We start from the raw sequence: 112,923 nt of genomic DNA on the forward strand, positions 1-112,923 counted from the left end.
GCGTACGTTCGATCGGCAACCGCGCGATCCGCATCCCCGGCAATATCGATGTCAGTGATGGCACCGTTACCATCGCTGAGTTCACCGAAATGGGCACCAGGGCCATGCTGGCCGGTGGCGTGGGATCAGGCGGAGATCGGCGTTAGATCAGGCTGTCCATCTTGCGCGCCAGCTTGGCGTCCTGCGCTGACAGGCCGCCCACATCATGGGTGGACAGGACCACTTCGACGGTGCGGTAAACATTGGACCATTCCGGATGGTGGTTCCACTTCTCGGCAAAGATCGCGACCTGGGTCATCCAGCCGAAAGCATGCACGAAGTCCTCGAAAATGAAGGTCTTGGTGATCGCGTCGCGGTCTTCGACCATGGTCCAGCCATTCCTGAACAGCGGGTCCAGCAGCGGGCCGCGGGTCTCGGTCGACAGAAGTTCGGTCATTGCTGTTCCTCCGGGTTCGATTTCCTGAACGGACCGTAGTCCGTCAGAATTTCGATCTCTTCTCCCACTGCGTGGGCTTCGGCGTCCAGATATTTCTGCACCGCCTCAGCAAAACCCGGATCACCGATCCAATGCAAGCTATGCGTGCGTGTCGGCAGATAGCCGCGCGCCAGCTTGTGTTCACCCTGCGCTCCGGCCTCAACCCGGGCCAACCCCTCGGCAATGGCAAAGTCGATCGCCCTATAATAGCACAGTTCGAAATGCAGGCAGGGGTGATGCTCAATGCAGCCCCAATAGCGACCGTAAAGCGTCTCACGCCCTATGAAGTTCAGAGCACCCGCAACTGGGTATCCGTTGCGCTGGGCCAGCACCAAAGCCATATCATCGGCCATGGTTTCCTGAGCAATATCAAAGAATTGTCGGGTGAGGTACGGCGCGCCCCATTTGCGAGCACCGGTGTCCTGATAAAACCGCCAGAAGGCATCCCAGTGCTCAGGACGCAGATCGTCGCCGGCAAATGTCCGGATCTGGCCCCCGAAATCACAGGCTTGTGCGCGTTCCTTGCGGATATTCTTGCGTTTGCGCGACGATAGCGCCGCCAGAAACCCGTCAAAATCCGCGTAGTCGTCATTGAGCCAATGAAACTGCTGCGAGTGCCGCACCATCAGGCCCATCTGTTCGCCCGCCAACGCCTCGGCTTCGGTGCAAAAGGTGGCGTGCAGGGACGAGATACGGTTCTCGGCGGCCAGTTGCACCGCACCCTGCACCAGCGCCGACATGCCCACCGCGTCATAGCCGGGTCGGACCAGAAAACGCCTCCCTGTCGCGGGCGTAAAAGGTACGGCGATCTGCAGCTTCGGATAATACCGCCCGCCTGCGCTTTCATAGGCATGGGCCCAGCTATGGTCGAAGATATACTCGCCCTGCGAATGCGATTTCGCATACATGGGTGCGGCACCGATCAGCATCCCATCCAGATAGGCGGTCAGATATTGCGGCTGCCAGCCGGTGCCACGCCCGACCGAGCCGCTGTCTTCCAAAGCCCGCAGAAATCGGTGCGTGGTGAAGGGATCATGCGGCCGTCCGCCATCGGCCGCTTCGGGGCAGGCGCAACTGTCCCAGTCCCGCGCGGAAATCTGCGACAGCGAGGTCAGAACCCGAACTTCAATCTGTGCCTGATCCATATGCCCTCCGCGCCTTGGTCATTATCTGTGACAGACGGGCCGGGCTTCAACCCGGATGCGCGGCCAAATACCCCTCAAAGGTCACATTGTCGGCAACCTTGCGGGCCTCAGCCTCTTGTTCAGTCGAACGAACCGTCCAGCACAGGATCGGAACACCCTGCGCCTTCAACTCGGCAACGCGGGGGCGGGTCAGGTCTTCGACTTCATGGCTGATGAAGCTGGCGCCGACACGCTCGAAATCCGGGATCGCACGCAAATGCTCACAGATCCTGGCAGGCAGCCCTTCGATCTTGGGATCGTAAGAGCCGGTGACGATCCCGCGCGGCAGATCAGGGGCGATGCGTGCCAGTTCTGCAACCGTGTTCGGGTTGAACGACATCAGCGCAACCGGCCCGTCATACCCCTGCAAAGCGCGCACCGCATCCGCTTCGAGTGCGCCAATATTCGTGCCCATCGCGCCATCCTGATCCTTGAACTCGATCAGCAGGGGCACACGCCCGCCAACAAGTTCAAGCACTTCACTCAGGGTCGGGATGCCTTCGTCTTGTGCATATAACAGCGGCAGGCCCTGCGCCTGCGCGAGCTTGATTTGCTGAATCGGGCCGGACTGTCCGGTCAGACGCTTCAAATCATAATCGTGAAACACCATCGCGTGGCCATCTGAGGTGAGCTGCAGATCAATCTCGATCCCATAGCCCGCTTCGATTGAAGCACGGATCGCAGCCCGGCTGTTCTCGGGCCGTCCATCCGCGACGTCGTGCAACGCCCGATGCGCGATCGGGCGGTGCAGAAATTCAGAAGGCAGGGACGGTGTCATTGGACCTCGAAGATACCTTCGATCTCGACCGCGACACCCAGCGGCAGCGAGGCTGCGCTGACCGCCGAACGCGCGTGACGCCCCGCGTCGCCCAGCGCCTCGACCAGGAAATCCGACGCGCCGTTGATCACTTGCGGCTGCGCGGTGAAATCAGCGGTCGAGTTCACGAAGCCGGTCAGCTTGATCACGCGCACCAGCTTGTCGATATCTCCGCCACAGGCCGCCTTGACCTGTGCCAGCAGATTGATGGCGCAGACCTTGGCCGCAGCAGCACCCGCCTCGATATCCATGTCGTCGCCCAGTTTGCCGGTGATCAGATCGTCATCTTTAGAGATCTGGCCCGAGACATAGACGATGTTGCCGATCCGCACGAACGGCACGTAATTCGCCGCCGGAGCAGGCGCGTCGCTCAGGTTGATGCCAAGGCTGTCCAGTTTTGCTGCGATGCTCATGAATTGGGTCTCCAACGTTATGAATTCGGGCGGACGCTAACCGGGAACGGCGCTGTCGGAAAGCCGGAAAGCGGCATTTCACCGATATCCTGCGTTCTGGGCGCATCTCCTCTCATTCAGGAAGTGTTGATATCGTGTCACTTTACCAGTCCCCATCGCGTGGGTTAAACGCGAGTTGTTGTTTCAAATCCTGTGTGAAAGGTCTATGTGAGACCAATTGCACACCGAGACCGCAAAGGCCGTATTGATTGAAGGCCCGGCAGCACCACCGGGCGAGTTTGGAGTACCGAAGCAAGTGCCACGCCTCATCCGTCTGAAGCAACTGTTCCTTTTGACCGCCCTTGTGGTTATGTCGGCCTGCGCCTCGCAACCGCAGGACGCCGCAGCCCGGGGTGAGATTTTTGACCCGTATGAGAATACCAACCGCGGCATCCACAGTTTCAATCTGGGCGTGGACCGGTTTCTGTTTCGCCCGGCCTCGAAAGGTTATGTGAAGATTGTGCCTGACCCGATGGTCACAAGTTTCAGCACCTTTGCCGAGAACATATCCCTTCCGGGTCAGGCGGTTGACTATCTGTTGCAGGGCAATCCCAAGCAGATGGGGAACGCCTTGTTGCGTTTTGTCATCAACATGACGGTGGGCGGCTTTGGTCTGTCGGCCCCCGCGGATGAGCTGAACCTGCCCCCGGTCGACACCGATTTCGGCGAAACGTTGCATGTTTGGGGCTTTGGCGAAGGCGCCTATGTCGAGCTGCCCTTCTATGGCCCGTCCACCACCCGTGATGCGGTGGGGGTGGTCATAAACCTGTTCTCGAACCCGATCAATTTCAGCCCCACCCGCCCGGTGGACAATCTGGGCGTCTATGCCGAGGTGGTGCGGCGCATGGGAGATCGCGGACGGTTCTCGGATACGGTGGACTCGATTCTCTATGAAAGCGCAGACAGTTACGCGCAGGCCCGCACGATCTATCTTCAAAATCGCCGTTTCGAACTGGCACGGGACGATGAGGACGCCTATCTCGGACTGTATGACGACCCCTATGCAAACACCGGGACCGACCCTGTCAGGGACCCCTTCCTAGACCCCTACGAGGACCCCTATGCCGAATAATCTGATGAACCGACGCAAATTTGTCGCCACTGCCCTGACCGGGCTGACAGCGGCTACTCTGCCCCTGCCCGCCTTTGCGCTGACCGAAGCGGCTGCGATGCAGCTGGTCAACTCGGTGGTGGCCGATATCACCCGCGTGATCGACTCGGGCAAATCCGAAAACGCCATGCTGCGCGATTTCGAGAAGATCTTTGTGCAATATGGCGACGTTCCGATCATGGCGCGTTACGCGCTGGGGGCCGATGCCCGCACCGCCTCGCCCGCGCAGCTGCGCCAGTTCACGCGGGCGTTTCAGGGCTATATCTCACGTAAATACGGCCGCCGGTTCCGGGAATTCATCGGCGGAGAAGTGACGGTGCGCAACGCCCGTAAGATCAAGGCGGGATACGAGGTCCGCACTTCGGTCAAGCTGCGCGGATCCTCTCCGTTTGAAGTGACGTTCCTGGTGTCGGACAAATCCGGCAGCGGCAAATTCTTCAACATGTTCATCGAAGGGGTGAACCTGCTGCTGACCGAACGCACCGAGATCGGGGCGATGCTGGATGCCCGTGGCGGCAATCTGAACACGTTGATCAAGGATTTGGGCAAGACGGGCTAAGCTTGGGATTGTTATGGTGAAACCGCCGCGCGATCCTTTCGTGCGGCGGTTTCCTTTTGTTCACAGGGGGCACCGCTGTTTGCGCTTTCAGGTGTTTTTCTGAGTGACGTCAGATCTGAAAACCCGCACCTGATCTGGCACAACACGTTTGCCTGCAAATCAACAGGCGACATCATCACGGGGCGTAGCTTCGCACCAATGCGCTGGCGATCAGCGCCCAGCCATCGGCGATCACGAAAAAAGCCAGCTTGAACGGCAGTGCGACCGTCGCCGGCGGCACCATCATCATCCCCATCGACATCAAAACCGCCGCAACCACCAGATCGATGATCAGGAAGGGCAGGAATATCAGAAACCCGATCTGAAACGCCCGCGCGATTTCAGACAGCATGAACGAAGGCATCATGACAGACAGCGGCGCCTCAGGCGATAGCTGCATCGCTTCCCCGCCAGGGCGCAATGCGGCCATTGCCTGAAACGTATCGGCATCAAGCCGCGCCGCCATGAAGCCGCGAAATGGTTCCAGCGCCCGTTCCAGCGCGGGTTCGACCTCCAGCGTTTCGTTAATCATGGGTTGGATACCGGCGGTCCAAGCCTCGGCGAAAACCGGCTCCATGATGAAATAGGTCAGAAATAACGCCAGACTGACGATCAGCATGTTGGGCGGCGATTGCTGCAATCCGATCCCCTGCCGCAGGATCGCGAGGACGGTGATCAGAAACGGAAAACAGGTGATCATGATCGCCAGACCCGGCGCAAGGCTGAGCACCGTGATCAGCAGGATCAGCTGGATCGTGCGCGCCGAAATTGACTCGCCTTCTCCCAAGGAAAAGGACAGCTCCTGCGCTCCGGCGGCCGTTGGCAGCAGCAGGATCACCAGCCAGACAGCCAGACGCATCAGCCGATCCCGTTTTGCAGATCAGATATTTCGGTCAGCCGCACGGCCAGTTGACCGCGCTGATCCCCCTCCATTTCCTCCAACAAGCCGCGCGCGACCAGCTGATCGCCGACATAGAGATCGACCGGATCCTCAATCCGTTTATCCAACGTGAGCACGGCGTTTTCACCCATGTTCAGCAAATCCCGGATCAACGGGCGTGCGCGACCGACCGAGACCGTGACCTCGATCGGAACCGCCTCGAACGGGTTGGTTTTCTCGGGTTTCGGGGGGTTTATGTCACTCATTTGATAAAGCCTCTCTCGCTTCAAACAGATATGCGTCGAAAGCCCCGGCAATGGTGTCGAGCAAGGCCGAGCAATCCACCTCTTGCCGCGCAATACCTACGCGCAGATGCGCCTGACCCTCTTCCAGGATCGGATCCTCGACGATCTTAGGCGCAGAGCTCAGACCTTGTGGCAGCAGCGCTTTGATCTGCTGCGACGATCCCTCGGGCACCCTTAACTCCATCGGCTGCCCGATCTGTTCCCGCGCCATTTCGGAAAGCTGCTCTGACAACCGCATTGCAAACCCCTGTTTGACCGTTTCCGGCAGAACGGTTTCGACCAGCGCCCGGAACATGGGCTCCAGCGACAATGTCATACGGGTCAGCGCCTCCTGATAGGTGAAGGTCAGGTCCGACAGGGTGGCTGCTAGGTCAGAGCCCAGTTGTTCGCGGGCCTGTTCCTGCGCCTGAACCGCATCCTCCCAGCCCGCGCCATAGCCCTTTTCGAACGCAGCCAACCGCTGATCCTCAAGCGCTTCTTCATCCAGAATATGAACCGCTCCGCCGCCGGAATACAGGGCGAAATCCTCAAGGAGATGGGCAATCGACATCACACTTTCGCCTCGCTTTCCTCGAGCCAGCTGCGCAGGATCTCAACTGTTTCTTCCTGCTTGTCGCCAATCATCGCACGCAGCCGGTCAACTGCTTCATCCCCGCGCGCAGCGGCGATGGCTGGCACGTTGGCCTGAGTCGGGTCGGACAATGGGGCGAAGTCCTGCGATTCGGCTGTTGCAATCTCACCCGTCAGATAGGTCGCATCCGCGTCGGGCGCAGTCGCCGCAGGCAGCAGCGCAGGTTCGGCCGCCGCATTTGTCAGGATCGGCCGGATGACGAACAGACCCAGGACAAGAGACACCAGCGCCAGAACCGCCATCTGGATCAGTGACATCGCGTCCAGATGCACCTTGGACCAGATTGATGCAGCAGCCAGTGTGCCCTGCGGTTCAACCACAGGCAGGTCCAGCGACTTCAAGGTAATCACATCCCCCCGATCGGGGTCGAAACCCACAGCCGAGGCGACCAGTTCCTCCAATGCGTCCAGCTCGGATTGAGGCATCGGCACAAAGGTCTCGGTGCCATCTGCACCGACTTCGCGCGCACCGTTGACCAGCACCGCAACGGTCAGCCGCTTGATCGCGCCGGGCGCGCGATGCACCTCAAGCTCGGTTTCGGAGACCTCATAATTCACCCGCTCACGCGTCTGCGTGGCATTCGAGTTCGATTCGTCCCCGCCAGCGCCATCACCGTCGGGCAGATTTGATGCAACCGTCACATCCGCAGACTGGTTGCGCGCACTGTCCGAGCGCTCTTCGACATCGGTGCTGATTGCGACACGACCTTTCGGATCAAAGCGACGCTCGCGGATCGATTCGGTTTCGGTCACGGTGTCCACACTGACCTCGACGACCGCATTCCCGGCCCCGACACGCGCCTCGACCAGACGCATAACCCGGTCACGCAGCTGACGCGCCTTGTCATCCGCTGTGTCCGCCGCGACCGCCGTCTCCTGCGCCCCGATCACAGCCCCGTTCGAATCGATCACGGCGACATTTTCCGGCGTCAGCCCGCTGATTGCCGACGCCACCAGAAACCGGATGGCCTTGGCCTGATCACCAGTGATCTGCCCCCCCGACGGCACCAGATAGACCGAGGCGGTGGGCGCAACACTGCGCTGAAACGGGCTTGTCGAGCCGTTGGCGATATGAACCCGCGCCTGGCTGACATGCGGGCTGCCGACGATTGTTCGGGCCAGCTCACCTTCTTTCGCCCGCCAATAGGCGGCGTCGAACATCTGTGAAGTGGTGCCGAAACCGCTGAGCGAATCCAGCAGCTCATACCCACGATTGCCGTTGGCGGGCAGGCCTTCGCTCGCCAGGGTCATACGCAGCTCATCCCGCTGCGCGCCCGACACGTAGATCGAGCCGCCACGGATCTCATACGCAACACCGCGCTGGTCCAGCGCCCGCACGATATCCCCCGCAGCGCCGCTTTCGAGCCCCGCATAGAGCAGGGTCATCGACGGTGCTGCCACGATTCGGGACATTGCCAATACGCCCAGAAAGACCAGTGCCACGGCCCCGGCCACGATGATTTGTTTGCGCCTGTCCAATTTTGCCCAGACAGTTCCGATCTGCTGCACGCTCACCTCCGACTCACCGACATTCTGTTCGGCTCAGCCCCTGTTTGGACGATTGCCCTTAACAATCGGTTAGTCCCTGACGGGTTATGACACTGACCGAACAGATGGATGAGGACGTCATGACCGACGCAACTGCAGATGAAGCGGAAGCCCCTAAAAAGTCAGGAAAAAAGGGGTTGATCATCGGGATGATTCTAGCCCTTGCAGGCGGTGCGAGCGGCTATTTTATAACGGCATCTGGTCTGCTGCCAATCGCTAGTGCCAAGGCGGAAAAACCGGCAGAAATGAAGAGTAAAGAGGCATCCGTGAAACCTCTACCCGATGTCGCATTCGTCGATCTTCCACCGGTGATTGTTTCGGTCAACATGAACGATTCGCGGCATCTGAAATTCCACGCGCAGCTTGAGGTCAATGCAAGCTATGTCGCCGATGTCGAGAAGCTGCAGCCCCGAATCATGGACATGCTGAACAGCTATCTGCGCGCGGTCGAGCTGTCGGATCTGGAGGATTCGCTAGCCCTGATGCGCATACGCGGGCACCTGCTGCGGCGCATCGGGATAGTCGCGGGCGAAGGCCGTGTACGCGATGTTCTGGTCATGGAATTTGTACTGAACTAGGAGGCGAAATTGGAGCTGATTGCCGATATTCTGCTGGTTGCAGGCGCGCTCGGGGCGGGGCTGTACTGCTTTGTTCTGGCGCGCCGGTTGAGGCGATTTACCGATCTTGAAAAGGGCGTGGGTGGCGCGGTTTCGGTTCTGTCCGCGCAGGCCGATGAACTGCGGAAATCACTGGATACCGCGCGCGAGGCCTCCGACGATTCAGGGCTGGCGCTGAAGGAACTGACCGAACGCGCCGAAACGGTGGCGCAGCGGCTTGAACTGATGATGGCCTCGATGCATGACGTCTTGCCAGAACCTCAGGTGGAGGTTGAGGACCTGTCCGAGGCGCCTGAAGTACCTGACGCACCCGAGGAACCTGACGCGCCCGAGGTCACCGATGAAGCCGAAGCACCTGCCCCGGAGGCATCCTCAGAAACACCCGATGAGCCCATAAAGAAACCCGAAGGGCTGATGTTCTTCCGGCATGCCCCTGTGCAGGGCGGTGCCGGATCATGACGCGACGCGCGGCGAAACCCAGAGAACCACGCGGGCGCAACGGCGTTTTAACCGTGATCTCTCTGCTGATGATCGGGTCCGCTGTCATCCGCATCGGGCTAGAGGCCGGTCCAGCCCTCGCCAAAAGCGCCGATTCCGGTTCAACAGCGCGAGCAAACCCCGCCAAGACCGGCGCTGAAGCGGCGGAACTGCAACTTCTGCTGACGGAACTGCTGCGCCGCGAGGAAGAGCTGGACCGGCGCGAAGCCGCGATTGTGGATCGTGAGTACGCGCTGAACTTTGCGGATCAAGCCATCGAATCCCGGCTGACCCAGTTGCAGGATGCCGAGGCCTCTCTGCGTGAGACGGTGACAATTGCCGAGAAAGCCGCCGAAAACGACCTGATCCAACTGACCGACGTCTATCAGAGCATGAAGCCGAAGGATGCGGCCGCTCTGTTCGAAACGATGGACGCTGTTTTCGCCGCCGGGTTTTTGTCACGGATGCCGCCAGATGCCGCCGCGAGCGTGATGGCCGGGCTCAGCCCCGAGGCCGCCTATACCATCAGCGTCGTCATGGCCGGTCGCAATGCCCGCGCCCCGCAGGAGTAGCCTTCATGCGCACACCACCTCATAACTTCGGAGATCACACATGATCGGGATCATTGGAATTGCCGTCATCTTCGTCATGGTGTTCGGCGGCTATCTGGCTGCGGGCGGCAAGATGGCCATCATCATGAAATCATTGCCATTTGAGATGATGATGATCGGCGGTGCTGCGGTCGGCGCGTTCCTCATCAGCAACGACATGGGCGGGGTCAAACACACGGCCAAGGACATGGCGAAAGTGTTCAAGGGGCCGAAATGGAAACCCGAGGATTATCGCGACCTGCTGTGCCTGCTGTTTTCGCTGATCCGGATCGCGCGCGCCAACCCGGTCGAAGTGGAACAGCATATCGAAGAGCCCGAAAACTCTTCTTTGTTCTCCGCTTACCCCAAGATTTTGGCCGACAAGGAAGCCGTCGATCTGATCTGCGACACAATGCGCTCGGCTTCGATGAATTATGACGATCCGCATCAGGTCGAAGAGGTGCTTGAAAAGCGGATGGAGGCGAATTTCCATCATGCCATGCATTCCAGCCATGCGTTGCAGACCGTTGCGGACGGGCTGCCCGCGCTGGGGATCGTGGCGGCGGTTCTGGGCGTAATTAAAACGATGGGGTCAATCGACCAGCCCCCGGAAGTACTGGGCAAACTGATCGGTGGTGCCCTTGTCGGTACGTTTCTGGGCGTGTTTCTTGCCTATGGGCTGGTGGGCCCGTTCGCGGGCAAGCTGAAGGCTGTGGTTGAGGAAGACAACCACTTCTACCAACTGATCAAAGAGGTTCTGGTCGCCAATCTGCACAATCACAACGCAGCAATGTGCATCGAGGTTGGGCGCCAGAATACACCCACGCATAACCGCCCGGGCTTTTCTGAGCTTGAGGAGGCCCTGAAAGAGCTCAAGCAGGCCGCCGCATGATCCGGGTATTGATACTGGTCCTGCTCGCTTGGGGGTCTACCGCCTCGGCGCAAGCTTTGCGGGTGCGATCTGGTGAACATGATGGATATACCCGCGTAGTTGTGCAGGTGCCCGTCGGGACCAACTGGACGCTGTCCCAAAGCCCGATTGGTGCACAGCTGAGCATCGCCATCGACGACGTGACCTTCGACACCCGATCCGTTTTTGATCGTTTGTCGGGCAATCGGCTGAAAGCGCTGAGTCAGGCCAAACCGGGCGGGTCGTTGGACATGGCCTTTGGTTGCGATTGCATGGCGACGGCGTTCTTGCACCGCCAATCCATGATCGTGATCGACATTGCGCCAAAACCGAATTCGCCTTCTGTCACCGCCCTTCCGATACCGCCTCTGCCATTGCAGACACCGAACCCGCTGCCTAATACGTTCCCCGCGAGGCAACTTGCGCTGCCACTGCTGGAACTGGACCAGACCGGGGTCGAAAATCGGTTGATGTCGCGGATATTGCAGGGTGCCGACCGCAATGTCGTTGACCTTGAACTTGCGAAAGTCGGCGACAGACCCTCAACCGATTTTGGCCCACTGCGCACGAATGCAGAGTTGACGGCGAATTTGCAACTGCGCTCGATCCTGGATGAGGTACGGGGGCTGGAGGCGCTGGAGCTGCCTCAACTTGATCCTCGCGCTGAATGTATCACCGATAACGAGCTGGGATTTGCCAAATGGTCGGGAGAAAGACCATTTGCCGCCCTGGTGGCCTCGCTTCGGATCCGTCTGTTTCAGGAATTTGACCGCGTGGATGAGGCGCAGGCTTTGAGGCTTGCGCGCCTCTATACATATCACGGATTTGGGGTCGAAGCGCTGCAGGTTCTGGATCTGGTACCCCAAAAATCCCCCGTGACGGAGCGGATTTCAGCGATTGCCCACGCGATGGACGGTATTGCTGCGTCAGAATCTAATCCATTTGTTGGCCAGCAGCGATGCGATGGGATGTCGGCATTATGGGCACTGATCACAGAAGGCGAACTTGCCGCGGATGCACAGCTAAATGCGATCGAACAGAGTTTTGGACGCATGCCCCGGCATTTGCGGACGCATCTGGGCGCAACACTGGTGGACATTCTAGTCGACGCCGGAGAGCTGGAAGCCTCACGCCGTATATTGCGCTCGGTCGAACGCGTTATGGATCAAGGGTCGGCGGGTGTGACTCTGGCCAAAGCCGAGATCGCTTCCGCCGCAGGAGAGGATAGGAGCGCCGAAACGCTGCTGTCCGAGGTCGCGAGCGCGCCAACCACAACCACCGAAGCCCCGATTGCTCTGGCGCGGCTGATCGAAAAACGCTGGTTTGATCGGGGGGCGGTGTCTCCGGCCGATCTGGACCTTGCCGAAAGCTATGCGCGGCAACTGCGCCGTTCCGACATGGGGCCAATGATGGCACGAACCCATACGCTGGCGCTTGCCTTGTCTCAGGACTTTGAAACCGCGCTGAAGCAAATCAAAGACGCCCCTGAAGCATCCGAATGGCAGCGCACCGAAGATCAGGTGCTGCAACTGTTGGCCGAAAGTGCGGACGATATCACGTTCCTGCAATACGTCATCGGATGGCCCGATCAAAAGCGCGATGCGATTTCGGTGGAAACGGCAATTTCGATTGCAGATCGGCTTGCCGAGTTGGGGTTTGCCGATCAGGCTCTGGCGCTGGCATCGCGTCCTCAGGACAATGCGCGCCGCGTTGACCGGGCGCAGCTGAGGGCGCGCGTCGCCCTGCAGCAGGGCAGACCGAACCAGGCTTTGCTGGAAATCGCCGAGGACACTTCGGAAGAAGCCGAACAGTTGCGAGCGCAGGCGATCTTGCTGACTGACGATTATGCCAAAGCGGCCCGATTGCTGCGCGAGATCGGTTTGTCAGAGGCTGCTGACCGGTATGCCTGGCTGGCCGGGGATGCGATGGTCGATGCCTCGCAGACTGCGTTTCGCGAGATACACCGGATCAGTGACCGATTGGCGCAACCAGCCAACAGGCAGTTAGACAAACCGCTGGCCGATGCGACCGCATTGCTGCAGGACAGTGCAACTGTGAGAGGTCGGATCACCGACTTGCTTGATCGTGTTCAAATTCAGGCTCAATACTGAATTGCGATAGACAGATGTTGCAATGGTAAGCCGAGTGATGGATTGTCGATTCTGGCCAAAGATCGTCTTTAAGCACCAACTATTGAATATGGTCGGACCCCGCTCTGCGCCCACGGTCTCAATACTGTTGCGCAACGGGTATAATCCAATCCCCGGCAGAACCGCCTGATCACGGCGCACAGCATGCATATCTGACGCATGCGCCCATTCATGTCAGGGGCATCGCCACAATCGTCGTCCGCCATAAACATCATGCAGTGAATTTTATCGCACTACACCGGAATAAACGGCTGGAGTTGGGTACCCTGTATCGGCGGATCGCCGCCTCTTTCAGCCCTGCGCGCGGTGTTGTGAGTATCCGTGTATTGAAATGAGACAGCCCGATTCTTTGATTGGTATCGGAGCACGAAAACGTGCCGGTATGGTCGAAACGCGACGGGACAGGCTGATTTGCGCAGCGGTGAAATCCGCTCGGATCAGCGGAAATCTTGAAAAAGTTCCTAAAATGTTCTATATTTGTTCCGCAGGGATGTCTGACGCGGAACGGAGGTATTCGAGCTATGACCAACGCTGCCCGTCAAAGCTGGTATGACGCACCCAGCAACGATTATCACATGCTGCCTGTCACCGACCGGCAGATGCGCTATGCCCGCGCGATTGCCGCGCAATCCGCGCTGGAGATTCCGGTTGAGGCGCAACGCGATCGCCGATCGCTGTCAAACTGGATTTCGGCACACAAACCACAGGATCCATCGCCCTTTGCCAATTATCCCACCGGCAAGCAGGTGGCCTTTGCCGAGCGTATCTCGCGCAGCAAGCGCCGACCGATTCCGTCGGAATGCTTTCGCGACAAACAGATGATGTCGCGCTGGATCGATCACAACAAATAAGGCCGTGTCATTTGCCGTGATTGCGTGCGTAAAGCGCGACAGCCGCAGCCACGAACATGCCCAATAGGATATACCCCGTCACCGCTTCGGACACGGCCAGCGCGCGGCACAATCCGGTCGGGGCCATGTCGCCATAACCGACCGTGGTGAAGGTGACATATGAAAAATACAGGATATCCGCCGGACCTTCGGCCCCAACGACGCAATTCCCGTTGTATCCGAATGCGCCGTAAACCGCCGCGAACAGGAAGGGCACAACCTGAATGAAGGACACCCCCATCAGGAACAGCAACCGGCGTGGCGATTTCACCTGAGTCATATAGAACCACGACTGCGAGGCGATCCAGATCAGCAGGCCGACCGAGGCGATCGTGCCGATTGTATCCCCTGCGGTTGCCTCGCTCAGACGAGATAGCCCGTACCATGCAAGAAAACTGGCCACTGCCAGCCCCAAAGCTGCCAGCAGGGTCGACTTCCATTCTTCCAGGGACCGGGGTTCGTGGGTCATGGGCGCTCCATCCGTCAGGCCTGTGCGCAATCATCCGACTTACGGCACGGGCTGCAAGCTGAAATCAATCCGCGCCAAGATGTTCCTCACCCCGCGCACGGGCCAGTTGGATCTGCTTCTGACGTTCACGAAAGCGCGTCTTGTCTGCGTCCGAGGTTTCGGTGATGCATTGGTGGCATGAGACGCCATGCTCATATTCCGGGCGCTTTACATCTTCGGGCAGGATCGGACGGCGGCAACCATGGCAAAGCTTGTGCGGACCCTCGACCAGACCATGACCAACCGAGACGCGGTTGTCGAAGACGAAACATTCGCCCTGCCAGGTGCTGTCCTCGGACGGCATCTCCTCAAGGTAACGCAGGATCCCGCCTTTGAGGTGATAGACGTCTTCGACCCCCTGTCCCAGCAGGTAGTTGGTGGATTTCTCGCACCGGATTCCCCCGGTGCAGAACATCGCAACGCGCTTGTTGTGGAAGCGGTCCTTGTTCTCTTCCCACCAGGCCGGGAATTCGCGGAAACTGGCCGTTTCAGGGTCTATTGCGCCTTCAAACGTGCCAATCGCCACTTCGTAATCATTGCGGGTGTCGATCACCACCACATCGTCCGAGCGGATCAGATCGTTCCAGTCCTCGGGTTCAACATAATTCCCGACACTGGCGCGCGGATCGACGTCGGGCTGGCCCATCGTCACGATCTCTTTCTTCAGGCGCACTTTCATCTTGCCAAAAGGCGGGTGGTCCGAGGTTGCTTCTTTCCACTCAAAATCGGCGCAACCCGGCAGCGCGCGAATATGCGCCAGCACCGCATCGATGCCAGCCCGCGGCCCTGCGATGGTTCCGTTGATCCCCTCCTGCGCCAGCAGCAAGGTTCCTTTCACCGACTGCTCACGGCAAAGCTCGTGCAGCGCAGGGCGGAGCGCATCCGGGTCGGGGAAACGCGTGAAATGGTAGAGGGCAGCGATTGTATACATGTGCGCGATCTAAACCCCAGCACAGCAACACGCAAGAGATCACATTGACGCCTCCTGTTTCACACCATACCGATACTACTGTTGAAGGAGGCCCCAATGTCACACGCCCTGCTCGTCATCGATGTCCAGAACGATTTCTGCCCCGGCGGCGCGCTGGCCGTACCCGGAGGGGACGAGATCATCGCGCCGATCAACGCGCTTATGGACGCGTTCGACACGGTGATCCTGACACAGGATTGGCACCCGGCCGGGCACTCCTCATTCGCCAGCGTGCACGCGGACAAAGCGCCGTTCGAGATGATCCAGATGCCCTATGGCCCGCAGGTTCTGTGGCCCGATCATTGCGTGCAGGGCAGTGAGGGGGCGGCTTTTCACCCAGACCTGCGCACCGAGGGCGACCTGATCATTCGCAAGGGCTTTCGCAGCGCCATCGACAGCTACTCGGCGTTTTTCGAGAATGATCAGACCACTCCGACCGGCCTGAAAGGGTATCTTGAGTCACGCGGTATCGAACAACTGACGCTGGTCGGGCTGGCCACGGATTTTTGCGTCTATTTCACCGCCATGGACGCGGCGCGCCTGGGTTTTGACGTCACCGTCCTCACCGATCTGTGCCGCGCAATCGACATGGATGGCTCACTTGCCGCTGCCGAACAGGCGATGCGGGCTGCGGGCGTCAAACTGGTTTAGGGCGTGGCCCCCCGTTCAGCCAGGTATTTCAGGATCACAAACAGGATCACGGCCAGGCCCAGCGCAAATCCGATACGTCCCGGCACCGTGCGGCGTTCGGGGCGCGTCGCCCTTGGACGTGGCGGCTGCATCGGGCGCGATTGCGCTCTGGGCGGTGCCGCGCCCGGTTTCGCGGATCGGACGTGTTGCAGAAATTGGTGAAAGTCGAACTCACCAATGTATTCGCCCTGCACCCCCATGTTTCGAATATTTGCAAACAGCCGTTTCAGGATCAGTTGCCGATCCACAATATCCTCGGGCGCATAATACCCGCGCGCGGATTCCCTGTCCCGCGTATCCAGACTGAACCCGGATTCCAGAAATATCCTGCGAATCTTCGGCGATGCGGCACGCAACGCGTCCGCCGTCTTTACATCCCGAAACAGCGCCCGTACCGGAGGCCGTCCTGTTACCGCTGTGTGTCCATGTTCCGGATCAACCTCATCCGGGGCGATCGCCACTATGTCAAAATCGTACTCGAGACCCATTCACTACATTCAACCTTCTTATCCATCCCCTTCCCTCACTAAAGCGTGAGGGTTACTCATAATAAGCCCGCAATGTGTCCAGTCATGGGCATTGTTACCAAACCGGCGACTCTTGCCAATCAGCGCTCTGATTGATCTAACAACGGAAATCGCAGGAGGTCCCCATGGTCGACATCGCGACGCGGGTCTACAATCATAAATGGAAGATCGACCCCATTGTGCGGTCATTGATCGACACTGACTTCTACAAACTGCTGATGTGTCAATCAGTGTTTCGCAATAAGCCCCAAACAGACGTGGTTTTTTCACTGATCAACCGGTCGAATCACGTGCCGTTGGCAAAATTGATCGACGAAGGAGAGTTGCGCGAGCAGTTGGATCACATACGTTCGCTCAGCCTCAGCCGGGGGGAAAGCACCTGGCTGCGGGGCAATACCTTCTACGGAAAACGGCAGATGTTCCGCCCGGATTTCATGGAATGGTTCGAGAATCTGCGCCTGCCGCCTTATCATCTTGAACGTCACGGCGACCAATATGAGCTGACATTTGAAGGCAAGTGGCACGAGGTCATGCTGTGGGAGATCCCCGCGCTGGCGGTGCTGATGGAGTTGCGCTCGCGCGCGGTTCTGAACGACATGCGCCGGTTCGAGTTGCAGGTTCTTTACGCCCGCGCCATGACACGGGTATGGGAAAAAATCGCCCAACTGCGTCAGATCGAAGGGTTGGGGATTGCGGATTTTGGCACCCGTAGGCGGCACTCCTTTCTCTGGCAGGACTGGTGCGTGCAGGCGATGATCGAAGGCTTGGGTAGCGCGTTCACCGGTACCTCGAACTGCCTGATCGCCATGCGGCGCGAGGTCGAGGCCATCGGCACCAACGCACACGAACTGCCCATGGTCTATTCCGCGCTGGCCGACAGCGATGCGGAATTGGCGCAGGCGCCCTATGATGTTCTCAGCGACTGGCATGACGAACATGACGGCAATCTGCGCATTATCCTGCCCGACACTTATGGCACGCAAGGCTTTCTGGACCGCGCGCCCGACTGGCTGGCGGGCTGGACCGGCATCCGCATCGACAGCGGCGATCCCGCTGCCGGGGCAGAAATCGCCATTGAGTGGTGGAAATCTCGCGGTGAGGACCCGACGCAGAAACGCATCATCTTCTCGGACGGTCTGGATGTGGACAAAATCCGGGAACTACACGGGCAGTTTGCGGATCGTACCAACGTTTCCTTCGGCTGGGGTACGCTGCTGACCAATGATTTCCGCGGGTTGGTGTCCGACGGCGCGCTGGCGCCGTTCTCACTGGTGTGCAAAGCGATCGCGGCCAACGGACGCCCGACAGTGAAACTGTCGGATAACCCCGAAAAGGCGATGGGTCCGGCAGATCAGATCGAACGCTACAAACGCGTATTTGGCGTGGGTGCCCAAGAGGCGATCGAGGTAATCGTTTAGCCGTGATAGGCGGCGACCGTTTTGAGCTGCGAAAACCCATAGAGCGCCTCGAACCCTTTTTCGCGTCCGTGACCGGATTTGCCAACGCCTCCAAACGGAAGCTCAACCCCTCCTCCGGCGCCATAGTTGTTGATGAAAACCTGCCCTGATTGCAGCCCCTTGGCCAACCGCATCTGGCGGGCCCCGTCCCGCGTCCAGATGCTGGCCACAAGGCCGTATTCGGTTGAGTTGGCTATGGTTAGAGCCTGTTTTTCGGTCTCGAACGGGATCAAAACCTGCACCGGGCCAAAGATTTCATCCCGCGCCAGCACATGATCCGGGGGCACGTCGGCAAAAAGCGTGGGTTGCACAAAGGCCCCGGCCTCGGGCGCGCCATCGACGATTTGTCCCTGCCCGGCAATGGTCAGATCCGCGCCTTTCTCAAGAAACCCGCCGACGATCTGTTTCTGCCGGTCCGAGATCAGCGGCCCGACGCGCAGGTCCTGCATCGCGGGACCGACAGTCAACTGCCCATAAGCCTCGGCCATGCGCGACCGGACCTGCTCGTAAATGCCACGCTGTACCAGAATGCGGGACGAGGCCGAACAGGTCTGGCCCGCATTCTGAATGCCTGCGTTCACCAAATACGGCAGCGCGGCGTCCAGATCGGCGTCATCGAATACCAATTGCGGAGATTTCCCGCCCAGTTCCAGCGTCACCGGCACCACGTTGCGCCCTGCCGCCTGCTGCACCAAGGCACCAGTGGCGACCGAGCCGGTAAACGAAATATGGTTAACCCCCGGATGCCCTGACAATGCCGCTCCGGCCTCGGCCCCCAATCCGGGCACGACGTTCAGCGCACCGGCGGGCAATCCGGCCTCAACCGCCAGATGTGCGAAGGCGAGCGCGGTCAGGCAGGCCTCTTCCGCGGGTTTCAACACACAGGCATTACCCATCGCCAACGCCGCCCCGACAGAACGGCCAATGATCTGCATCGGATAGTTCCACGGCACGATATGACCCGTGACCCCGTGCGGTTCGCGCAGGGTATAGACGGTATAGCCGTCCAGATAAGGGATCGTTTCACCCATCACCTTGTCCGCTGCCCCACCGTAGAACTCGCAATACCGCGCCAGCGCCACGGCGTCGGCCCGGGCCTGGGTGAGAGGTTTGCCCACATCCATCGCCTCCAACGCAGTCAATTCCTCGACCCGCTCCAGCACCAGTTGGCCGAGGCGTGCCAGGATACGACCGCGTTCCAGTGCAGTCATACGTCCCCAATCACCGTTTGTCGCAGATCGGGCCGCCGCGACCGCTGCATCGATATCCGGGACTTCGCCGCGCGCGATGCGGCAGATCTCGCTGCCAACCGAAGGGTTGATCAACGGCAGAGTCTCGCCCGAAGCCGCCGGAACCCAGCTCTCTCCGATCAGGCACAGGGTGGGATCAAACCATGGTTGCTGGATCATTTTGGCCTCTGTTTCGTCTCTAACATTAGGAATTATGCGGCACCTTGCCCGATTTCGGGCAATTGCGGTGCAGCGGCGATCAGTGTTTGGGTGTAGGGATGCTGGGGGTCCGAGAAGACCTGCCCGGTCTCACCCTGTTCGACGATCTGGCCGGATTGCATCACCAGAACGCGGTCGGTGATGGTGCGCACAACGCTCAGGTCATGGCTGATGAACAGATAGGTCAGATCATAAGTCGCGCACAGCTCGGCCAGCAGATCGAGGATTTGCGCCCGGACCGACACATCAAGCGCCGAGACCGCTTCGTCAAACAGGATCAGCTCAGGCTGGATGATCAGTGCGCGGGCAATGGCGATGCGCTGTCGCTGCCCGCCCGAGAACTCATGGATGTATTTGCCCGCGTCGTCCGGGCTGAGGCCCACGGCGGTCAGCATTTCGGCGATCCGGTCCTGCCTGTCAGAGCCGGTGGGCGGTGTATCCAGCAAATGAAACGGTTCGGTGATCAGGCGTGCAACCCGATGTCTTGGGTTGAAGCTGCCATAGGGGTCCTGAAACACCACTTGCATCTTGCGCCGCACGGCAAGGTTGGGTTTGTGACCCGCAAAGACAGGTTGGCCATCCAGTTGGATATGGCCGGACTGCACCTCCTCCAACCCCAATATCGCCCGTGTCAGGGTCGATTTTCCGCAACCGGACTCTCCGACAAGGCCCAATCGTTCGCCGCGATTGAGGGTAAAGCTGACACCGTCCACCGCACGGTGATGACGCGGCGCCTGGAACAGTCCTTTGCGTGGCAGGCGATAGTCGCGGATGACCTGTGACACCTCCAACAGCGGATCAGGTTGAGCGGGCTCGGGCAGATTGACCTGATGGCCCGAGGCCTCGAACAACATACGGGTATAGGGGTGTTGCATATTGTGCAGCAGTTGCCGGGATGCACCGCTTTCGACCACCTCGCCGCGCCGCATGACGGTGATCTGATCGGCCATATCTGCGACCACGGCCAGATCATGGGTGATCATCAGCAGCCCCATGCCATATTCGCGCACCAACCCCTTGAGCAGATCGAGGATCTGGGCTTGCGTGGTGACGTCCAGCGCCGTGGTCGGCTCATCTGCGATCAGCAGTTTGGGACGCAGAGCAATGGCCATGGCGATCACCACGCGCTGACGCTGCCCCCCCGACAACTCATGCGGATAGCGGGACAGCGGGAACCTGTCGGGCGGCAGGCCAACGCGATCCAATACCTCTTCGGCGCGTGTTTGGGCCTGAGCCGGGGTCATGGCCTTGTGGATCAGGATCGTCTCCATCACCTGATCGCCGATGGTTTTCACCGGGTTGAGCGCCGTCATCGGCTCCTGAAACACCATACCGACCGAAGCGCCGCGCAGGGCGCACATCTCGGCCTCGGGGCGATCCAGAAGGTCCTGCCCGTCCAATCGGATCGCACCTTCCGCCTGCGCCCCGTTTGGCAGCAACCGCATTACGGCCAATGCGGTCATCGACTTGCCCGAACCGCTTTCGCCGGTCACCGCAACGATCTGGCCGGGATCAATGGACAGGCTGACCTGTTTCAGGATTTTCGCCCCGTGGATCGCCACGGACAGGTTTTCGATCTGCAACAAACTCATGCGCGCGCCACCCGGATTCGGGGGTCCAGCCAGTCCCGCAACCCATCGCCCAGCAGGTTCAGACCCAGCACCGTGACGATGATCGCCAGCCCGGGGATCAGAGCCAAATGCGGAGCAAAACTGACCATTGTCTGCGCATCGGCCAGCATCCGGCCCCAGCTGGGCGTCGGCGGCTGTGCGCCCAGACCGACATAGGACAACCCGGCTTCGGCCAGAATGCCAAGGCTGAATTGGATGGTGCCCTGTACGATCAGCAGGTTGGCGACGTTGGGCAGGATATGTTCCGCCGAGATCCGTGCCGCGCCCTTGCCCGACACGCGGGCGGCGAGGATGAATTCCCGCTCCCACAGGGACAGCGCCGCGCCGCGGGTGATGCGCGCGAAGACGGGAATGTTGAAGATACCGATGGCGATGATCGCATTGATCGCGCCGGCGCCAAACACGGCGGTGATCAGGATGGCGATGACCAGCGAGGGGAAGGCAAAGACCAGATCGTTGCCGCGCATGATCACCTCGTCCAGCCACGAGCCCTTGCGCGCCGCCGCCGTCAGGCCCAGCGGCACGCCCAGCGCCATGCCGATTCCCACCGCCACCAGCGCCACGGCAATCGAGGTGCGCGCGCCGACCATGATCATCGAGAACATGTCGCGCCCGAAATGGTCAGTGCCGAACCAGTTTTGGGCATTCGGGCGCTGCAGCTTGTTCGGAATATCCAGTGCGGCGAAATCGTAGGGTGTCCAGACAAACGAGACCAACGCCGCCAGCACCACCAGCGACGACAGCACCGCGCCAAGGATCAGGTTGCGGCTCATGTCCGGCTCCTCAGCCTTGGGTCAACGGCGGCGTAGGCCAGATCGACAAGGAAATTCACGGTGATGACGGCAAAGACCAGCAGCATCACCACCGATTCCACCACGATCAGATCGCGGGCCGAGATGGCCTGAAACACAAGCCGTCCAAGGCCGGGCAGGTAAAACACCTGCTCGATGATGATCGAGCCGGCCATCAGAAAGGAAAACTGCAGCCCAATGATGGTCAGCACCGGGATCAGCGCATTCCGCACCCCATGCCGCCACAGCGCCTGGCGGGAGGACAGCCCTTTGGCGCGGGCGGTGCGCATGAAATCCTCGCCCAGAATATCCAGCAGCGATGACCGCATCACCCGCGCCAGAATCGCCGCCTGCGGCAGAGCCAATGCGATGGCAGGCAGGGTCAGGGAATGAATCCCGCTCCAGAAACCGTTGTCCCAACCCACAAAGCCACCGGCATTGAACCAGCGCAGGTTGATGGCAAAGATCAGAACCAACATCATCGCAAACCAGAAATTCGGCACCGCGATGCCCAGCTGCGTCGCGCCCATCACCGCCACATCACCCGGCTTGCCACGCCGCGCGGCGGCGTAGATTCCGGCGGGAAAGGCGATCAGGGTCGACAGGGTCAGCGCATAAAGCGCCAATGGCAGCGACACCCAAAGACGGTCGGCGATCATCTGCGACACCGGCGTGCGATAGGTGTAGGAGGTGCCAAAATCCCCCACCAACATCCCGCCGACCCAGTTGAAATACCGCTCGACCTTTGACACATCCAGACCCAGCTCGGCCCGCAAGGCGGCCAGCGTATCCTCTTGAGCGTTGACACCCAGCATGAAGGATGCCGGATCACCCGGCGCAACCTCGATCACGGCGAAGATCACGACGGACGCGACAGCCAGACTCAGGATCAGCGAGAGCAGGCGTTTGAGGGCATATCTTAGCATTGGTATCAGGTTAAGTGCGTGGGCCGCGCGGGTGCAACAGCTACTTGTAAGCTTGCCGCTCGGTCCGGACCAGATCGATGGCGCAGGTCGAAAGTCGGGACGCCGGGGCGCTATCGGACAGCCATTCCAAATTGTTCTCGGTTCGTGCCAGCGCAGCACGGCGCAGCGTCATCAAGCGCGCGCGCGGGCTGTCCAGAAATCGATCCTGCGGAATGACGGTTTCCAGCGGGCTGTCGACGCGAATGACTTCGAAATACCCCCCCAACAGGGCGAGAAAGGCAAAGGCGCAGTCGGGGGCCTCGTTACCGCAGCGTTCGGTGCACAGTTGCGCGATGGGCCGGGTTGCGTCAGAGGTCATCAACCAGTTCTCAACCGCCGGGCGCCACCGGTTCTCGGCTGGCAGATCGCCATATCCCAGACCAAGCGCCAGAACTCCTGCCATTTCCAGCGCCTGATCAGAGGTCGCATCAACCGGTTCAGGCTGAATATGGCGCAATGCGGCCAATCCATCGCCGCGCGGTTCGGGGTCCAGCGTCAGATAGGTCAGATAGGGTCTGAGGTCCTGCATCAGACCCGGATTCGACAGCAAACCGGCGCGCATGTCCTCATCGCCGTAAAGCGCGATGATACGAGTGGGATAGTCGGTAGCCTGATGCTCGCCCAGCGCGTTCAGACGGTCGATCAGGCCCGGGTCCGGCTGGGGGCGTCGGGCCGCCAGCAACGCCTGCGCCACAGGATTGCCCCCTTCGGCCTCGGCCTTTAGCCATGACCGGCCAAACACGCTCCAGTCCTTCTGACGAAAAAGCGCGCGCGATTGTGCGGGCTCCAGCGACTGACGGAAAGGCGATGGCCCAAGGTCCAGGGTCTCGATCCGGGCCAGCAGCAGGCGCGCATTGGCGTTGCCTTCAACGGCCAGTTCAGCCAGCAAGGACAGGGCGATCTGGTCATCACCGTCAAGCCACAAGTCCACAGCCCGCTCCAACGGTGCGTCAGCGCGGGCTGTGACTGTGCTCATCGCCAGCGCCGCAATGGTCATCAGCGTGGCGAAAATGGATCTGACCATGTACCGGTCCCCTGTCCCTCGGGTGTTTATTCAGACCAACTGATCGCGGTCAGATCGATGGCAGCGGTTGGCGCGTTTGTCCATAGCCCCTGCACACCCGCCTTGGCGATACCAAGCTTGGCCAATTGAAACAGATAACCGTTGACGTAGTCATTGGCGATCAACCGCTGTGCCTCACCCATCAGACGGGTACGCTCTTCCGGGTCCGTGGTCGCGTTCAGCGTCTCCATTAGCGCCTGAAAATCGGTGCTGTCATACTGGAAGTAATAATCGGGCCGGGCGTAGATGCCGATGTCCATCGGCTCGGTGTGGCTGACGATGGTCAGGCCAAACTCCTTGCCTTTAAAGACAGATTCCAGCCATTGCGCCCATTCGACATTGATGATCTCGGCAGTGATGCCAACTTCGGCCAGCTGCGCCGCAATAATCTCGCCACCGCGTCGCGCGTAAGAAGGAGGTGGCAGATGCAACGTGGTTTCAAACCCGTTTTCGAACCCAGCTTCAGCCAGCAACGCCTTGGCCTTTTCGGGGTCATAGGCAGAATTGCCGGTCAGATCGACATAGGCAGGGTTATGCGGCGCAAAATGAGTGCCGATGGGTGTGCCATAACCGAACATGGCACCATCAATGATGGCCTGCCGGTCGATCGCATGGGCCAGAGCCTGCCGGACCAGGATATCATCGAAAGGCGCCTGCTTGTTATTGGTGGACAGAATCGTTTCCCCTTCGGTCGAGCCAACAAGCACCTGAAAGCGCGGATCAGCCTCGAACTGAGGCAGGTTTTCCGGTGCCGGGAAGTTGTCGAACACGTCTACATCTTCGGCCATCATCGCGGCAAAGGCCGCCGTCGGATCTGAGATAAACTTGAACGTCGCAGTCTCTAACGCAGGCTGGTCGCCCCAGTAATCGGGATTGCGGTTCAGCGTGATGCTATCGCCCTGAACCCAATCGCCAAAGGTGAAGGCCCCGGTCCCAACAGGATTTGTCTTGATATTGTCGATGCTCTCAGAGGCCACGATCACCGCGTCGCCCCAGGCAAGGTTGAACAGGAAACTGCCGTTGGGTTCGGACAAGGTGATCCTGACGGTCAGAGGATCGGCCACCTCGACACTCGCGATCCCGGCAAACAGAGCCTTTTGAGCGTTGGCGCTGTCTTCGGCGCGGGCCCGGTCGAGGCTGAACTTGACGTCCTCTGCATCCATGGCGGTGCCATCATGGAAGGTCACCCCATCGCGCAGCTTGAAGGTATAAACTGTACCGTCTTCGGAAATCTCCCAGCTTTCGGCCAGCCCGGGCACAACCGATCCGTCGCCCATAAAGCGGGTCAGTCCTTCGAAAATGTTGGTGTAGACAACCGAATCAATCGCCTGCGCGGCGGCGCTGGTCGGGTCCAGATGCGGCGGCTCCAACTGCATTGCGATGGTGATATCCGACTTGGCCAGCGCCTGCGACGCCAGCAACGACGCACCCAGCGCAAGGGCCGAGGCCAAACTCCGAACCGATAGCATTGCCATGAAATTGTCTCCCTACTGTATACGGTTAGCCCGCTGGTTGCGGATCGTTCTACGCCCAATTTCCCTTTAAACCTTGGGTCAATCAAGGAAATGTTCGCGCAACCGGGGTTTTACGGCCCATGCTGCATCTGCTATGCCGCACTGCAACATAAACCCAGCGAGGAGCGAGCATGAGCGCCACCGCCCGCAAGACAGCCCCGAATGCCGAGGATATCCGCGCCCGGAAAGGTACTGATCCTCTGGTTTCGCTGACCGCCTATACGACACCGATGGCGCGTCTGATGGATGCCCATTGCGATTTTGTTCTGGTGGGCGACAGCGTCGGCATGGTGCTGCATGGGCTGACCTCGACCCTCGGTGTGACGATGGAGATGATGATCCTGCATGGCCAGGCTGTCGCGCGCGGGTTGGACAAGGCGATGATGGTCATCGACATGCCCTTTGCCAGCTACGAGCATGACCCGGCGCAAGCCTTCCGAAACGCAGCGCGGCTGATGTCGGAAACCGGCGCCGGGGCGGTCAAGCTGGAAGGTGGCGTTGAGATGGCCGAGACGATCCGCTTTCTGGTCAAACGCGGAATTCCAGTGATGGCGCATATCGGTCTGACACCGCAATCGATCAACACGTTGGGCGGATACAAGGTGCAGGGTCGCGACGAACAGGCCGAGGCGGTGCTGGCCGATGCCCGCGCCGTGGCCGAAGCAGGCGCGTTTTCCGTCGTGTTAGAGAAGGTACCGCAAGGTCTGGCGGATCGGATCACCCACGAGGTTCCGATCCCGACCATCGGCATCGGCGCCTCGGCCGGATGCGACGGGCAAATTCTGGTGGTCGATGACATGCTTGGATTTTTCACCGCCTTCAAACCAAAATTCGTCAAACGCTATGCCGATCTAGGGCCGCAAGCCGAAGCCGCCATCGCCGAATACGCGGCTGAGGTGCGCGCTCGCAGTTTCCCGGCGGATGAACACGTCTTTGCCGATAAGGCCCCGACCAAAGGCATCAAATCATGAGCGCGCCCATTCTGCGCAAACGCGCCGACCTGCGTGCGCTGACCACGGAATGGCAGCGCTCTGGCCAGACCATCGGTGTCGTACCAACCATGGGGGCGCTGCATCAGGGTCACCTGTCATTGGCCGAGGCTGCAAAAGCGGGCACGGATCGGGTCATCGTGACGATCTTCGTGAACCCCAAACAGTTCAACAATCCGCAGGATCTGGCGAACTATCCGCGCACCGAACATGAAGACGCCAAGAAGCTGGCCCCGTTCCAGGTCGACGCGATCTATGTCCCCGATCCCGAGGAAATCTATCCGCAGGGCTTTGCCACCACCGTTTCGGTCGCGGGGCTGACCGATGTGATGGAAGGTGAATTCCGTCCCGGCCATTTCGATGGCGTGGCCACGGTGGTCGCCAAGCTGTTCCTGCAGACACAGGCAGATCGAGCCTATTTCGGCGAAAAAGACTTTCAACAACTGATGGTCGTGCGCCGCATGGCCCGCGATCTGGATATTCCGACCGAGGTGATCGGCTGCCCCACGGTCCGCGAAGCTTCGGGCCTTGCCATGTCGTCGCGCAATCAACTGCTCTCGGCAGAAGGGTTGCGGGTTGCGGCCGAAAAACACCGCATCATGCGGGCGCTGGCCGACGCTTTGGCCGACGGAGCAGCCTTCGATACGCTGGCCGCGCAGGCGCATACCGATCTGCTGGCCGCAGGCTTCACGGATGTGGAATATATCCAACTGCGCTGCGCCGACACGCTTGAGCCCCTGACCCATGCAAACCGCCCTGCCCGCCTGTTCGTGGCGGCATGGGCCGACGGGGTGCGGCTGATCGACAATCTGCCGGTCTGATAGCCGAAAATCGCCTCTGGCAGTTTCAGCAGTGTTTGCGCTAAAGTCCCGCACAACCAAAGCGGGAGGGGCACAGGCATGACCTATATTCTGGCAATCGATCAGGGCACGACGTCGTCACGCGCCATTCTGTTTGACGCGAAGATGCAGCGCGTCGGCACAGCCCAACAAGAATTCCCGCAGTATTTTCCGCAGGAAGGCTGGGTAGAACATGACCCCGAGGAAATCTGGGAAAGTGTGGTCCATGTCTGCCGAGAGGTGATGCAGACGACCGGTATTCAGGCCGACCAGATCGCCGGGATCGGCATTACCAACCAGCGTGAAACCACCGTCATCTGGGACCGCGCAACCGGTAAGCCGATCCATAACGCCATCGTCTGGCAGGATCGCCGCACCGCCGAGATTTGCGCACGCTTCAAGCAGGCCGGGTGCGAGGATGACGTGACCGCCCAGACCGGCCTGCTGCTGGACCCCTATTTCTCGGGCACCAAGGTCAAATGGCTTCTGGATACGGTCCCCGGTGCCCGCGATCGCGCCGAAGCCGGAGAGCTTTTGTTCGGCACCATCGACAGCTTCTTGATCTGGCGAATGACCGAGGGTCGCAGCCACGTCACCGACGCCACCAACGCCGCGCGCACGCTTCTGTTCGACATTCACAAGGGCGAATGGAGTACCGAGATTTGCGACTTGCTGGGCGTGCCGGCAGGTATGCTGCCGGAGGTGCAGGACTGTGCCTCCGATTTTGGAAATACGACCCTATTCGGTGGAAATATCCCGATTCTGGGCGTCGCGGGCGACCAACAAGCCGCAACCATTGGTCAGGCCTGTTTCGAGCCGGGAATGATGAAGTCCACCTATGGCACAGGCTGTTTTGCGCTTCTGAACACCGGCACGCAGCCGGTGATGTCGAAGAACCGCCTGCTGACGACCATCGCCTATCAGTTGGATGGTCAGAAAACCTATGCGCTTGAGGGCTCGATCTTCATTGCGGGTGCCGCGGTACAGTGGTTGCGCGACGCGTTGCAGATTATCGATGCGGCGCCGCAAAGCGGCGATTTGGCGACGCAAGCCGATCCGAACCAGCATGTGGTGCTGGTACCCGCCTTCACCGGGCTTGGCGCACCTTATTGGAAACCCGACTGCCGGGGCGCCATATTTGGGCTGAGCCGCAATTCGGGCCGGGCAGAGTTCGCCCGCGCCACGCTCGAAAGTATCGCCTTTCAGACCCGCGACCTGTGGCACGCCATGCAGGGCGACTGGGGCAGCGAAGCAGATGTCATCCTGCGTGTCGATGGCGGGATGAGCGCATCTGACTGGACCATGCAAGGCCTGTCAAACATCCTCGGCGCGCCGGTGGATCGTCCGGTGATGCAGGAAACCACGGCGCTGGGAGCAGCTTGGCTGGCGGGGATGAAAGCAGGTGTTTACCCGGATCAGGCCGGATTTGCCGCGACCTGGGATCTGGATCGCCGATTTGAACCGGAAATGGCCGAAACGGACCGCGACGCAGCCTATGCGCGATGGCAACGGGCGGTTCAGGCGACCATGGCGTTCTAGCTGTGGTCCTTCATCAGGCGTTGCTTCTGACGTGACCAATCGCGCTTGGCCTGCGTTTCGCGCTTGTCGTGCAGCTTCTTACCCTTGGCGATGCCAATCTTCAGCTTCGCCCGGCCTTTGTGGTTGAAATACAGAACCAGCGGCACCAGCGTCATACCTTTGCGCTGGGTCGCGTTCCACAGGTTGGCCAGTTCCTTGCGCGACACCAGCAGCTTGCGGCGGCGGCGCTCTTCGTGCTTGAACACCTTGGCCTGCTCGTAGGGCGCAATATAGCTGTTGATCAGCCACAGCTCTCCGTCATCGACCGAGGCATAGCTTTCAGCGATGTTCGACCCGCCCGCGCGCAGGGATTTGACCTCGGAACCCTCCAGCACGATGCCGCATTCGATATCGTCCTCGATCGCGTAATCGAAGCGCGCACGCCGGTTTTCGGCGATGACTTTGTAATTCGGGTCGGACTTCTGCTTTTGTTTGGCCATGACGCGATGATCTATGCCGCTTGCGCGCGCCTTGCAAGGCAGGCTTAGGAATTGGCCGAGATTATCAGGTCCGGACCAAAGATCGTGTCTGCGTGGTTGTGCAGATAAATCTTAAGCCACGGTGTGAACCGCATCGGGTGACGTTTCACCTCGGCCAGCAGGTCGTGATAATCGATCCAGCGGATTTCCATAACTTCGTCCGGATCAGGTTCGATATTCAATGGCCCGCGCACATGGGCCAGGAACACATCGACAACTTCATTCTCGACCAACCCATTGCCGACATCTGCGTGATATTCCAGCCGGTGCCGGTATTCGGGATAAAGCCCGGTGATCCCCAGCTCTTCGCGCAGACGGCGCACGGCACAGGTCGAAGCATTCTCGTTCCAGTCAGGATGGGTGCAGCAGGTATTCGCCCACAGGCCCGGCGTGTGGTATTTGCCCAGCGCCCGGCGTTGCAGCAGGATTTCGGTGCCGCGGACTACAAATACCGAGACCGCCTTGTGCTTGAGGCCCTTTTCATGCGCCTCCAGCTTGTCGACCGGGGTCAGCTTACCCTCGACCCAGGCTGGGATCATGATGCCCATCAGTCGTCTCCTGTTGTCATTCTACCGGTTTGGTTCGCGCTACCGGTTTTCTCCAACGTGGTACTGATCGGGCCTCTGATCAATCGCACGAAAGGCCGCAGGGGCTGCGGCCTTTTGTACTTTGTCCTGAATTGTGCCGGCTGAATTACTCGCTGGAAACACTCACGATATAGGCGTAGACGTCCTCGGCACCCTTCTTCAGCTTGAAGGTCATTTTCGATTTGGCCGAGGTTTCGCCCAGATACTCCTTCAGGAACGCTTTGGGGTCCTGCGCGTAGGCGACAAAGGTTTCCTGATCCCAGACCAGCCCGTTTTCACCGGCGGCCACGATGCTGTCGCCGTATTTGAACCCTTCGACGGTACCCGCCGTCCGGCCTGCGACACCATAGAGGTTCGGACCCGTTTTGCCGCCCTTCACGATCACTTCACCTGCGGGATCTGCGATCTGGTGACAGGATTTGCATTTGTTGAAAGCTTTCTTACCTGCTTCTGCGTCACCTTCAGCATAGACAGGAAGGGCCAGCAGGCCGGCAATTGCGGTGGCAAGGATACGATTCATAGCTTTTGCTCCGATACGAATTGGCTGCACCGAATGGACCGCTGGCACAGCAGAGAGTCAACGCGCAGATTGCCGCGCGATGGCACAGTGTCACAGTCTTTTACAGGCCGTCCTTAACCGAAGTCATGTAACTGGGACCAGCACGGCAAAAGATCGCCGGGTTCAGGCGTGGCCAGACAGATGGCCCGCGCGATTGCCCGCGCAAGGCAGATCGAGGCCGCGTGGCCAATCATGGCCATGGCCGTCGCCTCAATAGCACGCGCACCGGTGCTGAGCCCAAACACCAGATCGCCGTCACCCGGCGTATGCGCAGGAACAATGGCACGTGAGATGCCATCATGGGCCGCCACGGCCAGCCGCTGGCATTGTGGCTTGGTCAGCGCTGCGTCGGTTGCAACAATGGCAATCGTAGTATTTGCGTCATCCGGCGACACCGGGTGCATCGCTTGCGCTTTGCGGCTGACATGGGTGCGGCCAAGGCCCGATGCGGCATCCGGCCCAAGACCACCGAATTCGGCACCGACCTCAAACGGAGCGGCCCAGAAATGGCGGTCGCCCGGTGTCGTCACACTGCCCAGCGGATTGGCTGCAACCAATGCGCCGACGGTTGTTCCATCCTCAAGCACCAGCGAGGCCGAACCCAGCCCACCCTTATGCATTGCCGACAACGCCCCCGTCCCGGCCCCTGCCGTGCCCAGTTCAAATTGCGATGAAGCGTCCAGAAATGCGGCCTTTCCCAAAGCCCGATAGGGGTTTTCGGTCCAGTCCTTGTTTCCGCCATTGAGCAGGTCGAACAGAATCGCCCCCGGCACGATCGGAACAATGGCAGCGCCTGCTCGGTATCCTCGTCCTGCCGCACGCAACGCGTCTGATACGCCCGAACAGGCATCCAGCCCAAAGGCCGAACCTCCGGACAGGGTGATCGCATCCACCCGGTCGACTGTCTTGTCGGGGGCCAGCAGATCAGTTTCGCGCGTACCCGGCGCACCGCCCATGACGTGCACCGAGGCGGTAAAGGGCTGGTCGGCGGTCAGGACGGTGGTGCCCGATTTCAGCGCCGCGTCCTGCGCGTTGCCGACCTTCAGGCCGGGGACATCGGTGATCAGGTTTCTGGGTCCGGGGGTCATCTTGAATCTCGGATGCCAAGGCGGGAAAAGCGCGCTGGTGCGCGCTGCCTCCGGCGGGGATATTTATAGCCAGATGAAGTGCGGATCAGATACATCGGCCACCGTCCACTTCCAGGGCTGTCCCAGTGATCATGCTGGCCTCGTCCGAGCACAGGAACAGGGCCGCGTTGGCCATGTCTTCGGGGGTGGAAAAGCGGCCCAGCGGGATGGTCGAAAGGAATTTGGCGCGAATTTCGGGTGTGTCTTCGCCCATGAAGGACTTCAACAGCGGGGTTTCTCCGGCGACCGGGCAGATAGCGTTGACGCGGACGCCAGAGGGGGCGAGCTCCACCGCCATGGTTTTAGTTGCCGTGATCATCCAGCCTTTCGAAGCGTTGTACCAGTTCAGGTTTGGGCGCGGTGACAGGCCTGCGGTTGACGCAACGTTCAGGATGGCCCCCGCCCCGCGCGCCTTCATGGCTGGAACAAAAGCGCGGGCCGTCAGGTAGACGGATTTCATGTTCACGTTGAAGACGCGGTCGAATTCGTCATCCGCGACATCTTCGAGCGGCGTTGGCAAATGGGTGATGCCTGCGTTGTTGACCAATATGTCAAGGGCGCCAAACTGGCTTTGAACAGCGTCTGCCATGGCCTGAACCGAAGCGCGATCCGAGACATCGACCTGATGCGCGACAGCTTGCCCGCCGAGCGTCTCCGCCAATCCTCGCGCCGCTTCACCGTTGATATCCGCGATCATCACGCGCGCACCTTCGGCCCGGAATTTCTCGACGATACCAGCCCCGAACCCGGACGCACCGCCGGTTATGATCGCGGTTTTTCCTTCCAGCCTCATGGTGTTACACCCTCGCCTATCCTGCAGGGCAGACTATCAAGACCCGTACAATATGCCAGATCATTCTTCCGAGACCTTGCCGCGCAGCGCCTTCACGTCGCCCCGCGCCTTTTTCGCCGCCAGCCGTCGTTTGACCGAGCCATAGGTGGGCTTCGTCGCGATCCGACGCTTGGGTTTGATCAGAGCGCGGGCGATCAATTCAGCCAGCCGCGCACGCGCGATTTCGCGATTGCGGGCCTGACTTCGTGTCTCTTCGCATTGAATGATAATCGCGCCATCCTTGGTCCAGCGCCGCCCGGCCAGCCGTTTCAACCGGTTCTTCACCGGATCGGGCAGAGACGGCGAGCGTGCGGCTTCGAACCGCAACTCAACAGCGGTTGAGACCTTGTTGACGTTCTGCCCGCCGGGACCGGACGAGCGGACAAAGCTCTCGGTCATTTCCCAGTCCTGCAGGGTGATATCGTCATTGATGCGCAACATGGGGCGGACATTACTCGCCAGAGCCGCAAACAAAAAGGGCCGCCCCGGCGGGACGGCCCTTCGAAAGTACAGGAGGTCGGGTCGGTTAGATCAATCGACCAGCCGGAGCGAACGCTCCGCCAAGGGCTGCCCTAACGGGCGTTCCCCCCGGTTGTTCCGACACCTCTCTCCAATCTCTTTCTCGACACTGGATCACCTCCTTTTCTATCTGTTGCGGTTAACTTTGAGCCTGACACAAGATGCGCCATTCTCAAAGCACTTTTTTACGCAGGTTGTGCGGTCAGGCGCGCGACGATCAGTTTGAACGGGATCAGCGCGATCAGCGCCAACGACAGTTTCACCAGCCAATCGGCGAAGGCCAGCGTCACCCACAGCGGTGCCATCGGACCGGACAGCATGAAGGGCACAGGCTCCCACGCCCAGCTGATCGCGGCGTCAGCGTCTGCGCCGAAGAAGGTGACCGAGGCCGAGAAGGCCAGTGTAAAGAAGATCGCGGTGTCCAGCGCCGAGCCGACCAGTGTCGACACCAGCGGCGCGCGCCACCAGCGACCGCCGCGCATCGCATTGAACACGGTGACGTCGGTCAGTTGCGCGATCAGGAAGGCTGTTCCAGACGCGACGGCGATCCGCAACGGCACGGCGGCATAGGTGAAACCATCGCCCTGCAGCATGATCTGACTGCCGATCAGCGAACAGATGATACCGGTGACGAACCCGGCGAACACGACCTTGCGCGCCGGACCCACGCCATAGACGCGGTTCATGATGTCAGTGACCAGAAAGGCCAGCGGATAGGTGAAAGCACCCCAGGTCAACAGACCGTCAAGGATCAGGAACTGGACCAGGATGTTCGAGGCCACGACGATGGTGGCCATGGCAATAATGCCGGGAATAAAGCTGCGTTGCATGTACAGATGCCCGTTTTGACAAGGTAGCGGCGACTTGGCCAAGGGACCATCCCAAGGCAAGCCGTGCGTTTAGACCTTTGAAAGGCTCGAGTCAATCGGGCAGCAGGTATTCTACCAGTTCGGTGCGCTGCAACGCCAGAAAGTTGTCATCCGAGATCATCGTGGCGCGTAATCGGCCCTGCAGGTCGCGCCATACCGAAAGACCCTCGAGATTGTCATGGGTGCCTGTGGTGGTTTCGAACAGGACCTCTTCGGCGCGCGGCGCGTCATCCGCGATCTGCCACCGACGCAGACGAGTGCGAAAGCCGGTCAGGGACACGGCGCGTTCAAGCACATAAAGCCGCCCATCTGGCCCGAAATCGGCGGCAACAGGCATGAACCGGCCCCGCGCCGTCAGAACAAAGGGGGTCGACCAGTTGCGACCATCCCACCGATAGACCGGGATGTCCCCCTGCGCGGTCCGGTTCTTCTCGGTCAGGGTATAGAGTCTGCCTTGACCGTCGATGGCCAGAGCCTCGAATGAGCCGTTGGATGCCAGTTTCCGAAACGCCCGCAGCCTTGGCAGCACCTGTGCGCGGCCCCCGGGCGATGCGTATCGGGCAACCCTGTGCACGCCTTCGAACGAGATATACAGGCTGCCATCAGGGGCCACAGCAATGCCTTCGGAATCGCCCACATATCCCGGCAAAGACCGCCCGGTGCTGGACAGGACCGGCCACGCACTGACGATCTGGATATCGACTGCCTTGTCCCCGTTGCGCGTGATCCGGGCCTCAATCAACTTGGCCCGGTCGCTCAGCGCGTACATGCGCGTGCCGCCCTCAAAGATATGGACCGCAGAAAACCCGCCGAACCCGTCCACCTCCGAACGCCACGTGAAACTGCCCAGATGCGTCGCGGCTTTGACCTCCATCGCCGACACCGGCCCGGCCAGCAGGGACGCAGCGATCAGTTGGATTGCAAAACGACGGAGCATTGCTGGGGCAGGTCGGCCAAACGGTATTCGCGACGTTTCTTTGGCGGCGGAGCATTCGGGTTCGGTGGCGGCGGGTTGAGGATGTTCTGCACCCATTGCCGCGCCTCGGCACAGCCATCGCCCCTTGGCGGCGGGTCCTGATTGACGCAGCCTTTCGAGCCTCGGGGGCAATTCAAGCGCACATGGAAATGATAGTGATGCCCCCACCAGGGCCTGATCTTGCGCAGATAGGCACGGTTGCCTTTCTCGTCGTTGCACATCTGCACCTTGGCACCCGGGAACACGAAGATACGCGCGACACGCTTATCTTTGGCGGCCTCACGCAACACGGCATGGTGTTGTTTTGTCCAGTTGCCGTTCACATAGGCCCCGTTGGCACGGCGCAGCGAAATGGATGAGATATTCTCGCGCGCTTTCCGGCTGAGGCGCATGTTATCGCCCGGCAGCATCCAGACATCTATATCCAGTCCCAGCTGATGAGAGCGATGGCCAGAAGTCATCGGCCCACCCCGCGGCTGACTGATATCCCCGATATAGAGACCGTTCCACCCCGGCTGTTTCGCGGCAAAGCGGCTGAGGTCCTGCACATAGTCGATGGCCTCGGGGTGCCCCCAGTTGCGATTGCGCGACAGGCGCATGGCCTGCCATGTCGGGCCTGTTTCGGGCAATTGCACCGACCCTGCGGCGCATCCACGCGAATAACTGCCGAAAGCGGCGGATTTCTGTTGTGATCCCACCTTCTGGGAGCCGAACAACTGCTTCGCCAGGGGCTGTGCCCCTGCGGTGCCTGCCAATGTCAAAGCGGCCAGCATGGCCAGAAAACGTAATAAAATCATCTGTTCTGATCCCCTTCCGGTTTCACCCAGCGCATCAGGACTAGACCCAGAATAAACAACAGAATGATCGGTGACACCCCCAGTCGTGCGCTGCTGGTCACGGCTGTGGCAATTCCGATCAGAAGGGGTGCCGCAAAAGCGGTGGCGCGGCCCGACAATCCGTACAGGCCAAAGCTCTCGACCGGTGTGGCCGGATCGGTATGGCGCACCATCATCGAGCGGCTGGCGGATTGCAAAACTCCACCCATCCCACCAATCAGCACGCCACAGCCAAAGAACACCAGATCCGGCAGGCCCGAGCCTTCTGGCAGGGCAATGCCATAGACTTGTGTCCGATCCATCGAAACCACGGTCAGGCAGACAAAGATCAGAACCCAGATGGCGACCAAAATCACCGGTTTAGGGCCGTATTTGCGGTCCATCTTGCCTCCGATCCACGCAAAGATGGCCGAGGCCAGAACACTGACGATCCCGAATACTCCGATCTTGACCAGATTCCATTCCAGCACCAGTGCAGCGTAAGTGCCACCAAATGTGTAAAGCCCGTTCAGCGCGTCCCGGTAGAACATCGAAGATCCCAGATAGGTCGCCAAACTGACCCGATGACGCAGCGCCGCCACGGACTTCCCCAGCAGCCGCAGCGCTTCACCGACGCTGCCTTGTTTCTCGGTCGTTGGATCATCCCGAACCCACAGGAAATACGGCACCATGAACAACACAAACCACCCGGCGGTGAACGGGCCGACAAACCGCGTGCCTTCCCGTGCCGTTGCATCCAGCCCGAACATTGGGTCCATCCCGATCAGGGTCTTGCCGTTGGGCTGCTCAACGAACAACGCAAGCATGATGGCCAGCGACAGCAGACCACCGAAATAGCCGAAGGCAAAGCCCGAGCCTGAGATCTCGCCCACCTCGTTGTCATCTCCCAGTTCGGGCAACTGAGAATTGATGAAGATCAGCGCATATTCCGCGCCCACAAAGCCCAGGCCAAAGGCCGACAGCATCAACCACATGTTCGAGCCATCGGGCATCGTGTACCACAGCGCGGCGGAGCCAACCGCATACATCACCGAAAACCCGAAGATCCAGGGGATGCGTCGCCCCGAGACATCCGCCATCGCACCCAGCAATGGGGCACCAAAGGCGATGATCAGCCCAATGATGGTCATGCAGTTCGCCCAGACGACCTGTGCTTGCGCCTTGGCGGCCTCTTCTGCCAGACCAGAGGTCAGGTAATACTGCGCTGCAACACTTGCAAAATAGGGGCCAAAGACAAAGGTCACCAACAAGGTATGATAAGGTTGGCTGGCCCAATCGAAAAACCACCAGCCCCAGATACGCTTGCGCTTGGAAATCTCAGCCATCACTGCCCCATATTATTGTTGCAATCATAAGACGAGGCTTTGGGTCAATTCGCAAGCGTTGTGTTGGGGCGCACTTGCTCTTTGCGGCTGTGACGCTTAGGTCTCAGGGCAATTGACGAACGGAGTGCCCATGCTGTCGCTGATCCAAATCCTTTTGCTGATCCTGGACATTGTCTGGTTCATCATCCTTGCCCACGTGATCATGAGCTGGCTGATCAATTTCCAGGTGCTAAACCTGCATCAGCAACTGGTGGCGCAGATCTGGTACGGGCTGAACCGCATATTAGAGCCGATCTACGGCCCGATCCGTCGCATTCTGCCCAATATGGGTGGCCTGGACCTGACACCGCTGGTGGTGCTGATTGCGGTCTATGCGCTGCGGATCATCCTGATCAACAATGCGGTCTATTTCTACTGACCACTTGTTCACCGAATCTTAGTATGTGATGGTCCTGTCTTAAGAGCAGATAAACCATAAGACAGGGCCTTCCGACGCATGTTCGACTCCGCACCCTTGTTGCGAGACGTCTTTGGTTTCGACGCCTTCCGCCCCGGTCAGGAAGAGATCGTCGATGCCGTCACGCTGGGCGATAACGTGCTGGCCATCATGCCGACGGGTGGCGGTAAATCCCTGTGTTTCCAACTGCCTGCGCTATTGCGCGACGGGGTTACGGTGGTGATCTCTCCGCTTATCGCGCTGATGCGGGATCAGGTCCGTGGGCTGCAGGAGGCCGGGGTCGAAGCTGGGGCGCTGACGTCCGGCAATACGCAAGAAGAAACTGATGCCGTGTGGGAGAGGCTAGAGGCCGGGCGGCTCAAGCTGCTCTATATGGCGCCCGAACGTCTGGCCGCCGGGTCGGCGCTGGGGATGCTGCGCCGGATCAACGTCAGCCTGATTGCTGTGGACGAGGCGCATTGTGTCAGCCAATGGGGCCATGATTTCCGCCCTGATTATCTGCGGATCGGAGAATTGCGGCGCGCCCTGAACGTGCCTCTGGCCGCGTTCACCGCCACGGCGGACGCAGAAACGCGGGACGAGATTGTCGAGAAACTGTTCGACGGCACCGCCCCGCGCAAGTTCCTGCGCGGGTTCGACCGGCCCAACATCCATCTGGCCTTTGCCGCCAAGGACGGGCCGCGCAAGCAGATCCTCGAATTCGCCGCCGCCCGCAAAGGCCAGTCCGGCATCGTCTATTGCGGCACCCGCAACAAGACCGAAGTTTTGGCACAGGCCTTGCGCGCCGAAGGACACACCGCTTGCCACTATCACGGCGGGATGGAGGCCGAGGACCGCCGCATCGTCGAAACCCGTTTTGCCCGCGAGGACGGGCTGATCGTGGTCGCCACGGTGGCCTTTGGCATGGGTATCGACAAACCGGATATCCGCTGGGTCGCCCATGCCGACCTGCCGAAATCCATCGAGGCCTATTATCAGGAAATCGGCCGCGCCGGCCGTGACGGTGGACCTGCCGAGACCCTGACCCTGTTCGGCCCCGACGACATCCGCCTGCGCCGGTCACAGATCGACGAAGGGTTGGCCCCGCCCGAACGCCGCATGGCCGATCACGCGCGGTTGAACGCTCTGCTCGGACTGGCCGAGGCGCTGGTGTGCCGTCGCCAGACCTTGCTGGGCTATTTCGGTGAACAGGCGGAACCCTGCGGCAAATGCGATCTGTGTGACACACCGCCCGAAGTGTTCGACGGCACCACCCCGGTTCGCATGGCGCTGTCGGCGATCCTGCGCACCGAGGAATGGTTCGGTTCAGGCCATCTGATCGACATCCTGCTGGGCAACGAGACGGACAAGACCCGCGCCCGCCGCCATGACGCTTTGTCTACCTGGGGCATCGGCAAGGACTGGTCGCGCCCGCAATGGCAGGCCATCTTCCGGCAGATGATGGGCCACGATCTGGTGCGCCCCGACCCGGAACGCCATGGCGCATTGCGTATGACGGAAGCCGCCAAACCGATCCTGAAGGGCGAGGCGCGGATCGACCTGCGCAAGGACACGATCCGCAAGGCCACGCGCCGTCCGGCGGTCAAGGCCATGGTCGCCGAAGAAGACGCGCCGCTGCTGTCCGCGCTCAAGGCCAAACGCCGGGCGCTGGCGGAATCCGCGCGGGTCCCGGCCTATGTCATCTTTCCCGACCGCACACTGATCGAAATGGCCGAGAAGCGGCCCATGACGCTAGATGACATCGCCCGGATCGGTGGCGTGGGCGCAAAGAAGCTGGAGCACTACGGCGATACCTTCCTTGAGGTGATTGCCGGAGAGGCCGAAGCGCTGCACCCGGCGCGCCGCAAGCTGGCGGGCCGGGATCAAGGCGAGATCTACGATCAGCTTCTGGCCGTGCAGAACGATCTGTCGCGCGGACCGGACGGCATCGACAAACCCCTGACTTGCTCGGCCTCGCAACTGGCCAAGGTGGCGCAATTGCGCCCCGATGATGCGCGCGGCGTCGAACAGGTGCTGGGCGACCGCCGTCACGAAAGGTTTGGTGCCGCGTTTCTGGACGTGCTGCGTCAGGCGGGCTAGATACCGCAGAACAGGCAAGGAAAGAGGGCGGTTATGCTGGTAGTGATTTCCCCGGCCAAGCGGCTGGATTGGGCAGAGCACGATGTCGAGGTCACTCAACCGGATTTTCAGGACGATGCGATCCGGTTGTCAAAAACCGCGCGCAACCTGACGCTGGGCGATCTGAAAAATCTGATGGATCTGAGCGATGATCTGGCACGGTTGAACCGCGACCGCTATCGGGCCTTCTCGGCTGCGCCCGAGGCTGATTTGACCCGCCCTGCGGCGCTGGCCTTTGCGGGCGATACCTATCAGGGCCTTGAGGCCGCATCGCTTGATGCCGATGAATTGGAGTGGGCGCAGGATCACCTGCGTATCCTGTCCGGCCTTTACGGCGTACTGCGCCCACTGGATGCGATACAACCCTATCGGCTTGAGATGGGCAGCAAACTGAAAACGCGTCGCGGCAAGAACCTCTATGAGTATTGGCGAGACCAGTTGAGCAAAGCCTTGAATGCACAAGGCGAACAGATCGGGTCAGACATTCTGATAAACTGTGCCAGTCAGGAGTATTTTGGCGCGGTAGACCTCAAGGCGCTGAAATTGCGGGTGATTACACCTGTGTTCATGGAAGACAAAGGCGGCACGCCGAAAATCGTTAGCTTCTTTGCCAAGAAAGCGCGCGGCGCCATGGCGCGTTATGTGATCCAGCATCGGCTGCGCGATCCGGCTGGATTGCTCGAATTTGATGCGGGGGGATATGGGTATCGCCCTGAGCTGTCAGAAGCAGACAAACCGGTCTTTGTGCGCCCTTATCAGGCCTGATATTTTGCCGGTTTCGAGGGCGGAGCGATGGGCCAGCCCCTCGCGCTCCCCGGGATATTTTTAGCCGGATGAAGAATGGATCGATGTATATCGGCCGGTCTGAATTCGAGCCTATCGCGTTTCAGGCTCGGCGTCCTTGCTGACTGGAAGAGCACGGTCGGGGCAATACTTTACGATCATCTGGTGGATCAGGTTTTTGTGAAGCGGTTTGGTCAAATAGTGATCCAACCCTGCGGCCAGAATGCTCTGATCATCCCCCGCCATGGCATGTGCAGTCAGCGCCACGATGGGAACGTGCCGGTCGGTTCCGATTTCGCGACGGCGGATCTCAGTCGTTGCTTCTTTCCCATCCATCCTGGGCATCGAAATGTCCATGAAGATCAGATCCGGGGTGAATTCAGCGTTGAGCTCTACGGCCTCAAGCCCGTTTGAGACGAATCTCAGGTCGATGTTCAGGTCTTTCATCATCTTCTTCAGGATCAATTGGTTGGTGCGGTTGTCCTCGGCCGCCAGAACTCGCATGCGCCTTGCATCCTGAGGGCTGTGCGGCGGTACATGTGTGCTAACACTGGCGGGTTCCTGCTGATCAGGTTTGAATCCGGGCGCGCCAAGCGCAAGCAGGCGGGAATAAAGCTCAGCTCGCGGAATGGGTTTTTGCAACACGCCTTCGATCAATTGCTGGGCGGGGTCGGCGTGAATCACACCGGGATTGGCCGACATCACCACGATCGGCAACTCGGCCCACCCTTTGTCACGCAGGGTCGTGGCAAGTTCCAACCCGTCCATATCCGGCAGATCATGGTCGCAAAGGACAAAATCCATGCTCGCGTCCACCAGAGAAAGTGCCTCGGCCCCTGACGAACAAACCGTTACACGCGCGCCGAGCCGTCCCAACTGCTTGGTCAGGATGGTGCGATTCACGGCCAGGTCTTCGACCACCAAAACATGCCGCAGACGGCCATCCAGATCGGGTGGAGCGGGTTGCGGACCCTCTGCGGTGGGCAGAGAAATACGGAACCCAAAACACGAGCCCATGCCGACCTCGCTTTCGACCCAAACGCTGCCACCCATGATCGAGATCAGGCGTTTGGTGATGGCGAGACCCAGACCGGTGCCTTCGAACTGACGGTTGTGGGTATCCTCGACCTGATTGAACTCACCAAAGATATGAGGAACCTTGTCTTCTTCGATCCCGATGCCGGTATCTTCGATGGCCACATGAATATCGCAGCTTTCTGTGCTGGCATCCGGCACACCGGTCACACGGATCAGCACATGGCCCTGTGCGGTGAACTTGACCGCATTGCCCACCAGATTGGTCATGATCTGCCGCATCCGGCCCGGATCACCGACAAAAAGCGTGGGAAGGAACAGGTCGTAGTCGACCAGCAGCGTCAGCCCCTTGTCGCGGACGCTGGGCTGCAACAGCATCGCAACCTCAAGAATGCAGCGTTCCAGATCAAACTGTTCCGGGTGCAGGGTCAGCTTGTCGGCCTCGATCTTGGAATAATCCAGCACATCGTTGATGATGACCAGCAATGCCTCGCCCGAGTTGCGGATCGTGCTGACATAGAGCCGCTGTTCTTCGCTGAGTGGGGTTTCGGTCAGCAATTCGGTCATTCCGACGATACCGTTCATCGGCGTGCGAATCTCGTGGCTCATATTGGCCAGAAAAGCGGATTTGGCCCGGTTTGCAGCCTCGGCACGCTCGCGGGCGGCGTTCAACTCGGCCTCGTGCCGGACCGAGGCGGTGATGTTCAGCGCCAGGCTCAGAACATCACCACCGTGCCCGCGCTGGTCGATTAGACGGATGTACTGCCCGTTCCACAGCTGGATAACCTCAGGCTCCGGGTGCGCCTGCTTCCAGCGCGCAAGCATGCGGGCCTGCCAATCGGTGATCGACTCTGCCCCGATATCGACAATCCCCTCATGGGTTAGTATTTCGAGGATGCGAGTATAGGTAACGCCCGGCGCCACCTCCTCCAGACCGTCAAATACGCTCAGATAGGCTGCATTGGCTCCGATCAGCGTGTTACTGCCGTCGAAAAAGGCAAACCCGTCCGGGATGGTCTGAACCGAATGCCAGAGCCGGCGTTCAGCAACCTCGACCTTGGCGTTGGCTTCGGTCAGGTCGGATTTGACCCTTTCGTTTTCATCCCGAACGGTCGCCACCTCGGCCTGAGTCTCATCGATTTGCCGGGTCAGGGCAATTGCATGACGGCCCAGTTTGCGATTGGCGGCGGACAGCGCCGCCTGCTTTTGCTGCAACAACCGTTCGGCGGCCAGGCGCGCGCGTCGTTCCTGCGCCAGTTTTTCTGCAAGGCTCATAACTGGATTCCCGCAATGCTTTGCGTCCAGCATCGCGGCAGAGCATGAAAAAGTGCTTAAACGCCGTCAGCGCCGCCCTTCCCGCAGCCACCCGCCCAGCAGGAAGCCACCTGCCAGCAGCAACACGAGCCAGGGCGGCAGCAGACCGGCCTGCGTGACATCGCGTGTCTCATACGCGTTGCGCGGGGTCAGTCCGATCCAGCCACGCCCTGCCGCAGGTCGACCGGAGCGGACATTGCGGATCGCGGGCAATCCGTCTTCGACGCGGACCGCACCGCCACGCAAAACGGCCAGCGTCGGGCTGAGGATTTCATCGGTGGCAATCGTGCGCTCGAATTCTTTGGGGGCGGCGGGACCAAGGCCGATCACCGCGGAGTGTTCACCTTCCTGCAAACGGTATAGACCGATTTCGGGCCCAAAATACTGCGCCTCGAACCGACCGGGCGAGACTTCGTTCAGTGTGACCTCAAACTGGTCGCCATTGGGGCGGGTCACGGTGACCGGCCCGACCTCATCCGAAAGGGTCTGGCGTATGATCCGCATCGACTGGCCGGTGGCCTCGGCCCACAGCGCCTCTTCCTCAAGCTCGGGTTCTTTCATCATCCAATGGGCCAGCCTGCGCAGCAGCTCCAGCTGCGGGCCACCGCCTTCGAAACCCCGACTCCAGAGCCAGGCGTGATCCGAAGCCAGCAGCGCCACCCGGCCTTCGCCGACACGATCCAGAACCAGCAGCGGACGGTCCTCGACGCCGGTCATCAACAGGTCGCCCGAGTTTTGCCTGACGTCAATCTGGCGCAACCACGCGCCCCAGGTTTCGGCATCTCCGAGATCGGTGGTCACAGGGTGGCGCTGGCCCAGGTCTGTCACCATCGGCACATAGCGTTCTTCATAGACCCGGGCGCTGGGTTTTGCCGGCAGCACCGGCCCAAGCGGGGATCGGAACAGGCTGTCAGCGGTGGCAAAATCGGGGCCAGCAGCGACCAGCACGGCACCGCCGTTGACGATATAGTCGCCAACATTGTCCAGATAAATCGCAGGCAGAATGCCGCGTCGCTTGTAGCGGTCGAAGATGATCAGGTCGAAATCGTTGATCTTTTCCAGAAACAGCTCGCGCGTCGGGAAGGCAATCAGCGACAGTTCGTCGACCGGCACACCGTCCTGCTTTTCCGGCGGACGCAGGATGGTGAAATGGACCAGATCAACCGAGCTGTCGGATTTCAGCAGATTGCGCCATGTGCGCCCGCCCGGATGCGGTTCGCCCGAGACCAGCAGAACACGCAGGCGATCGCGGACACCATTCATCTGGATCAGCGCGGTGTTGTTGCGATCGGTCAGCTCTCCCTCAGCCTCGGGTACGGTGAACTGGATGACGTTTCGCCCACCATGCGGCAGCGTGATCGGCAATTCGACGTCCAGTCCAATGGGAATGGTAAATTGCTCGGGCTCGGCCCCGTCGACCGAAATCTCAAGCGGCGCGGTGGCGACACCGGTGGGCGCGGCGCCGGTATCCTCGACGCGCAGCGTCAGGGTCACGGGCTCTCCGATAATGGCGAAGGCGGGGGCGTTGCGCACAACCAGTCGTCGATCCCAGTCTGCGGCGCGCCCGGTTTGCAACAAATGCATCGGCGCAGGCAGGTCCGGGGCCTGATCCGCGTCATGAACGATACCATCCGAGACGACAAGAACGCCTGCAATCCGCGCGCGGGGTTCTTCGGCGAGTGCGGCGTTCAAGGCAGCCATGACCTGCGTGCCCTCGTCTCCCTCCCCATCACCGATCTTGATCCGGCGCAGCTCGGTATTATCGCGGGACTCGATTTCCGCTGCGAGCGCGTCCGCAGCCTGCATGGTTTGTTCGGCGCGGTCAGACAGTTTCTGACTGGCGCTTTCATCCTCGATCATCAGAACGATATCGGTCAGCGGCGCGCGATCCTCGACCTGATACACAGGACCGCTGAGCGCCGCCAGAACAACCAGGGCGGCCAACCCGCGCAGAGCCCAGCCCGACAGACCACGCCAAAGCGCCAGCACAACACCGCCAAGCGCCACGACGGCGACGGCGGCCAGTATTGGCCACGGGATCAGTGGATCGAATATGACGGTTCCGGTCATTGTCCCAACCTGTCCAGTAGGGCGGGCACGTGGACCTGATCGGATTTGTAGTTCCCGGTCAGCACGTGCATCACCAGATTGACGCCAAAGCGATGGGCCAGTTCGCGCTGCCGTTCACCGGCATAGCCCCGGCCCACGGGCAGCAAGGACTGACCGTTGCGATCGACCGCCCAGGCTCCGGCCCAGTCATTGCCGCCGATCACCACTGGCGTCACGTTGTCGTTGAGATTGCGGAACGGCATCCCCTCAATCTGCTCGGCATCAGGCGGCGCGGCCTCGACCCAGACCTCGGTGCCGGAATAGCGACCGGGGAAATCCTGAAGCAGATAGAAGGCGCGGGTCAGCACGTGATCGCGCGGAACAGGCTCTAACGAAGGGATATTCAATGGCGCTGCCAATTGCTGCAGTTTGCGGCCATTGGGGCTGGATGCCCCGAAACCGGCGATATCGGCGTCACGCGTGTCGAACAGGATCATCCCTCCGGATCGCAGATAAGCGTTGAGTTTGGCATAAGCCTCGACCGAGGGCTGCGGCTGATCGGGCGTGATCGGCCAATAGAGCAGCGGGAAAAACGCAAGCTCATCCCGTTCCAGATCAACACCTATCGGATCGGCAGGTTCGACCGAGGTGCGATAATGCAGTGTCTGCACAAGCCCGCGCAGCCCGGCCAAGGCGATATCGTCTGCCTCGGCGTCCCCGGTTAGCACATGGGCCAGCACCAGCTCCTGCGTCGCATCCAGCGCGAAATCGGTATCGTCAGGTGTCTGCGCCCGCACGTCAGGGGCAACGAAAAGAGCAGCCAGAGCAAAGGCGACAGGGGTTGCCTTGGCCAAACGCCCCGACAGCGCCAAAGACGCAATCACATCCACCGTCAGCAACAGCAATGCGAGGCTGAGCAACAGACCATCAAGCGGCGTCTCGGTGCTGACCTCCTGACCCCGGATCGGGACATCGGCGGGCCAGACTACTGGCGACAACACGGCATCCTCGGCCAGCACATTCCGCGCCAGTTTCTGCTTGCCGCTTTCGTAAAGTCCCGGGCGCAGGTCAGGCCCAATCTGCCCCGAGACCAGTGCGACCCCATCCACCCCGGGCAGTGTTCCCGCGTCGGTCAACGTGCCAAAACCATCCAGTATCTGAACCGGCTCCCAAACAGTGCCCTGCATTTGCGCCTCTTGCCGCGATTTCGCAGCCGAGGCGACCGCAAGGCGGTCGAGCATCTCAACGAACAGCCCCGACAGCGGCAGGCTTGACCATTCGGCATCCGCCGTGACATGGAACAGCACCACCTGCCCCAGCCCCAGAGGTTTGCGCGTTACCAAAGGCGTTCCATCTGACAGCGAGGCAATCACCCGATCCGCCAGGTTAGGGTCTGGTTGTGCCATGACCTGAGTGGTCACCGATACATCCTCGGGGATTTCCAACCCATAAAACGGCGAGGTCTCGGGGAACGGCGCAAGCCCTTTTGCCTCACCCCAGCTCATGGCACCGCCGACCGAGCGGCCACCGCTGCGCAGGCGCACCGGCAGCAACGTGTCCTCGGTATCGCGCCCCAGATCGCTGGCCGCCATGCGCGGGCCCGCGAAGCGCAGCAACAAACCGCCCTGTTCGACCCATTCGGCCACACCGGCCTGCTCGGACTCAGACAGCTTGGCGACATCCGCCAGCACGATCACATCCGGGTTGGCAGGCAAGACCTCGGCCAGGCCGCCTTCGACAAAATCAGCCGTCGGGATCAGCACCTGTGTCAGGTAATGCAGCGGTGAAAGCAGCTCCAATCCTTCACGATTCAGCGTTCCCGCGATCAACGCCACCTCGCGCCGGCGAAGGCTGTCATCCGTCAATGTTACCGCACCGGCAGAGCGTTGGCCCTGCAGCTCGAACCGGGTAATCCGGGCGCGCAGTTCCGAAGGCAGTGAGAGATCGATTTGCGCCTTGTTAGAGCCGTTTTCGAATGCCAGCGGCGTGGATTGCAAAACGCGCATAGCACCAGCCGGATCACGCCCTTGCGCCAGAACAGTGACGCTGTCTGCCGGACCCGGATTGGCGCGCAGCACGCTGAGTTGGATCGCACCATCCTGATAGGTGGCAGGCAGGATCGCGGCTACAGGTGCCGCGGATTGGTACACCGTCACGTCACCGCGCCCTTGCAGGGCCGAGATCAGGCGGTCTTGCCCTTCATAGGACAGCCGGTCGCTGAACCAATGAGTATCAAATCCGCCGTCTGCCTGCGCCAGCGCAGCCAGTGTCTGGTCGATCTGCGCCTCGGTCGGTTGCCACGGCATCGGTGTCAAACCCGGCAGTCGCCCACGCCACGTCTCGGCGGCCTGAAACACTGGGGCCTCGGGTTCGGTCAGGCGCAGGATCGACACTGGACGGCCCGCACGTCCGGCCTCGGTCAGTTGCACGTCGATCTGATCCAGCGTCGATGACCAGCGCGTCGCGCCTGCCCAGCTTGCATCCAGAACCAGCAGCAGCGGACCCGATCCGGTCTCATTGCGCGAGGGGTTCAGTACCGGCCCCGCCAGCCCGATAATGATCGCCGCCGCCGCCAGCATTCTGAGCAGCAACAGCCACCACGGCGTGCGGTCCGAAACGCTTTCGTCGTCCTTAAGGCCCCGCAACAAGGTGACCGCGGGGAACAGTCGGCGGATCGGCGCAGGTGGAACAGCGCGCAGGATCAGCCACAGGATCGGCAGGGTCAAAAGACCCAGCAACACCCAAGGTGCGGTAAAGCCGATGCCCGCCAGAACCGTCATTGCGCACCCCCATCCAGTGCACGATAGAGCCACAACAGAGCCGATTGCGCGCTGTCGCCCGTATGGTGCAGCCCCATCTGCCATCCGGTCGCGCGGCATAGCTGCGTCAGCGCATCCTTCCGCGCGGCCAGCCGATCAAGATAGCGATCCCTCAGGTCTGCAGCTTTCAATGTCTCGTGCCGGGCAGTGCCGCCGACGCTTTCAAAGATGGTGCGGCCGGAATAGGGGAAGTTCTCTTCGCTGGGATCCAGAACCTGAAGCAACACGCCGCGCACGCCACGGTCGGCGGCTTTGGTCAGGGCCAGTTCGACCTCATCCAAGGGGCCAAGGAAATCCGAAATGAACACCGCACGCGCATGTGGGATCATGGCGCGGTGTTCAGGCGGCGCGTAATCTGTCTGCGCGTCTTCAGACCAGGCTTGCGCCAGCCGAATGATCTGCGCATTGCCCCGGCGCGGGGGCAGCGTGGTGCCGGTCAGACCGACACGTTCACCGCCGCGCACCAGCAGAATGGCCGTCGCCAGCCCCAACAGGCGTGCGCGGTCAGCCTTGGTCGGCAGATTCTTGTCCGAAGCAAACCGCATCGATGCGCCCTGATCGACCCACAGCATGATCGACTGTGCAATCTGCCATTCACGTTCGCGCACGAACTGCTGATCCCCACGGGCCGAGCGGCGATGGTCGATCATCCGGCGACTGTCACCGATCTGCGCCGGGCGGTATTGCCAGAAATCATCCCCCAGACCCGAGCGCCTGCGCCCGTGGTCGCCCAACAGCACAGTTCCGGCCAAATGCTTGGCGCGCGCCAACAAGGGCGGCAGCCGGGACGCCTCGGCCTCGGATCGTTCGCGAAGGGTCTGGGCGACGTTCACGCCGCGGCCTCGGTTCGGACCAGACCGACGGCGGTGGATTCGATCAGATCAGACAGGCTGTCGCCGCGCGCCCGCGCTGCAAAGTTCAGCGCCATACGGTGGCTGAGAACCGGGCGCGCCATCTCAAGCACATCCTCGGCATTGGGGGCCAGCCGCCCCTGCAGCATCGCATTGGCCCGCACGGTCATCATCAACGCCTGCGCCGCACGCGGGCCGGGACCCCAGGCGACGGTTTCCTTGACCCGCTCAGACACGCCAGCCTCATCCGGGCGGAAGGCGCGAACCAGATCGAGGATCAGTTCCACAACCGATTCACCTACCGGCATCCGGCGCAACAGAACCTGCGCGGCCAGCAATTCCTCTTTGGTGAAAATCTGATGCGCCTCGGCTTCCTCGACGCCCGTTGTGGCCAGCAGGATATCGCGCTCAGTCTGGCGATCCGGGTATTCCACATCGACCTGCACAAGAAAACGGTCAAGCTGAGCCTCGGGCAGCGGATAGGTTCCCTCCTGCTCGATCGGGTTCTGCGTGGCCAGCACGTGGAAAGGCACGCCCAGTTCCCGATCCTCACCGGCGACTGTCACCGTGCGTTCCTGCATCGCCTGCAGCAGCGCCGACTGGGTCCGGGGGCTGGCGCGGTTGATCTCGTCCGCCATCAGCAATTCGCAGAAGATCGGGCCGGAGATAAAGCGGAAATGACGGCTGCCATCCTCGGCCGTATCCAGAACCTCAGAGCCCAGAATATCCGCGGGCATCAGGTCCGGCGTGAACTGGATGCGGTTGCCATGCAGGCCCATCACGGTCGACAATGTCTCGACCAGCCGCGTCTTGCCCAGCCCCGGCAGGCCGATCAGCAGCGCGTGACCGCCGCACAAAAGCGCGGTCAGGGTCAGGTCCACGACCTTCTCCTGCCCGACAAAGCGGCGGGTGATCGAGGATTTGGCCTCTTGCAGCTTGTTTTCCAGCGCTTCGATCTCGGACACGAGGTCGGCAGGTTCGGACATGAGGTTCCCTTCCGTGGACTGTTATGATTGAAGTGTATCGCGCTGAGAGGAAATGGCAAAAGCAATGAGCGGACAAAAACCCGTGACCCCCTCGCCAGACGGTCTGGCGGCATCTGTCAAAGCGGCCAAAACGCGCGGTTTACCGCCCGTTCACCTGTGGAATCCTCCGTTTTGCGGCGATCTGGACATCCGGATCGCAAAAGATGGCACATGGTCTTATCTAGGGTCGCCCATTACACGGTTCGAGCTTGTGAAGCTATTTTCCTCAATTCTTAAGAAAGAAGAGGACAATTACTTTCTGGTCACCCCGGTTGAGAAAGTGGGAATCACCGTCGAAGATGCGCCGTTCATTGCCGTTGATTTCGATCAGGACGGCGAAGGCGCGGCCCAGCGCCTGACTTTCACGACGCGGGTGGGCGACACAGCCATCGCCGGGCCCGATCACCCGATCCGCATTGTCTTGGATGCGGAAACAGATGAACCCTCACCTTATATTTTGGTTCGCACGAACCTTGAGGCACGCATTGATCGCAAGAGTTTTTATCGGCTGGTTGAGATCGGCACCCATCATGAGGGTTGGTTCGGGGTATGGTCCGATTGTCAGTTCTTTCCGCTGATCCGTTCGGACGAATTGACCGGCTAAACAGACCCGGGCACTTTCTGGTCCTGCGCCAGAATGACTGCTACAGCAACGATGCCCGCACCCAGTGCACGGGTCCAGTTCCAGTCATCCCCCAGCACCACCATGATCACCATCACATAGAATGGTGCGATGTTAATGTGAAAGGAACTCAGCGCCACGCCGATTCTGCCAACAGATGCGATGAACAGAATCTGGCTGAGACCCAAAGACACAAAGGCATAGATCGCCAGCATCCCCACCTGCTGCGTATCAATAGCTGACGTTGGCATCACATCCATGCCCAGCCAACCGGCGGCGACGATCAGGACAGCCGCCATCACCATCCCGCCTGCCAGCGTGATTGTGGTGCGTCCGACCTGACCAAGTTCGGGAAAATCCCGCGCCGTCGCCATGCTGGCCCAGCAATACAACGCAGTCGACACGATGGCGAGCGATGCGCCCAACCCCAATTGCGCCGGCGCAACGGCGCTGGTGGCGATCAACCCGCCGATGATCGAGATCGCAACGCCGAGGGCGAAGTTCCAACTCAGCCGACGAGTCCCGGCGGCGAGTTCAAGCAAAGTGGCCACCAACGGCGCGCATGACGCTATAATCGCTACGGTCACCGGATCAGTCAGCTTTTGCGCCAGCACCAACAGAAACATGCTCAATCCGATGCCGAAACCACCCACCAACAGGGCATGGCCCCAACGAGCTCTCAACACACGGGCCGGGCCATCGATCAGGAACCAGACCGGGATCAATACCATCAACGCCAGCGCCAACCGAACCGAGAACAGGGCAACCGGTGGCCAGTTTTGCAACAGGATATCCGCCGCTGGAAACCCCGCCGCCCATGTCAGCATTGAGGCAACCGCCAGAGTATTCCCCTGCATCGTTGCATCTCGTCCACCAGACACAACCAGTGTGTTTCCGCGAACGGATCTCGGGCTTAGCCGCATAGAGTTCAAACCTTCAGTTGGCCTGGCGAAGGAAAAATGATTCGCCGCGTCAAAGCGACTGTCCCCGATCAGCCATAGGTGTTCTGGCCGATTTTCGACAATCTGTCGTTTTCAGTCTCTTTCACGCAGCAGTCGTGATCGCTAGTCTTTCCGCAGACCGAGACCGGATACCCCATGCCCCGATTTGCTGCCAATCTTTCACTGCTGTTCAATGAACTGCCCTATCTGGATCGTTTCCCGGCCGCTGCGCAGGCCGGGTTCACCGCGGTTGAAATTCTCTTCCCTTATGAATTGGCCGCCAAAGAAACCCGTCGCGCCCTGCTGGCCAGCGGGTTGGATCTGGTCCTGATCAACGCCCCGCCCCCGAACTACACCGGCGGCGCGCCGGGCTATGCGGCCGTGCCCGGCGGTTCGGCCCGGTTCCAGTCCGACATCCGGCGGGTTTTGCGCTATGCCGATATCCTGCGGCCCCGGTTTATTCACGTCATGGCAGGATATGCCTGTGGCCCGGATGCAATGGCCAGTTTTGTCGAAAACCTGCGATGGGCAGCGGATATCGCGCCGGATCAACAGTTTACCATCGAGCCGCTCAACCCGGTGTCGCAGCCAGACTACTTCCTGAACGACTATGATCTGGCCGCCGATGCGCTGGATCGCGTCGACCGGCCAAATGTCGGGCTGCAATATGACAGTTTTCACGCGCAGATGATCCATGGTGATGCACTGGAAATCTGGCACCGCTTTCAAACTCGCATCGTACACGCACAGATCGGGGCCGCACCGGATCGATCCGAACCGGGACGCGGCAGCATGGATTTCCCCGCGCTGTTCGCTGCGATGGACCGTTCCGGCTATGACGGCTGGGTCAGTGCAGAATACACGCCCTCAACCCGGCGGACCGAGGATTCTTTAACCTGGATGCGGCAATAGAGCCGGTATGAATGCTGGATTTTCCGACTGAAATCGCGCAATTGAAGGCATCAACACGCCAAGGATACCGCTCATGATCCCTGCCCGCTTTGCCAATGCCTTGTTTGCCCTGATTATGTCCGGCCTGATGTCCTGCGTCGTCACCGGTATCGCGACACTCAAGGCCATCGGCTTCGGTCCATCGACATTGGGGGATTGGATGGCCTCGTGGGCTTTCTGCTGGCCCATCGCCTTTACCGTGATTCTGACGCTGGGTCCTGTCGTGAAACGCCTGATCGCGCGTTTGGTCAGGCCCGAGGCCTGACGCGTTGCGAAGAGGGCCCGCAGGGCCTGATGAGCAGCGCAGCCCCTAATGCGCCTCGGCCCAGTTGGCCCCCTGCCCGGCATCGACCACCAGTCTTACATCCAGCCTCACCGCCGGGTCTGACGCACCTTCCATCACGTCGCGCGCCACGCTGACCACCTGATCCACAGCGTCCTCGGCCACTTCGAACAGCAGTTCGTCATGCACCTGCAGCAACATTTTTGCAGGCAGGCCGTTGATGGCCTCCGGCATCCGCACCATCGCGCGCCGGATCACATCCGCTGCCGTCCCCTGAATCGGAGCGTTGATTGCCGCGCGGCGTGAGAAGCCCGCATGCGGTCCCTTGGCGTTGATCTCGGGCGTATGAATCTTGCGCCCAAACAGGGTCTGCACATAGCCGTTCTCTTTGGCGAAGGCGACCGTGTCGTCCATATAGGCTCTGATACCCGGGAAACGCTCGAAATATCGGTCGATGAATCCCTGCGCCTCGGCACGCGGAATGCGCAGGTTACGCGCCAGACCAAAGCCCGAGATGCCATAGATCACACCAAAGTTGATCGCCTTGGCCTGACGGCGGATATCGGGCGTCATCTCGTCCAGCGGCACATCGAACATCTCGGACGCCGTCATGGCGTGAATGTCCAGCCCGTCCGAAAACGCTTTCTTCAACGCGTCAATCCCGGCGATATGCGCCAGAATCCGCAGCTCGATCTGGCTGTAGTCGAGGCTGACCAGCACGTTGCCCGGCTCGGCAATGAACGCCTCGCGAATGCGCCGCCCTTCCTCGGTACGCACCGGAATATTTTGCAGGTTCGGATCGGTCGAGGCCAAACGTCCGGTGTTGGCCCCCGTGATCGAATAAGACGTATGCACCCGGCCCGTATCCGGGTTGATATGGGTCTGCAGCGCGTCGGTGTAGGTCGATTTCAGTTTCGACAGTTGCCGCCAGTCCAGCACCCGGCGCGGCAGTTCATGCTCGGTGGCGAGGTCTTCCAGAATATCGGCCCCGGTCGAATACTTGCCGGTCTTGCCTTTCTTGCCGCCTTCCAGACCCATCTTGTCGAACAGGATTTCACCCAACTGCGCAGGCGAGCCGACATTGAAATTCTCGCCCGCCAGTTCATGGATATCAGCCTCTAACCCAGCCATTTTCTGGGCAAAGGCGTTCGACATGCGGCTCAGCACATCGCGGTCGACCTTGATGCCGTGCATCTCCATTTCTTTAAGAACCGGCACCAGCGGACGTTCGAGCGTTTCATAAACCGTCGTTACCTGAACCTGATGCAGTTGCGGCTTGAACAGTTTCCACAGGCGCAGCGTGATATCCGCGTCCTCGGCGGCATAGGCCGTGGCTTCATCGATCGGCACCTTGTCGAAAGTGATCGCCGATTTGCCCGAGCCCAGCAGCGGTTTGATCGGGATCGGAGTGTGGCTCAGATAGCGTTCGGACAGTGTATCCATGCCATGCCCATGCTCGCCACCATGCATCGCGTAGGACATCAGCATGGTGTCATCGATGGGGGCCACATCGATGCCATAGCGGGCAAAGATCTTGGCATCGTATTTCATGTTCTGCCCGATCTTCAGGATCGACGGGTCCTCGAACATTGGTTTCAGCAGGGTTAGAGCCCGTTCCAGCGGCATCTGCCCCTCGGCCAGCGCATCCGTCCCGAACAAATCATCAGTTGCGCTTTCGCGATGGATCAGCGGGATATAGCAGGCTTCCCCTGCCTTGACGCACAGAGAAATGCCGACCAAATCGGCGATCATCTCATTCAGACCGGTGGTTTCGGTGTCCACAGCGACCCAGCCGCGTTCATAAGCCTGATCGATCCATTTCTGCAGAGCATCCGCATCGCGGACGCATTCGTATTTCGCCGCATCAAACGGAACCTCTTCGGTCTGCGTTTCCTCAACCGGCGCGGGCGCATCGGCGATTACCGGAGCCTCAGCCCCCAGCTTGTCGGCGATACGCTTGGTGAGGGTACGGAACTCCATCTCGGCCAGAAAGCCCAGCAAGGTTTCGGCATCCGGGTCTTTCACCTCAAGATCGTCCAGCGTGAAGTCCAGCGGCGTTTGCTCATCCAGTTGCACCAGCTTTTTTGACAGCTCGATCTGGTCGCGCTTTTCGATCAGGGTCTGGCGGCGCTTGGGCTGTTTGATCTCTTCCGCGCGATCCAGCAGCGTTTCCAGATCGCCATATTCATTGATCAGCAGCGCCGCCGTTTTGATCCCGATACCCGGAGCCCCCGGCACGTTGTCCACTGAATCCCCGGCCAGCGCCTGCACATCGACCACCCGTTCAGGACCCACACCGAACTTCTCGAACACGCCATCACGGTCGATGCGCTTGTTCTTCATCGCATCGAGCATTTCCACGCCGCCGCCGACCAGTTGCATCAGGTCCTTGTCGGAACTGACGATGGTCACCCGCCCCCCTGCTTCGCGCGCCTGAACGGCCAGCGTGGCAATGATGTCGTCAGCCTCATAGCCTTCCAGCTCTTTACAGGCGATGTTGAAGGCGCGGGTTGCTTCACGGGTCAGAGGCATCTGCGGGCGCAGATCCTCGGGCATCGCCTCGCGGTTGGCTTTGTAGAGGTCATACAGATCGTTGCGGAAGGTATGGGACCCCTTGTCGAAGATCACCGCCACATGGGTCGGCGCGTCTGGTCCGGCATTCCCTTCGACATATTTCTGCAGCATGTTGCAGAAGCCTGACACCGCCCCGATCGGCAACCCATCCGATTTTCGTGTCAGCGGTGGCAGCGCGTGATAGGCACGGAAGATAAAGGCCGATCCGTCAATGAGATGCAGATGGCAGCCTTTTCCGAATTGGGTCGTGGTCATATGAGGCTCCTGCGCTGGGTTGCGCCAAGTTGTATCGAATGCTTGTGGAAAAGACGAGGCCGGTCACAATCCTGAAACGCCATCGGACGCAGGCGTCGGGACGCCCGAGAACCTGCGCGTATCAGGGTGCCAATCAAGCCCCGTTTTCTGCGCAATGACTGCGAACTGACGGCTTAGTGACCGGTCATTGAGACGCTTGGACATGCTGCGAAGGGGCACAAGGTTCCGCTCACCGTAGCCATCGATCAGGAAGAAGGCCGGGGCGTTGTTGCGAACCCCGTAAACAATGTTTGATCGTTTGACGTCCCGCGCCACGATGTGCAGATCGAACATTTTGGCGACAAATACGTTCAGATCTTCGAGAATCGCAGCCGTCATCCGGCCCTGACCCGTAATCGCGCCAAGCTTTTCAGCCAAAGCGCCATCCGACCCGCTGATCCGCTCGACCGCCACGCCTGGTCCGCGTGTGGTCTGAACCACACCCAGCATACGCGACAGCGGCGAGTCTTCGATCTGCGCTCCGAGTTTGAGCGCCGCGCGCAACTCGCACTCGATCTCTTTCAGCGTGTTGCGATAGCGCGCGCCGGGTGCCAGCTTCCACGCCAGACGTTTGCCCCATCGGTGCGACACGCGATCCTCGGCGCGGGTGAACACCTTGATCAACAGATCGGGCTGGCCGGGGAAATCATAGACGCTGCGGACGGTGCCGTTTGCGATGGGCTGGCTGTCGGAAAGGTCAATAGTCTTGGCTGCGAACAGCATCCTGTCTCCTCTCCGGTTGCACGATGGGTGCCGCGATCGGGCCGATCAGCCCTCGCGCCCCTGCAGCACGTATTTGCAGTCGCAATAGGGGCATTCGACCCAACCGGTATCCTCGGGAATCTGCAGCCAGACGCGCGGGTGGCCCAACGCACCTTCGCCGCCATCGCAGGCGACACGGGTGGTTTCGACGATCCTGGTTTCGGGCGCTTCGATGGTCACGGCTGGCGATCCTTCTTCGGTTGTCGGCCTCGCGGGCATGTACTAGGTGCGTTTATGAGCGATGAGCAAACCAGGGGCAAGAGCCACATGAGCGATGCGGCAATCAGGATCGAAGGGCTGCGCAAGACCTATCGCGGCGGCAAGGGCCAGCCTGAGAAACAGGCGCTGAAGGGGATCGACCTGACGATCCCGCGTGGTTCGGTCTTTGGATTGCTGGGGCCGAACGGAGCCGGCAAATCGACCCTGATCAACATCCTTGCGGGTCTGGTGGTGAAATCGGCGGGTGCCGTATCGATCTGGGGTTTCGATCAGGACCGCAACCCGCGCCAGTCACGCGCTGCCATCGGTGTGATGCCACAAGAGCTGAACCTAGACCCTTTCTTTACCCCGCGCGGCGCACTGGAGGTTCAGGCTGGCCTATACGGCGTGCCGAAAGCCGAACGACGCAGCGACGAGATTCTGGAGCTGGTGGGCCTCAGCGACAAGGCCGAGGCCTATGCCCGCACGCTTTCGGGCGGGATGCGGCGTCGGCTGCTGCTGGCGAAGGCGCTGGTGCATCACCCCAAGATTCTGGTGCTGGACGAACCAACTGCGGGCGTGGACATTGAGCTGCGCCAGATGCTCTGGGCCAATGTGCGCAGGCTGAACGAACAGGGTATGACCATCATCCTGACCACGCATTATCTGGAAGAAGCGCAGGAAATGTGTGGCGAGATAGCCATCATCAATCAGGGTGAGAAGGTGGCGCAGGACAGCACCGCCAACCTGCTGGGCCGCATGGACAGCCGCACTATGGTGATTGTGCCCGACAGCCCGGTCCAAAACCTGCCCGCGACCGAGAATGTCGCTGCTTCGTTGCGGGACGACGGTGATCTGGTGCTGCAATACCACAGCAACAAAACCAGCGCTGAGCAGGTTCTGGAAGCCGTCCGCGCCGCTGGCATCCGCATCCGCGACGTCCGCACCGAGGAAGCCGACCTTGAAGACGTCTTCCTTGCCCTGACTTCAAGCCGGTCCGACGGTCTGCCCCCGGACGACCCAGATCAGCCGCGCCGTGGCCTGCACCGCGTCAAGCTTTAAGCCCGATCAATCCGCGCCTGATAGCAATTGTTCAACGCCGATCGGATGTGGATATAAGACACATCCGCGCGGGCAAAGATCGCCTTGGCCGCGTCCTGCAACTTCGCCTGCGGCGTGATGATCCCGGTGCCGTAGACGATCCGGTCATCTGCCCCGTATCCCTTGATCAGGTAGTTGGGCGAGGTGGTCAGCGCTTCGGGCAGTACCGCAGCCGCGTCGTGACGCCTGCAAGACTCTGCGCACAGGAAAATCGGCCCGGTTTCGGCATAGGGTTGCGCTTGGGGAAAGGGCCGGTGCGCCAGTACCAGCATCTCTTTGCCTTTTGGTATGTAAGCCAGGCAATGGCGACATGGGTTCCCTCCGCCATCTGAGATCGCTTGCTCGGGCGGGTTGCCATAGGCGTCCGGCGCACCATTGCGGTAGGCCTCAACCTGATCTGTCGGAAGCGCAGTGATTTTTTGCATAATAAGTCTCCTTGCATTGAACCGATCATGCTTCTGCCGGGTCCCGCCTTCGACCCGTTTCCTGCGCATTGCAAATGCTGCAACCCTGCTGATCAAAAATGTTAGCGGTAAAATTTACTCTATTCGTGCCTGCTTTTTGGGTCTAAGCAGTCCGCAACACCCCAAACTCATCGAGGCCGCTGACATGAGCGCTCAAGACACCACCCTGCGCGGGTTAGGGTTTGCATTTCTGGGATTTGCGATCTTTGCCTCCCATGACGTGCTGATCAAAGTGCTGGGCGGCACCTATTCGGTGCTGCAGATCATCTTCTTCGCCACGCTGTTTTCTTTTGTGCCCATGGCCGTCACGATTCTGGCCGACCGGACCACCGGCAACTTTGTCCCGCGCCACCCCTGGCTGATCCTGTTGCGCTCGGCGCTGATGATCACCGCAATGTCTTGCGCATTCTACGCATTCTCGGTTCTGCCACTGGCCGAGGTTTACTCGCTGCTGTTTTCCTTTCCGCTGATCGTGACGGTTCTGTCGATCCCGGTATTGGGCGAAGTTGTCCGCGCCCAACGCTGGGCTGCGGTCGGAGTGGGCCTGATCGGCGTACTGATAGTCCTGCGCCCGGGCGCGACCGAGATTACCTTGGGCCATATGGCCGCGCTGATGGCCGCATTTTGCAGCGCCTTCGCCTCGGTTCTGGTGCGAAAGATCGGCAATGAGGAACGTTCGGCCGTTCTGATCCTCTATCCGATGCTGTTGGCCATTGTGGTCATGAGCCTTGCGCAGCCAGTGGTCTATCAGGCGCCGTCCCTGCTGCATCTGGCGATGATGGCGCTGGTGGGTGTGCTATCGGTGATCGCACAACATCTGATCATCCTCGCATACCGCGCTGCGCCTGCTGGCGTGATCGCCCCAAGCCAGTACAGCCAGATCATCTGGGCCACGATCTTCGGAGTGATCTTCTTTGGTGAGCATCCGGATATCTGGGTCGCGGTCGGGGCCAGCATCATCATCGCCTCGGGCGTTTTTGTGGTCTGGCGCGAAAGCCGGGTAAACACGACATCCGCGAATACCCCGGTTCTGCGGGTCCGATCGCCCCGGTCAGATACCGGGGCATCACGCCCGGGGAAGTGATCAAACGCAAATGGCGCGCCGGTTAGCGCGCCGTACAAATTGTTTCTTCCGATTTAGGGTCTCAGTACACAACCACCGAGCGGATGCTTTCGCCTTTGTGCATCAGGTCGAAACCGTGATTGATGTCGTTCAGCCCCATGGTGTGGGTGATCATCGGGTCGATCTCGATCTTGCCTTCCATGTACCAGTCAACGATCGTCGGCACATCGGTCCGGCCGCGTGCGCCACCGAAGGCGGTGCCGCGCCACGAACGACCGGTAACCAGTTGGAACGGACGTGTCGAGATTTCGGCCCCCGCGGGCGCCACGCCGATGATGATCGACTCGCCCCAACCTTTATGCGCTGATTCCAGCGCCGCGCGCATCACGCCCACGTTGCCGGTGGCGTCAAAGGTGTAATCCCCGCCGCCCTTGGTCAGATCAACCAGATAAGGCACCAGATCGCCTTCGACCTCATTCGGATTCACGAAATCGGTCATGCCGAATTTGGTGGCCATCTCCACCTTTGACGGGTTCAGGTCAACACCGACGATTTGATCAGCCCCGGCCAGACGCAGGCCCTGAATAACGTTCAGACCGATACCACCCAGACCGAACACGATGGCGCGGCTGCCGATTTCCACCTTGGCTGTGTTGATCACTGCGCCGATACCGGTGGTCACACCGCAGCCGATATAGCAGATCTTGTCGAAGGGCGCGTCCTCACGCACTTTGGCCAGCGCGATTTCCGGCAGAACCGTGTGGTTCGAGAAGGTCGAACACCCCATGTAGTGCAGGATCGGATCACCATCCAAGGTCGAGAAACGGGAGGTCCCGTCGGGCATCAGGCCCTGTCCCTGCGTCGAGCGGATCGCCTGACACAGGTTGGTCTTGGGATGCAGGCAATATTCGCACTCGCGACACTCGGGGGTATAAAGCGGGATCACGTGATCACCGGGCTTCAGGCTGGTGACGCCGGGGCCGACCTCGACCACCACGCCCGCGCCTTCGTGGCCCAGAATGGCGGGAAACAGCCCCTCGGGGTCAGCACCCGACAGGGTGAATTCGTCGGTGTGGCAAATGCCGGTTGCCTTGATCTCGACCAGAACCTCACCCGCTTTGGGGCCTTCCAGATTCACGTCCATCACTTCCAAAGGTTTGCCTGCCTGAACGGCAACGGCGGCACGGGTACGCATGGTGCTTGTCTCCCTGTCTAATTCGCCCCGACCCTGCGTCAATTGCAGGGTGTTTTCAACTGCGCTTTCATGACAGGGTGGCTAAAGCTTTGATATTTCAGAAACGACATTGACGGAAAGAGGAACGCCAATGCACCGATTTATTCCCATCCTGTGTCTTCTGGCCGCCTGTGCCGAGACCACCGAGATTGCGGACCCTGCCCCGCTGGCCGACACGCCTCCGGTTGATCTGGCCTTTTGCGAAGGTGAGCCGTTTGCCGATGCGGTCGGTCAGCCGGTCTCGGCCATTCAGGCGCAACTGCCCGAGCGGTCGCGCGTTCTGGGCCCGGACGATATTGCAACGCAGGATTACCGGATTGACCGGCTGAATGTGTATGTGAACGGCGCGGGCATTGTCCAACGCCTCACCTGCGGCTGAGGTCATTTCCCGCGATAGATCAGAACATCCGGCAAATAATCGATCAGACGTATCACCCATGAAAAGGGCGCGGGGAAATCGGTGCGGAAGCGGCGGCGTGACATGGCGCGAAGGACACGGTCGGCCGCGTCCTCGGGCGTCATCAGCATGGGCATCCTGAAACTGTTCTTGTCGGTCAGCCGGGTCTTGATAAAGCCCGGATTGACGATGCGCACCGTCACACCGGACCCCGCCAGATCGTGCCGCATGGTTTCCGCCAGTGAGATCAGGGCCGCCTTGCTGGCCCCATAAGAAATAGCGTTGGGCAGGCCGTGATACCCGGATAGCGATCCGATCAGGGTGATATCCCCGCGACCTTTGCGCACAAATTCGGGCACCGTTTCCCCCAACACCCGCAGCGCGCCGGAATAATTGACGTCGCTGATGGCCAATGAGGCCTCGGTATCCCAATCCGCGGTACGGATCGGCTCATAAGCCCCGGCATTGTAGACCAGCGCATCGACGGCTCCGACCTCGGCCACGGCACGGCGCACGGTGTCGAGATCCGTCACATCCATCGGCACAGCGCGGGCATTGGGCAGCGTGCTGCAAATCTCGGCCAACCGCCCGGCGTTGCGGGCGGACAGGACCAGATGCGCGCCTTCGCGGCTCAGCATTTCGGCCAAGACGCGGCCCAGCCCTTCGCTGGCGCCAATGATCCAATAGGTTTTTCCGCTGAAGCTGCTCATATCCGCGCCATTCATGCTCTGTTGGGAGGTGTACGACCCGGTGGCGATGTTGGATCACGCAGTCCCGGCGTTACGGTGCATCAGGTCACCGAACATCACAAGCTGGTGCGACTGCAAAAAAAACTTCTGATCCAATTGATCCACTGCCCCATATCCTGCGTATCTTATTGTAAAAGCCGAATAACGAGGATGGAATGTTCGACGAAACCCGGGGCGTACGCAAGAAAATCGCAGTCATAGGCGCGGGCATTTCAGGTCTCTCCGCAGCTTATTACCTTTCCGAAAACCACGATATCACCGTGTTCGAGGCCGAGCCGCGCCTGGGCGGTCACGCCCGCACGGTGATGGCGGGCCGCAATGGTGACCAGCCGGTCGATACCGGGTTCATCGTTTTCAACTATGCCACATACCCGTATCTGACACGCTTGTTCGACGAGTTGAACGTGCCGGTCACGAAATCCGAGATGAGCTTTGGCGCCACCATCGACAATGGCCGCATCGAATACGGTCTTAACAATCTGCGCACGCTGACGGCGCAGAAACGCAATCTGGCCCGTCCAGCCTATTACAAGATGATCGCCGACATTCTACGCTTTGGCAAAGAGGCCCCCGAGGCCGCACAGGACGATGACACCACAATCGGAGAGTTGGTGGATCAACTGCGCCTTGGCCATTGGTTCCGGCACAACTACCTAATGCCCATGTGCGGCGCGATCTGGTCAACGCCGGTCGAGTTCGTCGATCAGTTCCCTGCCCGCTCGCTGGTGCAGTTTTTCCGCAATCACGCGCTGCTGGCCTCGGGTCGTGCCAATCAGCACCAGTGGTACACCGTGAAAGGCGGCAGTATCGAATATGTCCGCCGGATCGAAGCTGTGTTGCGTGCGCGCGGTGCCGACATCCGTCTGGCCGCGCCTGTGCAGCGGATCGAACGGCATGATCTGGGTGTGACCGTCCATGAGGGTGGCGAGGCTGCTCTGTATGACGAGATCATTCTGGCCACCCATTCCGATCAGTCCCTCGCAATTCTCGGCGATGCCGCGACCAAAGATGAAAAAGCCGCGCTCGGCGCGATCAGATATCAACCGAACACAGCCATCCTTCATTGCGATCCCAACCAGATGCCCCGGCGGCGCGCCTGCTGGTCCAGTTGGACCTACCGGTCGCAAAAGGGCAATGTTGGGGTCACATATTGGATGAACCGACTTCAAAACATCCCCGACAACGACCCGCTGTTCGTGACGCTGAACGCTGCATCGGAAATCCCGGCAGACAAAATCTATGATCAGGTCGAATTCGCCCATCCGGTGTTCGACAAAGCTGCCTTGCGTGCGCAAGGGCAAATCCGCGCGATGCAGGGACAGAACCGAACCTGGTTTGCTGGTGCGTATAACCGGCATGGATTTCACGAAGACGGGATTGCCAGCGCAATGCATGTTGTCGAACGCATCACCGGCCTCCCGCAGATTATTGGAGCTGACAATGGTATTTCTGAGAATGAACCGGCCGTTCCTGTCTCGGCTTAACCTTGGCGCGGCTTTGATGTCGCTGGCGCTACTGACCCCGGCGGGATTGGCGGCGTCACCTGTTTTTGGCGTTCTTAACGATGCCGAGCTGCGCGGCACGGCAACCTTCCGTTATTTGGGTGTCCCGATTTATGACGCACAGCTTTTCACCCAAGACGGCGCGCCCTTGAACTGGGCGAAAGACTTTGGGCTCGAGCTTCGCTATCGCCGAAACCTGTCCAAAAAAGCGTTGGTGAATTCGACTCTCGATGAGATGAAACGGATCGGACAGGCGTCCCCTGTTCGCGATCAGTTAGAGGTCTGCTTCGGTGCCGTCAGCAAGGGCGATCGTTATCTCGCGATTTCGCAGGGTCCGAACCGGGTCGGGTTCTGGCTGAACGGCCAGAAAGTCTGCACGATGTCATATCCGGGCATCAAACGCAGCTTCATGTCGATCTTTCTGGGTGAAAACACCCAGTCCGCCGCGTTCACGCGGGCGCTGAAAGGGCAGTGATGCTGTATCCGCGTGTCAGCCTCTATGCGCTGATGCTTGCTGCGGCGGGAATCCCGCTTTACATCCACCTGCCGCGTTTTGCTGCCGTTAATCTGGGCATCGGGCTGGGTGCAATCGGCACCGTGCTACTGGTGATCCGATTGATCGATCTGGTGCAGGATCCGCTGATTGGATGGGCGATTGACCGCTGGCCCGGCGCGCAGGTTCTGTTTGCCGCTGCTGCCGCGCTGGGTCTTGCAATCGGGTTTCCCTTGCTGTTCGGCCTACCAGACGGAGCCAGTATCGCCGTATTAGTATCTATACTGCTCCTGTTATTCTCGGCCTACAGCCTCGGGACAATCCTGCTGTATGGCCGCAGTGCGACGCTCGCCAAACAGACCAATCCGAAAGAGCTGATGACTTTGGCCGCTTTCCGGGAGGGAGGGCAGCTGACCGGTGTCGTCATCGCTGCCGCCGCGCCTGCCTTGTTCGTGGCCCTTGGCAGCGGGGCACAGGGATATCCGGCTTTTGGATTGTTCCTGGGCATTTTGTCCGTGGTGACGTTGGCCGTGACATTGCCGATGTGGCGACGTGCACCGATTACCGGGCACGGCCTGTCCATTGCCGGGCTTGGTCAGGCTGGCGCGCTGCGCCTGCTTGCGCTGGCATTGGTCAACAGCCTTCCCGTCGCCATCACCTCGACCCTGTTTCTATTCTTTGTCGAGGACCGGCTGCAACTGCCTGGCAAAGCCGGACCTCTGCTGATCCTGTTCTTCCTCAGTGCCGGAGTAAGTGTGCCGTTCTGGGCAAAGCTTAGCAATCGAATCGGCCCGAAACAGACTCTGATTATCGCCATGCCGCTGGCCATTCTCGGCTTTGTCGGAGCCGCCCTTCTGGCACCCGGAGATCTGGCCGGTTTCGCCATCATCTGCCTTACCTCGGGTGCAGCCCTCGGGGCGGATATGGTTGTGTTGCCTGCCATGTTTTCGGTCGTTCTGACCCGGGCCGGGCTGAACGCCTCGGCCGCGTTCGGCATCTGGTCTTTCGCGGGCAAGCTGGGGCTCGCTCTGGCTGCTTTCTTCACCCTGCCGTTGTTGGAACGCAGCGGATTCACACCGGGACAGGCCAATTCAGCCGAGGCGTTGAATACGCTCACCCTCGCCTATGCGGTGTTGCCCTGCATCCTGAAACTCGGAGCGTTTGGCATGGTTCTGACGCTGCCGACCGAGGTCTCTGCCAAATGAAAATGCTTCTGATCTGTCTGCTTGCTCTTTTTGCTCTGCTGGTTGCGAAAACCCGGTTCTTCAGCTTCCGATCGCAATCGCCCGACGACTACAGTGGGACCGGGCCTGAATTTTCGCTGCAAGACAATCTGAACGGAGAGCTTCTGTCAGAGGGTCTGATCTATGGCCCCGGCGGTAAGATGTCGAACAGCTTTGTCGCGCGTATGGTAGGCGAGTGGAACGGAAATACCGGTACGCTGACCGAGTATTTCACCTATTCCAACGGCAAACAAATGAGCCGCAAGTGGTATCTGACATTGGATACCGGTAACAGCTTCATCGCAATGGCCGACGACATTGTAGGCGAAGGCAAGGGCATGATCTCGGGCGCGACCGTGAAACTGACCTATCGGATCATCCTGCCCGAGGACGCCGGGGGCCACACCTTGGATGTGACCGACTGGATGTACCTGACCGAGAACGGGGCGATCATGAACCGGTCCGAGATGCGCAAATTCGGCATCAAGGTGGCCGAACTGATCGCTACGATGCGCCCGGCCCCCGAAATGGAATCGACCCGTCTGCATGGTGCAAACGGACACGATACAGATTCTGAATTGAGGTTTTTGCAAGGATCGCCCGCCGGAATCTGACCGCGGCCACTATCCTTGCATGGCTTGCTATATATTCGACTAAACCAAGCATACCAAAGACGTTCCTGCCGATCATCAGTCGAACCCTGAGGAGTTCCCTGTAGGCAAAACCGTCCCCCCAGAACCCCGATGGTACGGCGCGCCAAACTCGTACCCCCTCAGGAAATCATCAGACATATTCCAGACGCGCCGTGCCAGCTTGGTAGCGTGATGAGATGTCCGGAATGTGTCTGATAGATTAAACTTTGCTGTTAGAATTCCCCGTTCGCTATTCCCCCATCGTGACACGCGGGCGCACGGTCACAATCGATCCGGGCAGACACAAGGGATACTCCGCATCTGTATCGTGCGTGGCAGGCTCTGGGGTCAGAAGTGCATTGCGACACGCTGTGACCATTGTTCCAGTGTCTACTTCTCAGCCCGTCGCATTGACGGCAACCAGCCCCAGAGCCTGATCTGCATTTAGATGAAGTCGGTGTTATCGAGGATAACTCCTTCAACCAGAATGGAATTGCCATTCCACTCGACCAGTGTATCACCGTCAATCACTGTCAGCGTCAGGTCTGCGAAACTTGGTGCATTTTCAATCTGGATCAGGTCTATCCCATCGTCGAAGCCCCTGATTTCATTGTCATCAAACGCGTCACCACGGAAGATGATTGTGTCGACGTCACCATCGTTGTCGAGACGCGCAACATCATTGCCTCCACGGAACACCATTGTATCATTCCCCGCGCCTGCTCGGAAATAGTCACTCTTTGAGCTGCGGTCGATATAGTCATCGTCATAATCCGTCCCGCGCAGGCGTTCGATGCTCACAAGAGTATCAACGCTTCCGAAGCCATCTGTCACGGTGCCGGATTGCATTCTTGCGACGATTCCCGAAGTGCCGCCAAGATCGTCATCATTGTGATAGCTAACCTCGTCACGTCCTTTGCGGCCGTTAAAATAGTCGTTGCCAGCAAACCCGATGAAATAGTTGTCTTCATCTCCTCCGTACATGACGTCACGGAGCATGGTACCTTCAACGCCTTCGATTTTCACCAATCGGTCCGTTTCGCCATCAGGGCCTCTTACGTAATCCTTGTTCTTCTTTGCCCCCAGATCGACGCGAATGCCTCTTTCCAGCAATTCAGGGTTCCAAAATGTTTCTCGGTAACTGACGACATCAAAACCCGAACCGCCGTCATACCGGTCTTTCCCGCCAAGGTCGGAAATATAGTCATCACCAGCCAGAGCCTTCACGAGGTCATCGCCAGCACCTGACTTCAAATCATCCCCTGACCAGTCAGTGTCCGGACCTCCGGCGAAATTCGATCCATAATAGACACCGTCATAGGCGGTCACGGCCCTCCACAACTCCCAAAGGTCCGGCTCTTCGGCGTAGTACCCGGCGAACCAGGCCAGATCGACCCTTAGGTTCGTCGCTTCCATCAGCTTGAAGCCATAATCATTGTAGAAGGTAATGGAAGTGATATAGCCACCAGAATATGTGCCGGAGTCGAACCAACCACCGCGGGTTGTTGCCGAACCGGTTTCATAGCTATGCCATTCCGCATCTTCGATGCCCAAAACCGCAGTGTCCCAATTTCGGGTGCGATCATAACCAAAGCTACCGCTGTCATGGACAAAGCGAATACCTTCCTGATCAATCTCGGGCATGTAGCCGATGTCATCAAGGATCGCTTCGCTAAAGTCTGTGTAGCGATGAAAGCCTTGGTTGCCGTCAAACCATCGCACGTTGGGCGTAAACCGACCCGCTGAGGCACCCCCCTCATTGTCTTGCAACCCGGTATACGTGATGCTGCCCGGGCTACTGAACGTCACGATCGAACCAATGCCGTTGTTGCTGATCTCTGTTGAAAGATCGGCCTCGGACATGCCGTCGAATTCGATCTCTGCACTGTTTCCCAAACCATCCTCGAAGATCAGCAAGGCGTCGCCATCTCCAGAAGAACCGACTGTCCAATCACCCGATGCGTATTCGTCAACTTCAATTGAATCCTCGCCGAATACAAATTCATCGATGGTGTAGAAAAAATCTTTGCCAGAGAAACGGAATGCGTCGTTCCCGTCGCCGCCCCTGATGTAACCACTGCCATTTACGAAAATGAACTCGTCATCGCCATCACGACCGTCGAAGAACACATTGCTCTTGCCCCCGGTATTCATAAACGTGTCTGAAAAATTGGATCCGCGAAAACCCTCTATACTTCTGAAACTGTCGTAATCGCCCGATCCGTCACGCACCAATCTATTTTCAACGTCAATAATTACACCGTCGTTTGCGCCGAAACGGTCGCCCCGATCATAACGGAGAATGTCATATCCGCCCTTGCCGTGAAAATAATCACGCCCTTGGAGTCCGATAAATACGTTGTCCGCACCATCTCCGACAAATTCATCGTCTCGGAAGGTACCCCGAAAAAACTCGATATTCTTTACTGCGTCCTTTTTCCCATCATATCCCTTCACGTAATCTTTGTTCTTCTTCGCGCTCAAATTCACGCTGATACCGCGATAGGCCTGGTTAGGATTCCAGAATGCGGCATCATAAGTTAATGTGTCAAAACCACTGCCACCGTCATAATAATCTTTTCCACCTCGATCAGAGATATAATCATCTCCGCCGCGTGTTCTTACGTCATCCGACCCTATTCCGGTTGTTACATCGTCATAGACGCTCGATCCCCGGAAATTCATCCCTCCCGCGATCAGCGCATCATACAACCCCCAAAGTCTTGGTTCGACATTGTAGTAGAAGTTGAACAGTGGAAGCCGATAATCAATATCTGTAATTTGGGCGATCGTATTCCCCAGATCATCAAGATATGTAATTGAATCGATTACGCCTGAGGTGAACACATACCCACCATCAAGCAATGACGATCCGCCTGAATCAGGACCTGTTAAAACCTCTGTTTCAACGGCGCCGCTAAACCCGAAATTTATTGTAAAGGCATCCCGCGTTGGATCGTAGGTATTTGCTACGGTGTCGAATTCAAAAGTAGCGCCGGAAGTTGACAGCGCAGTCAGATCAAAGTCCCGAAATCGCCCAACCCGATAAAAGCCCTGATTGGTGTCGAAATACTGAAAAGTCATTTTGCCCCCCTTAAATACGCCAAAGCAAAGAGGGAACGGGGGCAAAAAAGCCCCAAATACCACAACCCCCCTTTCCCAATTACTTAATTGTGTTCGAGAATTCTTTTCTGTGTCAAGAGATGGCAGGTTTCTAAAAAAGGCAATGAAAATAGTAATTTGAAGCTCGAAGCACAACCAAAGGAATTGCGATCAGAATTCCGCTCAACTAATATCTCCGCAAACACTCTAGTTCTTTTTGAGAGTTTTTAATTGATTCGCGTCAGGTACATAATATCCGCATTCCCGGATCGGGTACCTTTGATTTTCGCATGGTTTGCGCAAAGTCTTTGCCCGGCGTTGAGGTTGCAGGTTCTAGACCCGTTGATTTACAGCCAGAAGGCGGACACAAACAGACCTTGTGGCAACTTCAATTTTCGCACCACGACAAGTCTTTGTTTCATCTAAAAAGTGGTGAGCCGTGCAGGATTCGAACCTGCGACCCACTGATTAAAAGAACGGCCAGAGCCATTTCTCTGTATTTCTCCAGATTTCGCCACACTGACAAAAATGAAGCAAAAACAGTAATTTAAGTTGACCGTCGCTGCGCCTTGAATTCATGACTTACTCCAGAATTCGCCGCCATTTGCTTCCGTATAGCTTCCGGAAGCAGGCCGGAAGCAAGGAGTGTTCTGGATATGTTCAAACTGACCAAACGCGCAGTTGAGGGGCTTTCAATTGAGGCCAAGGAGTACCTTGTCTGGGACCGAGACATGCGCGGCTTTGGGCTGCGGGTCTATCCGTCTGGCAAGAAGACCTATCTGGTTCAGTACCGGGCCGGACGTCGGACGAGACGGATCACCATCGGCCAACATGGCGTTCTGACCGCCGAGGAAGCGCGGACGCAGGCGAAGCAGCTTCTGGGCGACGTGGCGCGCGGATCGGACCCCTCCGCTGAAAAACAAGCCAAACGGCGCGCACCAACCGTGGCGGGCCTCTGTGATCGGTTCCTAGAGGAATATGTCGACCAGCATTGCAAGCCGACCACCGCGCGCGACTATCACAGTGTCATTCGCCGGTTCATCCGTCCCAAACTTGGCCCCATCCCGATTGCCGAGGTAACCCGCGCCGATGTGGTGGCGTTTCACCACGGGCTGCGGGAAACCCCCTATCAGGCCAACCGGGCGGCAGCGATGTTATCAAAGCTGTTCAATATGGCTGAGGATTGGGGATTGCGGCAACCCGGATCGAACCCCGCGCGCCGGATCAAGAAGTTCCGAGAAGAAGAAAAGAAGCGTTACCTGTTAGACGAGGAACAGATACGGCTTGGTGAAGTGCTGGCGGAAGCGCTGGAAGAGGGTACAGAGACCGTTTACGTAGTCTCGGCACTCCTGCTGCTGATCTACACCGGATGCCGTCTGAGCGAGATTCTGACGCTGCGCTGGGACTATGTAACCTCGCACCATCTGGAACTGCCTGACAGCAAGACCGGGCGTCGTCGCATTCCTCTACCAAGGGAAGCTTATGACATCCTGATGGACCTTCCCCGTCTGCCGGGGAACCCCTACGTAATATTAGGCGAGTCCGATACTGGACCACTCAACAATCTGCAAAAGCCATGGCGGCGTATACGTAAGGCGGCGGGTTTGGAAGATGTCCGCATTCACGACTTACGGCACACCTATGCCTCCGTCGCCATGAAAGACGGGATCGACCCGTTCACGCTAAAAGAGATTATGGGCCATAAGAACCTGACAACAACTTTGCGTTATGCGCACCTCGCCGATGATGCTGTTCAGCGCGCAGCGGGGTCGGTTGCCGCCCGTCTGGCACGTGCCGTGCGCAAGGATGAACGGGTCACCGCTTTGCGGGTCGTCCAGTAGCTACCTAGTTACTTATACGTTACATAGGCCCTATGTAGGCGCTAATTTGTTAAGTAACTAAAGGGCGATACTCCCTACGTAATATATACATAGAGAAAGATTGGCGCTGCCTCTTTGAATGTTCTCGGCATTCCCAAGTGGCGTTTCTACGTATACGAATCACACTGAGCAATAAGCCATGCGCGGAGCTGAGATTGTGGCAGAAGATATTGAGGGCGGTCTGACCTTGCGGGAAGAAATAGACCGCAACCTATCCGGTGAACTGGTAGACAGGATGCGCAATCTTATCGAGGCGGGGCGAGACGAGGCTCTTTACCGAGAACGGCTTGTTCACATCCTGACACGATATCAAAGTTATCTCACAAACGCGCCTAAAGTGATGCGCATTGAGCGGCGTAAGCAACTAACCACTCTGCATGACAAAGCACGGGGCTTTCTGGCTGCCTTGAGTGCTTTGCATCCCGAAGTCAGGCAATCTCTTGAGAGTGTCTTAGATTCCCAAGCATTGGACGACAGATGGCAGAGTTTCGGTGCTTTTGACCTCGAACAACCGCTTCCGGAAGATGATAAAAGCTTGGACCGTGCGCAATCAGCGGCAAGCAAAATCGTTGAAGCGTCCCGTGCCGAGTTGGACTTATTGGACGAAACCAAAGGCGCTAAGAAAGGCAGCGCCAACCCTGCGCTTGACCAGCTGTTGATTGACTTGGCTGCGCTCTATGAAACGGAAACCGACCACTCCGCTGCCTCACATTGCTATCGAGACGAGACATCGAAAGACGAGTTTGGCGGTAAATTCTTCAACATGGCTAAAGCCATTCTGGATACCTACGCACCGAAGAGCTACGGCACACCTGTCGCACTCGGCAACCGTATTAATCGCGCCCTAAAAGACACCTAAACTTTCACATCACATAGGATCGAATTTGAAACCTATGAGATGTTACCGATTGATTCGAGAACGCTGCAATCTGCCTTTAACGAAATTCAAAACAGTGAGGCCAAGATGCACACACAATCTAACCCAGACTACTTTGATCACCTGATCGATGAGAAAGCGGCTGCAGACTATCTGTGCTATTCAGTCCGCGCTTTGCAAAACTGGCGTGTGCGTGGTGGTGGACCGCTCTTCATCAAAGTGTCTGGCCGCTCTGTCCGCTACACGCGTGGCGATCTGCAAAGATGGATTGCTGAAAAGCGGGTCGCCAATACCAGCGCCGCACCTTCCTGATATTCGAGTTTTGCCCGCTCAGAGTTGGCAGCGCTGAGCGGGATTTTGGGGCCGGATGGCTCTCAGGGGCGCGGGGTGTCGCCACCTCGTGCCCTTTCTGTGCCTGCCAAACGGTTCAAACAAGGAGTTCACCATGACACAGCAACCCGCGTTCAAATTCAAAATCGGGCTCATCACCGCGACAATCTGGGACAATGACGGCTTCTTTTCCGTCGACATCTCGCGGTCCTACAAGACCGCAGAGGGCGATTGGCGCACCACCAGCGCCTTTTCTCATAATGACCTGCTCAACGTTGCCAAATGCGCGGAACGTGCAGAAAACTGGATTTCACGCAAGCAAGCAGCAGCAGCCAGCCAATGATATCCGCCGGGCGTCCAGCCCGGCCCCAAAACAATAGCTGCCCCGCCGGAGGCACTATCGAAGGGCGCGTAGCGCCCGTCCCTTTTCCCAACCTCAACCAGATCGCGCGGCATTCGCCGAAAGAGGGGGGTGATTGTAGCACCCCCCTCTGGAAATACCGGAACCCAAGGAACCCCAATAATGCAAGTTGTTCATCGTGGATTCGACACTATCGCACTTTCTATTCAAGCAAATATCTCTCAGGAGCTTTTCGATTTGTTGAGCACAGAACGTGAGAGAGCCGAGGAAGAACGGCATCCGGTTCCCTTCAACTATGGCGGCGCGGAATTTGATTTGTTGCCCCACGGTGGCAACGGATATCGCTTTATCCTCAAAGGCGGGCCTCTGGACGTCACTTGGTTCTTCAAGAAGCCAAATGCGCGGGACCCGTGGGGCATTCGGGTGTCGGTTGGTTCAACACTGCTGGCGACGCACGGCCTCGGGTACGCGCGGTCCTATATTGATAAGATCCTAGCAAGGCTGGGAATCCGGTTTGAATCGCACCAAGTCAGCATCGGTCGCGCGGATTTCTGTATTGATATTCTGGCACCAGAGTTTGAACTGGTTCCGGAAAACTTCGTTATTCACAGCCACACCAACCGCGCCGACTATCTTACCACTCAAGACGACATGCGCAGTAATGGTAAATCTGGTCAGTTTACATCAGTTACGGTCGGCAAAATGCCGGGACGGCAGGTCATCATTTATGACAAGCGTCGCGAAGTAATTGATAAGAAAAAACCGATCTGGTGGGATATCTGGAACGCAAACCTTGAGCGGGATGATTTGCCGCCACTGGACCACTCAGATGCGTCGCAGAGCCGAGTGTGGCGTATTGAGGTGCGCGCCGGAAAAGACTTGCTTAAGGATCGTTGGCAGATCAGGACATGGCCTTAATTCGACGCCATGTTCGGCGATGTCATTTCCGAGGCCTTGCAGAAGATACGCTACTGTGAGCCTGATCCTGATGACAGTAATCGCGCCCGATGGTCCAATCATGAAATTTGGGACTTGGTTGCTGGATCGTCGGAGGATGACTTGCAGGAAATGCGCAGCCACATCGACGCAACCAAAATTAAGCACGTACATCGCGCCGAGCAAATTAGGTTGATATCGGCGCAAATTGCTGGCCTTGGGATCACGCTGGCCGCGCTGGAAGATACTCAGGAAAGTGAGTTGAGCAATTTCATGGATAGTGTTGGAGGCAGGCTCGCAGAGAGCGTAAAGGCTAATCCTGAGCGCGCCGCAAACAAGCTGCATGAAGCCAAGAACAGATATCGGTTCATTGCGTAGACCGCAGACGAGCACCTGCCTTCTTTTGTGCAGTATCCGTTTGGGCAATTTGAGCCCTGAGCCGCCATTGCCGTCCCGTCGAGATGCTCCGGGTGCAGTCGGCAAGTCACAGCCCCAAGCTCCATAATCAAGACATTCAAAGTATCGTATTTGTTTGCGTTTTTTTCGTCCCAAGAACTTTTCAAGATCTACCGCGCGGCACCCATTACTAGCTCAAGTGAGGCGCGCGAACTGTTAGATTGATTATAACACTGCCCCCAACTCTTAAATCTGACAGCGGGCCATTCTTCGGGAAAAGTACCTAAAAGACGCGAAAACCTAGAACTATTGACCCAAATGACGAGTACAGCTTAGCCTGCCAGAAGTTAATTAGTGCTGTTTGGAGAACGTGGTATGAGTATGACGGACTATTTCTTGAATGAAGATTTTAACGACGGCGTTCTCAACGGAGAGCCTTGGACTTATCGCAATGATGTAGAAGAAACGTCAGGTTACTTGCTTCTCACGATGTCCGCGACTGATCAACGCGCCAATGCGATTGTGACATTTCCTGAGAGTTTGTTTGAAGCTTCGATTAACTACGATCTTTTCATGCACTCGACCGGATCAAATTTTCTCGGCGAAAATAGCATGTACTTCACGACTGCTGATGGCGAATTCATTGAGGTGCGATTTTATACATCGAGCTCCACTCATGGCCCAGACTATGGTTACGATCCAAACAACTACGATCTACCTAAGCTATCAATATTCTACCCAGATGGCTCGCGCGACGACATTTATTCAACCGGGGCAAATACTTCGACTTTTTTTGATACGTGGACCGAAGTAACAATCAACTTTGACTCTTCCAGTGGATCTATATCTGTCGACATGGAGTCTGACGGCCTTGTCGATATTAGCTTTTCCAACGCAGAACTCGTCGGTGCCACTCTGGATCAATATACGCTTGGCACATATGGCTGGTACACTGGCCACTATTCGAGAGTGGATAATTTCTCCGTTGAAGGAAGCACACAGCCATCTCAGAACACGCTAGTTTTCTTTGATGGCTTCGACCGCTCCGATAGCGAGACGGTCGGAAATGGCTGGGTCGAGGTACATGAAACGCAGCCCAGCGAAACTGCATTTGGTTCTTCCACACTCAGTATTGCTGGGGGTAATTTAGCGTTCAACTACGATGCCGAAGGCAACCTGCCACTTCCCAGTGATCTTCTACAACCGTATATGACACAGGATCTGCCTACCGACCTCGGAGAGACAGGTTTCGAAATTCAATTCACTTTTACACCAGGTGACGATGAACGCGTCAGCCACTTTGTAGGTGTAGCAGACTCGAGTTCCGGACAATATCTAGCGGAAGTCATTGGGCCAACATTCTACATTCCAGGCTCCGGCTTCGGTATAGAACTGTATCGCTCAGACGATACGACTTTGAACTCGGGTTTTACCCTTTATCGGTTCGATGAAGACCACAACTTCGAATTCGACAATTTCCTGAGCCAAGAAATAGTCCTCACTAGGGAATTCACTTCATTTCAATTCGAACAAGAAGATCAGATCGACGTATCCTTTCAGGTCACAACTGAAGGCGCTTGGACTGTTAACATCTCAAACGGGGCAATCACAGACACATTCACCGGCGTAACAGATGCGCTCACAGAAACCTTTGATCAAGTGGTGATGTCATCCATTTATGCGGGCCTCTACGGCATAGACGGCTCTATTATCTACGACGCAAATCAAACCGAGATCGTAAGGTTTGACGATTTGGCAGTTTACGCGTTGGGTGATGCCGAGCCACCTGAACCAGAAGTCGAAGGGTTCGAGTTTTCGTTCACTAACGTCTCGATGCTTGCGGCATCGTCATATCATTTGTTGGATAACTCGACTGAGGATCCTTCGTTCAATCAATACAATGCGGATGGAGAAGACGCGTTTGACTACTTGTTCGGTAACAACGGCCAAACTGATCTCGAACTTGTAACCTCTTCTGAAATGAGCTCTCTCGACGCTGACGGTTTTTTTGTCAACCGGCACGCTGCGGCGATGGTGGCGCGGACTGGAGACACCTTGGTATTGTCTTTTCGTGGTACCAACGACGTTGAATTCCTGGGAAATTTCTTAGCAAACGAAATCTGGAACGATGTATCGGAAGGTGTACGGAACGCCAGAGCAGACACGATAGCCTATTTTGAGGTATTAAGTGAACTAGCAAGAGGAAACCCCGGAAATGCTTTGCAGGGCGTACTTGATCGTGCAGTAGACCGAATAACTTCTAGAATTCTCGATGGAGCGGACGAACCGCTCCCACCTGACGTTTCAGATTGGTTTGATATGCAAAGCCACTGGAACCTATTCGCTGAGTTCTTTTTCGATCTAGAGAACTATGTTGCATCTAATCCTGAGATATCGAAAATTTTCGTTACGGGTCATAGCTTGGGGGCCGCCATGGCGAATGCCTTCATGCTAGCCAACCCTGAAGGTGTCGATTATGCTGGTCGCTCAATAGAATTCGAAAGTGTAACATTTGCTACGCCCGGAGTAGATAGTGGTTTACACGATGTACTAGGACTTTCTTTCCCACCCGAACCCAATAACGAAGACGGGCGTGTTACGAACTTTATTCATACCGGTGACATAATCAATTTATCAACGTCACGGCTGGCTGATTTTTTGAATCGAAATACCGCATACGTAGGTGAATTGAAGCCTCTTGATCTCCAGTGGAGAGGCGATGCAGATGTGCAGCCTGAATTTATTGAGGAGCACAGTATTTTAGCCTACCTAGCAAGCTCCACCGTTTTGGATGAAGCAGGCTTTTCCCTGTCCGATTTTCAAATTGGTGGCGCGGAGATTGACATGCTCTCGAATGCCGCTTTGCGTATGAGAGATTATGGTGATTCTGTTGGCGGGGACTTAGAAAGCACTGGTTTCATCCTGACAACTAGAGATAACGATGCATATGTAGCCACGGCTGGAGATGATTTTATAAGAATTCAAAGCCGCACTGCTACAGTTGGCCTAGAAGGCAATGACTTCTTTGTCTTCGTAGATACAAATGAATTTGACTCCACCGGTGCGGGTGTGATTTTGAGACCGGAGGATGGTATCGATACACTTTCTGGATTTGACCCGAACAGGCATTATATTGCCCTCACAGGATACTCGGATTCGTCGTACGACCCTCGAACGGTCGATGGCGATCTCGAACTAGACTTTCATTTCGGCGGAAGAGTTATTCTAAGTGACTTAGGAAATATTGATGATACTGTAATTAACATCATTACACTTGATAGCGATAACTTTTCGTTTGTTTAGCGCTTGTCCTGACTTTCGATGCTTGACTAGCTTTGCCTACTCAGGTCCTTGAGAAGATCCAGGCGGGTGGTTGGCTTCCTATTCTGTGTTTTATGAAAATTCATCGGTTGCGAATCATCAATAGGCATCGCCTCTACGAGAGGCTAACTTAGAAAGTCGATTTTTATAGGAGAAGCCAGGCCTTCTCCCATTTCGCAACAATAAATAGACTCTCCATCCGACTTTTGTAGACCTATGAGCGCACTCAAGAACGCCATCCGACTGTAACCAAATGGAAAACCTCCAGTCACTCATACAGTGTTGAAAATATGTTACCTTAACCGTTCTAGCGCTCACTGCGGCGCGTAGTTATCGTCAATGCGCCACCCGTGAAGCACTGACCAAATCAATAGGCTCACTTGGCGCATAAACCGGGCGCGGATTTCCGCTTGCTGCGCATTTCTGCCACAAGAGGCCACCGATCTCGCACTTGCAGAGAATGGCCGCTTGGTGGCCAAAATAGCTTGACCCCCAATGGCTCTATCCCTTGTTCGAAGTCGGCTGTTGCATTCTTTTTCGATTCTCGAAGCGCTCTATTCGGAGACGCGCGACATCCAAAGCCTCGTTATTGGGACAAAGTTCAGGGAAATTGTAATAGCCCGATCCTTTAAACAGCAGATAGGCGGCAGCGTCATAGACCATTGCGGCCCACTTTTCGTCATCAAATGCACCCAGGCTTATTGTGCCTATGTCGCCCTTGATCTGACCTCTCCAGTAGGTCGAACCATTCTTACGCTTAGCCTTGATCACACCTTTGTATTGCGAGGACGTGTTCTTCTTGGGCTTTCGGTTACGCATAACCGACTGGCGACCAACTCGGTCAGTCAGATTTGACAATCGACAGTCGAAACTGAGCTTGTTTTTGAATGATACTTGTTTGAAGTCAGTAACTGTTTTTTCTGGATGCGCCAATGATAACACAAGCCGCTGCAAAGAGATGCGTTGGCCTTTGATATCCGCAACCACATACATGTGCTCTTCACGTGATATCACTGCAAACCAATTGTATTTCGTCACTTGATTGACGAATTTCCTATCCACCAGCGCGACAAGATTGCGGCTAGTCGGAACCAAGGAAATCTCTTCTGGTTCCAATGTGTCCGCCAATGCGAGAATGGACCTACGGGTACGATCAATAAAATCAGTCATGGCAGCTTCAAATCGTATTCAGGATTAAACCGGCCCTTGGATAGGGTGTTCAGTTCAATCTTCCACGAGGCTCTGTAAAGCCTCTACCATGCAATCACATCTGATGCTGGACCTGTAACTCAACTGCAACGTAATATTTCTTGGTCACAGTGCTTCCGTATTGCTTCCGGCACACCATCAGCAAAGAACAAAGGTTCGCGAACTGCCTCTTAAGCCATTGCTTTAATTCGAAAAAGTGGTGAGCCGTGCAGGATTCGAACCTGCGACCCACTGATTAAAAGTCAGTTGCTCTACCAACTGAGCTAACGGCCCACTCTTTTGTCTGGATCTTTATGATCCGTGGCGCTCTGTAAGGCATTTTCCCGATCGGGTTCAAGACCTTATTTTGCACCGCGTTTCGCCGTCTTCCCATACAGGATCGGCGACCCGATAGGCGGCCTAATTAGGCAGGTGATGCAGGGGGGTCAACCCCTTTTTTCAGGAATCTTCACGACAGGGTGGATTCGCCTTCAGACCAAGGTTATATGCCCGCCATGCAACGATCAAACGACACCGGATTGCCCTTCATGAAGATGCACGGGCTGGGCAATGACTTTGTCATTGTGGATGCGCGCGCGCAGGCAGTGTCGATTACTCCGGCACAGGCATCGGGAATCGGCCATCGTCAATTCGGTGTCGGGTTCGATCAGCTGGCGGTGATCGACAGCAGCGACAATGCGGATGCGCATCTGATTTTTTATAATGCCGACGGGTCGACCTCGGCCGCATGTGGGAATGCCACCCGCTGTATTGCCCGGTTCCTGATCGAGAAGACTGGCAAATCCAGCCTGACACTGACCACCGAACGTGGAACGCTGCTCGCCCGGGACGCCGGTAACGGCCTGACGGCGGTCAATATGGGGCATCCACAAACCGACTGGCAGGACATTCCGCTGGCCGAGGATGTGGACACGCTGGAACTGCCGGTCGAAGGCGGGCCGACCGCTACGGGCATGGGAAACCCGCATTGCACGTTCTTTGTCGAAGATGCCGAAGCCATCCCCCTGGCCGAATTTGGCGCGCGATACGAACATCACCCGCTGTACCCTCAGCGTACAAATGTGCAGGTCGCGCAGGTGATCGGGCCGGACCACATCCGTATGCGCGTCTGGGAGCGCGGCGTCGGGATCACGCTCGCCTCGGGATCGTCTTCCTGCGCCACTGCGGTGGCGGCAGCGCGGCGCGGTCTGACCGGACGGAAGGTGCAGATCGATCTGGATGGCGGTACAATCTGGATTGACTGGCGCGAGGATGGTGTCTGGATGACCGGACCCACGGCCCATGTCTTCTCGGGCACTTTGACGCCGGATTTTCTGAGGTCGCTGGGATGAGTCCGCCCAAGTTTACCACTCTTGGCTGCCGACTGAACGCCTATGAAACCGAGGCAATGAAAGAGCTGTCGCAGCAGGCCGGGCTGACGGATGCCGTGATCGTCAACACATGCGCGGTGACCGCCGAGGCCGTTCGCAAAGCCCGGCAGGAGATTCGCAAGCTGCGGCGCGAAAACCCCAAGGCACGCCTGATCGTCACCGGTTGCGCCGCACAGACCGAGCCTCAGACCTTTGCTGAAATGGATGAGGTCGATGCAGTGATCGGCAACACCGAAAAGATGCAGCCCGAAACCTGGAAAGGAATGGCTGCCGACTTCATCGGTGAGACCGAGGCGGTACAAGTCGACGATATCATGTCGGTCACCGAAACCGCAGGCCATCTGATCGACGGTTTCGGCACCCGCTCGCGCGCGTATGTGCAGGTCCAGAATGGCTGCGATCACCGCTGCACGTTCTGCATCATCCCCTATGGACGCGGCAACTCGCGCAGTGTCCCGGCGGGCGTGGTGGTGGATCAGATCAAACGGCTGGTGGATCGCGGGTATAACGAAGTGGTTCTGACCGGAGTGGACCTGACCTCGTGGGGCGCAGACCTGCCCGCTGGGCCAAAGCTGGGCGATCTGGTGATGCGTATCCTGAAGCTGGTGCCGGACCTGCCACGCCTGCGCATCAGCTCGATCGACTCGATCGAGGTGGACGAGAACCTGATGCAGGCCATCGCAACCGAGCCACGCCTGATGCCGCATCTGCATCTGTCGCTGCAGCATGGCGACGACCTGATCCTGAAACGGATGAAACGCCGCCACCTGCGCGACGACGCCATCCACTTTACAGAAGAGGCGCGCAAGCTGCGGCCCGAAATGACATTCGGGGCCGATATCATCGCGGGATTCCCGACCGAGTCAGCGGCGCATTTCGAAAACTCGCTAAAGCTGGTTACCGATTGCAACCTGACTTGGCTGCATGTCTTCCCCTATTCCAAGCGCGAGGGCACGCCTGCTGCACGCATCCCGCAGCAGGTGAATGGCAATGTGATCAAAGACCGCGCCGCGCGTTTGCGTGCCGCGGGCGAAGTGCAGGTCTCAAAACACCTGGCCGCGCAGATCGGTAAGACCCATCACATCCTGATGGAGAACCCCCACATGGGCCGGACCGAGCAATTTGCCGAGGTTACATTCGACACCGCTCAGACCGAGGGTCAGATTGTGCAGGCCGAAATATCCGGTCAAACCGGCACGCAACTGACAGCCTGACGGCCTGCGTTAGTTCGCTGCGGCGGCCACGGCTGCAGTGTCGTAGAACTCTTCATATTCGCAGACCAAACCATCGCGGAAGCGGCAGATCACCACGACTGGTGTTTCCACACGTTTTCCCGTGGTTTTGTGGGTCCAGGCCGTTGTGCCGATACCAGCAACCCTGTCGCCTTCGGAAATCGTATCTTGCAGAGTCCAATGCTGCATCTCGAACGCATCGGTCAGCGCTTTCAGATAGGCGTGCATTTCGGCTCTGCCATGCCGGGTGCAACTGAATTCCAGCCCGTATTTTCCGCGCCCGATCGAGCATAGGCGGAGATCATCGGTGGTATATTGATCCCACATCGACAAATCCGCCCCCTTCGACGCATTCCAAGCCGTATACGCCTCACGCAGTTTGGCAGCATGTGTCTGAGCAGTCATGAAAATCCCTCCCAATATCACTTGTTGAAAATGGCGGACCGAAACAGAAACGCGGTCCCGGTCAGGCTGAATGATAACACTCGACATCATAAAACAGAAAAACCCGGCGCGGGACGCCGGGTTTTTGCAGATTTCAGATTGAGGTAGCGGGTCAGACGGACTTCTTGCCTTTGACCGGTGCCCACAGGCGTTTGTTCACCAGATACAGCAGGACAGACAGGACCGACAGGAACAGAACACCAACGAAACCGGCGTTTTTGCGCTCCATCATTTTCGGCTCAGCAGTCCACATCAGGAAGGCTGCAATATCCTCGGACATGGCTTCAACCGTGTTGGCATGACCATCGGCAAACTCAACCTGTTCATCCGCCAGCGGCGGTGCCATCGAAATCCAGCCACCGGGGAAGGCGGTGTTTTCATACAGGGTTGCGCCCGCTTCGGTCTTTTCTTTACCGGTATAGCCGTCCAGCAGCGATGCGATGTATTCCGCACCACCCATACCTTTGACCAACTGGTTGATCCCCAGACCATACGGGCCGTGGAACCCGGCGCGGGCCTTGGCCATCAGGCTCAGATCCGGTGCGCCGACACCGTCGTTGACCGGGAAGTGGTCGGTCGGAATGGCCGGGCGGAAATCGTCCAGCTCAGGGTCGAACACTTCGAAATTATCGGCCGCATATACGATGACCTGCTCTTCCGAGTAGCCCAGCGCTTCAAGATCGCGCAGAGGCACATATCTCAGGCCGTGGCAGGCCGCGCAGACTTCGGTATAGATCTGAAGACCGCGCTGCAGCTGGTTTTGATCCCAGGTGCCAAAGGGGCCTTCGAACGAAAAGTCGAAATCCTCGATATGCTGCTCGCCGCCGCCTGCTGCGAAGGACGCAGCAGGGATAAGGGCCAGGGCAAACGCGGCACCGATTGCAAGTTTCTTGAACATGTTTCCGGTCCCTCTTCTTACTCGGCCGGCGTGGCGTCGGCGTCAGCCTTGCCATAATGCGCGTTGAAGTCTTCTTCGATGGTCTCTGGTTGGGCATCGGGTTTTTCGATGACACCCAGGATCGGCAGGATCACGAAGAAATAGGCGAACCAGTAGGCCGAAGCGATCAGCGAGAAGGTCGCGTAAGGCTCTTCCGCGGGCATCGCACCCAGCCACATCAGGGCAAAGAAGTCGATGATCAGCAGATAGAACCACCACTTGAACATGGGGCGGTACTTGCCCGAACGCACGCTCGAGGTATCCAGCCAGGGGGCTAGAGCCATGGCCAGGATCGCACCGAACATTGCCACCACACCAAAGAACTTGGCGTCGACAATGCCGCCGGTGATGAAGCTGGCGAACTGAACAACCCAGACCTCGCCGGTGAAGGCGCGCAGGATCGCGTAGAACGGCAGGAAATACCATTCGGGTACGATATGTGCGGGCGTAACCAGCGGGTTGGCTTCGATGTAGTTGTCCGGGTGACCCAGATAGTTCGGCATGAAGCCGACAACCGCCCAGAACACGACCAGAATGACAACCAGCGCGAACAGGTCCTTGATCACGAAATAGGGCCAGAACGGCAGCGTGTCTTTCTCGGCCTCGGCTTTCGAACCGCGGCGAACCTCAACACCCGTGGGGTTGTTGTTGCCGGTGGTGTGGAAGGCCCAGATGTGCACGATCACCAGCGCCGCAATCACGAAGGGCAGCAGGTAGTGCAGCGAGAAGAAGCGGTTCAGCGTGGCGTTGTCCACCGCCGGTCCGCCCAGCAGCCAGGTCTGGATCGCGTCGCCCACAAAGGGGATCGCGCCAAACAGGCCGGTGATCACGGTTGCACCCCAGAAGGACATCTGACCCCAGGGCAGAACGTAGCCCATGAAGGCGGTGCCCATCATCATCAGGTAGATCAGCATACCAATGATCCACGTGATCTCACGCGGGGCTTTGTACGAGCCGTAGAACAGGCCACGGAAGATGTGGATATAGACTGCTACAAAGAACAGCGAAGCGCCGTTCATGTGCAGATATCGCAGCATATAGCCGCCGTTCACGTTGCGCATGATGTGCTCGATGCTGGCAAAGGCCAGATCGACGTGCGGGGTATAGTGCATCACCAGAACGATACCGGTGACGATTTGCAGCGCCAGGCAGAATGCCAGGACGATGCCCCAGATCCACCACCAGTTCAGGTTCTTGGGGGTCGGGATCATGAGGGTGTCATACAGCAGGCCGACGATGGGCAAGCGGCTGTTCAGCCACTTCTCGCCGTTTGTCTTCGGCTCGTAGTGATCGTGGGGAATTCCGGACATAAGTTGGGTCTCCCTTAGCCGAGTTTGATGGTTGTTGCGTCGACCCACTCAGCAGGCGGAACAGGCAGGTTTTCAGGCGCGGGACCCTTGCGGATCCGGCCAGCCAGATCATAGTGCGAGCCGTGGCAGGGGCAGAACCAGCCACCAAAGTCACCGGCATCACCCAGAGGCACACAGCCCAGGTGCGTACAGACGCCCATCTGAACGATCCATGCACCCGGCGCTTCGCCTTCAGGCGACGGCATCACCCGGTTGGCGTCGGTCGCCGGTGCGTCAGGGTTCAGGTTGAAGTTGCGCGCCAGCGGATCCGGCAGGGCATCAACGCCGTCGGCGTCCTGCTCCTGTGCTTCCTGGATCTCGGCACCGGTGCGGTGACGGATAAAGACGGGTTTACCCAGCCATTTGACGGTCAGCTGTGTGCCCGGCTCAACCCCGCTGACGTCGGTTCGGATCGAGGACAGGGCTTGAACGTCCGCCGACGGGTTCATCTGGTTGATCAGGGGCCATACGGCTGCACCGGCAGTCACGACACCTGCGCCGCCAGCGACGTAATACAGGAAATCTCTGCGGGTGCCTTCGTGGTCTTCTGCGTGGGACACGAGGTTTTCTCCGATTGTCTGGCGCCCGCGGACGGGCAAATAGCTCGCGCACCGCACGAATGCGGCGTCTTAACCGCGCTGTCTATCGGGGAGATTAGTGTTCGTCTAGCGGTCATAAACGCGCAATACGCCGCATCTGGGTTTTTTATCACAGGGCATCTGACTTTTTTGATGTTTCAGCGCCACATCTTTTCGCAAGCCGCCGATTCGAAAGGGTTTGATTCGCCCGCGATCTCCGATTTCGGGCAGAATCGATGGCGCGCTGCACCCCCATCTCTTGATTGGTGCAGAATCGTGCAAGGTGTCACGTTCAGATTCGGCTTTGTTCCCGTGCAAATGACAGGTTTGAGATAGACCATTTATTCTGCACACAACCAATCCGTTTCCTGTTGCACTTATTACGCGAATGCCGGACATCCGACCCCGCGCGAACGCCGATCAGGAGACCCCAATGTCAAAGCCCCCCTTGGCCGCCGTTCTGTTAACGATTGCATTGACCACTCAGGTCGCCGCCGCCGGTGATCCGGCGACAGGCGAAAAACTTTATAACCGCTGCTCTTCCTGCCACGCGATCATCAAAGATGGTGAGGTTCTGGTAAAAGGCGGCATCACCGGACCGAATCTCTATGGAGTCGTGGGCCGCGTTGCCGGATCCGAGAACGACTATCGCTATGGCAGCGAACGCCTGCCCATCGGCATGTTCACCGATGACATGATCCGCGCCGGCGAAGAAGGCCTTGTCTGGACCGAAGACAATATCGCCGCCTATTCCAAGGATCCCATCCGGTTCATTCAAGATTATCTGGATGACGAGTCCGCACGCCCGAACATGAGCGTCAAACTGAAGAAAGGCGCCGAAGACATCGCCGCCTACCTAGCAACCTTCAGTCCCCAGTGACCTTGATCACCGGCGCTGGCTACGCCTTGTGCATTAAGGCGGCCAGCTGCCCGGTTTCGCTGCCGAACCCGTCCGCCACGTGACTAGCGGCGGCGGCCCGCACGGCCTCAGCTTTGTTCTGACCCAGCTTCCAGGTGCCCTGAAGATCGTCCACCTGCATCCGGCAGGGCACAATCATCCGCAACATCTTGGCCAAAGCTTCCGTGGACATTTTATCGGTGACCCATGGGGGCTTGGGCAACAGGCGCCGCTCATAGAATGCCGACTGGCGCTGCAGCAAATCCAACAGATCGTCCTGCGGGCACAGCTCCAGAACCCCGCTCAGATGAACGGCCACGTAGTTCCAGGTCGGTACCTGATCTTCGATGTCATACCAGTCCGGCGAGATGTACCCATCCGGTCCCTGCACCGCGATCTTCGCTTGCTGCGGGTCACGCAGCGCCCGCACGATGGGATTCGAACGCACCAGATGCAGCTCGGCCACAGTTCCGTCTTCGGACAACAGAAACGGCACATGGCTCAATAACGGAGCACCGCCGGTAGACACCGCCAGAACGCCAAAAGCCCGATCCCGGGCGAATTCGATATGGCGCGCACGATCTTCGGCGCGAAACATGGGATTGGGGTGCATGACGATCCTCCTGTCAATCCTCTTGCAGAGGCAGACGCTTCTTGGCAAGGTCCGCCTCGTTCTCAGGGCGGGGTGGAATTCCCCACCGGCGGTATGCGGGCATCGACCCGTAAGCCCGCGAGCGGCCCCGCAGTGTCCACGATCCGAAAAGTGGGAACCGGTTTTCGGACAAATTGTGGAACCACCAAAGGGTGACAAGCAGATCTGGTGAGAAGCCAGAGCCGACGGTTACAGTCCGGATGAAAGAGAACGCGCAGACGTGCCGGTGATGCGGCGCGACTGCTCGTGATCGCCTTGGGTGACGTGTCTGTAAACTCAGGAGATCACTATGACACACACCCGCTTTGCTTTTATCAAGGCCAACTGGCATTCCGATATCGTCGATCGCGCACTTGAGGGATTTCTACAACTCATCCCTGCCGAGCAGGTCGATGTCTTCGACGCCCCCGGCGCGTTCGAGATGCCGCTACTGGCCCGCGATCTGGCCCAAACCGGCCAATACGCCGCCATCGCCTGCGCCGCCTTTGTCGTTGATGGCGGCATCTATCGCCACGATTTCGTCGCCCAAGCTGTGGTCGACGGCCTGATGCGCGCCGGGCTGGACAGCGGCGTTCCGGTCCTGTCGGTCTCACTGACCCCACATCAGTATCAGGAAACCGACCACCACAACGCCATCTACCGAGTGCATTTCGTCAAAAAAGGCCGTGAGGCCGCGCAAGCCGCGCTTTCGATCACCAAAACCCGCCAGTCCCTGAAGGCCGGGCTCTGATCCGCTTCATCTGGCCAAAAATATCTCCGGGGTGAATTGAGCCATAGGCTCAAGAGGGGGCTGGCCCCCTCCCCCGCTTCACCGAAATCCGCTTGAGGCCAAGCCCCGCGCCCGCTAATCACGATCCGCAAAGGAGCACGCCCCATGTCGATGAACAGCTTTGGACACCTCTTCCGCGTTACCACCTGGGGTGAAAGCCACGGTCCCGCCTTGGGCGCGACCGTTGATGGCTGCCCGCCGGGGGTTGAAATCGACGAAAGCATGATCCAGCGCTGGCTGGACAAGCGCAAACCGGGGCAGAACAAGTTCACCACCCAGCGGCGCGAACCCGATCAGGTGAAAATCCTGTCCGGCGTGTTCGAAGGCCAGACCACCGGTACGCCCGTCCAACTGATGATCGAAAACACCGATCAGCGCTCGAAAGACTACGGCGATATCATGGACAAGTTCCGTCCGGGTCACGCCGATATCACCTATTGGCAGAAATACGGCATCCGCGATTATCGCGGCGGCGGGCGCAGTTCGGCCCGTGAAACCGCGTCACGGGTGGCTGCTGGCGGTCTGGCGCGAGAGGCGATCAAACAGATCGCGCCCAACGTGCAGATCACCGGCTACATGACCCAGATCGGCCCGCACAAGATCGACCGCAGCAATTTCGACTGGTCTCAGATCGAACAGAACCCGTTCTGGACGCCCGACGCGCAGGCCGCGCAGGACTGGGCCGCCTATCTGGACGAACTGCGCAAATCCGGCAACTCGGTCGGCGCAGTGGTCGAGGTTGTCGCGCGCGGCGTTCCCGCCGGGCTGGGAGCCCCGGTTTACGCCAAGTTAGACACTGATCTGGCCGCCGCGATGATGTCGATCAACGCCGTCAAAGGTGTCGAGATCGGCGAAGGCATGGCCGCCGCCGAACTGACCGGCGAGGCCAACGCGGATGAGATTTTCATGGGCCAGAACGGCCCGCAATACAGTTCGAACCACGCGGGCGGCATTCTGGGCGGCATCTCGACCGGGCAGGATGTCGTGGTGCGGTTTGCGGTCAAGCCGACGTCGTCGATCCTGACCACGCGCAAAACCATCACCAAATCCGGCGAAGAGACCGAGATTATCACCAAAGGCCGACACGACCCCTGCGTCGGCATCCGCGCCGTCCCCGTGGGCGAGGCGATGATGGCCTGTGTGATCCTCGATCACCTGTTGCTGCACCGTGGTCAGATCGGCGAGAATCGTGGACATATCGGCTGATCTGCGCACCCGGCTGCGCCGCACCGTCGCGCAGCGGATGCAGACCGACCCGGCGCATGATCTGGCCCATCTGGATCGCGTCTGGGTGAACGCGCAGGCCATGGCGGATGAACAGACCGACAGATCGGTGCTGCTGGCGGCCTGCTATCTGCACGATCTGGTCAACCTGCCCAAGGATTCACCCGACCGGCATCTGGCGTCACGTCAATCCGCGGCAGAATCAGAGTCTATTCTGGCGCAGCTGGGCTTTTCCTCTGCGCAGATCAGCGCCACGCAACATGCCATCGCAGCGCATAGCTATTCTGCGCAAATCCCTCCCGAAACACCCGAAGCGCAGATTTTGCGCGACGCAGACCGGCTGGATGCGCTGGGGGCCATTGGTATCGCCCGCACGTTCTCGGTATCTGGCGCATTGGGCCGGGTTCTTTACGATCCGGCTGATCCGTTTGCCGACACGCGGCCTCTGGACGATCTGCGGTTCTCGTTGGATCACTGGAAGGTCAAACTGCTGAACCTGCCGGATGAGATTCTGACTGACACGGGCCGCCAGATCGCGCGGCACCGCGCCGACCGCATGATCCGGTTTCTGGAGGAATTCGGGGATGAAATCGGCCACCCGCTGCCCGATCACTGGAAATCAACCTGATTGGTACAATCCCGGCGTTGATCTTTTGTCGCCAAAAGCGCAGGGTCCGGCCAATGGCAAAATCGTTAACATCGCATCGACCCATGCTGGCCGTGGGTCTCAAACTGGCTGCGCTGATGCTGTTCACCTCGATGTCGGCACTGGTCAAAGCCCTGTCCGAGGATTTCCCTCCGGGTGAGCTGGTATTCTTCCGCTCGCTCTTTGCCATTCCGGTCATCATCGCCTGGCTGATGTGGCGCGGAGAGCTGGCGCAAGGTTTCGTCGTCAAGAAACCCATGGGTCATTTCTGGCGCGGTGTCCTGGGCACCAGCGCCATGGGCCTGACCTTTACGGGCCTCAGCCTGCTGCCCCTGCCCGAGGTCACAGCGATCGGTTACGCCACCCCGATCTTCACCCTGATTCTGGCCGCCTTGATGCTGGGTGAACGTATTCGAATGATCCGCATCGGTGCGGTGGCACTGGGGCTTCTGGGCGTTCTGATCATGATCTGGCCCCGGCTCGGCAGCACTCAGATGGAGCTGGCGGCCACCATCGGCGCATTATGCGTCCTGACCGCAACAGTCGCCCGCGCCTTTGTCCAGATCCACATCCGGCAACTGGTCAAAGTCGATCACCCGGCCGCCATCGTCTTCTATTTCTCGATGACCGCAACCTTATTGTCGGCTTTGACCGTGTTCTGGGGATGGAAGATGCCGACGCTGAATCAGGCTCTGATACTGATCACAATTGGATTGATCGGTGGGGTCGCGCAGATTCTGGTCACCTCGTCCTATCGCTTTGGACAGGCGTCGATGCTGGCGCCCTATGATTATGCGACCATGCTGTTTGCGATTGTCATTGGCTATGTCTGGTTCGACGAACTGCCCACGGTGGCGATCCTCGCCGGCGCCGCGCTGGTCATCGCAGGCAATATCGTGGTCGTCTGGCGCGAGCACCAGCTGGGGTTAGAGCGGGGAAAGGCCCGCGCGCTGACCGATCACAAACCGTGACTTTACCTTTCGCAAACTTCGCTTAGGTTACCCGCGACAATCAAAAAGGGTTTCCCGATGAGCGACGCGCAGGATCACAAGGAAAAGATGCAGAAGGTGCAGGCCGAGCACCGCAAGAAAGTGTCCGAGGCGACCGATCCCGGGCGCGGTCTGGTGCTGATCAACACCGGCAAGGGCAAGGGCAAATCCTCGGCCGCGTTCGGGGTGGTGATCCGCGCGCTGGGCTGGGGGCAGAAGGTTGCCGTGGTGCAGTTCATCAAGGGCAAGTGGAAAACTGGCGAGCGACGCTTTTTCGAGGATCGCGATCTGGTCACCTGGCATACGATGGGCGAAGGCTTTACCTGGGACACACAGGACCGCGAGCGTGACATCGCCGCCGCCAACGCCGCCTTCGACAAGGCCTGCGCGCTGATGGCCAGCGGTGAGTATGATCTGGTGGTGCTGGACGAGATCAATATCGCCCTGCGTTATGAATACCTGTCGGTGGATCAGGTGATTGAGGGGCTGAAGGCACGGTCAGACAAGACCAGCGTGTTCCTGACCGGGCGCGACGCACCGCAGGCACTGCGCGATTATGCTGATCTGGTCACCGAAATGACTGTGGAAAAACACCCGTTTCAGGCTGGCATCAAAGCTCAGCGCGGTGTGGATTTCTGATACTGAAGTTTTCGTTCGGCCCGCGAGTCACTTGACCGGTGCTGATGGAAAACAGAGCCTAACAAAGGGCAAGCCGCGCAAAGCTGCGCGGCTTGTCGAACAGCGGATGCCGGATGTGTTCAGGCGGTGGCGGTCTGCTCAGGCGCGCTGAGCGAGATCACAACCACAACGGCCGCACCATTCAGCCAGTAGAAAAGCGCATCGATACCGGTAAATCCCAGCAGGCTGGGTGCCAGCAGGAAAGTGATGCCGACGATCAGGTCCACGGCCAGATGGAACTTGTAGGGCAACACCCGCCAGATACCAAGATGATGGTCGGTCAGCACCGTCAGCACAAAAGCAGCGACACCGGTCACCACCGATAACCAAAGCGCCAGCGGATTGGACTGACCCAATCCCAGAACAAAGGGCAGCACCATCAGCGCGATGGCAACCGGATAGTCGAGATACGCATGAACAGTGCGGGTGACGAAACGCAGGGACATCTGAACTTCCTTTCCTCAATCAGTGATGAGGTAAGAATAGGTGCGTCCATGCGAACGCAGCATCCCAGATCGTTTGCGAGATATTGCAGATCGTTCAGATTCGACGATGGATCAGTGCATGGCCCGATAGGCCGCAGGCGACACGCCGACCTGCTTCTTGAACACGCGCGAAAACGCTGCCTCCGAGGCATAGCCGACCTCGGCCGCCGCGTCGGCCACGTTCCAGCGACTTTCCGTCAAGCCGTGACAGGCGATCTGCATCCGCCAGTCGGTCAGATATTGCATGGGCGTGGTGCCCATCTTCTCGGCGAAGAGCTGGGCAAAGGCGGTCCGCGACATCGCCGCCTCGCGTGCCAGCGTCGCAACGCTCCAGTCCTGAGCGGGAGACTGATGGAACGCTGTCAGCGCGCGCGAGATGCGCGGGTCGGCAAACCCGGCCAGCGCCGCGTCATCGGGGCTTTGATGTTCCAGATAGGCGCGGATGGCCTGCGCAAACAGAACCTCGGACAGTTTCAGGGCGATCAGGTCGCCACCGATCCGCGCGCCCGAAACCTCTGAGCCGATCATGCGCAGCGTCGCCTCGATCCACGAACCCGCCTCTTCCCCGTAATTCTGGATCAGGATGTAAGGCGGCAGCCGGTCAATCAGCATATGTCCGGTGCCATTACGCCCGGCAGGGCCGGTGAACGAGAAATGGCCGCAGATCAACTGCGTATCCCGCTCCTCATCCGGGCCGCCATAGACCAGAACACCGTCGCCTTTGTAACCGGAAATCTGCAACACCTGCTCCAAAGGCAGAGCATCAAATGGCCGGACCTCGTTACACAACAAGGCATGCGGCGCGCCATGCGGAATCAGGATCAGGTCACCCTGCTTGAGGCGCAGTGTTTCGCCGGATGCGGGGACATGAACCTTCAACTCACCGCGTTGGACGAAATGAAACCGCGCGACGTTTTCGAAGCCCGGCACCTGAACGCCGAAGGGTGGCGTGAAAGACGTGCGGAAATAGAATGTACCGCGCAAGGACAGGCGGGTGAGAATATCGCTGAGAAGGTCCAACATGGATCATAAATATCCGCTTGGTCAGCCAAGTCCACGACGCGGGACGATCTGCACAAAAATTTGCACGCCCTGCAACAAAAACCCCCGCCGAAGCGAGGGTTTCAGATGTTTCCGATTACGAGCGGACCAGTTTTTCGTAATCCTCGGCAATCTCGCGGGTCAGATCTCCGACCTCGAACGTGTAGTCTCCGATCTGCCCGACCGGGGTGACCTCGGCGGCGGTGCCGGTCAGCCAGCACTGCTCAAAATCAGCCATTTCCTCGGGCTTGATGCGGCGTTCGTGGACGGTGATGCCCTTGTCTTTCAGCATCTGGATCACCGTCTGGCGGGTGATACCGTTCAAGAAGCAATCGGCCAGCGGGGTATGGACCTCACCATCCTTGACGAAGAACACATTGGCGCCCGTCGCCTCGGCCACATAACCGCGGTAATCCATGAACAGCGCGTCCGAACAGCCTTTGGCCTCGGCCTTGTGCTTGGAGATGGTGCAGATCATGTAAAGACCCGCGGCCTTGGCATGAACCGGAATGGTTTCGGGGCTGGGACGTTTCCATTCGGCGATGTCCAGCTTGGCGCCCTGCATCTTGGCGTCACCGTAATAGGCGCCCCACGGCCACACGGCGACGGCCATGCGCACCGGGTTCTTGGCCGACGCGACACCCATATCCTCACCCGAGCCGCGCCAGACCAGCGCGCGGATGTAAGCGTCCTGCAAACCGCTGGCTTTCAACGCCTCTTGCTTGGCGGCCTCGATCTGGTCCAGCGTATAGGGGATCGGCATGTCCAGCGCCTCGGCCGAGGCGATCAGGCGTTCGGAATGTTCCCGGCTTTTGAAGATCTTGCCGTTATAGGCGCGCTCACCCTCGAACACCGAGGACGCATAATGCATCGCGTGTGACAGGATGTGCACATTGGCCTCGCGCCAATCCACCAGTTTGCCATCCATCCAGATGACACCGTCACGATCATCATACCCCGCCATGCGAACCTCCTGAACCGGGTCAAATTTCCAAATATTGCGCTGATTAAGTCCGTATCGGACATAAAGTTGCGCAAAAACTGCGATTCGATACCTGCGCACTCTTGGAATGTCAATAAGGCTGACATAAACTGAGGCCGTATTGTGCATGAGGCCCGTTATGTCCGAAATCCGCCCCGCCCCGATCTTTGGCGGAGAAAGCCTGTTATTTCTGACGGATGAGCAGTTACGGCAGGGTATAGAGGCGATGTTCTTTGCCTATCGCGGCTTTACCGCCGATCCCGATCGCATTCTGTCCGATATGGCCTACGGTCGCGCGCATCACCGGGCGATTCACTTCATCAATCGCGCGCCGGGCACCACCGTGAACAACCTGCTGGGCATCCTGGGTGTGACGAAACAGTCTCTGAACCGGGTCCTGCGCACCCTGATCGAAGACGGATTGGTCGAAAGCCGCGTGGGAAAAGTGGACAAACGCGAACGCCACCTATTTCTGACTGACAAGGGCAAGGCGCTGGAGGCCACTTTGTCCGATGCGCAGCGGGCACGGATGCGGGCGGCATTCAAGGACGCGGGCCCCGAAGCAGTGGCCGGTTTTCGTAAAGTGCTTGAAGCGATGATGGATGCTGATATGCGTCGTGCATATACGAAACTGCGGGATACGACTTCATGAGCGATATGGACGCCCATCTTCTGATCGTCGACGATGACGAGCGCATTCGCGATCTGCTCAAGAAATTTCTGATGCGCAGCGGGTTTCTGGTGACTGCAGCACGGGATGCGGCGCATGCAAGGCGGGTGCTATCGGGGCTGGATTTCGACCTGATCGTGATGGACGTGATGATGCCGGGCGAGGATGGCGTCAGCCTGACCAAGGCGCTGCGGGACACCCATACGACCCCCATATTGTTGCTGACCGCGAAGGGTGAGACCGAACATCGCATCGCGGGTCTTGAGGCAGGCGCCGATGACTATCTCGCCAAACCGTTCGAGCCGAAAGAGCTGCTGCTGCGGATCAACGCAATCCTGCGGCGGATGCCGGAAACTCCGGCGCAGGAGGCGGCGACGAAGATTCTGACCCTCGGCCCGATCCGTTATGACATCGAACGGGGCGAGATGTGGCAGGGGGACGATCCGGTACGTCTGACCGCGACCGAGAGCCAGTTGATGAAAATTTTCTCGGCCCAGCCGGGCGAGCCGATCAGCCGCGCCAAGCTGGTCGAGGATCTTGGCCGTGACAAGGGGCAGGCGCAAGAGCGTGCGGTGGACGTGCAGATCACGCGCCTGCGCCGCAAGATTGAACAAGACCCGAAACAGCCGCGGTACCTGCAGACCGTGCGTGGGGCAGGGTATATGCTGGCGCCGGATTAAAGCGCCGCTGCGCGGCAATTTCATGCCTTCGGCGAGGATATTTTTGGCCAGATGAACAGGGGACCCCGATGACCACAGCCCTTTTGACCCATGCCGATTGTCTGGCCCATGTAACGCCGGATGGGCATCCCGAGCGGGTGGCGCGGCTGGAGCATATTCTGCACGCTCTGGAGGGGCTGGAGCTGAAGCGGGTAACCGCGCCATTGGCGGCGGATGACGATCTGTTGCGGGTACATCCCGAAAGCCATATTCGCGAGATACAGTCCACACGACCCGCCGAGGGTTTCGCACAGATAGATGGCGATACCTTTATGTCTCCGGGCTCGGTGGATGCGGCCTATCGCGCGGCGGGCGCGGCATTGCGGGCGGTGGATCTGGTGCTGGGCGGCGAGGCCTCGAACGCGTTCTGCGCCATTCGCCCGCCGGGACACCATGCGGAATCCGAGACGGCAATGGGCTTTTGTTTGTTCGGGAACGCGGCGCTGGCGGCGAAACATGCGCTGGATCATCACGGGCTGAACCGCGTGGCGGTGGTGGATTTCGATGTGCACCACGGCAATGGCACACAGGATCTGCTGTGGGATGAGGCCCGAGCGCTGGTGATCACCAGTCAGCAGATGCCGCTGTGGCCGGGATCAGGCCGCCCGGATGAAACCGGTGCGTATGAGACGGTTCTGAACATGCCACTCGCCCCCGGGTCCGGCGGGGCCGAGATGCGCGCCGCGTATGAGGCAGAGGCCTTTCCGCGTCTGCGCGCGTTCAGGCCCGAACTGATCATCATTTCCGCCGGATTCGATGCCCATCAGGATGATCCTTTGGCCAATCTGAACTGGTCTACGGGTGATTTCGCATGGATCACAGCGGAACTGTGCAGGATCGCCGATGAGGTTTGCGAGGGCCGTATCGTCTCGACTCTGGAAGGCGGGTATGATCTGAACGCACTGGCCGCGGCGACACGCGCCCATGTGGAAGAACTGATGAAGGCAGCCAAATGACCGATACCCCAGTTGAGCAGATGACGTTCGAACAGGCGATGAAAGAGCTTGAGGCCGTGGTGGGCCAGCTGGAACGTGGCGATGTGGCGCTGGATCAGTCCATTGCACTGTATGAGCGCGGGGCGGCCCTGAAAAAGCGCTGCGAGGATGAGCTGAAGCGCGCCGAGGAAAAGGTGGCCGCGATCACTCTGGACGCCAGCGGTCAGCCGACCGGGACGACGCCTGTCGAAGGTCAGTAAATGTTTCACGAACAACTGGCGCAGGATGCGGCGCGGATTCAGGATCAGTTCGATGTGATTCTGGGCGCGCTGGACGATCTGGACGTGACCCGGGCGATGGCCTATGCCACCGAGGGCGGCAAGCGGTTGCGCGGATTTCTGGTACTGGAAAGCGCCCGGCTGCATGGCATCGACGCAAGCCGCGCAATCTGGCCCGCAACCGGGATCGAAGCGCTGCACGCCTATTCGCTGGTGCATGACGATCTGCCCTGCATGGATGACGACGATCTGCGACGCGGTCGACCCACGGTGCATGTGAAATGGAATGAGGGCATCGCCGTGTTGGCCGGAGATGCGCTGCAGACTCTGGCTTTTGAGTTGTGCGCGCGGCCCGAGGTTGGAAATGCCGAAATCCGTGCGGATTTGACCCTAACATTGGCCAAGGCAAGTGGCGCGCAGGGGATGGTTCTGGGGCAGGCGCTGGATATCGCGGCCGAAACGGCGGCTGCGCCGTTGACGCTGGATGAAATCACCCGGCTGCAGGCAGGCAAAACCGGTGCCTTGATCGAATGGTCAGCCTGTGCCGGGGCGCGGCTGGCACAGGCCGATCCTGCACCCTTGCGCCAATATGCCCAAGCCCTTGGCCTTGCTTTTCAAATCGCCGATGACATCTTGGATGTTGAGGGTGATGCCGAAAAGGCCGGAAAGCGGCTGCAGAAAGATGCCGAGGCAGGCAAGGCGACCTTTGTCTCGCTTTTGGGTCTGGATGCGGCCAGGTCCCGCGCTGCGGAACTGGTCGAACACGCCTGCGCCGCGCTGGATGTGTACGGCGCACCGGCTGAAACCTTGAAGCAGGCCGCCCGCTTCGTTATTGCCCGGGACAGCTAAGCCAGGAACGCGCCAAATGTCTGACCGCCCCAATACGCCCCTGCTGGACCTTGTGAACCGCCCCGCGGACCTGAAACAGTTCTCGGACGCGCAACTGCATCAGGTGGCGGCGGAGTTGCGGGCCGAAACGATCTCTGCCGTGTCGGTCACTGGTGGTCATCTGGGCGCGGGTCTGGGCGTGGTCGAACTGACCACGGCGTTGCACGCGGTATTCGACACACCACGGGACAAGATCATCTGGGATGTAGGCCATCAGTGCTATCCACATAAAATCCTGACCGAGCGCCGCGACCGTATCCGCACCCTGCGCCAGAAAGACGGCCTGAGCGGCTTCACCAAGCGCAGCGAAAGCCCCTATGATCCATTTGGCGCGGCCCATTCCAGTACGTCGATCAGCGCCGCGCTTGGGTTTGCCGTAGCACGCGATCTGGGCGGCGTGACGTCTGAAGGTCTGGGCGACGCGATTGCGGTGATCGGCGATGGCTCGATGTCCGCCGGCATGGCCTTTGAGGCGATGAACAACGCGGGCCACCTGAAAAAACGCCTGATCGTGATCCTGAACGACAACGAGATGAGCATTGCCCCGCCAGTGGGTGCGCTGTCGTCTTACCTGTCGCGCATCTATGCCGAAGAACCGTTCCACGATCTGAAAGCTGCCGCCAAGGGCGCGGTCTCGCTGTTGCCGGAACCCTTCCGCGAAGGGGCCAAGCGGGCCAAGGAGATGCTGAAAGGCATGGCGGTGGGTGGCACACTGTTCGAGGAACTGGGCTTTTCCTATATCGGCCCGATTGATGGTCACGATATGGACCAGCTGCTGCCGGTTCTGCGCACCGTCAGGGCGCGGGCCACGGGGCCAATCCTGATCCATGTGCTGACCAAAAAAGGCAAGGGCTATGCCCCCGCCGAGCAGGCCCGCGACAAGGGTCATGCCACCGCCAAGTTCGACGTTGTGACAGGCGAGCAGAAAAAGGCGCCCTCCAATGCGCCCTCCTATACCTCGGTCTTCGGCAAGACCCTGGTCGAGGAAGCCGCGCGCGACGATAAGATCGTGGCCGTCACTGCGGCGATGCCCGATGGCACCGGTCTGAACCTGTTTGCAGAGCGCTACCCCTCGCGCTGTTTCGATGTGGCGATTGCGGAACAGCATGGGGTGACCTTTGCCGCAGCGCTGGCGGCGGGCGGGATGAAGCCGTTCTGCGCCATGTATTCCACCTTCCTTCAGCGCGGCTATGATCAGGTGGTGCATGACGTGGCCATTCAGCGCCTGCCGGTGCGTTTCGCCATTGACCGCGCGGGGCTGGTCGGGGCCGATGGCGCGACCCATGCGGGCTCGTTCGATGTCGCCTATCTGGCCAATCTGCCCGGTATGGTGGTGATGGCCGCCGCCAATGAGGCCGAGCTGATGCATATGGTCGCCACCGCTGCGGCCCATGATGACGGCCCCATCGCCTTCCGCTATCCGCGCGGCGAAGGGGTGGGTGTTGACCTGCCGGAACGGGGCGAAGTGCTGACGATCGGCAAAGGCCGGCTGATCCAGAAGGGTGCCCGCGTGGCGCTGCTGTCCTTCGGTACGCGACTGGCCGAAGTGCAGAAGGCGGCCGAGGCGCTGGCCGCGCGCGGCATCACTCCGACCATTGCCGATGCCCGTTTTGCCAAGCCGCTGGACCGGGATCTGATCCTTGATCTGGCCACGAAGCACGAGGCGCTGATCACCATCGAAGAAGGCGCCATCGGCGGCTTTGGCAGCCATGTCGCTCAGTTGCTGGCAGAGGAGGGCTTGTTTGATGCGGGGCTTAAGTACCGCTCGATGGTTTTGCCCGATATCTTCATCGATCAGGCCAGCCCGGCGGACATGTACGCGGTGGCCGGCATGAATGCCAAACAGATCGAAGCCAAAGTTCTTTCTGTGCTGGGCATCGCCACGATCGGGGAAAAACGCGCCTGAGCATCAGGCGTGTAAGCGCAGCGCGCAAACCGAAGTGAGGCATCAAATACGCCGGAATAGTGCATTCCTCACTCATAATATTCTAATAGCGCCCAAATAATAAACATTTCAGAAATGACATAGGTCAATTTCTTGCGCGCCGTGCTAGGCTAACACCCGAGTCAGGCAGGCCAACCCCTGCCAAAAAATCAAGGGTCGCGAGCGAATGAACAAGCTAGCCAGCCGACGCGCATTCCTGCGCGGCAAGTTGCGCATGGACAAATCTGCCATCCGCCCTCCCGGGGCGGAGGATGCGGAATTCTACGACCTCTGCACCCAATGCGATGAATGCCAGGAAGCCTGCCCCGAGGACATCATCCGTTTTGACGCGCAAGGCTGGCCCGTGGTCAAGCTGGATGTGGGACCCTGCACCTTCTGCGGCGATTGCGCCAACGCCTGCCCGACCGGGGCCCTGAACCCCGAACATGTGGCAGACTGGCCATGGCGCGCCACGGTGTCCGCGTCTTGCCTGTCGATGAACGGCGTCAGTTGCCGCATATGCCAGGATGTCTGCGACCACCGCGCAATCCGCTTCCGCCTGCAAACCGGCGGCCGCGCAGAACCCGTACTTGATACCGACAGCTGCACCGGCTGCGGCGCCTGCGCCAGCGCCTGCCCCGCCGGTTCCGTCAGCTTTGAACGCCACACCCCGCCAACTCAGGAGGTTGCCTTATGAACATCTGTGGTTGCCTCGTCCATGTGACACCCGAAACCACGCAAAGCGCCAAAGCAGCGATTGCCGCGACGAACGGGGCCGAAATCCACGCGGCGGCCGAGGATGGCCGCCTTGTTGTTGTGGTCGAGGATACGCCGGAAAAACTGGCGTCCGAGACGATCATGGATCTGCATCAGATCCCGGGCGTGATCTCTCTGACCTTGACCTATCACCATTTCGAAGACCTCGCGGAGACCCGTCCGCACCTTAACGCTTCTCGCCAGATCTAAAGCCGGAGACCCATGTCATGACCATCTCTGAATCCCGCCGGACCTTTCTAAAGTCAACCGCCGCCGCTGCGACAGCCTCGGCAGCCGGCCTGCCGTTGGCGACCGGACAAGCCAACGCTCAGGCCGCCACCCCAGATATCCGCTGGGACAAAGCCGCCTGCCGGTTCTGCGGCACTGGCTGCTCGGTCCTGGTTGGCACCAAAGACGGGCGCGTCGTGGCCACCCAGGGCGACCCGGACGCGCCGGTGAACCGGGGCCTGAACTGCATCAAGGGCTATTTCCTGTCCAAGATCATGTATGGCAAGGACCGTCTGACCACGCCGATGCTGCGCAAGACCAACGGCGAATACGACAAGAACGGCGAGTTCGAGCCTGTCAGCTGGGACGAAGCCTTCGATGTAATGGCCGCCAAGTGGAAAGAGGCGCTGGCCAAGAAAGGCCCGACCAGCGTTGGTATGTTCGGTTCCGGCCAATGGACCGTCTGGGAAGGCTATGCCGCCGCCAAGATGATGAAGGCGGGCTTCCGGTCCAACAACATCGACCCCAACGCGCGCCACTGCATGGCCTCGGCCGTGGTCGGCTTTATGCGGACATTTGGCATTGATGAGCCGATGGGCTGCTATGACGATTTCGAACACGCCGATACGTTCGTGCTCTGGGGCTCGAACATGGCCGAAATGCACCCGATCCTGTGGTCTCGCCTGACCGACACACGCCTGACCAAACCGGGTGCCGAGGTGCACGTGCTGTCTACGTATGAGCACCGCTCATTCGAGCTGGCAGACAATGGGATGGTCTTTGCGCCGCAAACCGATCTGGCGATCCTGAACTATATCGCCAATTACATCATCCAGAATGGCGCGGTGAACGAAGAGTTCGTCAAGAACCACGTCAATATCACCAAGACCGCCACCGATATCGGTTATGGCCTGCGCGACAATCACCCGCTGCAGCAAGAAGCCGAAAATCCCAATGTCGGCAAGATGGACCCGATCAGCTTCGAGGAATATGCCGAAGCCGTTTCGGAATACACGCTGGAATACACATCGGAACTGTCCGGCGTCCCCGCCGCGCAGCTTGAGCGTCTGGCCCAGCAATATGCCGATCCAAACCGCAAAGTAATGAGCCTTTGGACCATGGGCTTCAACCAGCACACCCGCGGATCGTGGGTGAACTCGCTGATGTACAACGTGCACCTGCTGGTGGGCAAGATTTCCGAACCCGGCAACTCGCCCTTCTCGCTCACCGGTCAGCCTTCGGCCTGTGGCACGGCACGTGAGGTCGGCACCTTCGCCCACCGCCTGCCCGCCGATATGGTCGTGGCAAACGACAAGCACCGCGAGATTTGCGAAACTGCGTGGAACATCCCCGCTGGCACGATCCCACCCAAACCCGGCTTCCACGCCGTATTGCAGCACCGCAAGCTGAAGGATGGCGACCTGAATGCCTATTGGGTGCAGTGCACCAACAACATGCAGGCTGCACCGAACATCAACGAAGAAGGCTATCCCGGCTATCGCAACCCGGAAAACTTCATCGCCGTGTCCGATCCCTATCCGACCGTGACGGCCCTGTCTGCCGACCTGATCCTGCCCACCGCCATGTGGGTCGAGAAGGAAGGCGCCTATGGCAATGCCGAGCGCCGCACCCAGTTCTGGCGCCAGCAGGTCAAAGCTCCGGGCGAGGCGAAGTCGGACCTCTGGCAGGTCATGGAGTTCTCGAAACGCTTCACCGTCGAAGAGGTCTGGGGCGAGGAACTTCTGGCCACCATGCCGGAACATCGCGGCAAGACCATGTATGAGGTGCTGTTCGCAAACGGCTCGGTCGACCAGTTCCCGCTGTCTGAGACCGCCGAAGGGTTCGACAACGACGAATCCGAGCATTTCGGCTTCTACGTCCAGAAAGGCCTGTTCGAAGAATATGCCAATTTCGGTCGCGGCCACGCGCACGATCTGGCACCATTCGAAACCTACCACCAGGCCCGCGGTCTGCGCTGGCCGGTCGTGGACGGCAAGGAAACACTCTATCGTTTCCGCGAAGGTTATGATCCTTACGTGCCCGAAGGCGCGGGTGTGAAGTTCTACGGCAAGAAGGACGGCAAGGCGAGCATCATCTTTGCCCCTTATGAACCTGCCCCCGAGGAACCGGATGCGGAATATGATCTGTGGCTGTGCACCGGTCGTGTGCTGGAACACTGGCATTCGGGTTCGATGACCCGTCGGGTGCCCGAACTGCACCGCGCCTATCCCGCCGCCGTGGTCTATATGCACCCCGAGGACGCGCGCGAGCGTGGTCTGCGGCGCGGGCAGGAGATCGTGCTGTCCACCCGCCGTGGTGAGGTCACCAGCCGGGTCGAAACCCGGGGCCGCAACAAGGTACCGCGCGGTCTGGTCTTCATGCCGTGGTTCGACGAAGGCCAGCTGACCAACAAGCTGACGCTGGACGCGACCTGCCCGCTGTCGAAAGAGACCGACTTCAAGAAATGCGCCTGTAAGGTCGAGCGCGCGTAAAGGGCAGGCAAGGCAAAGGTAAGACCCATGTCTCGTGTTGGCTCTCCCCTCTCGCCGCAGCGGCGCCGGTTCCTGCAGGACTCGGCGCGCGCAGCGGGCGGCTGCGTGGCAGCCGGGTCCCTGCTGGCCTGGCTGGCACGGGACGCACGGGCATTGCCGGCCGAGGCGTTGCGCCCCCCCGGTGCCTTGCCGGAAAAAGACTTCCTGTCCGCCTGTATCCGCTGCGGATTATGCGTGCGGGACTGCCCCTATGACACGCTGAAACTGGCCGAACTGGGGGTCGATGCGGTGGCCACCGGCACGCCGTACTTTACCGCCCGCGATATTCCCTGCGAGATGTGTGACGACATCCCCTGCGTCGCGGCCTGCCCCACCGGGGCGCTGGACCCCGGGCTGGACAACATCGACGATGCCAAGATGGGCGTGGCCGTTCTGGTCGATCAGGAAAACTGCCTGAACTTCCTCGGCCTGCGTTGCGATGTCTGCTACCGCGTCTGCCCCGTCATCGACGAGGCGATCACGCTGGAAACCGAGCACAACGCCCGTTCAGGCAGTCACGCGATCTTCATCCCGACTGTTCATGCCGATCGCTGCACCGGTTGCGGTGTCTGCGAGAAAAGCTGCGTTCTGCCCGAAGCCGCGATCAAGGTTCTGCCCGCCCGGCTGGCCCGTGGCAGCAGTGCCGATCACTACCGCAAGGGCTGGGAAGAAAAAGAAGCCAAAGGCGCGCCCGTCGTCGAAGGCATCATCGACCTGCCCGATCGCCTGCCGGGACCGGGCACCGATAACCTCGTCGCACCGGGCGGCTTTGAACCCACGTTCAATCTGCCGGAGGTCACCCAATGACCGCCCGCGCACATATGCCACTGGGGCAGGAAGCCATCGCCGCCAAAGGCTGGCTGGGTGCCCATAAATACCTGCTGCTGCGCCGGGCGAGTCAGCTGCTCTTTCTGGTGCTGTTCCTGCTGGGCCCGTGGTTCGGGATCTGGATCGTGCAGGGCACTCTAGCCGGATCACTGACACTGGGCGTGCTGCCCCTGACCGACCCGTTTGTCTTTCTGCAAAGCCTGATTGCCGGACACTGGCCCGAGCTGACCGCCGCCATCGGTGCTGTCATCGTTCTGGTGGCCTATGCGCTGATCGGGGGCCGCGTCTATTGTTCCTGGGTCTGCCCGATCAACCCGGTCACCGACGGCGCGCATTGGTTGCACCGCAAGTTGGGCCTGCAAAAGGGCTGGCAACCCAAACGCGGCACACGGTTGTGGATCATGGCAACCGTTCTGATCGTGTCCGGCCTGACCGGAGCCATCGCATGGGAGCTGGTCAATCCGATCACCATGCTGCACCGCGGGCTGATCTTTGGCATGGGTTTCGTCTGGGCAATGGTCGCCGCGATTTTCCTGTTCGACCTGTTCGTCTCGCGCCACGGATGGTGCGGCCATGTTTGCCCCGTGGGCGCGTTCTATGGGCTGGTAGGGCAAAAAGCGATGCTGCGGGTCAGCGCCGCCAACCGCGCCGCCTGCGACGATTGCATGGACTGCTACGCGGTCTGCCCGGAAAACCACGTGATCTCGCCAGCCCTGAAAGGCAATGGCAATGACACCCCGCTGATCCTGTCGCCTGACTGCACCAATTGCGGGCGCTGCATCGATGTCTGCGCCGAAGACGTTTTCAAATTCACCCATCGGTTCGACGCCCTGACCGTCGCGCCACCGGAACCAACCGCCGCGCCCCAGCCGCGCGCCTCGAGACCTTTTTGAAGGAGTGAGAAGATGAAAAAGCCGATCCTTGTGGGCCTTGCCCTGATCCCGCCGCTGCTCCTCGGTGGCCTGGCCCTTGCACAATCTACCGGGGTCACCACTCTGCGCGGAGCCGATGTCGATGAACCCGTCGTTCTGGATCAGGTTCACCGGAATGTCGAAGGCCGCCTGCAGCGCAACTATCGCCAGCAGCCGCCGCTGATCCCGCACTCGATCGAGCAATATCAGATCGACCTGCGCACCAACCAGTGCCTGTCCTGCCATGACTGGACCAAAGCGGGCGAGCGCAACGCACCGACCCTATCGATGACCCACTATCTGGATCGCGAAGGCCGCGAGCTGGATCAGATCGCGGGCACCCGGTATTTCTGTAATCAGTGTCACGTACCGCAAGCGGATGCTTTGCCGCTGGTCGACAACACTTTTGAACCTTCCTCCGGTAACTGAACTCAGGTCGAAAAGGAGAGCGCGATATGTCCGACGACTCCCAAGAAAAACAAGGGCTCATCCGACGCCTCTGGACCTGGTTCTGGAGCCCGATCGCCGTCCTCAGCGTCGGTTTCACCCTATTGGCCGGGTTTCTGGCGGGCATCCTGTTCTGGGGTGGTTTCCACTGGGCGCTGGAGCTGACCAACACGGAAGAATTCTGCGTATCCTGTCATACGATGGAAACCAATCTGGGCGAGTATCGAGAAACGGTTCACTACAACAACGATTCCGGCGTGCGGGCCATCTGTTCCGATTGCCACGTCCCGGATGAATGGAACCACAAGATCAAGGCCAAGATCATGGCCGTGAAGGATGTCTATCACGAGCTGGCAGGCACCATCAGCACTCCCGAGAAGTATGAAGATCACCGTCTGGCGATGGCGTCCGCCGTGTGGAAGAAGATGAAGGAATCCGACAGCCGCGAATGCCGCAACTGTCACAATTTCGATTATATGGACTTCACCCTTCAGGAAACCCGCGCCGCCAGCGAACACCAGCGCGCCCTTGATACCGGCATGACCTGTATTGACTGTCATCAGGGCATCGCGCACAGCCTGCCGCCCGGATATCTGGAAGAGTACCAGAAGATCTCGGACGCGGTGGATGGTGAGGTTCTGCAGAAACACGCAGCCGCATCAGGCGACGACATCCGTGCGTTCCTGAACAAAAGCTCGGATTAAAGCGGGGACAGAGATGTTAGAGATACTTGGAACCATCGGCGGCAACGTGCTGGGCCTGCCCGGCATTCTTGGTCTGGCACTGGGCATGATGACGCGTCAGTTGTGGCTGGGCGCCCTGTTGGGCGGTCTGGTCGGCCTGATCGCGCCACTGCTCTTTGCCGGGTGGCAATTTTCCCACATTGGAACGGTGCCGTTGTTGATCGCAATCATCGTTGGCGTCTGCGCCGGCAGTCTTGGCACCGCCATTCGCCGCAAGGGCGCGACAGTCTGAACAGGTGAACCCGGCAGCAATGCCGGGTTACCGCCCCCAGTTTTCCGCCGGATCGCTTTCGGCATAATCCCGCAGCAACGCGATATCCGATATTTCAGCGTGATTGCGGTTGATCTTTACGCCCACCGCCTTGAGCCGCGAAAACGCCCGGCTCAGGCTTTCGGGCTTCATCCCCAGACGACCGGCAATCAACATCTTGTCGTATGGCAGTGATACTTCGCAGCCACCCGTGTCGCTGTCACAGAGGTTCAGCAAAAACTCGGCCACGCGCTGCGCACCCGTCTGCGCCTTGAGCTGTTCCAGCTGCGCCACCAGCGAATGCAGGTGGGTAAAGGTCGCAGCCAGGATCGAGATCCCGATTTCCGGGTCTTCCTTCATCAGCGAGATCAGGACCGGGCTGGGGATATGCATGACATCGCAGGCCGACACCGCCTCGGCCGAGACCGGATACGCCACATTGCGCAGCGCCACGGCCTCGCCAAAGCTGTCGCCCCGGGTAAAGACGCTCACAACGGCCTCGGCCCCGGTTGGTGTCATGCGGAACAGTTTGACCCAACCTTCCAGAACCACGTGAACGGCCTGTGCTTTCTCTTCCTGCAGGAAGATCGTCTCGCCGCGATCATACTGACGCCAGATCGCGTGGCTCAGCAGCGTTTCGACATGCTGATCCGGCAAACTGCGCAGCAGCAGCGACTGGCGTGCAATTGCTTTTTGTGCCTCATGAGACATGAAAACACCCCTTTGTCTTTGCCGCCGATGTCTAACGACGTCCGTCCATCCCGGCCTCTAGCTATGCCAGACGCGGCGCCGGTGCACTACCCTTATAATACGACGTCAACTTGACAATTGTCATGTTGTGGGGCGTGACCCTGTCCTATCTTCAGCCCGAAGCCAGTAATCCGGGGAGCCCGCAACATGGACTACGAGCGTTTTTTTGATCAGAGCCTTGAAGCCCTGCGAGGTGAGGGAAACTATCGCGTTTTCATTGACTTGCAACGCCGCTGCGGATCCTTCCCCAATGCCCGCCAAACCGATGGTTCCGTGCAGCGGGACGTGCGGATCTGGTGTTCAAACGACTATCTCGGCATGGGTCAGCACCCATCTGTGATCGGTGCGATGCATGACGCATTGGACCGCTGCGGCGCGGGGGCCGGGGGCACGCGGAACATATCGGGCACCACTCACGACCACGTGCTGCTTGAGGCTGAACTGGCCGATCTGCACGGAAAAGAAGCCGCGCTTCTCTTTACTTCCGGATATGTTTCGAATTGGGCGGCCCTCGGCACCCTCGCCGCAAAAATCCCGGGACTTATCGTATTCTCCGACGCGCTGAACCATGCCTCGATGATCGAAGGCATCCGGCATTCCCGTGCCCAAAAAGTGATCTGGAAACACAACGATCTGGAAGACCTTGAGGCGAAACTGGCCACCGCCGATCCTGATGCGCCCAAGATGATCGCCTTTGAATCGGTATATTCGATGGACGGTGACATCGCGCCGATCAAAGAGATTTGCGATCTGGCCGACAAATACGGTGCGATGACCTACCTGGACGAGGTCCACGCGGTTGGCCTTTACGGCCCGCGCGGCGGCGGCATCGCCGAACGCGAAGGTCTGATGGATCGCCTGACCGTGATCGAAGGGACACTTGGTAAAGCGTTCGGCGTGGTTGGGGGCTATATCGCGGCCTCGGCAGCGCTGTGCGATTTCGTGCGCAGCTTTGCCAGCGGGTTTATCTTTACCACCGCCCTGCCGCCGTCAATCGCTGCCGGGGCTGCGGCGTCGATCCGGCACCTGAAACAGTCGAATGCCGAGCGCGACCTGCAAAAGGCCCGCGTGGCACAGGTGCGCGCCCGTCTGGATGCGGAAGGCATTCCCCATATCCCCAACCCCAGCCACATCATCCCGGTGATGGTCGGCGATCCGGTGAAGTGCAAGTTCATCTCGGACACGCTGCTGGAAGAGTTCGGCATCTACATTCAGCCGATCAACTATCCGACCGTGCCAAAAGGGACCGAGCGGCTGCGGATCACGCCGTCTCCGGTTCATACGGATGAGGATATCGATCATCTGGTCGGCGCGCTGTCCGCCCTCTGGCAACGTTGTCAGATTGCGCGGCAACCGTTGGCAGCCCAGTAATCAAAAGCGCCCCTAGCGTGAGACCTCGCCGCCTCTTCGGAGGCGGCTTTTTGTCAGATCAGGTAGAGGGCAAAGATGAGGAGGGCAAAGCCGGTCATCACCATCGTGAACCCCCGCAGCCAGGCGGGGCTTGCGGCCAGATCCAGATAGCGGGCGAGAATGACCCGGCATTTTGCCAAGGCGAGGATCAGGATACCGCCGCCCAGAAGTTCGGGCGGGATCGGTAACACGGTCAGCAGCGCGGAGGCCACGCTCAGCACCAGAAGGGTGACCCAGGCGCGGGTGAGTGCGTTCGGGAGCCTCCGGCGGGAGTATTTGGGAAAAGATGAAGTGACGGGCATCGTGTTCATCCCAGCAGGTAGATCACGGGGAACAGCATGATCCAGACCAGATCGACCATGTGCCAGAACTGCGCGCCCGCCTCGATGTTGCGGGGATCGTCGCGCCAGGCGACCAGCAACAGGATGGCAACCCCGGCCAGCACATGGGCGGCGTGGAAGCCGGTCAGCAAGTAGTAGAACAGGAAGAACGGGTGTGTCTCGTAGGTGATCCCTTGCGTGGCCTTGCCGGCGTATTCCGCGCCTTTGATGATCAGGAACACAACGCCCAGCGCGGCGGCGGCGATCAGCGCCAGACGGGCCGCACCCCGGCGCGCGATCCGCCGCCAGTGCAACGCCTGCGCGGCCAGATAACCCGATGTCACTAGCACCGCCGTATTGAGCGCCGCCCCGGTGCGGTAGAGGTGCGATTGCGCCTCGGCAAAACCTACCGGATCGGTCAGGCGCACGCCCATGAATGCGATCAGACCGGCGCCGAACACCAGCAGTTCCGAGATGATCAGCACCCACATCAGCAACTCGCCCGGAAGCTCGTCGATCAGAGAGGCATCGCTCATGCGCCGACCAGTTGGCGGTAGATCTGCGGCAGCGCCATCGTCAGGCGGTGCGGGTCTGGGATGACGGCAAATCCTCCCTGACCGAACATGCGCGGGAACCAGCTTTTGCCGGTTTTGTCGATGGTGACTCCGAATACCGATTGCCCGGCGCGGCGGGCCTCGCGAATGGCCATACAGGTGTCTTCGATACCGTGACGGCCCTCGTAATGGTCCAGATCGTTGGGCTTGCCGTCGGTGATGATCAGCAGCAAACGGCGTTTGCGCGATTGGCTGGCCAGATCGGCGGAACAATGGCGGATCGCAGCACCAAGGCGGGTATAGTGGCCGGGGCGCAGCGAGGCGATGCGTTGTTCGACCAAGCCGCCCATCGGCTCATCGAAGCGTTTGCAGCGTTGCACGTAAACCCGCTGGCGTTTCAGCGAACTGAAGGCGTGGATGGCGAAATCGTCGCCACAGGCGTTCAGGCCCCAGGCCAAAGCGGCCAGCGCCTCGCGTTCGATGTCGATCACTGCGCGGCCGGTGACGGCGCTTTCGGTCGAGCGGCTGACATCCAGCAGGATCGACACCGCCAGATCGCGCGCCTCGGGGCGGGATTGCATCCAGATGCGTTCGGTGCCTTCGCCATTGGCGCAGCGGTCCACCTGCGCCCGGACGGCGGCCTCGATATCCAATTGATCACCGTCCAGATGGCCACGGGTCATCACGCGGCCCGGGCGCAGCGCCTCGAACTGGCGTTTGACGGCGCGGATGCGGCGGGCGGTGGCGGGGTCCTTGCCGAACTCGGCGGCATCTTCGCGGATCTCGGCATCCGAAGTCAGAACGTTGACATGATCCGGCAGGTACTGCCCCGTGCGCACATCCCATTCGGGATAGAGAACCCGACCCGACAGGCGTTCGCGGTTCACGTCCTCGGGTGCCAGGTCCAGATGCAGTTTCAGCTTGGTCGGTGGCGCCTTGGAGATCTGGCCCAACCCGATCTCTTCCTGATCGTCGGCGGCCTTTTTGGCGTTGTCGGGATCGTCATCGTCGATGCGCCGGTTGATGTTCAGGAATTCGGCCCAGCTAAGGATCGCTTCGAACTTGTGCAGAATGAAACTGTCGCTGCGGTTGGCCTGATCGGATTTGCGGCGGCGGGCGCGGTGGGTTTTCTCGCCGGATTCCTCGGGCGGACCTTCGGTGTCGGGGTTTTCCACCTCGTTATGTTCGGAGAACCCGACCGGGCGCAGCTCGGGCCACAGCGGGACGGGGCGGAAATGCTGATAGCCGCGCGGGGCGGTCACGTCATCACCCAGCGCCAGAAGCTGCTCGGCCTTTGGTGACAAAGGCGCGGGGTCGCCCAGCATGTCGCGGATCAGTTCTTCAACCGCTGCCTCGACGGGTGGCAACCCGGAAATGTCGCGTTGATACAGGACGCCCTTGCACAGCTCGGTATAAAGCGGGCGCAGGCCGGGGGCGTTGTGCAATGCCGCCTCGACCATCTGCCGGGCGGCGACAAGCGCATGCAGGTCGGCGCGCAACGGGTCGTCTTCGTCGATACGGGTTCCGGCATGGGCGGCGGCGGCGGCCAGCCAGACATAGAGCGCGCCGTTGGCTTCACGCGCGGGAAACACCGCCAGCCGGTCGGGCAGGCGCAGAACTTCGCCATCGAACGAGGCACGCGGCATCAGCTCGACCTCGGTTGCCAGACGGCGGCGCCATCCCAGACGGTGGCGCGAAACCTCGGGTGAGACCGGGCGCAATTCTACGCCCGGACTACCCCCAAGCCCTCGAAAGAGGACAGCCAGCCGCCCCGCGACCTCAGAAAGGTCGACCGCGGCTCCAACATGCACCTCGGGTGCATCGAGACGGCTGGCAAGGGTGTGCCACAGTTTCCCGATCGTTTCTTCGGGTTCCCATGGCTCGAAATCGATCCTGACCATCGGCCGGCCTCACCCAAAGACAGCCGTGACAAGATCGAGGAGCCCGCGTTTGATATCCTCATCATCGGTCAGAGGTTCGATCATCGCGGCAAGGATGGCGCGGTCGGTGGACATGCCCTGTGCGATCAGCGTCGCGGCATAGACAACCAGACGGGTGGAAACGCCTTCCTCAAGATCCTGACCCTTGAGCCCGCGCAGCTTACCGGCCAGTCGGACCAGCGGTTTGCAGCGCTCCAGCGGCAGGCCGCTTTCCTGTGCGACGACCTGCGCCTCCATTTCGGGCGACGGAAAGTCGAATTCCAGCGAGATGAACCGCTGCCGGGTCGAGGGTTTCAGGGTTTTCAGGATATTCTGGTAGCCGGGGTTGTATGAGGCGACCAGCATGAAGCCGGGTGCGGCCTCAAGTTCTTCGCCGGTGCGATCGATCGGCAGGATGCGCCGGTCATCGGTCAGCGGGTGCAACACAACGGTGACGTCTTTACGGGCCTCGACCACTTCGTCGAGGTAGCAGATCGCGCCTTCGCGCACCGCGCGGGTCAGGGGGCCATCGACCCAGACGGTTTCGCCGCCCTTCAGAAGGTAGCGGCCGATCAGGTCGGCAGCGGCCAGATCGTCGTGGCAGGCCACCGTATATAACGGGCGGCCAAGACGGGCGGCCATATGGGCCACAAAGCGGGTCTTGCCGCAGCCTGTCGGGCCTTTCAGAAGAACCGGCAGGTCGTTGTTGTAAGCGGCGCAGAACACATCGCATTCATCGCCTTGGGCGAGGTAGAAGGGGGCGTTCGCCGCCCCCTCATTCAGTTTCATGGAGCCGTCCATATCCATCACTCCGCAGGGGTTTCAGAGGCACCGGGTTCAATCACCTCTTTCCGGGGCACCCAGATCGAGTAGATGAACAGCAGCGCACCAAGCACCACGACCACACCAGAGCCGAGACGCATCCAGTAGAAGATCGCAATCTGGTCCTGTACGTCCATGAAGTACTCGCCAACCACACGTTGCATATGGGTCTGCACGGTTCCGCCGAAGGTCAGCACGAAGGTCATGAAGACCATGCCGCTGGTCATCAGCCAGAACGAGGCCATGTTCAGCACCTGATTATACGGATCACGGTTTTTCAGGATCGGCATCGCATAGCTGAAGATCGCCAGGTTGAGGCAGACATAGGCACCATAGAAGGCCAGGTGACCATGCGCGGCGGTGATCTGCGTGCCGTGGGTGTAATAGTTCACCCCGTGCAGCGTGTGCAGGAAGCCCCAGACACCGGCACCGAAGAAGGCAAGCGTTGCACAACCCAGCGACCACAGCAGTGCGGCCTTGTTGGGATGGTCCCGGCGGCCTTTCCAGACCATGACGAAGGCAAAGGCCATCATCGCGAAGAACGGTATCACTTCGAGGCTCGAGAAGATCGAACCGATCCACTGCCAGTAACCGGGCGTACCGATCCAGTAGTAGTGGTGGCCGGTGCCAAGGATGCCCGAGAACAGCGCGGCGGCAACGATGACATAGAGCCATTTTTCGACGATCTCACGGTCAACGCCGGTCAGTTTCAGCATCAGATAGGCCAGGATCGAGGCCATGATCAGCTCCCACACGCCTTCGACCCAAAGGTGGACGACATACCACCAGTATTGCTTGTCCAAGGACAGGTTGCCGGGGTTGTAGAAGGCGAACAGGAACAGCAGCGCCAGACCCCAGAGGCCCAGAACAAGGATGCTCGAGATCGCCGTCTTCTTGCCCTTCAGAACGGTCAGCGACACGTTGTAAAGGAACATCAGCGCGGCCACGACGATGCCCGCCTTGACCCATTTGGGCTGCTCAAGGAACTCGCGCCCCTCTTTGCCCAGCAGCCAGTTGCCTTCGAACAGGTTGAAGACATAGGTCACGACCACACCCAGCGTGCCGACCACAAGAATGATCAGCTGCAGATAAGCCAGCGTGGGTGAGTGGATTTCGCGCTCGGTCTCTTCAGGGATCAGGAAGTAAGCTGCCCCGAAGAAGCCCAGCAGCAGCCAGACGATCAGAGAGTTGGTGTGCAGCATCCGCACGATATTGAACGGCAGAAGCTCGCTCAGGAAGTTCGGGAATACATAGATGAAACCGGCCAGAAGGCCGCCGATCACCTGTACCGCGAACAGGGCCATCGCTACTGCGAAGTAGGCGTAGGCGATTTTTTGGGATTCGTATTTCATTGCTCCGTTCCCTTTCTCAGCCTGCCTCGTTGGGCGGCCAGCCCTGCGCGTCGATATTGTCCGTCCAGATCAGGAAGTTGGTCAGGTCGCGGATCTCTTCGTCGCTGAGGTTGAAATTGGGCATCTGCCGGCGACCGGGAATGCCGGTCGGCTGCGCCTCCATCCAGCCCTTGAGCGCTTCAAAGGCCGATTCCGGGTCGTCCAGCACACCCCAGCGGGTCATCACGTTCCCGACTTCAGGCGCATAGTAGGCGCCCTCGCCCAGGATCGTGTGGCAGTTGATGCAGGCATGTTTTTCCCAGACGTGCTTGCCCCGCACCACACTGTCATCGAGCTTCGCCGAATTCTCGGAGTTGACGATGTACCAGTGCGAGTGGGCCGACAGGGCCAGGAAGATGAGGATGAAGAACAGTGACCCGCCATAGAATATGTTGCGAGCCATGCTCTTTGTCATGACTTCTCGCATTGCGCTCTCCTTTGCGCAGATTAGCTAGTGTGACGACAATGGCGACTGGGGGGCCGGGCTGCCTTAACGAAAGTCAAGACAGCCGACGCGATGAAGCAAGTTATCAGAATGACTGAATTGTTCAGGCCGCGCGCGGGCCTGTCAGCGCCGACCACATGGCGATCAGGTAAAGCGCGAAGGCCCCGACCCAAAGCCCGTCCACCACAAGCATCGCGGTCAGATAGCCGGTGTTCAGATCCGATCCCACCCATCTGAGGATCGCGGCCGCCGCCATCAACCCGTATGCCACCGCCATCGGCGGCGGCGCGATCAACGCACGCCCGCTATGGCCCAGCGCGGCGCGGCTCATGACTGCCAGAGTCGTACCCCCGACGCAGCCGATCCCCAGCACGTGCAGCGCCGCGGTTTCGTTGCCAAACCCCAGCAGCGACAGGCCCCAAAGGATCAGCCCAAACGCCAGCATCCCAAGGCCGACATGCAGGGCGATCAGGATCGGCTGCCGCATGGCCCAGACCGTGCGCCAGCGCGCCATGCGCAGAATTTGCACCACGCCAAGCAGCAGCGCGACCAAACCGGTCATCTGACCGATCCCGAAGGCCAGCGCGCTGACAGGCAACAGCAGGGCAATCAGCATCGCCGACTTGTCCAGTGCGGCCACCGAGACCGGCCAGGCCTCTTCCGGCGCGCCCGCGCGTTTCATCGCGTTGCGGGTAAAGGCAGGCGTGATCCGGCCCCCTAGGATTGCAATCATGGAACACAGGGTCAGTAACCCGGCGCGCAGCCCCACATCGAGCGTATCGCCGGTGACCCCGATCCATTCCAGATGGGTCAGCAGATTGGCGATCCAGATCAGGCTGAGCAGCAGCAGAAATACCATGTTCTGCGGTTTCGGGCGGCGGATCAGCTGGGTCGCGATCTTCGCCGCCAGAATCGGCACAAAGGCCAGATCGCATACTGCAACCAGAACAGGCGACAGCACTCCCGAATACCACATGGCCAGACGCCCCAGCAGCCAAAGCCCCGCAGCCACCGCTATGAATCGCGCGCGCGCGTCGGGGGCTCCGGTCCAGTTCGGCACGGCGGTCAGGAAGAACCCGCCAAGCGCGGCGGTGGCATAGCCGAAAATCATCTCATGCGCGTGCCACATTGGCGGGGCCATCGCATAGCTCGTATCCGATGCGGGAACGGCACCGGCCTGAACCATCAGCCAGATACCCCAGACACCACCGACAAACAGCCCGTACAGGCCAGCCGACAGGAAAAACACCCGAAATCCTTCGCCAAAAATTCGCGCGATGACCGCCGACATGACTGCTCTCCTCGGCTCTGGTGGCTTTGGCTCCGACCCTAGCGAGGGTCATTCCGGCTTTACTTAACCGAAATCAAGCAGGCCAAAACATGCCTCAAGAACCCTTATTTTATTGGCGGAATTTTTGTCGCTCCGCGCGGTTAACACCGCTCCCGTTGACTTTCGTCAAGGATGACAAAGGCGTGATGTCTCACCCTAGGACCTGCCTCACCAGCAAATGGAGAGTGATCATGTCACTTGGAATCAGCTACAACAAAACTGGCCGCGCCTTCGGGGTCGGTTTGGCGATGCTGCTGGGCAGCGTCGCTGCGCCAGCCTTAGCCGAAGAGCCAACCCTGAGCAAGGAAGCCTTTGAATCCTCGAAACAACTTTACTTTGAACGCTGCGCCGGTTGTCACGGCGTGCTGCGCAAAGGGGCAACAGGCAAAAGCCTTGAGCCTTTGGTTGAAACGAAGAACGCCGATGGCACCGTAACCGAGTCGGGCACCCTGAAACTGGGTCAGGACCGGCTGGAAAAAATCATCGCATGGGGTACCGAGGGCGGTATGAACAACTTCTCGGACGTGATGTCCGAAGAAGA

General features: G+C 59.3%; 115 protein-coding genes, 1 tRNA gene and 1 riboswitch (2 of these 117 cut by a window edge). Of the genes, 58 read left to right on the top strand and 58 right to left on the bottom strand.

Annotated elements, in window-relative coordinates; translation table 11 throughout:
- A protein-coding gene (locus ACR3E4_RS06850; RefSeq protein ID WP_480533484.1) for a hypothetical protein crosses the window boundary here: on the top strand, positions 1-146 show its 3' end. The gene continues 166 nt to the left of window position 1, outside the view; only the last 146 of its 312 coding nucleotides appear in the window; its start codon lies off the left edge, out of view; it ends in the stop codon at positions 144-146.
- On the opposite strand, the gene ACR3E4_RS06855 is transcribed toward ACR3E4_RS06850, so the two are convergent.
- Genes ACR3E4_RS06855 through ACR3E4_RS06870 form a run of 4 tightly spaced genes read right to left on the bottom strand, consistent with a single transcriptional unit; the run spans position 143 to position 2,889 of the window.
- Positions 143-436, bottom strand: coding sequence for a 4a-hydroxytetrahydrobiopterin dehydratase (locus tag ACR3E4_RS06855; protein WP_480533486.1), 294 nt, complete (start codon positions 434-436; stop codon positions 143-145). The two genes, ACR3E4_RS06850 and ACR3E4_RS06855, sit on opposite strands and share 4 nt — an antisense overlap.
- A complete protein-coding gene (locus ACR3E4_RS06860; protein WP_480533488.1) occupies positions 433-1,620 on the bottom strand; it encodes a GNAT family N-acetyltransferase in 1,188 nt (395 codons plus the stop codon). Before ACR3E4_RS06860 ends, ACR3E4_RS06855 begins: the two co-directional genes overlap by 4 nt.
- A gap of 46 nt (positions 1,621-1,666) precedes the next feature.
- Positions 1,667-2,437 (bottom strand): glycerophosphodiester phosphodiesterase family protein, encoded by a 771-nt coding sequence (locus ACR3E4_RS06865; RefSeq protein WP_480533490.1) that lies wholly within the window; start codon positions 2,435-2,437, stop codon positions 1,667-1,669.
- Entirely contained in the window at positions 2,434-2,889 is a 456-nt protein-coding gene (locus ACR3E4_RS06870) for a RidA family protein (RefSeq protein WP_480533492.1), read from the bottom strand. Before ACR3E4_RS06870 ends, ACR3E4_RS06865 begins: the two co-directional genes overlap by 4 nt.
- Before the next feature lie 295 nt (positions 2,890-3,184).
- Between ACR3E4_RS06870 and ACR3E4_RS06875 the strand changes: the two genes are divergently transcribed.
- Positions 3,185-4,000: an MlaA family lipoprotein gene (locus ACR3E4_RS06875; RefSeq protein WP_480533494.1), complete on the top strand. Its 816-nt coding sequence runs from the start codon at positions 3,185-3,187 to the stop codon at positions 3,998-4,000.
- Positions 3,990-4,598, top strand: coding sequence for an MlaC/ttg2D family ABC transporter substrate-binding protein (locus ACR3E4_RS06880; RefSeq protein WP_480533496.1), 609 nt, complete (start codon positions 3,990-3,992; stop codon positions 4,596-4,598). Before ACR3E4_RS06875 ends, ACR3E4_RS06880 begins: the two co-directional genes overlap by 11 nt.
- A 175-nt stretch (positions 4,599-4,773) precedes the next feature.
- Here the strand turns inward: ACR3E4_RS06880 and fliP are convergent, their stop codons facing one another.
- Genes fliP through fliF form a run of 4 tightly spaced genes read right to left on the bottom strand, consistent with a single transcriptional unit; the run spans position 4,774 to position 7,961 of the window.
- On the bottom strand, positions 4,774-5,496 hold the full coding sequence (gene fliP / locus ACR3E4_RS06885; protein ID WP_480533498.1) for a flagellar type III secretion system pore protein FliP: 723 nt from the start codon (positions 5,494-5,496) through the stop codon (positions 4,774-4,776).
- The gene (locus ACR3E4_RS06890) at positions 5,496-5,783 is read right to left on the bottom strand and encodes a FliM/FliN family flagellar motor switch protein (protein WP_480533500.1); all 288 of its coding nucleotides are present in this window, start codon (positions 5,781-5,783) and stop codon (positions 5,496-5,498) included. The genes fliP and ACR3E4_RS06890 overlap by 1 nt, the downstream gene beginning before the upstream one ends.
- Positions 5,776-6,372, bottom strand: a complete 597-nt coding sequence (locus ACR3E4_RS06895; protein WP_480533502.1) for a FliH/SctL family protein — start codon at positions 6,370-6,372, stop codon at positions 5,776-5,778. Before ACR3E4_RS06895 ends, ACR3E4_RS06890 begins: the two co-directional genes overlap by 8 nt.
- Positions 6,372-7,961 (bottom strand): flagellar basal-body MS-ring/collar protein FliF, encoded by a 1,590-nt coding sequence (fliF, locus tag ACR3E4_RS06900; RefSeq protein ID WP_480533504.1) that lies wholly within the window; start codon positions 7,959-7,961, stop codon positions 6,372-6,374. Before fliF ends, ACR3E4_RS06895 begins: the two co-directional genes overlap by 1 nt.
- An 86-nt stretch (positions 7,962-8,047) precedes the next feature.
- Between fliF and ACR3E4_RS06905 the strand changes: the two genes are divergently transcribed.
- The 6 genes from ACR3E4_RS06905 to ACR3E4_RS06930 all read left to right on the top strand — a co-directional run bounded on the left by ACR3E4_RS06905 (position 8,048) and on the right by ACR3E4_RS06930 (position 13,595).
- On the top strand, positions 8,048-8,578 hold the full coding sequence (locus ACR3E4_RS06905) for a flagellar basal body-associated FliL family protein (protein ID WP_480533506.1): 531 nt from the start codon (positions 8,048-8,050) through the stop codon (positions 8,576-8,578).
- Positions 8,579-8,587: 9 nt separating this feature from the next.
- Complete coding sequence (locus ACR3E4_RS06910) at positions 8,588-9,076, top strand: hypothetical protein (protein ID WP_480533508.1); 489 nt, start codon at positions 8,588-8,590, stop codon at positions 9,074-9,076.
- Positions 9,073-9,666 (top strand): MotE family protein, encoded by a 594-nt coding sequence (locus ACR3E4_RS06915; protein WP_480533510.1) that lies wholly within the window; start codon positions 9,073-9,075, stop codon positions 9,664-9,666. The genes ACR3E4_RS06910 and ACR3E4_RS06915 overlap by 4 nt, the downstream gene beginning before the upstream one ends.
- A 40-nt stretch (positions 9,667-9,706) precedes the next feature.
- Positions 9,707-10,576: a flagellar motor stator protein MotA gene (gene motA / locus ACR3E4_RS06920; protein WP_480533511.1), complete on the top strand. Its 870-nt coding sequence runs from the start codon at positions 9,707-9,709 to the stop codon at positions 10,574-10,576.
- The gene (locus tag ACR3E4_RS06925) at positions 10,573-12,705 is read left to right on the top strand and encodes a hypothetical protein (RefSeq protein ID WP_480533513.1); all 2,133 of its coding nucleotides are present in this window, start codon (positions 10,573-10,575) and stop codon (positions 12,703-12,705) included. Before motA ends, ACR3E4_RS06925 begins: the two co-directional genes overlap by 4 nt.
- A gap of 560 nt (positions 12,706-13,265) precedes the next feature.
- Positions 13,266-13,595: a hypothetical protein gene (locus ACR3E4_RS06930; RefSeq protein WP_480533515.1), complete on the top strand. Its 330-nt coding sequence runs from the start codon at positions 13,266-13,268 to the stop codon at positions 13,593-13,595.
- Positions 13,596-13,602: 7 nt separating this feature from the next.
- Here ACR3E4_RS06930 and ACR3E4_RS06935 read toward each other — a convergent pair whose 3' ends face one another.
- Entirely contained in the window at positions 13,603-14,103 is a 501-nt protein-coding gene (locus tag ACR3E4_RS06935) for a potassium channel family protein (RefSeq protein ID WP_480533517.1), read from the bottom strand.
- Between the two features lie 64 nt (positions 14,104-14,167).
- Positions 14,168-15,073 (bottom strand): oxygen-dependent tRNA uridine(34) hydroxylase TrhO, encoded by a 906-nt coding sequence (gene trhO, locus ACR3E4_RS06940; protein WP_480533519.1) that lies wholly within the window; start codon positions 15,071-15,073, stop codon positions 14,168-14,170.
- Between the two features lie 96 nt (positions 15,074-15,169).
- Between trhO and pncA the strand changes: the two genes are divergently transcribed.
- A complete protein-coding gene (gene pncA / locus ACR3E4_RS06945) occupies positions 15,170-15,763 on the top strand; it encodes a bifunctional nicotinamidase/pyrazinamidase (RefSeq protein WP_480533521.1) in 594 nt (197 codons plus the stop codon).
- On the opposite strand, the gene ACR3E4_RS06950 is transcribed toward pncA, so the two are convergent.
- Complete coding sequence (locus ACR3E4_RS06950) at positions 15,760-16,290, bottom strand: hypothetical protein (RefSeq protein ID WP_480533523.1); 531 nt, start codon at positions 16,288-16,290, stop codon at positions 15,760-15,762. The genes pncA and ACR3E4_RS06950 overlap by 4 nt on opposite strands.
- 164 nt (positions 16,291-16,454) lie before the next feature.
- On the opposite strand from ACR3E4_RS06950, the gene pncB reads away from it, so the two are divergent.
- The gene (gene pncB, locus ACR3E4_RS06955) at positions 16,455-17,747 is read left to right on the top strand and encodes a nicotinate phosphoribosyltransferase (protein ID WP_480533525.1); all 1,293 of its coding nucleotides are present in this window, start codon (positions 16,455-16,457) and stop codon (positions 17,745-17,747) included.
- On the opposite strand, the gene ACR3E4_RS06960 is transcribed toward pncB, so the two are convergent.
- Genes ACR3E4_RS06960 through ACR3E4_RS06985 form a run of 6 tightly spaced genes read right to left on the bottom strand, consistent with a single transcriptional unit; the run spans position 17,744 to position 25,153 of the window.
- Positions 17,744-19,195: an aldehyde dehydrogenase family protein gene (locus ACR3E4_RS06960; RefSeq protein WP_480533527.1), complete on the bottom strand. Its 1,452-nt coding sequence runs from the start codon at positions 19,193-19,195 to the stop codon at positions 17,744-17,746. The two genes, pncB and ACR3E4_RS06960, sit on opposite strands and share 4 nt — an antisense overlap.
- 32 nt (positions 19,196-19,227) lie before the next feature.
- Entirely contained in the window at positions 19,228-20,826 is a 1,599-nt protein-coding gene (locus tag ACR3E4_RS06965; protein ID WP_480533529.1) for an ABC transporter ATP-binding protein, read from the bottom strand.
- Positions 20,823-21,638 carry an ABC transporter permease gene (locus ACR3E4_RS06970; protein WP_480533531.1) on the bottom strand — a complete coding sequence of 272 codons (816 nt, stop codon included), beginning with the start codon at positions 21,636-21,638 and terminating at the stop codon, positions 20,823-20,825. The genes ACR3E4_RS06965 and ACR3E4_RS06970 overlap by 4 nt, the downstream gene beginning before the upstream one ends.
- A complete protein-coding gene (locus tag ACR3E4_RS06975; RefSeq protein WP_480533533.1) occupies positions 21,635-22,582 on the bottom strand; it encodes an ABC transporter permease in 948 nt (315 codons plus the stop codon). The genes ACR3E4_RS06970 and ACR3E4_RS06975 overlap by 4 nt, the downstream gene beginning before the upstream one ends.
- 40 nt (positions 22,583-22,622) lie before the next feature.
- Complete coding sequence (locus ACR3E4_RS06980) at positions 22,623-23,645, bottom strand: hypothetical protein (protein WP_480533535.1); 1,023 nt, start codon at positions 23,643-23,645, stop codon at positions 22,623-22,625.
- 26 nt (positions 23,646-23,671) lie between these two features.
- Positions 23,672-25,153, bottom strand: a complete 1,482-nt coding sequence (locus ACR3E4_RS06985) for an ABC transporter substrate-binding protein (protein ID WP_480533780.1) — start codon at positions 25,151-25,153, stop codon at positions 23,672-23,674.
- A gap of 176 nt (positions 25,154-25,329) precedes the next feature.
- Here ACR3E4_RS06985 and panB point away from each other — a divergent pair, with 176 nt between their 5' ends.
- The 3 genes from panB to glpK all read left to right on the top strand — a co-directional run bounded on the left by panB (position 25,330) and on the right by glpK (position 28,565).
- Positions 25,330-26,169, top strand: a complete 840-nt coding sequence (gene panB, locus ACR3E4_RS06990; RefSeq protein WP_480533537.1) for a 3-methyl-2-oxobutanoate hydroxymethyltransferase — start codon at positions 25,330-25,332, stop codon at positions 26,167-26,169.
- Entirely contained in the window at positions 26,166-27,008 is an 843-nt protein-coding gene (gene panC, locus ACR3E4_RS06995; RefSeq protein WP_480533539.1) for a pantoate--beta-alanine ligase, read from the top strand. Before panB ends, panC begins: the two co-directional genes overlap by 4 nt.
- 78 nt (positions 27,009-27,086) lie before the next feature.
- Positions 27,087-28,565 carry a glycerol kinase GlpK gene (glpK, locus tag ACR3E4_RS07000; protein ID WP_480533541.1) on the top strand — a complete coding sequence of 493 codons (1,479 nt, stop codon included), beginning with the start codon at positions 27,087-27,089 and terminating at the stop codon, positions 28,563-28,565.
- Here the strand turns inward: glpK and smpB are convergent.
- The 10 genes from smpB to ACR3E4_RS07050 form a co-directional block, all read right to left on the bottom strand.
- Positions 28,562-29,044 carry an SsrA-binding protein SmpB gene (gene smpB, locus ACR3E4_RS07005; RefSeq protein WP_480533543.1) on the bottom strand — a complete coding sequence of 161 codons (483 nt, stop codon included), beginning with the start codon at positions 29,042-29,044 and terminating at the stop codon, positions 28,562-28,564. The genes glpK and smpB overlap by 4 nt on opposite strands.
- Positions 29,045-29,088: 44 nt before the next feature.
- On the bottom strand, positions 29,089-29,631 hold the full coding sequence (gene idi, locus ACR3E4_RS07010) for an isopentenyl-diphosphate Delta-isomerase (RefSeq protein ID WP_480533545.1): 543 nt from the start codon (positions 29,629-29,631) through the stop codon (positions 29,089-29,091).
- 145 nt (positions 29,632-29,776) lie between these two features.
- Positions 29,777-30,190, bottom strand: a complete 414-nt coding sequence (locus ACR3E4_RS07015; RefSeq protein ID WP_480533547.1) for a c-type cytochrome — start codon at positions 30,188-30,190, stop codon at positions 29,777-29,779.
- 113 nt (positions 30,191-30,303) lie between these two features.
- Complete coding sequence (locus ACR3E4_RS07020) at positions 30,304-31,317, bottom strand: P1 family peptidase (protein ID WP_480533549.1); 1,014 nt, start codon at positions 31,315-31,317, stop codon at positions 30,304-30,306.
- An 85-nt stretch (positions 31,318-31,402) separates the two neighbouring features.
- A complete protein-coding gene (locus ACR3E4_RS07025) occupies positions 31,403-32,149 on the bottom strand; it encodes an SDR family oxidoreductase (RefSeq protein ID WP_480533551.1) in 747 nt (248 codons plus the stop codon).
- A gap of 60 nt (positions 32,150-32,209) precedes the next feature.
- Complete coding sequence (gene arfB / locus ACR3E4_RS07030) at positions 32,210-32,629, bottom strand: alternative ribosome rescue aminoacyl-tRNA hydrolase ArfB (RefSeq protein WP_480533553.1); 420 nt, start codon at positions 32,627-32,629, stop codon at positions 32,210-32,212.
- 263 nt (positions 32,630-32,892) lie between these two features.
- The gene (locus ACR3E4_RS07035) at positions 32,893-33,537 is read right to left on the bottom strand and encodes a queuosine precursor transporter (protein WP_480533555.1); all 645 of its coding nucleotides are present in this window, start codon (positions 33,535-33,537) and stop codon (positions 32,893-32,895) included.
- Between the two features lie 91 nt (positions 33,538-33,628).
- Positions 33,629-34,513, bottom strand: a complete 885-nt coding sequence (locus ACR3E4_RS07040; protein ID WP_480533557.1) for an esterase-like activity of phytase family protein — start codon at positions 34,511-34,513, stop codon at positions 33,629-33,631.
- Positions 34,486-35,349, bottom strand: a complete 864-nt coding sequence (mepA, locus tag ACR3E4_RS07045) for a penicillin-insensitive murein endopeptidase (protein WP_480533558.1) — start codon at positions 35,347-35,349, stop codon at positions 34,486-34,488. Before mepA ends, ACR3E4_RS07040 begins: the two co-directional genes overlap by 28 nt.
- Positions 35,346-36,713: an MFS transporter gene (locus ACR3E4_RS07050; RefSeq protein WP_480533559.1), complete on the bottom strand. Its 1,368-nt coding sequence runs from the start codon at positions 36,711-36,713 to the stop codon at positions 35,346-35,348. Before ACR3E4_RS07050 ends, mepA begins: the two co-directional genes overlap by 4 nt.
- Positions 36,714-36,843: 130 nt before the next feature.
- On the opposite strand from ACR3E4_RS07050, the gene ACR3E4_RS07055 reads away from it, so the two are divergent.
- The 3 genes from ACR3E4_RS07055 (at position 36,844) to yaaA (ending at position 40,053) form a co-directional block, all read left to right on the top strand.
- On the top strand, positions 36,844-37,131 hold the full coding sequence (locus ACR3E4_RS07055) for a YggT family protein (RefSeq protein ID WP_480533561.1): 288 nt from the start codon (positions 36,844-36,846) through the stop codon (positions 37,129-37,131).
- 78 nt (positions 37,132-37,209) lie between these two features.
- Complete coding sequence (recQ, locus tag ACR3E4_RS07060; protein WP_480533563.1) at positions 37,210-39,249, top strand: DNA helicase RecQ; 2,040 nt, start codon at positions 37,210-37,212, stop codon at positions 39,247-39,249.
- A gap of 33 nt (positions 39,250-39,282) precedes the next feature.
- Entirely contained in the window at positions 39,283-40,053 is a 771-nt protein-coding gene (yaaA, locus tag ACR3E4_RS07065) for a peroxide stress protein YaaA (protein ID WP_480533565.1), read from the top strand.
- A gap of 111 nt (positions 40,054-40,164) precedes the next feature.
- On the opposite strand, the gene ACR3E4_RS07070 is transcribed toward yaaA, so the two are convergent.
- The 5 genes from ACR3E4_RS07070 to ACR3E4_RS07090 all read right to left on the bottom strand — a co-directional run bounded on the left by ACR3E4_RS07070 (position 40,165) and on the right by ACR3E4_RS07090 (position 49,125).
- Positions 40,165-42,381, bottom strand: coding sequence for a response regulator (locus ACR3E4_RS07070; RefSeq protein ID WP_480533567.1), 2,217 nt, complete (start codon positions 42,379-42,381; stop codon positions 40,165-40,167).
- Between the two features lie 66 nt (positions 42,382-42,447).
- Complete coding sequence (locus tag ACR3E4_RS07075; RefSeq protein ID WP_480533569.1) at positions 42,448-44,490, bottom strand: hypothetical protein; 2,043 nt, start codon at positions 44,488-44,490, stop codon at positions 42,448-42,450.
- Positions 44,487-47,249 (bottom strand): DUF4159 domain-containing protein, encoded by a 2,763-nt coding sequence (locus ACR3E4_RS07080; RefSeq protein ID WP_480533570.1) that lies wholly within the window; start codon positions 47,247-47,249, stop codon positions 44,487-44,489. Before ACR3E4_RS07080 ends, ACR3E4_RS07075 begins: the two co-directional genes overlap by 4 nt.
- Positions 47,246-48,121, bottom strand: coding sequence for a DUF58 domain-containing protein (locus tag ACR3E4_RS07085; protein ID WP_480533572.1), 876 nt, complete (start codon positions 48,119-48,121; stop codon positions 47,246-47,248). The genes ACR3E4_RS07080 and ACR3E4_RS07085 overlap by 4 nt, the downstream gene beginning before the upstream one ends.
- Positions 48,118-49,125 (bottom strand): AAA family ATPase, encoded by a 1,008-nt coding sequence (locus ACR3E4_RS07090; RefSeq protein ID WP_480533574.1) that lies wholly within the window; start codon positions 49,123-49,125, stop codon positions 48,118-48,120. The genes ACR3E4_RS07085 and ACR3E4_RS07090 overlap by 4 nt, the downstream gene beginning before the upstream one ends.
- A gap of 64 nt (positions 49,126-49,189) precedes the next feature.
- Between ACR3E4_RS07090 and ACR3E4_RS07095 the strand changes: the two genes are divergently transcribed.
- Positions 49,190-49,768, top strand: coding sequence for a DUF1285 domain-containing protein (locus tag ACR3E4_RS07095; RefSeq protein ID WP_480533576.1), 579 nt, complete (start codon positions 49,190-49,192; stop codon positions 49,766-49,768).
- Here ACR3E4_RS07095 and ACR3E4_RS07100 read toward each other — a convergent pair.
- Complete coding sequence (locus ACR3E4_RS07100) at positions 49,765-50,643, bottom strand: DMT family transporter (protein WP_480533578.1); 879 nt, start codon at positions 50,641-50,643, stop codon at positions 49,765-49,767. The genes ACR3E4_RS07095 and ACR3E4_RS07100 overlap by 4 nt on opposite strands.
- Positions 50,644-50,883: 240 nt before the next feature.
- On the opposite strand from ACR3E4_RS07100, the gene ACR3E4_RS07105 reads away from it, so the two are divergent.
- Together ACR3E4_RS07105 and ACR3E4_RS07110 are read left to right on the top strand one after the other, a co-directional pair.
- On the top strand, positions 50,884-51,639 hold the full coding sequence (locus tag ACR3E4_RS07105; protein WP_480533580.1) for a hydroxypyruvate isomerase family protein: 756 nt from the start codon (positions 50,884-50,886) through the stop codon (positions 51,637-51,639).
- Between the two features lie 73 nt (positions 51,640-51,712).
- Entirely contained in the window at positions 51,713-51,943 is a 231-nt protein-coding gene (locus ACR3E4_RS07110) for a DUF2798 domain-containing protein (protein ID WP_480533582.1), read from the top strand.
- A 45-nt stretch (positions 51,944-51,988) separates the two neighbouring features.
- Here ACR3E4_RS07110 and polA read toward each other — a convergent pair whose 3' ends face one another.
- The 3 genes from polA to ACR3E4_RS07125 all read right to left on the bottom strand — a co-directional run bounded on the left by polA (position 51,989) and on the right by ACR3E4_RS07125 (position 55,771).
- On the bottom strand, positions 51,989-54,790 hold the full coding sequence (gene polA / locus ACR3E4_RS07115) for a DNA polymerase I (protein WP_480533584.1): 2,802 nt from the start codon (positions 54,788-54,790) through the stop codon (positions 51,989-51,991).
- A 63-nt stretch (positions 54,791-54,853) separates the two neighbouring features.
- The gene (locus ACR3E4_RS07120) at positions 54,854-55,552 is read right to left on the bottom strand and encodes a YrbL family protein (RefSeq protein WP_480533586.1); all 699 of its coding nucleotides are present in this window, start codon (positions 55,550-55,552) and stop codon (positions 54,854-54,856) included.
- 45 nt (positions 55,553-55,597) lie between these two features.
- On the bottom strand, positions 55,598-55,771 hold the full coding sequence (locus ACR3E4_RS07125) for a zinc-finger domain-containing protein (RefSeq protein WP_480533588.1): 174 nt from the start codon (positions 55,769-55,771) through the stop codon (positions 55,598-55,600).
- A gap of 87 nt (positions 55,772-55,858) precedes the next feature.
- Between ACR3E4_RS07125 and ACR3E4_RS07130 the strand changes: the two genes are divergently transcribed.
- A complete protein-coding gene (locus tag ACR3E4_RS07130; RefSeq protein WP_480533782.1) occupies positions 55,859-56,851 on the top strand; it encodes an ABC transporter ATP-binding protein in 993 nt (330 codons plus the stop codon).
- On the opposite strand, the gene ACR3E4_RS07135 is transcribed toward ACR3E4_RS07130, so the two are convergent.
- Entirely contained in the window at positions 56,848-57,315 is a 468-nt protein-coding gene (locus tag ACR3E4_RS07135) for a DUF1203 domain-containing protein (protein ID WP_480533590.1), read from the bottom strand. The genes ACR3E4_RS07130 and ACR3E4_RS07135 overlap by 4 nt on opposite strands.
- A gap of 184 nt (positions 57,316-57,499) precedes the next feature.
- Here ACR3E4_RS07135 and ACR3E4_RS07140 point away from each other — a divergent pair, with 184 nt between their 5' ends.
- Positions 57,500-58,438, top strand: coding sequence for a DMT family transporter (locus ACR3E4_RS07140; RefSeq protein ID WP_480533592.1), 939 nt, complete (start codon positions 57,500-57,502; stop codon positions 58,436-58,438).
- A 61-nt stretch (positions 58,439-58,499) separates the two neighbouring features.
- On the opposite strand, the gene ACR3E4_RS07145 is transcribed toward ACR3E4_RS07140, so the two are convergent.
- Positions 58,500-59,612: an S-(hydroxymethyl)glutathione dehydrogenase/class III alcohol dehydrogenase gene (locus ACR3E4_RS07145; protein WP_480533594.1), complete on the bottom strand. Its 1,113-nt coding sequence runs from the start codon at positions 59,610-59,612 to the stop codon at positions 58,500-58,502.
- A gap of 130 nt (positions 59,613-59,742) precedes the next feature.
- Between ACR3E4_RS07145 and ACR3E4_RS07150 the strand changes: the two genes are divergently transcribed.
- Positions 59,743-60,030 carry an I78 family peptidase inhibitor gene (locus ACR3E4_RS07150; RefSeq protein WP_480533596.1) on the top strand — a complete coding sequence of 96 codons (288 nt, stop codon included), beginning with the start codon at positions 59,743-59,745 and terminating at the stop codon, positions 60,028-60,030.
- A gap of 2 nt (positions 60,031-60,032) precedes the next feature.
- Here ACR3E4_RS07150 and ACR3E4_RS07155 read toward each other — a convergent pair whose 3' ends face one another.
- Positions 60,033-60,758: an SDR family NAD(P)-dependent oxidoreductase gene (locus ACR3E4_RS07155; RefSeq protein ID WP_480533598.1), complete on the bottom strand. Its 726-nt coding sequence runs from the start codon at positions 60,756-60,758 to the stop codon at positions 60,033-60,035.
- Positions 60,759-60,952: 194 nt separating this feature from the next.
- Here ACR3E4_RS07155 and ACR3E4_RS07160 point away from each other — a divergent pair, with 194 nt between their 5' ends.
- Genes ACR3E4_RS07160 through ACR3E4_RS07175 form a run of 4 tightly spaced genes read left to right on the top strand, consistent with a single transcriptional unit; the run spans position 60,953 to position 64,629 of the window.
- Positions 60,953-62,281 (top strand): NAD(P)/FAD-dependent oxidoreductase, encoded by a 1,329-nt coding sequence (locus ACR3E4_RS07160; protein WP_480533600.1) that lies wholly within the window; start codon positions 60,953-60,955, stop codon positions 62,279-62,281.
- On the top strand, positions 62,238-62,774 hold the full coding sequence (locus tag ACR3E4_RS07165; RefSeq protein ID WP_480533602.1) for a hypothetical protein: 537 nt from the start codon (positions 62,238-62,240) through the stop codon (positions 62,772-62,774). The genes ACR3E4_RS07160 and ACR3E4_RS07165 overlap by 44 nt, the downstream gene beginning before the upstream one ends.
- Positions 62,774-63,997, top strand: a complete 1,224-nt coding sequence (locus ACR3E4_RS07170) for an MFS transporter (protein ID WP_480533604.1) — start codon at positions 62,774-62,776, stop codon at positions 63,995-63,997. The genes ACR3E4_RS07165 and ACR3E4_RS07170 overlap by 1 nt, the downstream gene beginning before the upstream one ends.
- A complete protein-coding gene (locus ACR3E4_RS07175; protein ID WP_480533606.1) occupies positions 63,994-64,629 on the top strand; it encodes a DUF3833 family protein in 636 nt (211 codons plus the stop codon). Before ACR3E4_RS07170 ends, ACR3E4_RS07175 begins: the two co-directional genes overlap by 4 nt.
- 462 nt (positions 64,630-65,091) lie before the next feature.
- Here ACR3E4_RS07175 and ACR3E4_RS07180 read toward each other — a convergent pair whose 3' ends face one another.
- Positions 65,092-67,731 carry a hypothetical protein gene (locus ACR3E4_RS07180; RefSeq protein ID WP_480533608.1) on the bottom strand — a complete coding sequence of 880 codons (2,640 nt, stop codon included), beginning with the start codon at positions 67,729-67,731 and terminating at the stop codon, positions 65,092-65,094.
- Positions 67,732-68,405: 674 nt separating this feature from the next.
- Here ACR3E4_RS07180 and ACR3E4_RS07185 point away from each other — a divergent pair.
- The 7 genes from ACR3E4_RS07185 (at position 68,406) to ACR3E4_RS07215 (ending at position 75,832) form a co-directional block, all read left to right on the top strand.
- Complete coding sequence (locus ACR3E4_RS07185) at positions 68,406-69,590, top strand: tyrosine-type recombinase/integrase (protein WP_480533610.1); 1,185 nt, start codon at positions 68,406-68,408, stop codon at positions 69,588-69,590.
- Between the two features lie 196 nt (positions 69,591-69,786).
- Positions 69,787-70,488, top strand: a complete 702-nt coding sequence (locus ACR3E4_RS07190; protein WP_480533612.1) for a hypothetical protein — start codon at positions 69,787-69,789, stop codon at positions 70,486-70,488.
- Between the two features lie 39 nt (positions 70,489-70,527).
- The gene (locus ACR3E4_RS07195) at positions 70,528-70,818 is read left to right on the top strand and encodes a helix-turn-helix transcriptional regulator (RefSeq protein ID WP_480533614.1); all 291 of its coding nucleotides are present in this window, start codon (positions 70,528-70,530) and stop codon (positions 70,816-70,818) included.
- Between the two features lie 133 nt (positions 70,819-70,951).
- Positions 70,952-71,179 (top strand): hypothetical protein, encoded by a 228-nt coding sequence (locus ACR3E4_RS07200; protein WP_480533616.1) that lies wholly within the window; start codon positions 70,952-70,954, stop codon positions 71,177-71,179.
- Between the two features lie 180 nt (positions 71,180-71,359).
- The gene (locus tag ACR3E4_RS07205) at positions 71,360-72,115 is read left to right on the top strand and encodes a hypothetical protein (protein WP_480533618.1); all 756 of its coding nucleotides are present in this window, start codon (positions 71,360-71,362) and stop codon (positions 72,113-72,115) included.
- 9 nt (positions 72,116-72,124) lie between these two features.
- Positions 72,125-72,511, top strand: coding sequence for a hypothetical protein (locus ACR3E4_RS07210; RefSeq protein ID WP_480533620.1), 387 nt, complete (start codon positions 72,125-72,127; stop codon positions 72,509-72,511).
- Positions 72,512-72,904: 393 nt separating this feature from the next.
- Complete coding sequence (locus ACR3E4_RS07215; RefSeq protein WP_480533622.1) at positions 72,905-75,832, top strand: lipase family protein; 2,928 nt, start codon at positions 72,905-72,907, stop codon at positions 75,830-75,832.
- A 519-nt stretch (positions 75,833-76,351) separates the two neighbouring features.
- Here the strand turns inward: ACR3E4_RS07215 and ACR3E4_RS07220 are convergent.
- Both ACR3E4_RS07220 and ACR3E4_RS07225 read right to left on the bottom strand, forming a co-directional pair.
- Entirely contained in the window at positions 76,352-77,020 is a 669-nt protein-coding gene (locus ACR3E4_RS07220) for an AP2/ERF family transcription factor (RefSeq protein WP_480533624.1), read from the bottom strand.
- Positions 77,021-77,256: 236 nt separating this feature from the next.
- Positions 77,257-77,332: transfer RNA gene (locus tag ACR3E4_RS07225), tRNA-Lys, on the bottom strand.
- A gap of 212 nt (positions 77,333-77,544) precedes the next feature.
- On the opposite strand from ACR3E4_RS07225, the gene dapF reads away from it, so the two are divergent.
- Entirely contained in the window at positions 77,545-78,390 is an 846-nt protein-coding gene (gene dapF, locus ACR3E4_RS07230) for a diaminopimelate epimerase (RefSeq protein WP_480533626.1), read from the top strand.
- Positions 78,387-79,643: a tRNA (N(6)-L-threonylcarbamoyladenosine(37)-C(2))-methylthiotransferase MtaB gene (gene mtaB, locus ACR3E4_RS07235; protein ID WP_480533628.1), complete on the top strand. Its 1,257-nt coding sequence runs from the start codon at positions 78,387-78,389 to the stop codon at positions 79,641-79,643. The genes dapF and mtaB overlap by 4 nt, the downstream gene beginning before the upstream one ends.
- Before the next feature lie 9 nt (positions 79,644-79,652).
- Here the strand turns inward: mtaB and ACR3E4_RS07240 are convergent, their stop codons facing one another.
- The 4 genes from ACR3E4_RS07240 to petA all read right to left on the bottom strand — a co-directional run bounded on the left by ACR3E4_RS07240 (position 79,653) and on the right by petA (position 82,951).
- Complete coding sequence (locus ACR3E4_RS07240) at positions 79,653-80,066, bottom strand: nuclear transport factor 2 family protein (RefSeq protein ID WP_480533629.1); 414 nt, start codon at positions 80,064-80,066, stop codon at positions 79,653-79,655.
- A 151-nt stretch (positions 80,067-80,217) separates the two neighbouring features.
- Positions 80,218-81,003, bottom strand: a complete 786-nt coding sequence (locus ACR3E4_RS07245; protein WP_480533631.1) for a cytochrome c1 — start codon at positions 81,001-81,003, stop codon at positions 80,218-80,220.
- Between the two features lie 17 nt (positions 81,004-81,020).
- Complete coding sequence (petB, locus tag ACR3E4_RS07250) at positions 81,021-82,352, bottom strand: cytochrome b (RefSeq protein WP_480533633.1); 1,332 nt, start codon at positions 82,350-82,352, stop codon at positions 81,021-81,023.
- A gap of 14 nt (positions 82,353-82,366) precedes the next feature.
- Positions 82,367-82,951, bottom strand: coding sequence for a ubiquinol-cytochrome c reductase iron-sulfur subunit (gene petA, locus ACR3E4_RS07255; RefSeq protein ID WP_480533635.1), 585 nt, complete (start codon positions 82,949-82,951; stop codon positions 82,367-82,369).
- A 451-nt stretch (positions 82,952-83,402) separates the two neighbouring features.
- Here petA and ACR3E4_RS07260 point away from each other — a divergent pair, with 451 nt between their 5' ends.
- Positions 83,403-83,849: a c-type cytochrome gene (locus tag ACR3E4_RS07260; protein ID WP_480533637.1), complete on the top strand. Its 447-nt coding sequence runs from the start codon at positions 83,403-83,405 to the stop codon at positions 83,847-83,849.
- A gap of 19 nt (positions 83,850-83,868) precedes the next feature.
- Here ACR3E4_RS07260 and ACR3E4_RS07265 read toward each other — a convergent pair whose 3' ends face one another.
- Positions 83,869-84,480 carry an FMN-binding negative transcriptional regulator gene (locus tag ACR3E4_RS07265; protein WP_480533639.1) on the bottom strand — a complete coding sequence of 204 codons (612 nt, stop codon included), beginning with the start codon at positions 84,478-84,480 and terminating at the stop codon, positions 83,869-83,871.
- A 54-nt stretch (positions 84,481-84,534) separates the two neighbouring features.
- Positions 84,535-84,735: riboswitch (FMN riboswitch) on the top strand.
- Between the two features lie 73 nt (positions 84,736-84,808).
- Between ACR3E4_RS07265 and ACR3E4_RS07270 the strand changes: the two genes are divergently transcribed.
- From ACR3E4_RS07270 to cobO, 5 genes are all read left to right on the top strand, one after another.
- Positions 84,809-85,249, top strand: a complete 441-nt coding sequence (locus ACR3E4_RS07270; RefSeq protein WP_480533641.1) for a 6,7-dimethyl-8-ribityllumazine synthase — start codon at positions 84,809-84,811, stop codon at positions 85,247-85,249.
- Positions 85,250-85,393: 144 nt separating this feature from the next.
- The gene (gene aroC / locus ACR3E4_RS07275; RefSeq protein ID WP_480533643.1) at positions 85,394-86,494 is read left to right on the top strand and encodes a chorismate synthase; all 1,101 of its coding nucleotides are present in this window, start codon (positions 85,394-85,396) and stop codon (positions 86,492-86,494) included.
- On the top strand, positions 86,478-87,140 hold the full coding sequence (locus tag ACR3E4_RS07280) for an HD domain-containing protein (RefSeq protein ID WP_480533645.1): 663 nt from the start codon (positions 86,478-86,480) through the stop codon (positions 87,138-87,140). Before aroC ends, ACR3E4_RS07280 begins: the two co-directional genes overlap by 17 nt.
- Before the next feature lie 53 nt (positions 87,141-87,193).
- The gene (locus ACR3E4_RS07285) at positions 87,194-88,129 is read left to right on the top strand and encodes a DMT family transporter (protein ID WP_480533647.1); all 936 of its coding nucleotides are present in this window, start codon (positions 87,194-87,196) and stop codon (positions 88,127-88,129) included.
- Between the two features lie 57 nt (positions 88,130-88,186).
- The gene (gene cobO / locus ACR3E4_RS07290) at positions 88,187-88,786 is read left to right on the top strand and encodes a cob(I)yrinic acid a,c-diamide adenosyltransferase (RefSeq protein WP_480533649.1); all 600 of its coding nucleotides are present in this window, start codon (positions 88,187-88,189) and stop codon (positions 88,784-88,786) included.
- A gap of 119 nt (positions 88,787-88,905) precedes the next feature.
- Here the strand turns inward: cobO and ACR3E4_RS07295 are convergent, their stop codons facing one another.
- The 3 genes from ACR3E4_RS07295 to ACR3E4_RS07305 form a co-directional block, all read right to left on the bottom strand.
- Positions 88,906-89,271, bottom strand: coding sequence for an SPW repeat domain-containing protein (locus tag ACR3E4_RS07295; protein WP_480533651.1), 366 nt, complete (start codon positions 89,269-89,271; stop codon positions 88,906-88,908).
- A gap of 111 nt (positions 89,272-89,382) precedes the next feature.
- Positions 89,383-90,333, bottom strand: coding sequence for an AraC family transcriptional regulator (locus ACR3E4_RS07300; RefSeq protein ID WP_480533653.1), 951 nt, complete (start codon positions 90,331-90,333; stop codon positions 89,383-89,385).
- A 115-nt stretch (positions 90,334-90,448) separates the two neighbouring features.
- On the bottom strand, positions 90,449-91,315 hold the full coding sequence (locus ACR3E4_RS07305) for a branched-chain amino acid aminotransferase (protein ID WP_480533655.1): 867 nt from the start codon (positions 91,313-91,315) through the stop codon (positions 90,449-90,451).
- Between the two features lie 157 nt (positions 91,316-91,472).
- On the opposite strand from ACR3E4_RS07305, the gene ACR3E4_RS07310 reads away from it, so the two are divergent.
- The 14 genes from ACR3E4_RS07310 to ACR3E4_RS07375 all read left to right on the top strand — a co-directional run bounded on the left by ACR3E4_RS07310 (position 91,473) and on the right by ACR3E4_RS07375 (position 103,423).
- Positions 91,473-91,985, top strand: a complete 513-nt coding sequence (locus ACR3E4_RS07310) for a MarR family winged helix-turn-helix transcriptional regulator (protein ID WP_480533657.1) — start codon at positions 91,473-91,475, stop codon at positions 91,983-91,985.
- The gene (locus ACR3E4_RS07315; RefSeq protein ID WP_480533658.1) at positions 91,982-92,683 is read left to right on the top strand and encodes a response regulator; all 702 of its coding nucleotides are present in this window, start codon (positions 91,982-91,984) and stop codon (positions 92,681-92,683) included. Before ACR3E4_RS07310 ends, ACR3E4_RS07315 begins: the two co-directional genes overlap by 4 nt.
- A gap of 68 nt (positions 92,684-92,751) precedes the next feature.
- On the top strand, positions 92,752-93,678 hold the full coding sequence (locus ACR3E4_RS07320) for a histone deacetylase family protein (RefSeq protein ID WP_480533660.1): 927 nt from the start codon (positions 92,752-92,754) through the stop codon (positions 93,676-93,678).
- The gene (locus ACR3E4_RS07325) at positions 93,675-93,917 is read left to right on the top strand and encodes an exodeoxyribonuclease VII small subunit (protein WP_170484940.1); all 243 of its coding nucleotides are present in this window, start codon (positions 93,675-93,677) and stop codon (positions 93,915-93,917) included. The genes ACR3E4_RS07320 and ACR3E4_RS07325 overlap by 4 nt, the downstream gene beginning before the upstream one ends.
- A complete protein-coding gene (locus ACR3E4_RS07330) occupies positions 93,918-94,784 on the top strand; it encodes a polyprenyl synthetase family protein (protein WP_480533662.1) in 867 nt (288 codons plus the stop codon).
- A gap of 16 nt (positions 94,785-94,800) precedes the next feature.
- Complete coding sequence (gene dxs / locus ACR3E4_RS07335) at positions 94,801-96,729, top strand: 1-deoxy-D-xylulose-5-phosphate synthase (RefSeq protein WP_480533664.1); 1,929 nt, start codon at positions 94,801-94,803, stop codon at positions 96,727-96,729.
- Positions 96,730-96,934: 205 nt separating this feature from the next.
- Positions 96,935-97,444 (top strand): ferredoxin-type protein NapF, encoded by a 510-nt coding sequence (gene napF / locus ACR3E4_RS07340; protein WP_480533666.1) that lies wholly within the window; start codon positions 96,935-96,937, stop codon positions 97,442-97,444.
- A complete protein-coding gene (locus ACR3E4_RS07345) occupies positions 97,441-97,713 on the top strand; it encodes a chaperone NapD (protein WP_480533671.1) in 273 nt (90 codons plus the stop codon). Before napF ends, ACR3E4_RS07345 begins: the two co-directional genes overlap by 4 nt.
- Positions 97,714-97,730: 17 nt before the next feature.
- Positions 97,731-100,223, top strand: a complete 2,493-nt coding sequence (gene napA / locus ACR3E4_RS07350; protein WP_480533675.1) for a nitrate reductase catalytic subunit NapA — start codon at positions 97,731-97,733, stop codon at positions 100,221-100,223.
- Positions 100,224-100,250: 27 nt separating this feature from the next.
- Positions 100,251-101,069 carry a ferredoxin-type protein NapG gene (gene napG, locus ACR3E4_RS07355; RefSeq protein ID WP_480533677.1) on the top strand — a complete coding sequence of 273 codons (819 nt, stop codon included), beginning with the start codon at positions 100,251-100,253 and terminating at the stop codon, positions 101,067-101,069.
- Positions 101,066-101,983 carry a quinol dehydrogenase ferredoxin subunit NapH gene (napH, locus tag ACR3E4_RS07360; RefSeq protein WP_480533679.1) on the top strand — a complete coding sequence of 306 codons (918 nt, stop codon included), beginning with the start codon at positions 101,066-101,068 and terminating at the stop codon, positions 101,981-101,983. Before napG ends, napH begins: the two co-directional genes overlap by 4 nt.
- Before the next feature lie 12 nt (positions 101,984-101,995).
- A complete protein-coding gene (locus ACR3E4_RS07365) occupies positions 101,996-102,430 on the top strand; it encodes a nitrate reductase cytochrome c-type subunit (protein ID WP_480533681.1) in 435 nt (144 codons plus the stop codon).
- Between the two features lie 26 nt (positions 102,431-102,456).
- Complete coding sequence (locus ACR3E4_RS07370; protein WP_480533683.1) at positions 102,457-103,152, top strand: NapC/NirT family cytochrome c; 696 nt, start codon at positions 102,457-102,459, stop codon at positions 103,150-103,152.
- A gap of 13 nt (positions 103,153-103,165) precedes the next feature.
- Positions 103,166-103,423, top strand: coding sequence for a hypothetical protein (locus tag ACR3E4_RS07375; protein WP_480533685.1), 258 nt, complete (start codon positions 103,166-103,168; stop codon positions 103,421-103,423).
- A gap of 27 nt (positions 103,424-103,450) precedes the next feature.
- On the opposite strand, the gene ACR3E4_RS07380 is transcribed toward ACR3E4_RS07375, so the two are convergent.
- Positions 103,451-104,152, bottom strand: a complete 702-nt coding sequence (locus ACR3E4_RS07380) for a Crp/Fnr family transcriptional regulator (RefSeq protein ID WP_480533687.1) — start codon at positions 104,150-104,152, stop codon at positions 103,451-103,453.
- A 186-nt stretch (positions 104,153-104,338) separates the two neighbouring features.
- Between ACR3E4_RS07380 and hemA the strand changes: the two genes are divergently transcribed.
- Positions 104,339-105,562, top strand: a complete 1,224-nt coding sequence (gene hemA / locus ACR3E4_RS07385) for a 5-aminolevulinate synthase (RefSeq protein WP_480533689.1) — start codon at positions 104,339-104,341, stop codon at positions 105,560-105,562.
- A gap of 53 nt (positions 105,563-105,615) precedes the next feature.
- Here hemA and ACR3E4_RS07390 read toward each other — a convergent pair whose 3' ends face one another.
- The 7 genes from ACR3E4_RS07390 to ACR3E4_RS07420 form a co-directional block, all read right to left on the bottom strand.
- Positions 105,616-105,903, bottom strand: a complete 288-nt coding sequence (locus ACR3E4_RS07390) for a cytochrome C oxidase subunit IV family protein (RefSeq protein WP_480533691.1) — start codon at positions 105,901-105,903, stop codon at positions 105,616-105,618.
- Positions 105,904-105,908: 5 nt separating this feature from the next.
- Positions 105,909-106,457 carry a cytochrome c oxidase subunit 3 gene (locus tag ACR3E4_RS07395; protein WP_480533693.1) on the bottom strand — a complete coding sequence of 183 codons (549 nt, stop codon included), beginning with the start codon at positions 106,455-106,457 and terminating at the stop codon, positions 105,909-105,911.
- Positions 106,454-108,376 carry a nitric oxide reductase activation protein NorD gene (locus tag ACR3E4_RS07400; protein WP_480533695.1) on the bottom strand — a complete coding sequence of 641 codons (1,923 nt, stop codon included), beginning with the start codon at positions 108,374-108,376 and terminating at the stop codon, positions 106,454-106,456. Before ACR3E4_RS07400 ends, ACR3E4_RS07395 begins: the two co-directional genes overlap by 4 nt.
- A 9-nt stretch (positions 108,377-108,385) precedes the next feature.
- The gene (locus ACR3E4_RS07405; protein WP_480533697.1) at positions 108,386-109,195 is read right to left on the bottom strand and encodes an AAA family ATPase; all 810 of its coding nucleotides are present in this window, start codon (positions 109,193-109,195) and stop codon (positions 108,386-108,388) included.
- 5 nt (positions 109,196-109,200) lie between these two features.
- Entirely contained in the window at positions 109,201-110,568 is a 1,368-nt protein-coding gene (locus ACR3E4_RS07410; protein ID WP_480533699.1) for a cbb3-type cytochrome c oxidase subunit I, read from the bottom strand.
- Between the two features lie 16 nt (positions 110,569-110,584).
- Positions 110,585-111,034, bottom strand: coding sequence for a c-type cytochrome (locus ACR3E4_RS07415; protein WP_170398152.1), 450 nt, complete (start codon positions 111,032-111,034; stop codon positions 110,585-110,587).
- Between the two features lie 121 nt (positions 111,035-111,155).
- Entirely contained in the window at positions 111,156-112,343 is a 1,188-nt protein-coding gene (locus tag ACR3E4_RS07420; protein WP_480533701.1) for an NnrS family protein, read from the bottom strand.
- Positions 112,344-112,573: 230 nt separating this feature from the next.
- Here ACR3E4_RS07420 and ACR3E4_RS07425 point away from each other — a divergent pair, with 230 nt between their 5' ends.
- Positions 112,574-112,923, top strand: the start of a protein-coding gene (locus ACR3E4_RS07425; protein WP_480533703.1) for a cytochrome D1 domain-containing protein. Its footprint extends 1,327 nt past the window's final position; the window shows 350 of its 1,677 coding nt (coding positions 1-350); it begins with the start codon at positions 112,574-112,576; its stop codon lies off the right edge, out of view.

The organism is Ruegeria sp. AP11, from assembly GCF_056535865.1.

Coding starts and splice junctions, on each gene's coding strand:
- pncB (WP_480533525.1), top strand. CDS start 16,455: ATGGTCGACATCGCGACGCGGGTCTACAATCATAAATGGAAGATCGAC.
- ACR3E4_RS07025 (WP_480533551.1), bottom strand. CDS start 32,149: ATGAGGCTGGAAGGAAAAACCGCGATCATAACCGGCGGTGCGTCCGGG.
- cobO (WP_480533649.1), top strand. CDS start 88,187: ATGAGCGACGCGCAGGATCACAAGGAAAAGATGCAGAAGGTGCAGGCC.
- ACR3E4_RS07185 (WP_480533610.1), top strand. CDS start 68,406: ATGTTCAAACTGACCAAACGCGCAGTTGAGGGGCTTTCAATTGAGGCC.
- ACR3E4_RS07075 (WP_480533569.1), bottom strand. CDS start 44,490: ATGACCGGAACCGTCATATTCGATCCACTGATCCCGTGGCCAATACTG.
- ACR3E4_RS07305 (WP_480533655.1), bottom strand. CDS start 91,315: ATGGCGGGGTATGATGATCGTGACGGTGTCATCTGGATGGATGGCAAA.
- ACR3E4_RS07130 (WP_480533782.1), top strand. CDS start 55,859: ATGAGCGATGCGGCAATCAGGATCGAAGGGCTGCGCAAGACCTATCGC.
- motA (WP_480533511.1), top strand. CDS start 9,707: ATGATCGGGATCATTGGAATTGCCGTCATCTTCGTCATGGTGTTCGGC.
- panB (WP_480533537.1), top strand. CDS start 25,330: ATGAGCGCCACCGCCCGCAAGACAGCCCCGAATGCCGAGGATATCCGC.
- ACR3E4_RS07180 (WP_480533608.1), bottom strand. CDS start 67,731: ATGACTTTTCAGTATTTCGACACCAATCAGGGCTTTTATCGGGTTGGG.
- ACR3E4_RS07420 (WP_480533701.1), bottom strand. CDS start 112,343: ATGTCGGCGGTCATCGCGCGAATTTTTGGCGAAGGATTTCGGGTGTTT.
- ACR3E4_RS07400 (WP_480533695.1), bottom strand. CDS start 108,376: ATGGTCAGGATCGATTTCGAGCCATGGGAACCCGAAGAAACGATCGGG.
- ACR3E4_RS07270 (WP_480533641.1), top strand. CDS start 84,809: ATGACACACACCCGCTTTGCTTTTATCAAGGCCAACTGGCATTCCGAT.
- ACR3E4_RS07015 (WP_480533547.1), bottom strand. CDS start 30,190: ATGAATCGTATCCTTGCCACCGCAATTGCCGGCCTGCTGGCCCTTCCT.
- ACR3E4_RS07330 (WP_480533662.1), top strand. CDS start 93,918: ATGTTTCACGAACAACTGGCGCAGGATGCGGCGCGGATTCAGGATCAG.
- ACR3E4_RS07285 (WP_480533647.1), top strand. CDS start 87,194: ATGGCAAAATCGTTAACATCGCATCGACCCATGCTGGCCGTGGGTCTC.
- ACR3E4_RS07260 (WP_480533637.1), top strand. CDS start 83,403: ATGTCAAAGCCCCCCTTGGCCGCCGTTCTGTTAACGATTGCATTGACC.
- ACR3E4_RS07245 (WP_480533631.1), bottom strand. CDS start 81,003: ATGTTCAAGAAACTTGCAATCGGTGCCGCGTTTGCCCTGGCCCTTATC.
- ACR3E4_RS06980 (WP_480533535.1), bottom strand. CDS start 23,645: ATGGTCAGATCCATTTTCGCCACGCTGATGACCATTGCGGCGCTGGCG.
- panC (WP_480533539.1), top strand. CDS start 26,166: ATGAGCGCGCCCATTCTGCGCAAACGCGCCGACCTGCGTGCGCTGACC.
- petB (WP_480533633.1), bottom strand. CDS start 82,352: ATGTCCGGAATTCCCCACGATCACTACGAGCCGAAGACAAACGGCGAG.
- ACR3E4_RS07100 (WP_480533578.1), bottom strand. CDS start 50,643: ATGCAGGGGAATACTCTGGCGGTTGCCTCAATGCTGACATGGGCGGCG.
- dapF (WP_480533626.1), top strand. CDS start 77,545: ATGCCCGCCATGCAACGATCAAACGACACCGGATTGCCCTTCATGAAG.
- ACR3E4_RS07240 (WP_480533629.1), bottom strand. CDS start 80,066: ATGACTGCTCAGACACATGCTGCCAAACTGCGTGAGGCGTATACGGCT.
- ACR3E4_RS07320 (WP_480533660.1), top strand. CDS start 92,752: ATGACCACAGCCCTTTTGACCCATGCCGATTGTCTGGCCCATGTAACG.
- smpB (WP_480533543.1), bottom strand. CDS start 29,044: ATGGCCAAACAAAAGCAGAAGTCCGACCCGAATTACAAAGTCATCGCC.
- ACR3E4_RS07300 (WP_480533653.1), bottom strand. CDS start 90,333: ATGTTGGACCTTCTCAGCGATATTCTCACCCGCCTGTCCTTGCGCGGT.
- ACR3E4_RS07415 (WP_170398152.1), bottom strand. CDS start 111,034: ATGCGAGAAGTCATGACAAAGAGCATGGCTCGCAACATATTCTATGGC.
- ACR3E4_RS06950 (WP_480533523.1), bottom strand. CDS start 16,290: ATGGGTCTCGAGTACGATTTTGACATAGTGGCGATCGCCCCGGATGAG.
- recQ (WP_480533563.1), top strand. CDS start 37,210: ATGTTCGACTCCGCACCCTTGTTGCGAGACGTCTTTGGTTTCGACGCC.
- ACR3E4_RS07315 (WP_480533658.1), top strand. CDS start 91,982: ATGAGCGATATGGACGCCCATCTTCTGATCGTCGACGATGACGAGCGC.
- napH (WP_480533679.1), top strand. CDS start 101,066: ATGACCGCCCGCGCACATATGCCACTGGGGCAGGAAGCCATCGCCGCC.
- ACR3E4_RS07120 (WP_480533586.1), bottom strand. CDS start 55,552: ATGCTGTTCGCAGCCAAGACTATTGACCTTTCCGACAGCCAGCCCATC.
- ACR3E4_RS07140 (WP_480533592.1), top strand. CDS start 57,500: ATGAGCGCTCAAGACACCACCCTGCGCGGGTTAGGGTTTGCATTTCTG.
- ACR3E4_RS07110 (WP_480533582.1), top strand. CDS start 51,713: ATGATCCCTGCCCGCTTTGCCAATGCCTTGTTTGCCCTGATTATGTCC.
- ACR3E4_RS07390 (WP_480533691.1), bottom strand. CDS start 105,903: ATGCCCGTCACTTCATCTTTTCCCAAATACTCCCGCCGGAGGCTCCCG.
- yaaA (WP_480533565.1), top strand. CDS start 39,283: ATGCTGGTAGTGATTTCCCCGGCCAAGCGGCTGGATTGGGCAGAGCAC.
- ACR3E4_RS06880 (WP_480533496.1), top strand. CDS start 3,990: ATGCCGAATAATCTGATGAACCGACGCAAATTTGTCGCCACTGCCCTG.
- aroC (WP_480533643.1), top strand. CDS start 85,394: ATGTCGATGAACAGCTTTGGACACCTCTTCCGCGTTACCACCTGGGGT.
- ACR3E4_RS07135 (WP_480533590.1), bottom strand. CDS start 57,315: ATGCAAAAAATCACTGCGCTTCCGACAGATCAGGTTGAGGCCTACCGC.
- ACR3E4_RS07055 (WP_480533561.1), top strand. CDS start 36,844: ATGCTGTCGCTGATCCAAATCCTTTTGCTGATCCTGGACATTGTCTGG.
- ACR3E4_RS06895 (WP_480533502.1), bottom strand. CDS start 6,372: ATGTCGATTGCCCATCTCCTTGAGGATTTCGCCCTGTATTCCGGCGGC.
- ACR3E4_RS07020 (WP_480533549.1), bottom strand. CDS start 31,317: ATGACCCCCGGACCCAGAAACCTGATCACCGATGTCCCCGGCCTGAAG.
- ACR3E4_RS07150 (WP_480533596.1), top strand. CDS start 59,743: ATGCACCGATTTATTCCCATCCTGTGTCTTCTGGCCGCCTGTGCCGAG.
- ACR3E4_RS06865 (WP_480533490.1), bottom strand. CDS start 2,437: ATGACACCGTCCCTGCCTTCTGAATTTCTGCACCGCCCGATCGCGCAT.
- ACR3E4_RS07175 (WP_480533606.1), top strand. CDS start 63,994: ATGAAAATGCTTCTGATCTGTCTGCTTGCTCTTTTTGCTCTGCTGGTT.
- ACR3E4_RS06855 (WP_480533486.1), bottom strand. CDS start 436: ATGACCGAACTTCTGTCGACCGAGACCCGCGGCCCGCTGCTGGACCCG.
- ACR3E4_RS06905 (WP_480533506.1), top strand. CDS start 8,048: ATGACACTGACCGAACAGATGGATGAGGACGTCATGACCGACGCAACT.
- glpK (WP_480533541.1), top strand. CDS start 27,087: ATGACCTATATTCTGGCAATCGATCAGGGCACGACGTCGTCACGCGCC.
- ACR3E4_RS07195 (WP_480533614.1), top strand. CDS start 70,528: ATGTTACCGATTGATTCGAGAACGCTGCAATCTGCCTTTAACGAAATT.
- mtaB (WP_480533628.1), top strand. CDS start 78,387: ATGAGTCCGCCCAAGTTTACCACTCTTGGCTGCCGACTGAACGCCTAT.
- ACR3E4_RS06890 (WP_480533500.1), bottom strand. CDS start 5,783: ATGAGTGACATAAACCCCCCGAAACCCGAGAAAACCAACCCGTTCGAG.
- ACR3E4_RS07220 (WP_480533624.1), bottom strand. CDS start 77,020: ATGACTGATTTTATTGATCGTACCCGTAGGTCCATTCTCGCATTGGCG.
- dxs (WP_480533664.1), top strand. CDS start 94,801: ATGTCTGACCGCCCCAATACGCCCCTGCTGGACCTTGTGAACCGCCCC.
- trhO (WP_480533519.1), bottom strand. CDS start 15,073: ATGTATACAATCGCTGCCCTCTACCATTTCACGCGTTTCCCCGACCCG.
- ACR3E4_RS06935 (WP_480533517.1), bottom strand. CDS start 14,103: ATGACCCACGAACCCCGGTCCCTGGAAGAATGGAAGTCGACCCTGCTG.
- ACR3E4_RS06985 (WP_480533780.1), bottom strand. CDS start 25,153: ATGCTATCGGTTCGGAGTTTGGCCTCGGCCCTTGCGCTGGGTGCGTCG.
- napG (WP_480533677.1), top strand. CDS start 100,251: ATGTCTCGTGTTGGCTCTCCCCTCTCGCCGCAGCGGCGCCGGTTCCTG.
- ACR3E4_RS07310 (WP_480533657.1), top strand. CDS start 91,473: ATGTCCGAAATCCGCCCCGCCCCGATCTTTGGCGGAGAAAGCCTGTTA.
- ACR3E4_RS07345 (WP_480533671.1), top strand. CDS start 97,441: ATGAACATCTGTGGTTGCCTCGTCCATGTGACACCCGAAACCACGCAA.
- ACR3E4_RS07070 (WP_480533567.1), bottom strand. CDS start 42,381: ATGAGCCTTGCAGAAAAACTGGCGCAGGAACGACGCGCGCGCCTGGCC.
- polA (WP_480533584.1), bottom strand. CDS start 54,790: ATGACCACGACCCAATTCGGAAAAGGCTGCCATCTGCATCTCATTGAC.
- ACR3E4_RS07380 (WP_480533687.1), bottom strand. CDS start 104,152: ATGTCTCATGAGGCACAAAAAGCAATTGCACGCCAGTCGCTGCTGCTG.
- ACR3E4_RS07370 (WP_480533683.1), top strand. CDS start 102,457: ATGTCCGACGACTCCCAAGAAAAACAAGGGCTCATCCGACGCCTCTGG.
- ACR3E4_RS07105 (WP_480533580.1), top strand. CDS start 50,884: ATGCCCCGATTTGCTGCCAATCTTTCACTGCTGTTCAATGAACTGCCC.
- ACR3E4_RS07215 (WP_480533622.1), top strand. CDS start 72,905: ATGAGTATGACGGACTATTTCTTGAATGAAGATTTTAACGACGGCGTT.
- ACR3E4_RS07205 (WP_480533618.1), top strand. CDS start 71,360: ATGCAAGTTGTTCATCGTGGATTCGACACTATCGCACTTTCTATTCAA.
- ACR3E4_RS06925 (WP_480533513.1), top strand. CDS start 10,573: ATGATCCGGGTATTGATACTGGTCCTGCTCGCTTGGGGGTCTACCGCC.
- ACR3E4_RS06930 (WP_480533515.1), top strand. CDS start 13,266: ATGACCAACGCTGCCCGTCAAAGCTGGTATGACGCACCCAGCAACGAT.
- ACR3E4_RS07050 (WP_480533559.1), bottom strand. CDS start 36,713: ATGGCTGAGATTTCCAAGCGCAAGCGTATCTGGGGCTGGTGGTTTTTC.
- ACR3E4_RS07210 (WP_480533620.1), top strand. CDS start 72,125: ATGTTCGGCGATGTCATTTCCGAGGCCTTGCAGAAGATACGCTACTGT.
- ACR3E4_RS07375 (WP_480533685.1), top strand. CDS start 103,166: ATGTTAGAGATACTTGGAACCATCGGCGGCAACGTGCTGGGCCTGCCC.
- ACR3E4_RS07265 (WP_480533639.1), bottom strand. CDS start 84,480: ATGCACCCCAATCCCATGTTTCGCGCCGAAGATCGTGCGCGCCATATC.
- napA (WP_480533675.1), top strand. CDS start 97,731: ATGACCATCTCTGAATCCCGCCGGACCTTTCTAAAGTCAACCGCCGCC.
- mepA (WP_480533558.1), bottom strand. CDS start 35,349: ATGATTTTATTACGTTTTCTGGCCATGCTGGCCGCTTTGACATTGGCA.
- ACR3E4_RS07035 (WP_480533555.1), bottom strand. CDS start 33,537: ATGCAACGCAGCTTTATTCCCGGCATTATTGCCATGGCCACCATCGTC.
- ACR3E4_RS07095 (WP_480533576.1), top strand. CDS start 49,190: ATGAGCGGACAAAAACCCGTGACCCCCTCGCCAGACGGTCTGGCGGCA.
- arfB (WP_480533553.1), bottom strand. CDS start 32,629: ATGTTGCGCATCAATGACGATATCACCCTGCAGGACTGGGAAATGACC.
- pncA (WP_480533521.1), top strand. CDS start 15,170: ATGTCACACGCCCTGCTCGTCATCGATGTCCAGAACGATTTCTGCCCC.
- hemA (WP_480533689.1), top strand. CDS start 104,339: ATGGACTACGAGCGTTTTTTTGATCAGAGCCTTGAAGCCCTGCGAGGT.
- ACR3E4_RS06915 (WP_480533510.1), top strand. CDS start 9,073: ATGACGCGACGCGCGGCGAAACCCAGAGAACCACGCGGGCGCAACGGC.
- ACR3E4_RS07405 (WP_480533697.1), bottom strand. CDS start 109,195: ATGGACGGCTCCATGAAACTGAATGAGGGGGCGGCGAACGCCCCCTTC.
- ACR3E4_RS06960 (WP_480533527.1), bottom strand. CDS start 19,195: ATGATCCAGCAACCATGGTTTGATCCCACCCTGTGCCTGATCGGAGAG.
- ACR3E4_RS07170 (WP_480533604.1), top strand. CDS start 62,774: ATGCTGTATCCGCGTGTCAGCCTCTATGCGCTGATGCTTGCTGCGGCG.
- ACR3E4_RS07200 (WP_480533616.1), top strand. CDS start 70,952: ATGACACAGCAACCCGCGTTCAAATTCAAAATCGGGCTCATCACCGCG.
- ACR3E4_RS07295 (WP_480533651.1), bottom strand. CDS start 89,271: ATGTCCCTGCGTTTCGTCACCCGCACTGTTCATGCGTATCTCGACTAT.
- ACR3E4_RS06965 (WP_480533529.1), bottom strand. CDS start 20,826: ATGAGTTTGTTGCAGATCGAAAACCTGTCCGTGGCGATCCACGGGGCG.
- ACR3E4_RS06870 (WP_480533492.1), bottom strand. CDS start 2,889: ATGAGCATCGCAGCAAAACTGGACAGCCTTGGCATCAACCTGAGCGAC.
- napF (WP_480533666.1), top strand. CDS start 96,935: ATGAACAAGCTAGCCAGCCGACGCGCATTCCTGCGCGGCAAGTTGCGC.
- ACR3E4_RS07410 (WP_480533699.1), bottom strand. CDS start 110,568: ATGAAATACGAATCCCAAAAAATCGCCTACGCCTACTTCGCAGTAGCG.
- ACR3E4_RS07155 (WP_480533598.1), bottom strand. CDS start 60,758: ATGAGCAGCTTCAGCGGAAAAACCTATTGGATCATTGGCGCCAGCGAA.
- ACR3E4_RS07395 (WP_480533693.1), bottom strand. CDS start 106,457: ATGAGCGATGCCTCTCTGATCGACGAGCTTCCGGGCGAGTTGCTGATG.
- ACR3E4_RS06860 (WP_480533488.1), bottom strand. CDS start 1,620: ATGGATCAGGCACAGATTGAAGTTCGGGTTCTGACCTCGCTGTCGCAG.
- ACR3E4_RS07145 (WP_480533594.1), bottom strand. CDS start 59,612: ATGCGTACCCGTGCCGCCGTTGCCGTTCAGGCAGGCAAACCTTTGGAA.
- ACR3E4_RS06970 (WP_480533531.1), bottom strand. CDS start 21,638: ATGAGCCGCAACCTGATCCTTGGCGCGGTGCTGTCGTCGCTGGTGGTG.
- ACR3E4_RS07040 (WP_480533557.1), bottom strand. CDS start 34,513: ATGCTCCGTCGTTTTGCAATCCAACTGATCGCTGCGTCCCTGCTGGCC.
- ACR3E4_RS07165 (WP_480533602.1), top strand. CDS start 62,238: ATGGTATTTCTGAGAATGAACCGGCCGTTCCTGTCTCGGCTTAACCTT.
- ACR3E4_RS07090 (WP_480533574.1), bottom strand. CDS start 49,125: ATGTCCGAACCTGCCGACCTCGTGTCCGAGATCGAAGCGCTGGAAAAC.
- ACR3E4_RS07325 (WP_170484940.1), top strand. CDS start 93,675: ATGACCGATACCCCAGTTGAGCAGATGACGTTCGAACAGGCGATGAAA.
- ACR3E4_RS06975 (WP_480533533.1), bottom strand. CDS start 22,582: ATGCTAAGATATGCCCTCAAACGCCTGCTCTCGCTGATCCTGAGTCTG.
- fliP (WP_480533498.1), bottom strand. CDS start 5,496: ATGCGTCTGGCTGTCTGGCTGGTGATCCTGCTGCTGCCAACGGCCGCC.
- ACR3E4_RS07160 (WP_480533600.1), top strand. CDS start 60,953: ATGTTCGACGAAACCCGGGGCGTACGCAAGAAAATCGCAGTCATAGGC.
- ACR3E4_RS07080 (WP_480533570.1), bottom strand. CDS start 47,249: ATGACGGTTCTGGCGGGCATCGGCTTTACCGCACCTTGGGTGTTGCTG.
- idi (WP_480533545.1), bottom strand. CDS start 29,631: ATGGGCATCATGATCCCAGCCTGGGTCGAGGGTAAGCTGACCCCGGTC.
- ACR3E4_RS07365 (WP_480533681.1), top strand. CDS start 101,996: ATGAAAAAGCCGATCCTTGTGGGCCTTGCCCTGATCCCGCCGCTGCTC.